Source organism: Pseudomonas sp. 2822-17 (genome assembly GCF_002742485.1).
GTDB lineage: Bacteria > Pseudomonadota > Gammaproteobacteria > Pseudomonadales > Pseudomonadaceae > Aquipseudomonas > Aquipseudomonas cyclaminis.
Window position 1 is genome coordinate 1 of the sequence record NZ_LJRZ01000447.1, and the last position, 115343, is coordinate 115343.

At 61.4% G+C, this 115343-nt stretch carries 98 protein-coding genes, 1 tRNA gene and 4 pseudogenes (1 of these 103 running past the window's edge); 65 read left to right on the top strand and 38 right to left on the bottom strand.

The window, feature by feature from the left end:
* From AOA60_RS16020 to AOA60_RS16040, 5 genes are all read left to right on the top strand, one after another.
* A partial coding sequence (locus AOA60_RS16020) for a ribonucleotide-diphosphate reductase subunit beta (RefSeq protein WP_143522454.1) occupies positions 1 to 645 on the top strand: 645 nt, incomplete at its 5' end.
* 84 nt (positions 646 to 729) lie between these two features.
* Positions 730 to 1218: a DUF1289 domain-containing protein gene (locus tag AOA60_RS16025; protein ID WP_099585267.1), complete on the top strand. Its 489-nt coding sequence runs from the start codon at positions 730 to 732 to the stop codon at positions 1216 to 1218.
* Positions 1219 to 1268: 50 nt separating this feature from the next.
* Positions 1269 to 2189, top strand: a complete 921-nt coding sequence (locus tag AOA60_RS16030; protein ID WP_099585268.1) for a class I SAM-dependent methyltransferase — start codon at positions 1269 to 1271, stop codon at positions 2187 to 2189.
* A gap of 148 nt (positions 2190 to 2337) precedes the next feature.
* Positions 2338 to 3054 (top strand): phosphatidylcholine synthase, encoded by a 717-nt coding sequence (pcsA, locus tag AOA60_RS16035; RefSeq protein WP_099585269.1) that lies wholly within the window; start codon positions 2338 to 2340, stop codon positions 3052 to 3054.
* A 118-nt stretch (positions 3055 to 3172) separates the two neighbouring features.
* The gene (locus tag AOA60_RS16040) at positions 3173 to 3952 is read left to right on the top strand and encodes a TSUP family transporter (RefSeq protein ID WP_032886830.1); all 780 of its coding nucleotides are present in this window, start codon (positions 3173 to 3175) and stop codon (positions 3950 to 3952) included.
* Here AOA60_RS16040 and nudC read toward each other — a convergent pair.
* Positions 3920 to 4753, bottom strand: coding sequence for an NAD(+) diphosphatase (nudC, locus tag AOA60_RS16045; protein ID WP_099585270.1), 834 nt, complete (start codon positions 4751 to 4753; stop codon positions 3920 to 3922). The genes AOA60_RS16040 and nudC overlap by 33 nt on opposite strands.
* 5 nt (positions 4754 to 4758) lie before the next feature.
* Complete coding sequence (locus AOA60_RS16050; RefSeq protein ID WP_099585271.1) at positions 4759 to 5571, bottom strand: crotonase/enoyl-CoA hydratase family protein; 813 nt, start codon at positions 5569 to 5571, stop codon at positions 4759 to 4761.
* Between the two features lie 160 nt (positions 5572 to 5731).
* Between AOA60_RS16050 and AOA60_RS16055 the strand changes: the two genes are divergently transcribed.
* The 3 genes from AOA60_RS16055 to AOA60_RS16065 all read left to right on the top strand — a co-directional run bounded on the left by AOA60_RS16055 (position 5732) and on the right by AOA60_RS16065 (position 8055).
* Positions 5732 to 6286 (top strand): UPF0149 family protein, encoded by a 555-nt coding sequence (locus AOA60_RS16055; protein WP_099585272.1) that lies wholly within the window; start codon positions 5732 to 5734, stop codon positions 6284 to 6286.
* A gap of 90 nt (positions 6287 to 6376) precedes the next feature.
* On the top strand, positions 6377 to 7633 hold the full coding sequence (aroA, locus tag AOA60_RS16060) for a 3-phosphoshikimate 1-carboxyvinyltransferase (RefSeq protein ID WP_099585273.1): 1257 nt from the start codon (positions 6377 to 6379) through the stop codon (positions 7631 to 7633).
* Positions 7634 to 7665: 32 nt separating this feature from the next.
* On the top strand, positions 7666 to 8055 hold the full coding sequence (locus AOA60_RS16065; protein WP_099585274.1) for a hypothetical protein: 390 nt from the start codon (positions 7666 to 7668) through the stop codon (positions 8053 to 8055).
* Position 8056: 1 nt separating this feature from the next.
* Here AOA60_RS16065 and AOA60_RS16070 read toward each other — a convergent pair whose 3' ends face one another.
* Positions 8057 to 8656 carry an NAD(P)H-dependent oxidoreductase gene (locus AOA60_RS16070; RefSeq protein ID WP_099585275.1) on the bottom strand — a complete coding sequence of 200 codons (600 nt, stop codon included), beginning with the start codon at positions 8654 to 8656 and terminating at the stop codon, positions 8057 to 8059.
* Positions 8657 to 8738: 82 nt separating this feature from the next.
* Between AOA60_RS16070 and AOA60_RS16075 the strand changes: the two genes are divergently transcribed.
* The gene (locus tag AOA60_RS16075) at positions 8739 to 9344 is read left to right on the top strand and encodes a TetR/AcrR family transcriptional regulator (RefSeq protein WP_099585276.1); all 606 of its coding nucleotides are present in this window, start codon (positions 8739 to 8741) and stop codon (positions 9342 to 9344) included.
* 43 nt (positions 9345 to 9387) lie between these two features.
* Here AOA60_RS16075 and AOA60_RS16080 read toward each other — a convergent pair whose 3' ends face one another.
* The 3 genes from AOA60_RS16080 to AOA60_RS32680 all read right to left on the bottom strand — a co-directional run bounded on the left by AOA60_RS16080 (position 9388) and on the right by AOA60_RS32680 (position 11745).
* Positions 9388 to 10368, bottom strand: coding sequence for a GlxA family transcriptional regulator (locus tag AOA60_RS16080; RefSeq protein WP_177411617.1), 981 nt, complete (start codon positions 10366 to 10368; stop codon positions 9388 to 9390).
* A gap of 342 nt (positions 10369 to 10710) precedes the next feature.
* The gene (locus AOA60_RS16085; RefSeq protein ID WP_099585278.1) at positions 10711 to 11319 is read right to left on the bottom strand and encodes a LysE family translocator; all 609 of its coding nucleotides are present in this window, start codon (positions 11317 to 11319) and stop codon (positions 10711 to 10713) included.
* Positions 11320 to 11577: 258 nt separating this feature from the next.
* Positions 11578 to 11745 (bottom strand): hypothetical protein, encoded by a 168-nt coding sequence (locus AOA60_RS32680; protein WP_158235035.1) that lies wholly within the window; start codon positions 11743 to 11745, stop codon positions 11578 to 11580.
* Positions 11746 to 11898: 153 nt separating this feature from the next.
* On the opposite strand from AOA60_RS32680, the gene AOA60_RS16090 reads away from it, so the two are divergent.
* Positions 11899 to 12435 (top strand): GNAT family N-acetyltransferase, encoded by a 537-nt coding sequence (locus AOA60_RS16090; RefSeq protein WP_099585384.1) that lies wholly within the window; start codon positions 11899 to 11901, stop codon positions 12433 to 12435.
* The gene (locus tag AOA60_RS16095) at positions 12436 to 12696 is read left to right on the top strand and encodes a hypothetical protein (RefSeq protein WP_099585279.1); all 261 of its coding nucleotides are present in this window, start codon (positions 12436 to 12438) and stop codon (positions 12694 to 12696) included.
* Positions 12697 to 12780: 84 nt separating this feature from the next.
* Here AOA60_RS16095 and AOA60_RS16100 read toward each other — a convergent pair.
* Positions 12781 to 12854 (bottom strand) — tRNA-Cys (locus tag AOA60_RS16100).
* Between the two features lie 212 nt (positions 12855 to 13066).
* Positions 13067 to 15355, bottom strand: a complete 2289-nt coding sequence (locus tag AOA60_RS16105) for an acylase (protein ID WP_099585280.1) — start codon at positions 15353 to 15355, stop codon at positions 13067 to 13069.
* Between the two features lie 237 nt (positions 15356 to 15592).
* On the opposite strand from AOA60_RS16105, the gene AOA60_RS16110 reads away from it, so the two are divergent.
* The gene (locus AOA60_RS16110) at positions 15593 to 15973 is read left to right on the top strand and encodes a fe2+ zn2+ uptake regulation protein (protein WP_099585281.1); all 381 of its coding nucleotides are present in this window, start codon (positions 15593 to 15595) and stop codon (positions 15971 to 15973) included.
* A gap of 30 nt (positions 15974 to 16003) precedes the next feature.
* On the opposite strand, the gene AOA60_RS16115 is transcribed toward AOA60_RS16110, so the two are convergent.
* Positions 16004 to 16192: a hypothetical protein gene (locus tag AOA60_RS16115; protein WP_099585282.1), complete on the bottom strand. Its 189-nt coding sequence runs from the start codon at positions 16190 to 16192 to the stop codon at positions 16004 to 16006.
* A gap of 299 nt (positions 16193 to 16491) precedes the next feature.
* Here AOA60_RS16115 and AOA60_RS16120 point away from each other — a divergent pair, with 299 nt between their 5' ends.
* Entirely contained in the window at positions 16492 to 19974 is a 3483-nt protein-coding gene (locus AOA60_RS16120; protein WP_099585283.1) for a membrane-targeted effector domain-containing toxin, read from the top strand.
* On the opposite strand, the gene AOA60_RS16125 is transcribed toward AOA60_RS16120, so the two are convergent.
* Entirely contained in the window at positions 19971 to 20912 is a 942-nt protein-coding gene (locus tag AOA60_RS16125; protein WP_099585284.1) for a LysR family transcriptional regulator, read from the bottom strand. The two genes, AOA60_RS16120 and AOA60_RS16125, sit on opposite strands and share 4 nt — an antisense overlap.
* 117 nt (positions 20913 to 21029) lie before the next feature.
* Here AOA60_RS16125 and AOA60_RS16130 point away from each other — a divergent pair, with 117 nt between their 5' ends.
* The 19 genes from AOA60_RS16130 to AOA60_RS16220 all read left to right on the top strand — a co-directional run bounded on the left by AOA60_RS16130 (position 21030) and on the right by AOA60_RS16220 (position 45645).
* Complete coding sequence (locus tag AOA60_RS16130) at positions 21030 to 22025, top strand: aldo/keto reductase (RefSeq protein WP_099585285.1); 996 nt, start codon at positions 21030 to 21032, stop codon at positions 22023 to 22025.
* Positions 22026 to 22159: 134 nt separating this feature from the next.
* Complete coding sequence (locus tag AOA60_RS16135; protein ID WP_099585286.1) at positions 22160 to 24154, top strand: methyl-accepting chemotaxis protein; 1995 nt, start codon at positions 22160 to 22162, stop codon at positions 24152 to 24154.
* 89 nt (positions 24155 to 24243) lie between these two features.
* A complete protein-coding gene (locus AOA60_RS16140; protein WP_099585287.1) occupies positions 24244 to 24702 on the top strand; it encodes an SRPBCC family protein in 459 nt (152 codons plus the stop codon).
* An 81-nt stretch (positions 24703 to 24783) separates the two neighbouring features.
* A complete protein-coding gene (locus AOA60_RS16145) occupies positions 24784 to 25230 on the top strand; it encodes a DUF411 domain-containing protein (protein ID WP_099585288.1) in 447 nt (148 codons plus the stop codon).
* 3 nt (positions 25231 to 25233) lie between these two features.
* Entirely contained in the window at positions 25234 to 25677 is a 444-nt protein-coding gene (locus tag AOA60_RS16150) for a YqaA family protein (RefSeq protein WP_178075368.1), read from the top strand.
* A 44-nt stretch (positions 25678 to 25721) separates the two neighbouring features.
* Complete coding sequence (locus AOA60_RS16155; protein ID WP_099585290.1) at positions 25722 to 26723, top strand: alpha/beta fold hydrolase; 1002 nt, start codon at positions 25722 to 25724, stop codon at positions 26721 to 26723.
* Between the two features lie 26 nt (positions 26724 to 26749).
* A complete protein-coding gene (locus AOA60_RS16160) occupies positions 26750 to 27703 on the top strand; it encodes a D-2-hydroxyacid dehydrogenase family protein (RefSeq protein ID WP_099585291.1) in 954 nt (317 codons plus the stop codon).
* Between the two features lie 462 nt (positions 27704 to 28165).
* Positions 28166 to 29722 (top strand): glycogen synthase GlgA, encoded by a 1557-nt coding sequence (gene glgA, locus AOA60_RS16165; RefSeq protein WP_099585292.1) that lies wholly within the window; start codon positions 28166 to 28168, stop codon positions 29720 to 29722.
* 19 nt (positions 29723 to 29741) lie between these two features.
* Positions 29742 to 31487: a malto-oligosyltrehalose trehalohydrolase gene (gene treZ, locus AOA60_RS16170; RefSeq protein WP_099585293.1), complete on the top strand. Its 1746-nt coding sequence runs from the start codon at positions 29742 to 29744 to the stop codon at positions 31485 to 31487.
* The gene (gene malQ, locus AOA60_RS16175) at positions 31484 to 33568 is read left to right on the top strand and encodes a 4-alpha-glucanotransferase (RefSeq protein WP_099585294.1); all 2085 of its coding nucleotides are present in this window, start codon (positions 31484 to 31486) and stop codon (positions 33566 to 33568) included. Before treZ ends, malQ begins: the two co-directional genes overlap by 4 nt.
* Positions 33565 to 36315 (top strand): malto-oligosyltrehalose synthase, encoded by a 2751-nt coding sequence (locus tag AOA60_RS16180; RefSeq protein WP_099585295.1) that lies wholly within the window; start codon positions 33565 to 33567, stop codon positions 36313 to 36315. Before malQ ends, AOA60_RS16180 begins: the two co-directional genes overlap by 4 nt.
* A 24-nt stretch (positions 36316 to 36339) precedes the next feature.
* Entirely contained in the window at positions 36340 to 36609 is a 270-nt protein-coding gene (locus tag AOA60_RS16185; protein ID WP_099585296.1) for a DUF2934 domain-containing protein, read from the top strand.
* Positions 36610 to 36728: 119 nt separating this feature from the next.
* Complete coding sequence (gene glgX, locus AOA60_RS16190) at positions 36729 to 38888, top strand: glycogen debranching protein GlgX (RefSeq protein WP_099585297.1); 2160 nt, start codon at positions 36729 to 36731, stop codon at positions 38886 to 38888.
* A gap of 1 nt (position 38889) precedes the next feature.
* Positions 38890 to 39888, top strand: coding sequence for an acyl-CoA dehydrogenase family protein (locus tag AOA60_RS16195; protein WP_099585298.1), 999 nt, complete (start codon positions 38890 to 38892; stop codon positions 39886 to 39888).
* Positions 39885 to 40643 (top strand): PIG-L deacetylase family protein, encoded by a 759-nt coding sequence (locus tag AOA60_RS16200; RefSeq protein WP_099585299.1) that lies wholly within the window; start codon positions 39885 to 39887, stop codon positions 40641 to 40643. Before AOA60_RS16195 ends, AOA60_RS16200 begins: the two co-directional genes overlap by 4 nt.
* Positions 40640 to 41239, top strand: a complete 600-nt coding sequence (locus AOA60_RS16205) for an SAM-dependent methyltransferase (RefSeq protein ID WP_099585300.1) — start codon at positions 40640 to 40642, stop codon at positions 41237 to 41239. The genes AOA60_RS16200 and AOA60_RS16205 overlap by 4 nt, the downstream gene beginning before the upstream one ends.
* On the top strand, positions 41236 to 41895 hold the full coding sequence (locus tag AOA60_RS16210; RefSeq protein ID WP_099585301.1) for a glycosyltransferase family 2 protein: 660 nt from the start codon (positions 41236 to 41238) through the stop codon (positions 41893 to 41895). The genes AOA60_RS16205 and AOA60_RS16210 overlap by 4 nt, the downstream gene beginning before the upstream one ends.
* A gap of 176 nt (positions 41896 to 42071) precedes the next feature.
* A complete protein-coding gene (locus tag AOA60_RS16215; protein WP_099585302.1) occupies positions 42072 to 42833 on the top strand; it encodes a PIG-L deacetylase family protein in 762 nt (253 codons plus the stop codon).
* 250 nt (positions 42834 to 43083) lie between these two features.
* A complete protein-coding gene (locus AOA60_RS16220; protein WP_099585303.1) occupies positions 43084 to 45645 on the top strand; it encodes an autotransporter outer membrane beta-barrel domain-containing protein in 2562 nt (853 codons plus the stop codon).
* On the opposite strand, the gene AOA60_RS16225 is transcribed toward AOA60_RS16220, so the two are convergent.
* On the bottom strand, positions 45602 to 47005 hold the full coding sequence (locus AOA60_RS16225) for an amino acid permease (protein ID WP_099585304.1): 1404 nt from the start codon (positions 47003 to 47005) through the stop codon (positions 45602 to 45604). The two genes, AOA60_RS16220 and AOA60_RS16225, sit on opposite strands and share 44 nt — an antisense overlap.
* Before the next feature lie 61 nt (positions 47006 to 47066).
* Positions 47067 to 48101, bottom strand: coding sequence for a histone deacetylase family protein (locus AOA60_RS16230; protein WP_099585305.1), 1035 nt, complete (start codon positions 48099 to 48101; stop codon positions 47067 to 47069).
* Between the two features lie 121 nt (positions 48102 to 48222).
* On the opposite strand from AOA60_RS16230, the gene AOA60_RS16235 reads away from it, so the two are divergent.
* From AOA60_RS16235 to AOA60_RS33350, 6 genes are all read left to right on the top strand, one after another.
* Positions 48223 to 48714: an Lrp/AsnC family transcriptional regulator gene (locus AOA60_RS16235; RefSeq protein ID WP_099585306.1), complete on the top strand. Its 492-nt coding sequence runs from the start codon at positions 48223 to 48225 to the stop codon at positions 48712 to 48714.
* A 187-nt stretch (positions 48715 to 48901) separates the two neighbouring features.
* A complete protein-coding gene (locus AOA60_RS16240; protein ID WP_099585307.1) occupies positions 48902 to 51061 on the top strand; it encodes a TonB-dependent siderophore receptor in 2160 nt (719 codons plus the stop codon).
* A 193-nt stretch (positions 51062 to 51254) separates the two neighbouring features.
* Complete coding sequence (locus AOA60_RS34165) at positions 51255 to 52748, top strand: methyl-accepting chemotaxis protein (protein ID WP_099585308.1); 1494 nt, start codon at positions 51255 to 51257, stop codon at positions 52746 to 52748.
* Between the two features lie 176 nt (positions 52749 to 52924).
* Entirely contained in the window at positions 52925 to 53236 is a 312-nt protein-coding gene (locus AOA60_RS16250; RefSeq protein WP_099585309.1) for a hypothetical protein, read from the top strand.
* Between the two features lie 459 nt (positions 53237 to 53695).
* Positions 53696 to 54370 carry a hypothetical protein gene (locus AOA60_RS16255; RefSeq protein WP_099585385.1) on the top strand — a complete coding sequence of 225 codons (675 nt, stop codon included), beginning with the start codon at positions 53696 to 53698 and terminating at the stop codon, positions 54368 to 54370.
* A 388-nt stretch (positions 54371 to 54758) separates the two neighbouring features.
* Positions 54759 to 55139: a hypothetical protein gene (locus tag AOA60_RS33350; protein WP_218240675.1), complete on the top strand. Its 381-nt coding sequence runs from the start codon at positions 54759 to 54761 to the stop codon at positions 55137 to 55139.
* A 263-nt stretch (positions 55140 to 55402) separates the two neighbouring features.
* On the opposite strand, the gene AOA60_RS16270 is transcribed toward AOA60_RS33350, so the two are convergent.
* The 3 genes from AOA60_RS16270 to AOA60_RS16280 form a co-directional block, all read right to left on the bottom strand.
* Positions 55403 to 55702: a hypothetical protein gene (locus tag AOA60_RS16270; protein ID WP_099585310.1), complete on the bottom strand. Its 300-nt coding sequence runs from the start codon at positions 55700 to 55702 to the stop codon at positions 55403 to 55405.
* 91 nt (positions 55703 to 55793) lie between these two features.
* Positions 55794 to 56738 (bottom strand): DMT family transporter, encoded by a 945-nt coding sequence (locus tag AOA60_RS16275; RefSeq protein WP_099585311.1) that lies wholly within the window; start codon positions 56736 to 56738, stop codon positions 55794 to 55796.
* A 79-nt stretch (positions 56739 to 56817) separates the two neighbouring features.
* Complete coding sequence (locus AOA60_RS16280) at positions 56818 to 57552, bottom strand: AraC family transcriptional regulator (RefSeq protein ID WP_099585312.1); 735 nt, start codon at positions 57550 to 57552, stop codon at positions 56818 to 56820.
* Between the two features lie 392 nt (positions 57553 to 57944).
* Between AOA60_RS16280 and AOA60_RS16285 the strand changes: the two genes are divergently transcribed.
* The gene (locus AOA60_RS16285; RefSeq protein ID WP_099585313.1) at positions 57945 to 58880 is read left to right on the top strand and encodes a DMT family transporter; all 936 of its coding nucleotides are present in this window, start codon (positions 57945 to 57947) and stop codon (positions 58878 to 58880) included.
* 123 nt (positions 58881 to 59003) lie between these two features.
* Complete coding sequence (locus tag AOA60_RS16290; protein ID WP_099585314.1) at positions 59004 to 60347, top strand: MFS transporter; 1344 nt, start codon at positions 59004 to 59006, stop codon at positions 60345 to 60347.
* Positions 60348 to 60412: 65 nt separating this feature from the next.
* Here the strand turns inward: AOA60_RS16290 and AOA60_RS16295 are convergent, their stop codons facing one another.
* On the bottom strand, positions 60413 to 61156 hold the full coding sequence (locus AOA60_RS16295) for a class I SAM-dependent methyltransferase (RefSeq protein WP_160385004.1): 744 nt from the start codon (positions 61154 to 61156) through the stop codon (positions 60413 to 60415).
* A 103-nt stretch (positions 61157 to 61259) separates the two neighbouring features.
* Here AOA60_RS16295 and AOA60_RS16300 point away from each other — a divergent pair, with 103 nt between their 5' ends.
* Positions 61260 to 61616: a VOC family protein gene (locus AOA60_RS16300; protein ID WP_099585316.1), complete on the top strand. Its 357-nt coding sequence runs from the start codon at positions 61260 to 61262 to the stop codon at positions 61614 to 61616.
* 47 nt (positions 61617 to 61663) lie between these two features.
* On the opposite strand, the gene AOA60_RS16305 is transcribed toward AOA60_RS16300, so the two are convergent.
* Together AOA60_RS16305 and AOA60_RS33940 are read right to left on the bottom strand one after the other, a co-directional pair.
* Positions 61664 to 62383 carry a GMP synthase gene (locus AOA60_RS16305; protein ID WP_099585317.1) on the bottom strand — a complete coding sequence of 240 codons (720 nt, stop codon included), beginning with the start codon at positions 62381 to 62383 and terminating at the stop codon, positions 61664 to 61666.
* Between the two features lie 159 nt (positions 62384 to 62542).
* Positions 62543 to 62653 (bottom strand): annotated as a pseudogene (locus AOA60_RS33940) (GyrI-like domain-containing protein); the annotation flags it as partial.
* A gap of 108 nt (positions 62654 to 62761) precedes the next feature.
* On the opposite strand from AOA60_RS33940, the gene AOA60_RS16315 reads away from it, so the two are divergent.
* On the top strand, positions 62762 to 64138 hold the full coding sequence (locus AOA60_RS16315) for a cystathionine beta-synthase (protein ID WP_099585318.1): 1377 nt from the start codon (positions 62762 to 62764) through the stop codon (positions 64136 to 64138).
* Complete coding sequence (locus tag AOA60_RS16320; RefSeq protein WP_099585319.1) at positions 64135 to 65301, top strand: cystathionine gamma-synthase; 1167 nt, start codon at positions 64135 to 64137, stop codon at positions 65299 to 65301. Before AOA60_RS16315 ends, AOA60_RS16320 begins: the two co-directional genes overlap by 4 nt.
* Positions 65302 to 65706: 405 nt before the next feature.
* Here AOA60_RS16320 and AOA60_RS16325 read toward each other — a convergent pair whose 3' ends face one another.
* A complete protein-coding gene (locus tag AOA60_RS16325) occupies positions 65707 to 67905 on the bottom strand; it encodes an OsmC domain/YcaO domain-containing protein (protein WP_099585320.1) in 2199 nt (732 codons plus the stop codon).
* Between the two features lie 163 nt (positions 67906 to 68068).
* Here AOA60_RS16325 and AOA60_RS16330 point away from each other — a divergent pair, with 163 nt between their 5' ends.
* Complete coding sequence (locus tag AOA60_RS16330; protein WP_099585321.1) at positions 68069 to 69634, top strand: PAS domain-containing methyl-accepting chemotaxis protein; 1566 nt, start codon at positions 68069 to 68071, stop codon at positions 69632 to 69634.
* A 72-nt stretch (positions 69635 to 69706) separates the two neighbouring features.
* On the opposite strand, the gene AOA60_RS16335 is transcribed toward AOA60_RS16330, so the two are convergent.
* Positions 69707 to 71107, bottom strand: coding sequence for a hypothetical protein (locus AOA60_RS16335; RefSeq protein ID WP_099585322.1), 1401 nt, complete (start codon positions 71105 to 71107; stop codon positions 69707 to 69709).
* 119 nt (positions 71108 to 71226) lie between these two features.
* On the opposite strand from AOA60_RS16335, the gene AOA60_RS16340 reads away from it, so the two are divergent.
* Positions 71227 to 71787, top strand: coding sequence for a cysteine hydrolase family protein (locus AOA60_RS16340; protein WP_099585323.1), 561 nt, complete (start codon positions 71227 to 71229; stop codon positions 71785 to 71787).
* On the opposite strand, the gene AOA60_RS16345 is transcribed toward AOA60_RS16340, so the two are convergent.
* From AOA60_RS16345 to nirB, 4 genes and pseudogenes are all read right to left on the bottom strand, one after another.
* On the bottom strand, positions 71784 to 72233 hold the full coding sequence (locus AOA60_RS16345) for an NUDIX hydrolase (protein ID WP_099585324.1): 450 nt from the start codon (positions 72231 to 72233) through the stop codon (positions 71784 to 71786). The genes AOA60_RS16340 and AOA60_RS16345 overlap by 4 nt on opposite strands.
* Positions 72226 to 72597 (bottom strand): annotated as a pseudogene (locus tag AOA60_RS16350) (HIT family protein); the annotation flags it as partial. The gene AOA60_RS16345 and the pseudogene AOA60_RS16350, both read right to left, overlap by 8 nt.
* A gap of 268 nt (positions 72598 to 72865) precedes the next feature.
* The gene (gene nirD / locus AOA60_RS16360; protein WP_099585325.1) at positions 72866 to 73207 is read right to left on the bottom strand and encodes a nitrite reductase small subunit NirD; all 342 of its coding nucleotides are present in this window, start codon (positions 73205 to 73207) and stop codon (positions 72866 to 72868) included.
* Entirely contained in the window at positions 73207 to 75750 is a 2544-nt protein-coding gene (nirB, locus tag AOA60_RS16365; protein WP_099585326.1) for a nitrite reductase large subunit NirB, read from the bottom strand. Before nirB ends, nirD begins: the two co-directional genes overlap by 1 nt.
* A 586-nt stretch (positions 75751 to 76336) precedes the next feature.
* Between nirB and AOA60_RS16370 the strand changes: the two genes are divergently transcribed.
* Both AOA60_RS16370 and AOA60_RS16375 read left to right on the top strand, forming a co-directional pair.
* Positions 76337 to 80320: a bifunctional nitrate reductase/sulfite reductase flavoprotein subunit alpha gene (locus AOA60_RS16370; protein ID WP_099585327.1), complete on the top strand. Its 3984-nt coding sequence runs from the start codon at positions 76337 to 76339 to the stop codon at positions 80318 to 80320.
* Positions 80321 to 80469: 149 nt separating this feature from the next.
* Complete coding sequence (locus tag AOA60_RS16375; protein ID WP_099585328.1) at positions 80470 to 82410, top strand: methyl-accepting chemotaxis protein; 1941 nt, start codon at positions 80470 to 80472, stop codon at positions 82408 to 82410.
* An 86-nt stretch (positions 82411 to 82496) separates the two neighbouring features.
* Here AOA60_RS16375 and AOA60_RS16380 read toward each other — a convergent pair whose 3' ends face one another.
* Together AOA60_RS16380 and AOA60_RS16385 are read right to left on the bottom strand one after the other, a co-directional pair.
* Positions 82497 to 83291 (bottom strand): nucleotidyltransferase domain-containing protein, encoded by a 795-nt coding sequence (locus tag AOA60_RS16380; RefSeq protein ID WP_099585329.1) that lies wholly within the window; start codon positions 83289 to 83291, stop codon positions 82497 to 82499.
* Positions 83288 to 84313, bottom strand: a complete 1026-nt coding sequence (locus AOA60_RS16385; RefSeq protein WP_099585330.1) for a UV damage endonuclease UvsE — start codon at positions 84311 to 84313, stop codon at positions 83288 to 83290. Before AOA60_RS16385 ends, AOA60_RS16380 begins: the two co-directional genes overlap by 4 nt.
* Before the next feature lie 221 nt (positions 84314 to 84534).
* On the opposite strand from AOA60_RS16385, the gene AOA60_RS16390 reads away from it, so the two are divergent.
* Both AOA60_RS16390 and AOA60_RS16395 read left to right on the top strand, forming a co-directional pair.
* The gene (locus AOA60_RS16390; RefSeq protein WP_178075369.1) at positions 84535 to 84948 is read left to right on the top strand and encodes a DUF2231 domain-containing protein; all 414 of its coding nucleotides are present in this window, start codon (positions 84535 to 84537) and stop codon (positions 84946 to 84948) included.
* A complete protein-coding gene (locus AOA60_RS16395; RefSeq protein ID WP_099585332.1) occupies positions 84945 to 86237 on the top strand; it encodes a sorbosone dehydrogenase family protein in 1293 nt (430 codons plus the stop codon). The genes AOA60_RS16390 and AOA60_RS16395 overlap by 4 nt, the downstream gene beginning before the upstream one ends.
* A gap of 51 nt (positions 86238 to 86288) precedes the next feature.
* On the opposite strand, the gene AOA60_RS16400 is transcribed toward AOA60_RS16395, so the two are convergent.
* Both AOA60_RS16400 and AOA60_RS16405 read right to left on the bottom strand, forming a co-directional pair.
* Positions 86289 to 87692, bottom strand: a complete 1404-nt coding sequence (locus AOA60_RS16400) for an MFS transporter (protein ID WP_099585333.1) — start codon at positions 87690 to 87692, stop codon at positions 86289 to 86291.
* A gap of 143 nt (positions 87693 to 87835) precedes the next feature.
* Positions 87836 to 88105, bottom strand: a pseudogene (locus tag AOA60_RS16405) (GNAT family N-acetyltransferase); the annotation flags it as partial.
* A gap of 395 nt (positions 88106 to 88500) precedes the next feature.
* Here AOA60_RS16405 and proP point away from each other — a divergent pair.
* Both proP and AOA60_RS16415 read left to right on the top strand, forming a co-directional pair.
* Positions 88501 to 90003 carry a glycine betaine/L-proline transporter ProP gene (gene proP / locus AOA60_RS16410; RefSeq protein ID WP_099585334.1) on the top strand — a complete coding sequence of 501 codons (1503 nt, stop codon included), beginning with the start codon at positions 88501 to 88503 and terminating at the stop codon, positions 90001 to 90003.
* 51 nt (positions 90004 to 90054) lie between these two features.
* Positions 90055 to 90561, top strand: coding sequence for a GAF domain-containing protein (locus AOA60_RS16415; RefSeq protein WP_099585335.1), 507 nt, complete (start codon positions 90055 to 90057; stop codon positions 90559 to 90561).
* On the opposite strand, the gene AOA60_RS16420 is transcribed toward AOA60_RS16415, so the two are convergent.
* The gene (locus tag AOA60_RS16420; RefSeq protein ID WP_099585336.1) at positions 90536 to 91450 is read right to left on the bottom strand and encodes an AraC family transcriptional regulator; all 915 of its coding nucleotides are present in this window, start codon (positions 91448 to 91450) and stop codon (positions 90536 to 90538) included. The two genes, AOA60_RS16415 and AOA60_RS16420, sit on opposite strands and share 26 nt — an antisense overlap.
* Before the next feature lie 166 nt (positions 91451 to 91616).
* Here AOA60_RS16420 and AOA60_RS16425 point away from each other — a divergent pair, with 166 nt between their 5' ends.
* From AOA60_RS16425 to AOA60_RS16435, 3 genes are all read left to right on the top strand, one after another.
* Positions 91617 to 92639, top strand: coding sequence for an alpha/beta hydrolase (locus tag AOA60_RS16425; RefSeq protein ID WP_099585337.1), 1023 nt, complete (start codon positions 91617 to 91619; stop codon positions 92637 to 92639).
* A gap of 44 nt (positions 92640 to 92683) precedes the next feature.
* Positions 92684 to 93823: an MFS transporter gene (locus tag AOA60_RS16430; RefSeq protein ID WP_099585387.1), complete on the top strand. Its 1140-nt coding sequence runs from the start codon at positions 92684 to 92686 to the stop codon at positions 93821 to 93823.
* A gap of 74 nt (positions 93824 to 93897) precedes the next feature.
* Entirely contained in the window at positions 93898 to 96456 is a 2559-nt protein-coding gene (locus tag AOA60_RS16435; protein WP_099585338.1) for an EAL domain-containing protein, read from the top strand.
* Here the strand turns inward: AOA60_RS16435 and AOA60_RS16440 are convergent.
* Entirely contained in the window at positions 96431 to 97222 is a 792-nt protein-coding gene (locus tag AOA60_RS16440; RefSeq protein WP_099585339.1) for a helix-turn-helix domain-containing protein, read from the bottom strand. The two genes, AOA60_RS16435 and AOA60_RS16440, sit on opposite strands and share 26 nt — an antisense overlap.
* A 144-nt stretch (positions 97223 to 97366) precedes the next feature.
* Here AOA60_RS16440 and AOA60_RS16445 point away from each other — a divergent pair, with 144 nt between their 5' ends.
* The gene (locus tag AOA60_RS16445) at positions 97367 to 98578 is read left to right on the top strand and encodes an MFS transporter (RefSeq protein ID WP_099585340.1); all 1212 of its coding nucleotides are present in this window, start codon (positions 97367 to 97369) and stop codon (positions 98576 to 98578) included.
* Between the two features lie 108 nt (positions 98579 to 98686).
* Positions 98687 to 99847: a GGDEF domain-containing protein gene (locus AOA60_RS16450; protein ID WP_099585341.1), complete on the top strand. Its 1161-nt coding sequence runs from the start codon at positions 98687 to 98689 to the stop codon at positions 99845 to 99847.
* 2 nt (positions 99848 to 99849) lie between these two features.
* On the opposite strand, the gene iolG is transcribed toward AOA60_RS16450, so the two are convergent.
* A complete protein-coding gene (gene iolG, locus AOA60_RS16455; protein WP_099585342.1) occupies positions 99850 to 100854 on the bottom strand; it encodes an inositol 2-dehydrogenase in 1005 nt (334 codons plus the stop codon).
* A 35-nt stretch (positions 100855 to 100889) separates the two neighbouring features.
* Entirely contained in the window at positions 100890 to 101915 is a 1026-nt protein-coding gene (locus AOA60_RS16460) for a LacI family DNA-binding transcriptional regulator (protein WP_099585343.1), read from the bottom strand.
* 123 nt (positions 101916 to 102038) lie between these two features.
* On the opposite strand from AOA60_RS16460, the gene AOA60_RS16465 reads away from it, so the two are divergent.
* Genes AOA60_RS16465 through AOA60_RS16475 form a run of 3 tightly spaced genes read left to right on the top strand, consistent with a single transcriptional unit; the run spans position 102039 to position 104969 of the window.
* Positions 102039 to 102884, top strand: coding sequence for an SDR family oxidoreductase (locus AOA60_RS16465; protein WP_099585344.1), 846 nt, complete (start codon positions 102039 to 102041; stop codon positions 102882 to 102884).
* Positions 102884 to 104008, top strand: coding sequence for a phytanoyl-CoA dioxygenase family protein (locus AOA60_RS16470; RefSeq protein ID WP_099585345.1), 1125 nt, complete (start codon positions 102884 to 102886; stop codon positions 104006 to 104008). The genes AOA60_RS16465 and AOA60_RS16470 overlap by 1 nt, the downstream gene beginning before the upstream one ends.
* Positions 104009 to 104045: 37 nt before the next feature.
* Positions 104046 to 104969: a sugar ABC transporter substrate-binding protein gene (locus AOA60_RS16475; RefSeq protein WP_099585346.1), complete on the top strand. Its 924-nt coding sequence runs from the start codon at positions 104046 to 104048 to the stop codon at positions 104967 to 104969.
* Positions 104970 to 105092: 123 nt separating this feature from the next.
* Here AOA60_RS16475 and AOA60_RS16480 read toward each other — a convergent pair whose 3' ends face one another.
* Positions 105093 to 105398, bottom strand: a complete 306-nt coding sequence (locus AOA60_RS16480) for a DUF2834 domain-containing protein (RefSeq protein WP_099585347.1) — start codon at positions 105396 to 105398, stop codon at positions 105093 to 105095.
* An 85-nt stretch (positions 105399 to 105483) separates the two neighbouring features.
* Here AOA60_RS16480 and AOA60_RS16485 point away from each other — a divergent pair.
* Positions 105484 to 105636 (top strand): annotated as a pseudogene (locus AOA60_RS16485) (transcriptional regulator); the annotation flags it as partial.
* A 56-nt stretch (positions 105637 to 105692) separates the two neighbouring features.
* On the top strand, positions 105693 to 107399 hold the full coding sequence (locus AOA60_RS16490) for an amidase (protein WP_099585348.1): 1707 nt from the start codon (positions 105693 to 105695) through the stop codon (positions 107397 to 107399).
* A 339-nt stretch (positions 107400 to 107738) separates the two neighbouring features.
* On the opposite strand, the gene AOA60_RS16495 is transcribed toward AOA60_RS16490, so the two are convergent.
* Positions 107739 to 107957, bottom strand: a complete 219-nt coding sequence (locus tag AOA60_RS16495) for a DUF6434 domain-containing protein (protein ID WP_099585349.1) — start codon at positions 107955 to 107957, stop codon at positions 107739 to 107741.
* A 247-nt stretch (positions 107958 to 108204) separates the two neighbouring features.
* Between AOA60_RS16495 and AOA60_RS16500 the strand changes: the two genes are divergently transcribed.
* On the top strand, positions 108205 to 108630 hold the full coding sequence (locus AOA60_RS16500; RefSeq protein ID WP_099585350.1) for a nuclear transport factor 2 family protein: 426 nt from the start codon (positions 108205 to 108207) through the stop codon (positions 108628 to 108630).
* Between the two features lie 14 nt (positions 108631 to 108644).
* Here the strand turns inward: AOA60_RS16500 and AOA60_RS16505 are convergent, their stop codons facing one another.
* On the bottom strand, positions 108645 to 109970 hold the full coding sequence (locus tag AOA60_RS16505) for a PLP-dependent aminotransferase family protein (protein ID WP_099585351.1): 1326 nt from the start codon (positions 109968 to 109970) through the stop codon (positions 108645 to 108647).
* 90 nt (positions 109971 to 110060) lie between these two features.
* On the opposite strand from AOA60_RS16505, the gene AOA60_RS16510 reads away from it, so the two are divergent.
* Positions 110061 to 110951 carry a DMT family transporter gene (locus AOA60_RS16510; RefSeq protein ID WP_099585352.1) on the top strand — a complete coding sequence of 297 codons (891 nt, stop codon included), beginning with the start codon at positions 110061 to 110063 and terminating at the stop codon, positions 110949 to 110951.
* On the opposite strand, the gene AOA60_RS16515 is transcribed toward AOA60_RS16510, so the two are convergent.
* Positions 110948 to 111499, bottom strand: coding sequence for a YceI family protein (locus AOA60_RS16515; protein ID WP_099585353.1), 552 nt, complete (start codon positions 111497 to 111499; stop codon positions 110948 to 110950). The two genes, AOA60_RS16510 and AOA60_RS16515, sit on opposite strands and share 4 nt — an antisense overlap.
* Before the next feature lie 128 nt (positions 111500 to 111627).
* Here AOA60_RS16515 and yghX point away from each other — a divergent pair, with 128 nt between their 5' ends.
* Positions 111628 to 112515 carry a YghX family hydrolase gene (yghX, locus tag AOA60_RS16520; protein ID WP_099585354.1) on the top strand — a complete coding sequence of 296 codons (888 nt, stop codon included), beginning with the start codon at positions 111628 to 111630 and terminating at the stop codon, positions 112513 to 112515.
* 143 nt (positions 112516 to 112658) lie between these two features.
* Here the strand turns inward: yghX and AOA60_RS16525 are convergent, their stop codons facing one another.
* Positions 112659 to 113843 (bottom strand): DUF2252 family protein, encoded by a 1185-nt coding sequence (locus AOA60_RS16525; RefSeq protein ID WP_099585355.1) that lies wholly within the window; start codon positions 113841 to 113843, stop codon positions 112659 to 112661.
* A gap of 202 nt (positions 113844 to 114045) precedes the next feature.
* Between AOA60_RS16525 and ampC the strand changes: the two genes are divergently transcribed.
* Complete coding sequence (gene ampC / locus AOA60_RS16530; protein ID WP_178075370.1) at positions 114046 to 115200, top strand: class C beta-lactamase; 1155 nt, start codon at positions 114046 to 114048, stop codon at positions 115198 to 115200.
* A 33-nt stretch (positions 115201 to 115233) separates the two neighbouring features.
* Here the strand turns inward: ampC and AOA60_RS16535 are convergent, their stop codons facing one another.
* Positions 115234 to 115343, bottom strand: the 3' portion of a protein-coding gene (locus tag AOA60_RS16535; protein ID WP_099585357.1) for an ATP-binding protein. 1168 nt of this gene lie beyond the right edge of the window; 110 of the gene's 1278 nt are visible here — the last part of the coding sequence; its start codon lies off the right edge, out of view — the gene reads right to left on this strand; it ends in the stop codon at positions 115234 to 115236.

Below are 115343 nucleotides of genomic sequence, written 5' to 3' on the forward strand. Positions count from 1 at the left end.
GCCATGGATGAAGGCGAGATCTTCAACATGTACCACGAGATCCCATCGGTCGCCAAAAAGGCAGCCTGGGGCCTGAAGTACACCCGCTCCATCTCCGATCCGAAGTTCGAAACCGGCACCGTCGAGACCGATAAAGAGCTGCTGCGCAACCTGGTCGCCTACTACTGCGTCCTGGAAGGCATCTTCTTCTATTGCGGCTTCACCCAGATCCTGTCCATGGGCCGTCGCAACAAAATGACCGGCGTGGCGGAACAGTTCCAGTACATCCTGCGCGATGAGTCGATGCACCTGAACTTCGGTATCGACGTGATCAACCAGATCAAAATCGAAAACCCACACTTGTGGGATGCCGAGATGAAGGAAGAAGCGACCCAGATGATCCTGCAAGGGACTCAGCTGGAGATCGAATACGCGCGCGACACCATGCCTCGCGGTGTGTTGGGCATGAACGCGGCGATGATGGAGGATTACCTCAAGTTCATCGCGAACCGTCGTCTGTCGCAGATTGGGTTGAAGGAAGAGTATCCAGGCACGACTAACCCGTTCCCGTGGATGAGCGAAATCATGGACTTGAAGAAAGAGAAAAACTTCTTCGAAACCCGTGTGATCGAGTACCAGACTGGCGGCGCGCTGAGCTGGGATTGATTCAACACTGACCAAAAATGTGGGAGGGGGCAAGCCCCTCCCACAGTGGTTATCGGTGCTCCATCGACTTACAAACACTCTCTTATGCCCAACCAAACCATCAAGACCCCTTGCGTCGGCCTCTGCTCCACCGTTTACGGCGATCTGGTCTGCCGCGGCTGCAAGCGTTATCACCATGAAGTCATCCAGTGGAATGGCTACAACGCCGAGGAAAAACAGGCGGTGTGGCTGCGCCTTGAGCAATTGCTGGTGCAGGTGATGGCCAGCAAGCTGGAGGTGTTTGATCCACTGCGTCTGCGCCAGCAGTTGGAAGACCGCAAGATCCGCTTTATGCCGCACCAATCCCCCTACTGCTGGGCCTACCAGTTGATCGCACGGGGTGCGCGGGTGATATCCAGGCTGGACGCGTATGGGCTGGCGTTATTGCCGGAGTTTCGTGAGCGCCACCTGGCGGATCTGCGCGATGCAATCGACCGCGAGTTTTTCCTGCTGTCCGAAGCGCATTACGAGCGGTATATCGCGCCGGGGTTTATCCGCGAGGCATTTGGTCCGCCGTTGATCGCTGCCTTTTAACCCTTCAATTGTGGTTAAAATGCCGCCCGCTCAACGACCGACGCTCAACGATGACCCCAGACGCACTCGCCACCCTGCACGCCCACCTGCTCAATGCCCTGGCCACTGTGCCTGCGGAAACCCGGCGCCTGTTCCACGGCCGTGGCCGTTGCTGGCCGGGTCTGGAGCAACTGACGGTGGACTGGCTGCAGGGCGTGGTGCTGGTGGCCTTGTTCAAGGAAACCGAACACCTGGACGCCCTGAAGGCGCAACTGTTGCAGATCGACTGGGCCGGATTCGGCGCCCACACCGTCGCCCTGCAACACCGCTACCTGCCGCAAAGCACCACCGAATGGCTGCTGGGCGAGCCCATCGACGAACTGACCATCACCGAAGGCGGCCTGCGTTACCTGATCGACCTGGGTAAAAAGCAGAACAGCGGGCTGTTCCTCGATATGCGCTACGGCCGCAACTGGGTGCGCGAACAGGCCGAGGGCCAGCGCGTGCTCAACCTGTTTGCCTACACCTGCGGGTTCTCGGTAGCCGCCATCGAAGGCGGCGCCGACCATGTAGTCAACCTCGATATGGCCCGTGGCGCCCTCAGCCGTGGCCGCGACAACCATCGCCTGAATGGTCATGACCTGAGCAAAGTGACCTTCCTGGGCCACGACCTGTTCAAGTCCTGGGCCAAAGTTACCAACAGCGGCCCCTATGACCTGGTGATCATCGATCCACCGTCCTTCCAGAAAGGTAGCTTCCTGCTGACCAAGGACTACCAGCGCGTATTGCGTCGCCTGCCGGACTTACTCACGGCGCAGGGCACGGTGCTCGCTTGCATGAACGACCCGGCCTTTGGCGAAGACTTCCTGATCGACGGCGTTACCCGCGAGGCGCCGGGCCTGCGCTTTGTGGAACGCCTGCAAAACCCACCTGAATTTCCGGATATCGACGTGCAAAGTGGCCTGAAGGCCTTGGTGTTCCGTCAAGGCTGATGCCGAAACGTCCTACGCTTGCTACGCTAAGTGATACGCCGGGCGGTGAACCTTATGACCCCCTTCCCGGTCGATACCTGCATTCCCCGGCCAGACTCGACGGCGTCACGTTGTCGGCTGCCCCGTTTGACCTTTTGGAGAACCGCCCGTGATATCGACCCTGCATGTAGCCAGAATCAAAGCCTGGGGCGCCCACGGCTTCACCGCCACCGGTGTGGTGCTGGCCTTCCTGGCCACCCTGGCGCTGCTGGAGAACTCACCCAAGGCCTGCCTTTTGTGGCTGGGACTGGCGCTGGTGGTGGACGGCGTCGACGGTTCCCTGGCGCGCCGGGTCAATGTCAGCACGGTACTGCCCAGCTTTGACGGCTCGGTGCTGGACCTGGTGATCGATTACCTCACCTACGTGTTCATTCCGGCACTGTTTATCTACCGCTACATCGACCTGCCGGAGTTTACCCACCTGTTTACCGTGTCGGTGATCCTGGTCTCGTCGCTGTTCTGCTTCTGCAACGTCAACATGAAGAGCAAGGACAACTACTTCGTCGGCTTCCCTGCCGCCTGGAACGTGGTTGCCTTGTGCGTGTACATCATCCAGCCGGACGCCTGGGTGACCCTGCTCACCGTGATCGGCCTGGCGCTGCTGACCGTGACGCCGATGAAGTTCCTGCACCCGTTCCGGGTCAAGCGCTTCATGCCGATCAATATCGCCGTGACCACCATCTGGTTGCTGTGCAGCTTCTTGATGGTGGTGGATTACCCGAACACCAACCCGTGGACGTTTGGGTTGTGGTCGGTGATGTCCGCGTATTTCCTGGGGATTTGCATCTGGCGCACGGCGCTGGAGTGGCTGGGTACCCACAAGTAGCAAAATGAACACAGCGCAAATGTGGGAGGGGGCTTGCCCCCTCCCACATTTGGTTCTGTGTACATCAGGCAGGTAAGATGGCGACCCTCAGCCGCCCCGCCAACAATAAGCCCTGCCCATGCCCTTCGAACTCAGCGTTGACCTCACCACCCTCGCCATTCTCGCCGTCGTGGCCTTTGTCGCCGGTTTTATCGACGCCATCGCCGGCGGCGGCGGCCTGCTCACCACGCCCGCCCTGCTCACGGCCGGCATGCCACCGCACCTGGTATTGGGCACCAACAAACTCAGTTCCACCTTCGGCTCGGCCACCGCCAGCTTTACCTTCTACCGCCGCAAGCTGTTCCACCCGCGCCAGTGGGTGCACGCCATCGTCGGTACGCTGATCGGTGCGTTGACCGGTGCAGTGGTCGCCCATTACCTGCCCGCCGAAACCCTGAACAAGATGCTCCCGGTGATCGTCTTCGGCTGTGGCCTGTACCTGTTGTTTGGCGGTACGCCCAAGGCAGCATTGGATAACGACGCGCCGATCAAGAAGAAGTGGCAGTCCACCCAGGGCTTTGGCCTGGGTTTCTACGACGGCGTGGCCGGCCCCGGTACGGGCGCGTTCTGGACCGTCAGCACCATGCTGCTGCACCCCATCGACCTGGTGAAGGCCAGCGGCGTGGCGCGCAGCATGAACTTCGTCAGCAACGCGGCGGCGCTGTCGGTGTTTATCTTCAACGGCTCGGTGGACTGGATCGTCGGCCTGGCGATGGGCGTCTCGGTGATGTGTGGCGCGTTCTTTGGCGCACGCAGCGCGATCAGCGGCGGCGCCAAATTTATTCGCCCGGTGTTTATCACCGTGGTCCTCGGCCTGACGGTGCGCCTAGCCTGGCAGCACTGGTTCAGCGTGGCCTAGGCGACGGGCCAGGTAGAGGTCGATCAGGTAGCGCGCAATCGAGCGTGACGCCGGCAACGGCGGCAGGTCGTGGATGTTGAACCACTGCGCGTCTTCGATCTCGTCGGCCTGGGGCACGATATCGCCACCGGCGTACTCGGCGTGAAAGCCCAGCATCATCGAATGGGGGAACGGCCAGCACTGGCTGCCCATGTACTGGATGTTCTTGACCTCCACCTGCACTTCTTCGCGCACCTCGCGGATCAGGCAGTCCTCGGCCGATTCGCCCGGCTCGGCAAACCCTGCCAACGTGCTGTACACACCCGTCACAAAACGCGGCGAACGGGCCAGCAGGATCTCGTCGCCACGGGTCACCAGCACGATCATGCTCGGCGAAATCCTCGGGTAGCTGCGCAGGTCGCACGCCTGGCAGAACATCGCCCGCTCCCGTGGCACCTGGACCATGGCCTGGCCGCAACTGCCGCAAAACCGATGCTCCCGCGCCCACGTACCGATCTGAGCGGCGTATCCGAGCACTTTGTAGAGCGCGTGATCACCTTGCAGCATGAAGCCGCGCAGGCCTTGCCAGCTGCAACCCGCCACGTCAGCGGTGGCGTCGAGTTCCAGCAAATACACCGGCTCACCGTCGAGGTGGCCGATGCCGTGCTCGGCTAACACCACCAAGTCCTGGCGCTTGAGCCATTCGCGAGGGAACAGCGGGCCGTTAGGGTCATGCAAAAAGCCGTCGCGGCTGCGGGCAACGGCCCAGCCGCCGGGGGTGTCGTTGTCCAGCAGCGTTGTGGTAATCCAGCCTTGGGTCATGTCAGTCAATCCACGAATTCGGGTTTCTGCTTACTCATATGGGCCGCGATGGCCACGCGCAGGTCGTTGGATTGCAACATAGCCGCGTTCCAGGTGGCAACGTATTCCAGACCATCATTGACCGTGTGGTCACGCATGTAGCTGATCATGGCCTTGGTGCCGGTCACGGCGATCGGCGACTTGGCGGCGATCTGATGGGCGATTTCCAGCACACCGGCCAGCAGTTGCTCATGATCGGCGTAGACGCGATTGACCAGGCCAATGCTGCGTGCTTCCTCGGCGCCGAACTGGCGCCCGGTGTAGGCCAGTTCACGCAGCATGCCGTCGCCGATGATGCGGGGCAGGCGTTGCAGCGTACCGACGTCGGCGGCCATGCCGATGTCGATTTCCTTGATGGAGAACTGCGCATCTTCAGCGGCGTAACGCATGTCGCAGGCGCTGATCAGGTCGATGGCGCCGCCGATGCAATAACCGTGGATCGCCGCCAGTACTGGCTTGCGGCAGTTGTCGACCGCGTTGAACGAGGCTTGCAGCTCCAGGATCTTGCGGCGCAGCAGGCGTGCGTTGCGGCCGACGTCCTTGCCGAAGGCATTGGCCACCGAGGCCAGCATCATCAGGTCGATGCCCGACGAAAAATGCTTGCCGGCGCCGCTGAGTACCACGGCCCGCACGGCGTCGGTGTCTTCGATCCATTGGAAGATGTCGATGATCTCGGTCCAGAACACCGCGTTCATCGCGTTGATTTTTTCCGGGCGGTTGATCTGCACATGGGCAACGTTGCCAGTGACTTCGACGACGAACGCTTGGTATTCGGACATGGCAGTGATCCCTGGCTGGCGAGTGATAAGGCCCGAACTATAACAAGGGTGCACCACGGCGCATCGGCCAAAAGCGGGACTGGCAAAAAACCCTGCCAGGCGCCATCCTTGGCGCTTTAAGCCGCCCTACCCGCGGCGCTCGACGTTTTAAGGAAATGCCATGCACGCCCAACCCCTCGCCACCGCCGATTTGGACTTCATCGAAGAAACCCTGCTCAAGTACGGCGATGACCATTCGGTGCTGAACCTGGCGGAACTCGACGGCTACTTCACCGCACTGGTGTCCAGCCCCGCGCAGGTCGATATTGCAGAGTGGTTCCCGGCGATCTGGGGTGGGCAGAACCCGGAGTGGGAAAGCGCCGAAGAGGCCAAGCAGTTCCTGGACCTGTGCGTGCGTCATATCAACCTTCTGGCCGCCCAACTGGCGACCGACGCCCAAGGTTTCAAGGCACGCTTCGATGACACCGACCATCAAGGCCAGACAGTGACCCTCGCCGAAGAATGGTGCTTTGGTTATATCCGTGGCGCCGCCATCGGCAACTGGCCAGCACTGCCCGCCGCACAGGCCGCGCTGCTGGAGAAGATCTCCTGGTGCGCCGAGCAGGACAACTTCGAATTGCCGGCCGACCTGGATGTGCAGGCCCACCAGCAACGCGTCAGCGAGATCGAACCGGCGGCGCGTGCTCTGCATGATTACTCGCTGAGCCAGCGCTAAACCTCGACAAGCACCGCACCTTTGGCCGATTATTCGGGTCCGCCCGTCGGCCACTCCGTCCCACCTTGCCTTGATCAGGAGCCTTGTACCTTGAGTTCGCAGAAAACCGTGACCGTTACACCGCCCAACTTTCCCCTGAACGGCAAGGTCGCACCGCCCGGCTCCAAATCCATTACCAACCGCGCCCTGCTGCTGGCCGCCCTGGCCAAGGGCACCAGCCGCCTCAGTGGCGCGCTGAAAAGCGACGACACCCGCCACATGTCGGTAGCCCTGCGCCAGATGGGCGTGACCATCGATGAGCCGGATGACACCACCTTTGTTGTCACCGGTTCCGGCAAGCTGCAGTTGCCTGCGCAAGCGCTGTTCCTCGGCAATGCCGGCACGGCGATGCGCTTCCTGACGGCCGCCGTCGCCACCGTCGAAGGCACCGTGGTGCTGGACGGCGACGACTATATGCAAAAGCGCCCGATCGGCCCGCTGCTGGCCACCCTCGGCCAGAACGGCATCCAGGTCGACAGTCCCACCGGTTGCCCACCGGTGACCGTACACGGCGTGGGCAAGGTCCAGGCCAAGCGCTTTGAGATTGACGGCGGGCTGTCCAGCCAGTACGTCTCGGCCCTGTTGATGCTGGCCGCGTGCGGTGAGGCGCCGATTGAAGTGGCGCTGACCGGCAAGGACATCGGCGCCCGTGGCTATGTGGACCTGACCCTGGACTGCATGCGTGCCTTTGGCGCGCAGGTGGACGAGGTCAACGACACCACCTGGCGCGTGGCCCCTACCGGCTACACCGCCCATGACTACCTGATCGAACCGGACGCGTCCGCCGCCACCTACCTGTGGGCCGCTGAAGTGCTGACCGGAGGCCATATCGACATCGGCGTGGCCGCGCAGGACTTCACCCAGCCCGACGCCAAGGCCCAGGCCGTGATCGCTCAGTTCCCGAACATGCAGGCCACCGTGGTGGGCTCGCAGATGCAGGACGCGATCCCGACGCTGGCCGTGCTGGCCGCGTTCAACAACACCCCGGTGCGTTTCACCGAGCTGGCTAACCTGCGAGTCAAGGAATGTGATCGCGTGCAGGCGCTGCACGACGGCCTCAACGAAATCCGTCCGGACCTGGCGACCATCGAAGGTGACGATTTGCTGGTCGCCGCAGATCCTCGGCTGGCCGGTACGTCCTGCACTGCGCTGATCGACACCCACGCCGACCACCGCATCGCCATGTGCTTTGCCCTGGCGGGCTTGAAAGTGTCGGGGATCCGCATTCAGGACCCGGATTGTGTCGCCAAGACCTATCCTGAGTACTGGAAGGCCTTGGGCAGTCTTGGGGTCAAGCTCAGCTACTGAGTCAACGGCGCCGGAGTGGGGAGGGAATGCACATGACAATTCGCCAACCCTGCCCACCCGGCGCCTGTGTCTGCGACCGCGAGCAACTGCTTGAAGCGCCCGGCGCCGACCTGCGCATCCTCAACCTCACGCGCCAGGAAGAAAAACGCCTGCTCGACCGCCTTGAAGACCTCAAGAGCCTGCAAGACCTGGAGCGCCTGCAACAACTGATGTACCAGCAATTGGGCATCCGCGTGCACATCGCGCCAGGGCACACCGAGGTCAAGAGCATGCGCGGGATCCAGATCGTGATCGACGAGCTGCCAGGCATGTGCCGCAAGACCCGGCAATCAATCCCGGCGGCGATTCGCCGAGGCCTGGAGAAACGCCCGGAAATCGCCTACCGCCTGTTGGACGCCCACGACCTGTTTCGCGAGGGGTGAATCAACCGGTGACGGTCTCGGTTTCGAACAACCCCTGCCCCACGGCCTTCGCCGTTTTCAGATGCGCCTCGGCCGCGCCGCCCTCCGACTCCAGCAACAACTCGGACGTCAGCACCTTCGCCCCGCAGTAATCAAAGATGCCGTAGTCGATCTGCGTGCGCATCGCCTTGGCATAGCCGTGGCGGTCAAACGCGCTGTCATCGGCTGCGCCGAGGGCCAGCAGGTGCACCTGTAAGTGGCGTAGTTTTTTCAACACCGGGGTATCCGGGCCGTAGTCGATTGCCCAGCCATTGACGAACACGCGGTCGATCCAGCCCTTGAGCAGCCCCGGCAGCGACCACCAATAGATGGGAAACGCGAGCACCAGGGCGTCGGCGCGGTCGAGGCGCGCCTGTTCCGCAAGCACATCGGCCGGCGGTGCGGCGCAGGTGCGGTGGACAAGGTGGTCGGCGGCGGTGTAGCGCGGGTCGAAACCTTCGGCGGCGAGGTCGGCGATTTCGTAGGTGTGGCCAGAGGCGATGAGGCCTGCGGCGACTTGCGTGGCGATGCTGTGGGTGAGGGACTGTGGGTCGTGATGAGCTACAACGATCAGTGCGTGCATGACATTGACTCCCTTTCGGTTTAGGCTGGACTTAGTTACTGTTAGTAAGTTAATTCAAGTAAGTTACTTTTGGTATATAAGCATGTCAAGCACTGAGTCCCCTGCCCCACGTCGTCGTCTGTCCCGTGAAGATCGTCTGAGTCAATTGTTGGAAGTGGCCTGGCAACTGGTGCGCGAAGAAGGCACCGACGCCCTGACCCTGGGCCGCCTGGCGGAACTGGCGGGCGTGACCAAGCCGGTGGTCTACGACCATTTCGTCACCCGGGCAGGGTTGCTGGCTGCGCTGTATGAAGACTTCGACGGACGCCAGAATCAGGTGTTTGCCCAAGCCATCGAAGCCAGCAGCGCGACCCTGGACGACCGCGCGTGGGTCATCGCCGCGTCGTATGTGGACTGCGTGTTATTGCAGGGTCGGGAAATTCCCGGCGTCACCGCCGCACTCAGCGGCTCACCGGAGCTGGAAACCCTCAAGCGCAAGTACGAGGCGATCTTTCTCGACAAATGCCGCGACGCCCTGGCGCCCTTCGCCCCCAGCGGCACAGTGTCCCAAGCCGGCCTGCGGGCCATGCTCGGCGCGGCGGAAGCCTTGTCCCATGCAGCCGCCAGCGGCGAAATCAGCCGTGAAGAAGCCCAGCACGAATTGCTGGCGACCATTCTGGCGATGGTCAACCGCACGACTGTTTCCTGACCTGAGCCCGCGCCAACAAAGCCTCGCTGACGCCCGGCCCAGGCTATTTGACCAGGCGCTTCTCTTTAGAGGGGCGATAGCCGAAGTACGAGCTGTAGCACTTGCTGAAATGACTCGGCGACACAAAGCCACACGCCACCAGCACCTCTACCTGTGACAACTCGGTGTGCTGCAACAACCGCCGCGCTTCGGTCACGCGCAATTCCATGTAGTAGCGCTGTGGCGTGGTACCCAATTGCTCCTTGAACAGTCGCTCCAACTGTCGACGAGAGCGGCCGGCGTAGACCGCCAACTGGTCCAGTTCCAAGGGTTCTTCAAGGTTCGCGTCCATCAGCTTCACCACTTCACGCAACGGCGCGCTGACGCTGACGTTTTCGGTGGGCTTGATACGCCGGTAGCGGGACTCCTCGAAGGCCAGGATGTCTTCGATACCCTCGACCAACGCCTTGTCGTGCAGGCTCTTGATCCAGTCCAGGGCCATATGGAAGGCGCCTGAAGGACTGGAGGCGGTCAGACGGTCGCGGTCGATCACGTAGGGTTCGCTGGTGACGTGGGTGGCTTTGGACACTTCCGCCAGCGCCGGGCGATGTTCCGGGTGGATAGCGCAGCGGTAGCCCTGCAACAGTCCGGCGCGACCGAGGAACCAAGCGCCGTTCCACAGCCCCGCGAGGTGGACGCCGTGCTCGGCAGCGTTGCGCAGCAGTTGGATGAATTCCTCGCTGGCCTTGAGTTCGGTGCGAAATCCGCCGCAGATCACCAACAACTCCAACTCATGCAACGCAGCAGCGTCCAGGCACGCATCGGGGCGGATAACCAGGCCCAGGTCGCTGGTCACTTCGCCATCGCCCCAGCCAAACGTACGTGAAGCGAACAGATCGGGGCGTAGCAGGTTGGCGGTGACGAGAGTGTCGAGGGTCTGGGTAAAGGCAGGCAGGGAGAAATGTTCAAGCAACAGGAAGCCGACGCGGGTGACCGACGCCGGCTGTGAGGTTTCATTGAGGTAGCGCAGGTTCTTGCCTTTCATGCCACCGCTGAATTGACGTCTTTCCATCGAGGGTTGGCCCACTCTTATTGTTGATGCAGTGGGCGCCATCTTAGGGGGAAATGCGGTGGCTGTCTCAGGCGCTGATCTTGAAAAAAGCACAGGGCCCCGAAGCCCGTGGCAGAACAGTGCAGAGCGCATCTGATACGGTTTTTTCTTTGTTATCTGCGCCTGTATTGAAATGCCCTCAGGGCGGACAATAGCCCCAATCCTTTTCCCCTTCCCTTCGGAGGCCTTATGACCAAGATGGCGATTTTCCTGTTCGGTTTTTTAGTGCTGACCATCGGCATCGGCCTGCTGGCGACCATCTCACCGGTCTAGCACTTAGCTGGTAAACAACATCGGGTACAGCGACAACACCAGCAACCCGGCCATGGACCAGTTGAACAGTCTCAGCCAGCGCGGCTCACGCAGCACATTGCGCAGGCCGCTGCCACACCCGACCCAGACGCACACGCTGGGCAGGTTTACCACGGCAAACACCAGCGCAATCACCAGCACATTGACGACATAGCCCTCGGCCGGCGTGTAGGTGGTAATGGCGCCCAGCGCCATAATCCATGCCTTGGGGTTGACCCACTGAAACGCAGCGGCGCCGAGGAAGGTCATGGGCTTGCCGCGTTCGTCATTGCTGTCGGACATGCCGCCCGACGTTGCGATCTTCCACGCCAGGTACAACAGGTACGTTGCGCCCACATAGCGCAACACGGTGTAGGCCCAAGGAAACACCTTGAACACTTCGCCCAGCCCCAGCCCGACCGAAATCACCAGCAGCATGAAACCGATACTGATCCCCAGCGCATGAGGCATCGAGCGACGAAACCCGAAATTGACCCCCGAGGCCAGCAACATGGTGTTATTGGGCCCCGGTGTAATCGAGGACACGAAGGCGAACAGCACAAAGGCCGAGAGCAGGCTGGTGGGGATGAACATAAGGCAGCATCCAAGCAGGAGTGGTATGCCAGGACAGTAGTGGGTTATGACCTCCCCTGCCCCATACAGCCAGGCGCGGAATGAGGCGTACACTTTTCACAAAGCTTTCACAGACGACGGGCTAGGGTGGACTCAGCTCCTAATGAACATCCCTTTTAGCCCGCACTCCCCATCGCGGGCTTTTCTTTGTCCGGGATTTGTCCCAGGCAAAAAAAGAGGCAGGTCATTGTTCATGACCTGCCTCTGGCTGACTGATGGTTAACGCTGACCGCCGCCAGGACCACCAGGGCCGCCGCCTTGACCATGCCCCCCACCGCCATGCCCACCGCCGCCTCCACCGCCCGGCGGCATAAACATCCAGCAGCCAGACAAGGTCGACAACAGCGCGACAACCACAGCTGCCTTGGTTAGGTAATTCAACTTCATGACAACACTCTCTGCTTTACAAGGTTGGGTGTACGGAAAATAAGACCGCTGCAAATGAAGTCCGTCACGGCTTTCGTGTAACGTCTTGGTAGGGTTTGTGTTGTAGTGGATACGTGTATGGGCAGTGGGTTTGAGCTAACCGGGGCGATTCCGATGATCAACATTCGTGCAGCAACAAAAGCCGATCTCGACAGCCTGGGAGCCTTGGGCCGCGAGTCCTATCAAGAGCATTTCTCGACCTTGTGGTCCCCTGTTGGCATGAGCGACTTCCTCAAGCAGGATTTCGCACGCGATTCGCTCAGCCGATCACTTGACCTGCCCGACCGTCACTCATGGCTGATCGTCTCAGATGAACAGGGCACGTCCATTGGGTTTTCCAAGGTCAACTGGTCGACACCAGCACCTATCACCGGTGAGTTGGGCGCAGAATTGCAAAAAATCTATTTCCTGAAATCCGCTGCCGGACGTGGCTACGGCAAGCAACTTTTGCAGTTCGTCTGCGATCAGGCAGCACAGCGTGGAGAACCCTTGCTGTGGCTGGATGTGCTCAAGAGCAATTCAAATGCCCGACGGTTCTACGAAACATTTGGGTTCCTGCAAATCGGTGAAATTCCATTCAACACGGATCTGGCAGAGGTCGGAATGGTTGTGATGGGCCTCAAGCTGAATCAGCATCAAACGGAGAGGTAGATGGAAGAGTTGATCCAGGGCCTCGACGGGCCCAGAACCGCCCAGCAGGAATTGTTCTATGACCTTGAAGATGCAGCGGCTGTTATTGGGTGGTCAGTGGTGGAGTTGACCGCTCTCGCGGCGGGTAGCAATACGCCAAGTGCAGCAGTCGCTCTGATGAAGATTTGTGCGCTGCTGGCAAACCAACAAGAAAAACTAGCGGTGTATGCGCGTGAAGTTAAGGGGCTGCGCATCAACAGGTCCGAGCCGAGCGGCAACTGAGTCAGCGTGTCGGGTCAAACGGCTGCCACTTTTCACCAGCCCATAAAAAACCCCGTAGACGTTAATCTACGGGGTTTTCAAGAGTGGAGGCCGAGGTCGGAATCGAACCGGCGTAGGTGGATTTGCAATCCACTGCATAACCATTTTGCTACTCGGCCTCAAACGATCAATGCCCTGATTGCTGACATTCACCGCATAAAAACTTGAGTGGGCTATAAAGCCATGCCTCTACTCTAACTCATTGAATACATTGAAGTTTTTAATGCTTCGTTGCGTTCGATGGGCGCCATTATGTACTCATTTGCCAATGCCTGCAACCCCTTGATTTCAAAAATATTTCGCATTGGCATCAAGGAGTTGCGTGCCTGCCCTACTCCTTGATGCGCTGCGTCTGGTACTGCGGGTCGGCCTTGATCTGGGCGTCGGTAAACGGCAGTGGGCGCAGTTTTTTCTCGGAGAAGGCTTGGGTCTGGTCCTTGGCGTATTTCGATGCGGGGTTGCTGGACAGGGAGAACGTCAGTACGCCTTGGGCCTGTGGTCCATGGTCGTCGAAGGTGACGATTTGCAGGTAGCTGCTGCCGCTGACGACTTCACGCTTGCCATCGGCACGGGGCACGGTTTGCATGGCGTTGTAGATTCCCAGTTCCTGGGGGCCGCCGTGGATCGGGGTCTGGCCGCTGACTTGGACGTCACCCCATTTGCTACCCGGTTTGAGGCCCAGCTTGGCGACGTCGGCGGTGGAGGCCAGCATGGCTTCGCGCAACGCCTTGGCGACGGGCGCTCGGTCGATGGCCAGGCCACGCGGTGTGGTCAGGGGTTGGGCCGGGTCGAACGCCACGCGCCAGGCGTCGGGGATTTGCTCCAGTTGGTCCACCAGGTTGATGAAGTGCACCAGGCCCAGGCCGCTGTCGAGGTTGGCGTGCCGGTCCCAATCGTTGAGGCTGGTGCACAGTGGTTTGAGCGCAGCCGCGTCGGTGCCCAGGTGCTTGGCGCAGAACGCCAGCAAATCCGGCATGACTTGGCCGGCCAGGTATACCTCGTTGTCCATCACCATGTTTTGCAGGTCGGCAACGCTGATCGGCTGTTTTTCCAGGGAGTGCAGGCGTTGCAGGGCAAATCGGGCGCGCGGGCCCAGGCCGATATTGTCCTGGCTGATCACGGGTGAAAAGCCCGTTAGCGGCGCCTTGGGGTTGACCATCCAGGCTGAATCGTTGGAGTGCTGCACGTAGTCGGTGCGCTCCAGTTGCGGCAGTTGGTCGGCCGGGAAGATACCGGCCTGGGCTGCGTGCGGGTCGACGTCCCAGGCGCAGGCGCTGTGGGCGCCGTCGAGCATGATCAGTTGCAGGCCGGCACGCGGGTCGCTGCATTGGGCGAGCTTGGCCGCGCTGACGTTGGGCACCACCGACAGGTTCATGTACAGGCTCTGGCCCTGATCGTCGGCAGCCAGGGTGTTGACCCACGGAATGCCCTGCAGGGTGTGCACTGACGTTTGCAGCGCTTTAAGGCTGCCGGCGCGGTTCATCGCGTACCACTGTTGCAGGACGCGGTCGTTGCCGAGGTTGGCGTCGCGCAGGCTGAAAGCGTAGTGGCTGTCCCAGTCCAGTTTGCCGGGCCATTGCACCACGGGGCCGAACTGCGAGCTGTACACCGGATGAACCACGGGTTTGAGGCTACCGTCGGCCTGCTTGACCTGCACCGTCACCGAGGTTTTTTCCAGGGGGATGGATTTGCCATCGAGCATATAGCGCGTCGAATCCTTCGGATCCAGCGTGAGGCGGTACACGGTGAAGTGCTTGGAGGTGTCGACCGTATGGGTCCACGCCACGTGCTGGTTAAAGCCGATATTGACCACCGGCAGGCCCGGCAGCGCGGCACCCATCACATCCAGTTGGCCTGGAATGGTCAGGTGCATCTCATAGAAGCGCATGCCACCGACCCACGGAAAATGCGGGTTGGCCAGCAACATGCCGCGCCCATTGAACGAACGATCACGGCCCACCGCCACGGCGTTACTGCCGCGATCCAGGGTGAAGCGCTGCTGGTTGGCGGCCGCCAGTTCAAACGCCTTGGCGGTAGGCTGCACGCTGGCCGTGGTTTGAGGCGGCGCTGCGCCCACCAGCGCTTCGGCGAATTGGCCGACACCGCCCTCCACCAGCAGCCTGCGGGTCAACTTCACCAGATCTTCAGCCACCAGCGGCCTTACCCACGCAGCCTGACACTGGGCAGGGGCGCCCTGCTCTTTCAGATAGCGGTTATAGCCGGCGACGTACCCTTCAATACGGTCCTTTATTTCAGGGGTCTGGGCTTTCCAGAAGGCCGCCACCGTCTCTGGCGTATTCAGCCAGGTAAAGAACACATCACTGGCCAAATTGTTGCGTTCTTCCAGAGTCGACTGATCGGGGCCGAAAAACTTTGCCCGCTCGCCATTCACCGTGACCACCTCATTGGCCAGCAGGCACAGATTGTCCTGGGCATAGGCGTAACCGATGCCGAAGCCCAGGCCACGCTCATCGCTGGCCAGGATATGCGGCACCCCATAACTGGTACGGCGAATATCTGCCGACGCCTGCGTCACCTGCTCGCGCGCCGATGCGACCAGGCTCAACCCCAGCAGCAACCCTGCGATACCTACCCTGGACAACCCGTTGGAAATAATCACGCAGACTCCACAGTCAAATTGAACACCCTCACCGGGGGCAGTTACCCCACCGTAAGAACGCATAAAACCGGGAGAAATTTAGCCGCGTGGCAGCTTTATCTGAAGGACGTGGGTTGTGACAAAACCGACACTGACGAAATTTCTACATCCAACACTTCATGATTTTGCTCGCTCGTTCGTCTTATTAGATAAGAGCGCCATCATTTTCCTGATCAGGCTCTGATAAGGAGTTTTTGCATGTACAACCCGCAAGTGCCCACGGACGGACATTCATCGGTTGCCGACGTCAATTTTGGCGGCGGCACGCAAGCGTTCGGCAAAACGCCCGAACAGCAAGGCAACCAGCGTATTCGCCATTTGCTCAAGTGTTTCGGTTTACGCACCAGCCTGATTCGGCTGAAGGTCATCGACGCCCTGCTCACCGCTGCCGACAACCAGCGCACCCTTGGGGTACGCGGCGTGCACAGCCATTTGCTGGAGCTGGGCATCCCGTTGTCGTTTCTCAGCGTGCGCGAAGTGCTCAAGCGCCTGTGCAGCGAAGGCGTGATCACCCTCAATGCCGATAAGAGCTACAGCCTCCATGAAGAGGCTGCCAAGGTGCTCGAAGGGCGGGCCTGAAGTCAGCGCTTCACGCCCCGGCCTACATGTTCAGAGCTTGACCTTGCGGCGCATGATGCCGTTGATCACCACCACGATCACCGCGACGGCAATGGCGATGGTCTGGAACGTTTTCTCACTGATGACCCCGGTGTTCTGCAAGTAGGACAGACCAAACATCGTCCCCAGTACAGCCAGGGCAATCAGAAGCGAATATTTCAAACGTTGCTTTTGCGTCATGACGGGTTCCTGAACCTGAAAAATTTAATCCCTGCATGGCCCCGCGTCGGGAATCCACTGAGGTCGGCATGGCCTTATGTTACAGGTGATGAAAAGCTTTGGCTTGTCCGGTATTGAGGTTCAGCTCGCCCCTGCCCTGACAAAAGGAAAAGTAACACCTCATCGTTTCGTTCACTTACATACGTAAGGACCACCCCGGGAACTGCAACGCCTGAAACGCGCACAGACTAATGCGCTCAGGCCACCAGTGATTTGGCTTTCGTAGCGCCGACATTTACGCGCCATAAAGGTCAATCACGATGAATTCTCTCAGCACTTCACCTCGTATTTTCCCGCAGCCCCTCCCCTTTCTCCTTGAGCTCGCCCCGACACAAAGCTCCTCGTTGCACCTCACAGCGCAAACTGAACAGGTACAACCGGACGGGCGCCAAGCCCTGAAAGACCGGTTGGGCGACAGGCGTGACGTGCACACCTTGGCCCAGGCGCTGCACACCGCGGTGGAAAAACTCGGGGAAGACGCGACACCCGAGGCACTGGCCGCTTATTTGCGCAGCACACACCTGCCGCTTGATCCGGATACAGCCGGCGCAAGTGCACGCACTGCCAATCTTGAGTCACTCATCCGCGCCACGTGCGCCTACATGCCGAAAACCTGGGCAGAACTCAAAAACACCGCCCTGGCACTGTCCGATCACACCCTGCAACATCCATTGGGCAACTTCGGGGGCGCCCTGTCCTGGGCGCTGCCGTTGAGCGTGGAGCATCAACGCACGGTGTACGACGTCGTTGCATGTAACAGTGCAAACCTGCCCGGCCTGCCGCTGACCAGCGCCCGCGCCGGCGCGCTGGATTACCTGACCGATGCCGTCACACTCTCCCCGACCGCGCTGCAAGACCCCGCCGCCGCACTGGAACAGCTTCTCGACACCCCCCGTGCTGCGGCGCTGGGCGCAGCTATTCAAGCCAGCGTTGGCGGCATCGCCACAGACAGCAGCGTCAATGATTATGTGTTGGCCGCCATCCATCTGGGCCTTGACTCCGAAGCGCTTGAGCAACCCGAGCGGAATAAAGTGGCAGGCTTTGACCTGGCAGCCGAGCGTCACTGGGGCCATTCACCCGCCGCCGTCGTCGACGCCTTGGCGAACCACCTGAGCAGCAGCGGTCGAACAGCGTCAGCCACCGCCCCCTTGGCAGCCCGATTGCTGTTGACGCGCGTTGCTCCGCAGTTCCTGGTCAAAGACATCCCTGCGACAGTGGTCTACGGCAGTCAGGCGTGGGCCCATTTGTGTCTTGCAGTCGCCGGTATCGAAGCCGACACGCCGGGTAAGTCGGTCCACATGAGCTTCAGCGAAGTCATGCTCGCAGCCGGCCAGACAAGCGAGACGAGCGAGGCAACTAAAAAAGCCGTGCTGATTGACTGGAGTGTGGCCAACCAGGTGCTCCCGCGCGCAGATGAGGCGCTCTATTCCACAGAAGATATTGAGGAAGCTCGCAGTGTCTTCAACACACAACATGAAGCCTTGAAAGAGGCATCCGGTTTGCTCGACGCGCCCCTGCCGAACCGCAAAGAAATGGCGCTCGCATTACTCAAAAAAACCTTTGGGGATAAACCGTGGTTTGAAGAAAAAAACCTCTGCTTCATGCCAAATTTCTTGCTCGTAGGACGAACCGCTACCTACTACTCGTTGGTGGATATCGTCATGCAGGGGCTCAAAATCAATGCTCACGACTGGAGGTTCGTTCCAGCGCGTGACGATATCAACCTGCAAGCTGTCGTCCGCTTCACTAACAGCGCGTCATTCAACGTACCCAGTGAGTTCGATAAAAAGTTCACCGCGGTGACGAGCCAGTACAAAAAAATCAAGCATTACGCCTTGATGAATGCCATCACCCTTCTGCCTTTGGCAGACCGAGATATTCTTAACAAGGCAAAACTGGGTTTCTACAAAGAGAACTCCTACCGAATCTCCGCGCTTCCGTTCGTCAAAGACACCTTGTTCCACACCAGCCCCAAAATATTGATGCAAGCAGATTACAACGGCGAAAAGCATGTTTACGAATTCGACACCACAACGTCGACGATCAAGAAAGTTGCCAGAAGCCGAATAGGCCCTGACCAGCCTGGGCCGAGTGAGGTCACCAAGATCGAAGCGTTCCCCGTCGGCGCAGCATTAAGTGAACTGGAAACAGCACAAACACGCGGCAATGCCAAGGCCAACACCTTTACCAATTCGCGCATCAGACAAATCGCCCAGGCAGTGGTCAACGCCGAGGGCATAGACAGTGACGCCGTTAAGCGTCAAGCCGCGGGCAGAACATCTGCCGAACAAAACCGTGACACGCTGGACGCTGTCGGGGAGTTCTTGCTGGACCTTGTCCCCTTGAGATCCGCCATCGTCAATTTTCGTGCAGGTCACTACAAGGACGCCGCTGGGGACCTCGCGTTCGACATCTTTGGCTTTATTACCGCAGGCATTGCTACGGTGGCAAAAGTGGCAAAAGGTGCAAGCACGGTTGCCTCAACCCTCGCCAAAGTGGCGCGAGGCACCAGAATAATCGGGGTGAATGCCTTAAGCGCCTTTAACCCCTTGAGCGGTGTGGGCGACGTCGCTGTGGGTGCAGGCAAACTGGCCTTGGTTAGCGCGAGCACTGCCGGCGAGGGTATTCACCGACTCAAAGGCATGCTCAGAGGCAGCGACTTGATAGAGGCCAGTCGCGGGTTTGACGACGCGGCAATCGGCGTCTTCACGCAGGGGGGAAGACGCCTGGAAGGCAGTGCAGTGTTGCACGATGGCAAATGGTACGCAGCGGATACCCACTCACGGCAGCCATATGGGCCGCCGCTTGACACGTTCAACCCCAGCGATACCCTCGCACCGACCCATACCACCCCCCCTAAAAGCACCGACGGCGTTCGGCACAACCCGTTGGATCGAAGCGCTCGCCGCCATCCCCTCAAACAAGTGCCGCTCCCCGCAGGCAGCTATGTGGAAAGCATGAAAGGGAGGCTGGAGCCGGGGCACTTTCTGCGCGGCAACGGGAAGGATGAAACCTTCAAAAAATTTCTCGAGGAAATGGACCAGACGTATAACGCGTTAAAGCACGGAGGCCTACCACCACGTCCGAGCATTCCAGCGATTCCCAAGCCCGTGCCCGCCAAGGACTTGATCACAGAAGCGCTGAAGGTCTCCGATGGCATCGTGTTTGGAGAATCTCATCGCGAGATGGCCAGCTTCAAAACGCTGTTCGACAACGTTGATACGTTCAAACAACAAGGGGTTAAAAAAGTCTATTTCGAGGGTGTCATCGATCTACCCGGCAAGGGAGTCGTGGACGATGGTATTGGCAATCTCGGGGCGGCCAGCACGCCGCGTACAGGCCCGACGTTCAAGCAGCTCAAAGCCAAACTGGAGTTGAACGGCATCGAGGTACTGCCCCTGGATCACTACTATCTGACACGGCACAAAGACGCAAGACTTGGCCTCCCCCAAGCCGGGTCGGGATCGGCGCGCAGGCTTGAGGAATTCAATTACTATGCCTCTGAAGTGATCAACGCCAACTCAGGCACGGAAAAGTGGGTCGCCTTGGTCGGCCACTCCCATATGAAGACCTCCGAAGGTGTACCTGGGCTGGCCGAGATGACGGGAAGTATTGGCATCGGTGTGTTCCAGAACAGGTCTCACCAGGTGTCCGTAGGACTCAGGGATACCGTTAACGTCCCCAACCCTCAAAAACCCCTCAGTGGAACCGACCGCCCTGGCGACCTGCATATCTACGCCTAGCCTCCACCTGGGTGATTACCGCAGGCCTGGCGCTGCAAGCCGGTGCCGGGCTGCGCACAGAGCTCAACCAACCAATCTACAAACACCCTTACCCGCTGTGACAGCTGACGGTGCGGCGGATACAGGGCAGTCAGCGCCATTTTCGGCACCGGGATACCGGGCAACACATGCACCAGTATGCCTTCGGCCAATTGGCGCATGGCGTGATAATGCGGCGCCTGGATCAAACCGAACCCAGCCTCGCACGCCGCGAAGTAAGCGTCGGAACTGTTGACGGCGACGCGCTTGGCCAGGTTGACCAGACGCAGTTCGGCGCCAAGCTCAAACTCCAGGCCGAAGCGCTTGCCACTGGCGCTGGAGACGTACTCGACCATCTGATGCCGCCCCAGGTCTTCCAGGGTTTCGGGCACCCCCATGCGTTCAAGGTACGCAGGGCTGGCCAGGGTGATTTGATCCATCATTGCCAACGGCCGCGCCACCAGGGATTCGTCCAGTGCCAGCCCGCCACGCAGCACGCAGTCCACACCTTCGCGAATCAGGTCCACCGGACGATCGTTCAGGCCGATTTCCAAGTCGATCTGCGGATACCGGGCGGTAAATGTCGGCAAGGCCGGGATCACCAGGTAGCGGCCGATACCCGCCGGCATATCGATGCTCAAGGTGCCGCGCGGGTTTTGGCGCTGGGTGGAGAACACCGCTTCGGTTTCCTCCAGGTCCGTGAGCAACTGCACACACCGCTGGTAATAGGCGGCGCCGTCCAGGGTCGGGCTGACCTGGCGCGTGGTGCGCTGCAACAATTGCACGCCCAGGTGCGCCTCCAGTTGCTTGATCAGCACGGTCACCGAAGCGCGAGGCAGTTGCAGGCTGTCGGCGGCCTTGGCGAAGCCGCCCAACTCAACGATCCGGGTGAATACGCGCATGGCGTTGAAACGGTCCAAAGGGCACGTCCTGTGTGGATTATTTAGATATTACGAACAGTGATAGTGGTTTTAGCCTGTTTATCCCGATTTTGTCGAGAGTAACAATGGACGCCTTCATCAACAGGAGCTCAACCCATGCACACTCGTCAACTCGGTAAAAACGGCCCTCGCGTCTCCGCCATCGGCCTCGGCTGCATGGGCATGACTGACTTTTACGCACCCGACAGCGACACCACCGAAGCCACCGCCACCCTGCACCGCGCCGTGGAACTGGGGGTCAACTTCCTCGACACCGCCGACATGTACGGCCCGCACACCAACGAGCAACTGATCGGCAAGGCGATCGCCGGCAAGCGCGACCAGGTGTTCCTGGCCAGCAAATTCGGGATCGTCCGCGATCCGGCGAACCCAGCCCTGCGCGGCGTCAACGGCCGTCCGCAATACATCCGCGATTCGATCAACGGCACCCTGAAACGCCTTGGCGTAGACACTCTGGACCTGTACTACCAGCACCGCATCGACCCGCAGGTCGCCATCGAAGAAACCGTTGGCGCCATGGCTGATCTGGTCAAGGAAGGCAAGGTCCGTTATCTGGGCCTGAGCGAAGCCTCGGCCGCTACCTTGGAACGGGCGCACAAGGTTCACCCCATCAGCGCACTGCAAAGTGAATACTCGCTGTGGAGCCGCGACCAGGAGCACAACGGCTGCCTCGCCGCCTGCCAACGCCTGGGCATTGCGTTTGTGCCCTACAGCCCGCTGGGGCGTGGTTTTCTCACCGGCGCGCTGAAACGCCCTGAAGACTTCGCTGCCGATGACTATCGCCGCACCAATCCGCGCTTTCAGGGCGAGAACTTCGCGAAAAATCTGGAACTGGTAAAGCAGGTCCAGAACCTTGCGGCTGAAAAAGGCGTGACCGCCGGCCAACTGGCGCTGGCCTGGGTATTGGCGCAAGGCGAATACATCGTGCCGATCCCCGGAACCAAGCAGCGCAAATACCTGGAAGAGAATGTGGCGGCAGTCTCAATCGCCCTCACCGCGCAGGAGTTGGCGGCGCTGGAGACGATCTTTCCGGCCGATGCAACTGCCGGCCTGCGCTACCCCGCAGAGGTCATGGCGATGCTGGATATCTGACGAGGGGGGCGCCGTCTGGCGGCGCCTCTAGTTTCTTGCACGGACGTACCTAAAGCTGCGCATTGTCAGGCCGATAGCCCTACGAAGCTCCAAAAAAGCCGCGTCGATAATAAACGCTTCGTAAGGACGGCCCCATGCCCCCACTGCGCTCTATCCAAGCCCGCTATACCCTGTTTCTGGTGCTGTTCGTCCTGGTGTTGTTCGTGTTGACCGTCGTGGGCATCGGCCAGTTGGTCGCGCCCAAGCTGCGACAGACCGAAGAACAGGTGGTGCTCAATCGCATCAGTGAGGTGGCCGAACAAATTCAGGGCGAACTGAACAAGGTTCAGGCCCAGCAACGCACCATCACCCAAACCATCCCGTTGCTCGACAGCGATGCCATCGACAAGGTGCTGCCGGGGCTGGTCGACCAATATGGCGAGCTGAAAGTATTCGGCGGCGGCATATGGCCGCTGCCCAACCAGCGCACGCCGGGGCGCAACAAGCACAGCACGTTCTGGCACCGCGATGCGTCGGGCAAGCTGGCAGTGAACACCTTCTGGAACAGTGACCCCGCGCCCAACTATTACGATCAGAGCTGGTACAAGGGCGGCCTCGCGTCGCCACGCGGGCAATGCGCCTGGGCCGCGGCCTACAAGGACGACGCCAGCCAGGAGCCGCGCACCAACTGCGCCATGGCGATCCAGCGTGACGGCGCCGCGTATGGCGTGGCCACTATCGATGTGACCCTGGGCTTCTTCAATGACCTGGTGGCCAGCAAGGAAAAAGACATCGGTGGGCAAATGCTGATCGTCGAAGGCGACGGCAAGATCATCAGCAACAGCTCGCGCCTGAGCAGCCCGGTGGTGTTGAAGAACATCAGCGAACTGACCGCGACCTCGGCATTTGCCACCCAGCTCAGCAAAGCCCTGGCTCATCGCGACCAGGCGCTGCAACGCAGCGAGTTCGACAACGGCGGCGTCGCCAGCACGTTCTATATGCGCCCCATCGAAGGCACGCCGTGGTTCCTCGCCACCGCCCTGCCCACTTCGCTGATTACCGCCCAGCGCGATGACGTGCTCGGCAGCCTGGCGCTGGTGCAGATCCCGATGGTGCTGTTGCTGGTGTTGCTGGCCGCATATGCGATCCGCCAGTTGGTGCAGCGCATGAAGACCCTGAAAGCCAACATCGACGCGCTGTCCGCCGGCGATGCCGACCTCACGCGGCGCATCACCATCCGCGCCGAAGACGAGTTGGGTGCCATCGGTCATTCGGTGAACCGCTTTATCGTCTACCTGCAAAACATGATCGGCGAGGTCACCCAGGCCACCGGCGCGATGTCGTCGGGCCTTGAGCAACTGCAACAGACCTCGGCCCATACCAACCAGATCCTGGTGCGCCACGCCTCGGAAACCGACCAGACCGTCACCGCCATCACCGAGATGAGTTCCACCGCCGACAACGTGGCGCAAAACGCCGCCGAAACCGCCTCGTTCACCCAGCGCGCCAATGAACATGCGGACCGCTCCCGCGTGGTGGTTGGGGAAGCGTCCACCAGCGTCAGCGCCTTGATCGGCGAAGTCGCCAGCGCCACCCACACCGTGGAAAACATGCGCCAGGACGCCGCACGCATCACCGAAACCCTCGGCGTGATCGGCGCCATTGCCGGCCAGACCAACCTGTTGGCTCTCAACGCCGCGATTGAAGCGGCCCGGGCCGGCGAGCAAGGCCGTGGCTTTGCCGTGGTAGCCGACGAAGTCCGCGCCCTGGCCGCGCGCACCCAGGCCAGCACCTCGCAGATCAACGAGATGCTGGCACGCCTGACGGCCGGGGTGAGTTCGTCGGTCGCGGCCATGGAAAACACCCAGGCCAGTTGCCAATCGGCGGCGGATGCCACGGCGCGGGTAAACACCGGGCTGGATGAAATGGCCGGTTCCGTCAGCCATATCAACAACCTCAGTACCCAGATCGCTACGGCCGCCGAGCAGCAAAGCGCGGTGACCGAAGAGATCAACCGCAGCATGGTGCAGATCCGACATATGGTCGAAGAGCTGGTGCAAAGTGGCCATGCCACTGAAACCAATACCCAGAGCCTGCTGGACGCCAATGGCCGGGTGATAGCCTTGATGAGCCGCTTTAAAGTGCGCTGATCAATTCTCTGAATGCTCCCGTGCAAAGCGCGGGAGTCGGACTATTCTGACAGCTCCAAGTGTTAGCCCCGCCACACAGGAGGTGTGCCATGCGCGTTGTCGAGCAGTCGGTCCGCTTGGAGCGGATCAGTCAGGAACGCTTTATCCAGGCCCCCATCGATGCCGTCTACGACTATGTGACCCAACCGGATCGCTGGCACGAATGGCACCCCACCTCCCTCAGTGCCGATACCGGCACCAGCGGCTCACTCCCCGCCGGTGCACGCTTTAACGAAATGATCGACCTGCTCGGTGTACGCGTACCCATGAGCTACCGCGTGCAGATCGCCCAGCGTCCAAGCGAGTTCAAGGCCGTGTTCACGTCCCTGGTCGTCGATGGCTCCCTCCACTACTTCCTCCAGCCGTTTCGCGACGGCACGCTGTTCAAGCGCGTCCTGACCTATGAGACCGAATTGCAGTTGGCCAGCCTGCACGAGCGCATGATCGAGCTTTCGGCCAAGGCGCTGGACCGGCTCAAGCAGCGGCTGGAAAACCCCGACTCTGTATAACTTTGAAACATTACCACGGCGTCCCCGCGAAAAAAGCGCGGAGAATGCCCGGCTTACTGCCTGGTATCGGACGAAAACCTGATGAAAACCTCATTGCGATTGGCCCTGCTTTCAGCCCTGTTCACCACGACCCTGGCCCAGGCCGCTGACTTGATCCCCATCGATGTACACCGTGACGCCAACTGCGGTTGCTGCAAAAAGTGGATCAGCCATCTGCAAAGCAACGGCTTCAAGGTCAACGACCATGTCGAAGCTGACATGAGCGCGGTCAAGCAACGGCTGGGCGTGGCGCCGCGCCTTGGCTCCTGCCACACCGCCGTGATCGACGGCAAATTTGTCGAGGGCCATGTGCCCGCCGAGCAAGTGCTGGCCTTGCGCAAGCGCGACGACCTGCTGGGCATCGCCGCACCGGGCATGCCGATGGGTTCGCCCGGCATGGAAATGGACGGGCGCGGCGAGGCCTATCAAGTCATCGGCCTGAACCGGGACGGTAAGGACGTGGTAGTGGCTGACTACCCGGCGCACTGATCGGTGCTGATGGGTTACTTCGGGCTGTTCGTCGCCGCCTTTGGTGCGGCGACCCTGCTGCCCTTGCAATCGGAAGCGGTGCTGGTGGGCCTGTTGCTCAGCGGGCATTACAGCCTGGGGTGGCTGCTGGGCATTGCCACCCTGGGCAATGTGCTCGGCTCGCTGGTCAACTGGTGGTTGGGACGCTGGGTCGAACACTTCAAAGGGCGACGCTGGTTTCCGGTCAGCGATCAGCAGCTGGAAAAAGCCCGCAGCCATTACCAGCGCTGGGGGCACTGGACGCTGCTGCTCAGTTGGCTGCCGATCATCGGCGACCCGCTGACGTTGGTGGCCGGGGTGATGCGTGAGCCGCTGTGGCGGTTTGTGCTGCTGGTGACGCTCGCCAAAGGCCTGCGCTATGCAGTGTTGGCCGCCGTGACCTTGCACTGGGTGTTAATCCCCACTTAATCCCTCGCCAAGAGCATCCAGGCAACCTTTGTGGAGCCCCGCCCATGCCTCTATTCCGTGCTTTTTGCGTCGCCGGCCTGCTGACGGCCAGCACCACCGCTGCGCTCGCAGCCACCTACGGCCCCGAGCTGCAGGGCTTCCAGTACCCCTATCCGCTGGAACATTTTCACTTCCAATCCCAAGGGGAATCCCTGCAAATGGGCTATATGGACGTGCCGGCAAAAGGCACTGCCAATGGTCGCGCCGTGGTGTTGATGCATGGCAAAAACTTTTGCGGTGCCACCTGGGAAGGCTCGATCAAGGCCTTGAGCGACGCCGGCTACCGCGTGATCGCCCCGGACCAGATCGGTTTTTGCAGCTCCAGCAAACCCGAGCACTACCAGTACAGCTTCCAGCAGTTGGCCCTCAACACCCATCAACTGCTGGAAAAACTCGGTATTCAAAAGGCCACCCTCCTCGGCCACTCCACCGGCGGCATGCTCGCCACGCGGTACGCGCTGATGTACCCCGAGCAGACCGAGCAACTGGCGCTGGTCAACCCCATCGGCCTGGAAGACTGGAAAGCCCTGGGCGTGCCCGCGCTGAGCGTCGACCAGTGGTATGCCCGTGAACTGAAAGTCAGCGCCGAGGGGATTCGCAAGTATCAGCTCAACACTTACTACGTCGGCCGCTGGAAGCCGGAGTACGAGCGCTGGGTGGACATGTACGCCGGTCTGAGCAACGGACCTGGGCATACGCGGGTCGCATGGAACTCGGCGTTGATTTACGACATGATCTTCACCCAGCCGGTGTACTACGAGTTCAAGAACCTGCAGATGCCCACCCTGTTGCTGATCGGCACGGCCGACAACACCGCCATCGGCAAGGATGTCGCGCCGCCAGCGGTCAAGGCCACGCTGGGCAACTACGCGGTGCTGGGCAAAAACGTGGCCAAGCTGATCCCCCACGCAACCCTGGTGGAGTTTCCCGGGCTGGGCCACGCGCCGCAGATGGAAGAACCGGCGAAGTTTCACCAGGCGCTGTTGCAGGGCTTGAACGCCCTTTAACCCAACCTTTTTCGAGGCACCCGTGAATGTCGGTACAGATCGCAGTGATTGATGATTGGCAGAACGTGGCCAGTGGCGTGGTGGATTGGTCCGTACTGGAGTCAGTGGGCCAAGTGCATTTCCTGCACGATTACCCGGCGGATACCGCCGTGATGATCGAGCGCCTGCAAGCCTTCGAAGTGATTTGCGTGATGCGTGAACGCACCACCTTCGGCCAGACGCTGTTACAGGGCTTGCCCCGGCTCAAGTTGCTGGTCACCGGCGGCATGCGCAACGCCGCGATCGACATTCCTGCGGCCAAGGCCCTGGGCATTCAGGTCTGCGGCACCGACAGCTATAAACAGGCCGCGCCGGAATTGACCTGGGCGTTGATCATGGCCTCCACCCGTAACCTGCTGGCCGAGGCCAACTCCTTGCGCGCTGGCGACTGGCAGGTCGGGCTGGGCGGTGACCTGTACGGCAAGACGCTGGGCATTCTCGGGCTGGGCAGCATCGGCCAGAAGGTCGCGCAATTCGCCCAGGTGTTCGGCATGCGCGTGATTGCCTGGAGCGAAAACCTCACGCCGGAACGTGCGGCCGCAGCTGGCGCCACCTGGGTCAGCAAGCAGGTGCTGTTCGAGCAGGCCGACATCCTTACCATCCATCTGGTACTCAGCGACCGCAGCCGGGGCCTGGTGGATGCCCAAGCGCTGGGCTGGATGAAACCCTCGGCGCGACTGGTGAACACCGCGCGCGGGCCGATTGTGGATGAGCGGGCGCTGGTCGAGGCGTTAAGCAGTGGCCGCCTGGCCGGGGCGGCACTGGATGTGTACGCCGAGGAGCCATTGCCGCTGGATCATCCGTTTCGCCACTTGCCGAATGTGCTGGCCACGCCCCATGTGGGCTATGTGAGCGCGCAGAATTACCGGCAGTTCTACGAGCAGATGATTGAGGATATCCAGGCGTGGGCCAAAACGGCGCCCATGCGCGTACTCGGCTGACGCACCAACACGGGGCACCTCACTGCACCATGCATAGGGACGGTCGCCCCAATGGGGCCGCTTCACAGCCCAGCGCAGGGCAAGCCTGCTCACCACACAGCTGCACCCAATCGGTTAATAACAGTTGAATGTCTGGTTACAAGTATTTTGTCCTACAAAATCTGCCTAGAAACCCTACAGGCTCTGGGATCTGTCCTAGACTCATGACCGATGGGTCCGTTCCAAAACAAAAACCCCGCAAAAAATCGAAACTTTCAGACTCTGCCATTGGTCCAGTTTTAAGGTAAGGCGAGCGCGTTGGCTTCACGGCAAATGCCCGTCCATCCAATCTTTTTTCACAACCCGTGCAACTGGCATACGCCTTGCCAGTTTGTACAGTGCTTGTGCGCCTGGCCGCAGGATGCGGTCAATCGGAGCTAATGGCAGCGGGCCATTAGCCGACCAACAAAATGGGAGTGCATTATGATCAGTGCCGCAGTAGATACTCAGGGAGAGCGTTTCAGTCAGCCCGCAGGGGGGCCTACATCATTGGCCGACCTGCCCAACACTGTGCGGCCAGTCGTGAGTCAAAACCCGAATCGAAAGAAAGTCCTGTTTGTCACCTCCGAGTTTGCCGACCTGGTGAAAACCGGCGGTCTGGGCGACGTATCCGCTGCCCTGCCCCGCGCCATGGCCCACCTGCATGATGTGCGCGTGTTGATCCCCGGTTACCCGCAGGTGATGGAAAGCGACAACCCGATCCATATCATCGGTGAGCTGGGCGGTCACGCCGCGCTGCCGCCGTGCAAGATCGGGCGCATGGATCTCAAGGACGGGCTGGTCATCTACGTGTTGATCTGCCCCGAACTCTACGAGCGTGAAGGCACGCCCTACGGCGCCAACAACGGCCGCGACTGGCCGGACAACCATATCCGCTTCGCCCGCCTGGGCCTCGCCGCCGCCGACATCGCCGCCAACCTCGCACAGATCCACTGGTGCCCGGACCTGGTGCACGCCCACGACTGGCCCGCTGGCCTGGCCCCGGCGTATATGCACTGGCGTGGGTCACGCACACCGACCCTGTTCACCATCCATAACCTGGCTTACCAGGGTGTGGTCAGCCTCGCCTCCACACCGGAACTGGGTATCCCGCCCCACGCCCTGCAACAGGAAGGCATGGAGTTCTACGGCAAGATGTCGTTCCTCAAGGCCGGCATGGCGTACTCCAGTCATATCACCACGGTGAGCGCGACCTACGCCCAGGAAATCACCACCCCGGAATTTGGCTGCGGCCTCGACGGTTTTCTCGCCGCCAAGACCCAGCAAGGCCTGCTCAGTGGTATCCCCAACGGTATCGATGAAAGTTGGGAAACCTCCACCGACGAACACCTGACCCACAACTTCAATATCGGCGACTGGGAAGGCAAGGCCATCAACGCCGCCCATGTGCGCGAACTGTTCGGCCTGCACGACTCCACCGGCCCGCTGTTCGCCGTGGTCTCGCGCCTGGTCTATCAAAAAGGCCTGGACCTGACCGAAGCAGTCGCCAGTTTCATTGTCGAGAACGGCGGCCAGATCGCGATCATCGGACGCGGCGAGCCGGAAGAAGAACAGGCCATGCGTGAACTGGCCCTGCGTTTTCCGGGCCAGGTCGGCGTACGCATCGGCTTCAACGAAACCGACGCCCGCCGCATGTTCGCCGGCAGTGATTTTTTGCTGATGCCCTCGCGCTATGAGCCTTGCGGCCTGAGCCAGATGTACGCCCAGCGCTTCGGCTCATTGCCGGTGGCACGCAATACCGGCGGCCTGGCGGACACCATCGAGAACGGCGTCACTGGGTTCCTGTTCAATGAATCCACCGTGGAAAGCTATGAAGAAGCGCTGAGCCGTGCGTTCAAGGTCTTCGCCTTCCCGGGACTGCTCAACGCCATGCGCTGCCGGGCCATGACCCAACCATTCAACTGGTGCCAGGCGGTCGAACCCTACGCAGAACTCTACGAACAACTTGTGGCCAAGGCCCTGGGGAAATCAGTCAAGTAATCAAGGGAGGTCTCTATAGATGCCATTACGGACTCTGGAAACCTGGCCCCACGGCGCAATCATGCTGGACGCGCAACACACGCGTTTTGCCTTGTGGGCGCCAGACGCGTTTTATGTCAGCGTTGAATTGGAAGACGGTAAATCGGTCGCCATGCTGCCGCAGGCAGACGGCTGGTTCGAAGTAGAAATAAAATGCGCGGCGGGCACGCGATACCGCTACAACATCGACGGGGAAAAGGACGTGCCTGACCCCGCCTCCCGAGCCCAGCTTGCAGATGTGCATGGTTGGAGCCTGGTGGTCGACCCCCTCGCCTACGAATGGCGGCACAGCCACTGGGCCGGTCGCCCGTGGCATGAGGCGGTCATCTACGAACTGCACGTCGGCGCGCTGGGGGGCTACGCCGGCGTCGAAAAGCACCTGCCGCGCCTGGCCGAGCTGGGCGTGACCGCGATTGAATTGATGCCCCTGGCGCAGTTCCCCGGCGAACGCAACTGGGGCTACGATGGCGTTCTCCCCTACGCCCCCCACTCCTCGTACGGCACGCCCGAACAGCTCAAGCACCTGATCGACAGCGCCCACGAACACGGCCTGGCCGTGATCCTCGACGTGGTCTACAACCACTTCGGCCCTGACGGCAACTACTTGGGCCAATACGCCCGAGGCTTCTTTCGCGAAGACGTGCACACGCCCTGGGGTGCCGGGATCGATTTCGAGCGCCGCGAGGTGCGCGACTTCTTCCTCGACAACGCCCTGATGTGGCTGATGGAGTACCGCTTCGACGGCCTGCGCCTGGACGCCGTGCACGCCATCGACAATCCCGGTTTCCTGCAACAACTGGCGCAACGGGTGCGCCAACAGGTCGACACCGGCCGCCACGTATGGCTGGTGCTGGAAAACGAATTCAACCAGGCCAGCCTGCTGGAGCATGATTTCGATGCACAGTGGAACGACGACGGCCATAACGCGCTGCATGTGCTGCTCACCGGTGAAACCGACGCCTACTACAGCGACTTCGCCCAGGACACCACCGCCAAACTGGCCCGCTGCCTGAGCGAAGGGTTCATCTACCAAGGTGACACCACCCGCCATGGCCATCGCCGTGGCGAGCCCAGCGCGCACCTTCCACCGAGTGCCTTTGTGCTGTTCTTGCAGAACCATGACCAGATCGGCAACCGCGCCATGGGCGAGCGCCTGCACCAACTCTGCACGCCCCAGGCACTCAGGGCCGCGACCACGTTGCTGTTGATGTCGCCGATGATCCCGCTGATGTTCATGGGCGATGAAGTCAACGCCCAGCAACCCTTTCTGTTTTTCACCGACCACCACGGCGAATTGGCCGAAGCGGTGCGTGAAGGCCGCCGCAGCGAGTTTGCCGACTTCGCCGCGTTCCAGGATCCCGAACGACGCGCACGTATTCCCGATCCCAACGCCCTGCCGACCTTCGAGCAATCGGCCCCGGTGTTTGCCGACAGCGAACACGCGCAGCTCTACCGCCAACTGCTGAGCCTGCGCCGTCGCCACCTCGTGCCGCACCTGCCCGGCAGCGTGGCGCTGGGCGCCCAGGTACTGGCAGACGGCGCCGTCACCGCGCGCTGGCGCCTGGGCGACGGCAGCCTGTTGCAGATCGACCTCAACCTCAGTGCCACGCCCGTGAATCACCCGGCGCCGCAGCACGTTATTTTCGCCACGCCCGCTGAGCAAGGCGCGCAACTGCCGCCGTACAGCGCGCGCGTCAGCCTTTCCCCTGTTGGAGAACACCCTTGAGCGAAGCGAACCTGGAAATCCTCGCCAGCCGCGCGGGCCTTGCCGTCGATTGGATCGACGCCAACGGCCGTCCGCAACGCGTGACACCCGATGCCCTGCGCGCCGTGCTCAAAGGTCTGGGCCACCCTGCCGACACCGATGCAGAGATCGACGCCAGCCTGTTGGAACTGGAACAACAGCAGCAAGACAAACACCTGCCGCCGCTGCTGACCATCGACAGCGGCCACGGCCTGGACCTGGCGCGCTACTTCGAACCCGACACGCAGTGCCGCGTCAGCCTGGAAAACGGCGAAACCCTGGAGCTGCGCCTTGATGGCGACGCGGTGCTGCCCGGCGTGATCGCCCTCGGCTATCACCGCGTGTACATCAACGACCAGACGTTCACCCTCGCCGTCGCCCCCACCCACTGCTACAGCGTCGCCGAAGCCGTCGACAGCCAACCCGCCCGCGCCTGGGGCCTGAGTGCCCAGTTGTACTCGCTGCGCCGCCTGGGCGATGGCGGCTTCGGCGACACCCTGGCCCTGGAGCACCTGGCCCGTTCGGCCGCCGAACGCGGTGCGGATGCCCTGGCGATCAGCCCGATGCACGCGATGTTCAGCGCCGACACCGGACGCTACAGCCCGTATTCGCCGTCGAGCCGGTTGTTCCTTAACAGCTTGTATGCCTCGCCCGGCTGCATCCTCGGCGAACGTGAAGTGCGCAGCGCCATCGAGGCGCTCGGCCTGGAGGAGGAGCTGCACGCGCTGGAGCAACACGCCCTGATCGACTGGCCCACCGCCGCAAAGGCCAAGCAACGCCTGCTGCGCGCCTTGTATGAAGACTTCCGCCACGGCCAGCATCCGCAACATGCGGACTTCCTGAGTTTCCGCCAGGCCGGCGGTGAAGCCCTGGAAAACCACTGTCGCTTCGAAGCCGTGCAAGCCGCCCGCGCAGCTGCCGGCGAAGAGCTCGACTGGCGCCACTGGCCGCGAGAGTGGCGCACGCCGCAAAGCCCGGCGCTGGCGCAGTTCGCCGAGGACAACGGTGAAGAGATCGGCTATTTCGCCTTTACCCAATGGCTCATCGCCCGGTGCCTGGAGCGTGCCCAACAAGCCGCCAAGGGCAGTGGCATGGGCATCGGTCTGATCGCCGATCTGGCCGTGGGCGCCGACGGCGGTGGCAGCCAGGCGTGGAGTCGCCAGGACGAGTTGCTGGCCGACCTGACCGTGGGCGCGCCGCCAGACATCCTTAACCGCGCCGGCCAGGGCTGGGGCATTTCCGCGTTCTCCCCCGAAGGCCTCAAGCGCAACGGTTTCCGTGCCTTTATCGAGATGTTGCGCGCCAACTTCGCCCATGCCGGCGGCTTGCGCATCGACCATGTGATGGGCCTGCAGCGCCTGTGGGTGATCCCCATGGACGCATCGCCCCGGGAAGGGGCTTACCTGTATTACCCGGTGGACGACCTGTTACGCCTGTTGGCGCTGGAATCGCACCGCCACCAGGCCATCGTCCTCGGTGAAGACCTCGGCACCGTGCCCGAAGGCCTGCGCGAAAAACTCAGCGGCCGCTCCATCCTGGGCATGCGTGTGTTGCTGTTCGAGCAAGGCCATGACGGCCAGTTCAAGCCGATCCTCGACTGGCCGGACAACGCCCTGGCGACCACCAGCACCCACGATTTGCCCACGCTCAACGGCTGGTGGCACAGCCGCGATATCGACTGGAACATCCAGCTCGGCCTGATCGATGCGCCCACCGTGGATCAATGGAGCGAACACCGTCTGCGCGAACGCCAGGCACTGCGCCAGGCCTTGAGCCAGGACCCGCAGAACTTCGTCGAAGAGATTCGCAACGAAACCGATCACATGATCGACGCCAGCGTGCGCTACCTCGGCCACACCCGTGCGCCGCTGGTGCTGTTGCCATTGGAGGACGCCCTGGGCGTCGAAGAACAAGCCAACCTGCCCGGCACCACCGACACCCATCCCAATTGGCGCCGACGCCTGGCGGGTGAAGCTTCAAGTTTGCTGGACAACGCCGGTGCTGCACGACGCCTCGAATTGCTGGCCGTCGCGCGCAACCAGGCCCATGAGCGTGACCGATGAAGACCCTACCCCTGCGCGCTACCCAGCGCCTGCAATTTCATAAAGGCTTTACCCTGGACGACGCGGTGCCTTTGGTGCCGTATTTCGCCCAGCTAGGCATCAGCCATCTGTACGCCTCGCCGCTGCTCAGTGCCCGCGCCGGCTCCATGCACGGCTACGACGTGGTCGACCCGACCCGCGTCAACCCGGAACTGGGCGGTGAGCCGGCCCTGCGCCGTCTGGTGGCGGCGCTGCGTGAACACGACATGGGATTGATCCTGGATATCGTCTCCAACCATATGGCCGTCGGCGGTGCCGATAACCCTTGGTGGCTGGACCTGCTGGAGTGGGGTCGCCTGAGTCCGTACAGCGAATTCTTCGATATTCAGTGGCACTCGCCCGACCCGCTGCTCAAGGGCCAACTGTTGATGCCGTTTCTGGGCAGCGACTACGGCGAGGCCTTGCAGACCGGCACCCTGACGTTGCATTTCGACGCCGAGCACGGCGCGTTTCATGTCGAGCATTACGAACATCGTTTCCCGATCTGCCCACGGGATTACGCGCTGATCCTGGGCAACGACGCAACGCTCAAACCCATGGCTGACCGTTTCGCCGCCCTCGCCTATCAGGACGACGCCTACGCCGAAGCCGCGTGGCTCAAGCAGGCATTGGCCGAGCGCGCCACCGAAGTCATGCCGGCCATTGAAGAGCGCTTGAGCCAGTTCGACGGGCGCCAGCCGGAAGGCTTCAACCGCTTGCATCAGTTGCTGGAGCAACAGGCCTACCGCCTGGCGAGCTGGCGCACGGCGGCGGACGATATCAACTGGCGGCGCTTCTTCGACGTCAATGAGCTGGGCGGCCTGCGCGTCGAACGCACAGCAGTGTTCGAAGCCACCCACGGCAAGATCTTCGAGTTGATCAGCCAAGGCTTGGTGGATGGGTTACGCATCGACCATATCGACGGCCTGGCCGACCCCCGTGGATATTGCCGCAAGCTGCGTCGCCGGGTGGATGCTCTTGCGCCAGGTCGGCATTTGCCGATCTTTGTCGAAAAGATCCTCGGCGAAGGCGAGACCCTGCGTGAAGACTGGCGCGTGGACGGCACCACCGGCTATGAATTCATGGACCAACTGTCGTTGCTGCAACACCAGCCGGACGGTTTTGCACCGCTGGCCGAACTGTGGACGCGCCATACCGAGCGGCCCTCGGCGTTTATCGAAGAAGCCCGCCTGGCCCGCCAACAAATCCTCAACGGCTCGTTGGGCGGGGATTTTGAAAGCGTCGCCCAAGCGCTGCTGCAAGTGGCCCGCGACGATGTGATGACCCGCGACCTGACCCTGGGCGCGATTCGCCGCGCCTTGCAGGAACTGATCGTGCACTTCCCGGTGTACCGCACCTACATCAGCGTCCTCGGCCGCAGCGCCGACGACGACGCGGTGTTCCAGCAGGCCATGGACGGTGCCCGCACCACCTTGAGCGAGGGCGACTGGCCGGTGCTCGATCACCTCGAAAAATGGCTCGGCGGCCAGCCCTGGCGCCAACGCTCGGTGGGCCGGGAGCGCAAGATCCTCAAGCACGCCTGTGTACGCTTCCAGCAACTGACCTCGCCCGCCGCCGCCAAGGCTGTGGAAGACACCGCGTTCTATCGCTCGGCGGTGCTGCTGTCGCGCAATGATGTGGGCTTCAGCACCGAGCAGTTCAGCGCCCCTTTGGCTGAGTTTCACAGGATCAACCAACAGCGTTTGCAGGCCTTCCCGGATAACCTGCTGGCCACCGCCACCCACGACCACAAACGCGGCGAAGACACCCGTGCACGGCTCGCAGTGCTCAGCGAGTGCGCCACTTGGTACGTGGAGCAGGTTGAGCAATGGCGCAGCCTGGCCGCGCCATTGCGCACTGATGCCGCCACGCCATCGGCCGGTGACGAGCTGATCCTCTACCAAGTGCTGCTGGGCAGCTGGCCGCTGGACCAGGGGGATGACTTCGACGGCTATCAACAACGCCTGTGGCAGTGGCAACAGAAAGCCCTGCGCGAAGCCAAGTTGAACAGCAGTTGGAGCGCGCCCAACGACGCCTACGAACAAGGCGTCGAAGCGTTTCTGTCGCGCCTGCTGCTCAGTGACGAAGGCCGCCCGCTGCGCACCGCGATTGCGACGGCCGCCCAGGCGATTGCCCCGGCGGGTGCGCTCAATGGGCTGGCGCAATCCTTGCTTCGCATCACGGTGCCCGGTGTGCCGGACCTGTACCAGGGCGCTGAGTTCTGGGACTTCAGCCTGGTGGATCCCGACAACCGTCGCCCGGTGGATTTCAGTGCACGGCAACAGGCCCTGGATACGCCGCCGGACATCGGCGAACTGCTGTTCAACTGGCGGGACGGGCGCATCAAGCAGGCCTTGATTGCCCAGGTGCTGGCCCTGCGCAAGGCTCAACCTGAGCTGTTTCGCAGCGGCACTTACACGCCGCTGGAAGTGGTCGGCCAACACGCCGGGCGGGTGGTCGCATTCTGCCGCGAACACCAGGGCAAACGCCTGCTGGTGGTGGTGCCACGCTGGCCTCATCACCTGCTGGATAACGGTGTGCATCCCCAGATCAATGCGCAGGTTTGGGGCGATACCCGACTGAAATTACCGTTCGCCGCACCAACTCAATACTGGAAGGGACTTTTTCATACAGGCGCAGTCACACCAGACAAGGAGCTGTTGATCAGCGCTGCCCTGGGGGATTTCCCGGTCAATGTCTTTATCAATCCTGATGATCAAGAAAGCTGAAAATTTTCTGTGAGGAGCATTGTGATGAGTACTGAAGACAAACGCATACGCGAGCTGGCGCATCAGATCTGGGAGTCTGAAGGTAAACCCCATGGCGAAGACGCACGCCACTGGGAGATGGCGCGCAAGCTGGCCGAATCTGAAGCGTTGACGCCGAGCAAACCCAAGGCGGGCGCCAAGCCCAAGGCCGCCCCCAAGCCGCCGGCCAAGGCCAAGCCGCCAGCCCCCGCTGCCGGCAAGCCGACGCCAGCAACGGCGAAGAAACCACCGGCGCCGAAAAAGCCCAAGCCTTAATTCCATCAACCTCCCGTCGACGTGTCGGCGGGAGGTCATTTCATCACACAGATTGTCAGCTGTATGTTCGTCAGCACGGCGACGTTCGGCCCGAAAAAGACCCTGCAGGAGCAACTTCAATGAGCAAACCCGACAAAAGCCAAGCGACGCCGGACCATGAGCCGTCGCGGATTCGTGAAGGTTTGCCCTTCCCACTCGGCGCGACCTGGGATGGCCTGGGTGTCAACTTTGCGCTGTTTTCGGCCAATGCCACCAAGGTTGAACTCTGCCTGTTCGATGATTCGGGCGAAGTGGAACTGGAGCGCATCGAGCTGCCGGAATACACCGACGAAATTTTCCACGGTTACTTGCCCGACGCCCATCCAGGGCTGATTTACGGCTATCGCGTCTACGGCGCATACGACCCGGCCAACGGCCATCGCTTCAACCACAATAAATTGCTGATCGACCCCTATGCCAAACAACTGGTGGGCGAGCTCAAATGGTCCGAAGCGCTGTTTGGCTACACCATCGGCCACCCTGACGACGACCTCAGTTTCGACGAGCGCGACAGCGCGCCGTTCGTGCCCAAGTGCAAGGTCATCGACCCCGCGCACACCTGGGGCAACGACCAACCGGTGCGGGTGCCGTGGGACCGCACGATCATCTATGAAACCCACCTGCGCGGCATCAGCATGCGTCACCCTTCGGTGGGCGAATCCGTGCGCGGCACCTGCGCCGGGCTGATGGAAGACGACGTGCTCAAGCACATTCGCCAGTTGGGGATCTCGTCGGTAGAGCTGCTGCCGGTGCACGCCTTCGTCAACGACCAGCACCTGCTGGAAAAAGGCATGACCAACTATTGGGGCTACAACAGCATCGCGTTCTTCGCCCCCGACCCGCGCTACCTGGCCAGCGGCAAGATCGCCGAGTTCAAGGAGATGGTCGCGCACCTGCACGAGCAGAAGCTGGAAGTGATCCTCGACGTGGTCTACAACCACACCGCCGAAGGCAACGAGCGCGGCCCGACTCTGTCCATGCGCGGCATCGACAACGCCTCGTACTACCGGCTGATGCCTGACGACAAGCGCTTCTATATCAATGATTCCGGCACCGGCAATACCCTGGACCTGAGCCATCCGTGCGTGCTGCAAATGGTCACCGACTCGTTGCGTTATTGGGCCAACGAGATGCACGTCGACGGCTTCCGCTTTGACCTTGCGACGATTCTTGGCCGTTACCGCGACGGTTTCGACGAGCGCCACAGCTTCCTCGTGGCCTGCCGCCAGGACCCGGTACTACGTCAGCTCAAACTGATCGCCGAGCCGTGGGACTGCGGCCCCGGCGGCTATCAGGTGGGCAATTTCCCACCGGGCTGGGTGGAATGGAACGACCGTTTCCGCGACACCGTGCGTGCGTTCTGGAAAGGCGACGACGGCCAGCTCGCGGACTTCGCCGGGCGCATGACAGCCTCCGGTGAGATGTTCAACCATCGTGGCCGTCGCCCCTACAGCTCGGTGAACTTCATCACCGCCCATGACGGCTTCACCTTGCACGACCTGGTGTCGTACAACGACAAGCACAACGAAGACAACGACGAGAACAACCAGGACGGCAGCAACAACAACCTGTCCTGGAACCACGGCGTCGAAGGCCCCACCGACGACCCGGAAATCAACGCGCTGCGCCTGCGCCAGATGCGCAACTTCTTCGCCACCCTGCTGCTGGCCCAAGGCACGCCGATGATCGTGGCCGGTGATGAGTTCGCCCGCACGCAACATGGCAATAACAACGCGTATTGCCAGGACAGCGAGATCGGCTGGGTCAACTGGGACTTGGACGATGACGGCAAATCGCTGCTCAAGTTCGTCAAGCGCCTGATCAAACTACGCCTGGCGTACCCGATCCTGCGGCGTGGGCGCTTCCTGGTGGGCGACTACAACGAAGACATCGGCGTAAAAGACGTGACCTGGCTCGCCCCCGATGGCAATGAAATGACCACCGAACAGTGGGAGGACAGCCATGGCCGCTGCCTGGGCATGTTGATGGATGGCCGCGCCCAGGAAACCGGGATTCGCCGCGCCGGTGCCGATGCGACCTTGTTGCTGGTGGTCAACGCGCACCACGACCTGGTCAATTTCCGCCTGCCGCCGGTGCCCGAGGGTGAGTTCTGGACCTGCATGCTCGACACCAATGACATTGCCGTGCGCGGTCAGGAGCGTTTTGATTTCGAACACGAATACGCCGTGACCGGCCGCTCGCTGTTGCTGTTCGAGCTGCAGCGCGAAGACGAGGTATGACATGGCTTTGCATGGATTCCTTCAAGGCTACCGGGGCTATGCGGACACGCAGGCCCTGGGCGAGGCCCTGAAGGCGCTTCAGGAGGAAGGCCTGGACCAACTGCCGTTGCCCGGCAGCGGCAAGACGTTGGCACGCTTCAGCCGCCTGGCCCAGGTGGCCGGGCATGACCTGCGCCTGTGCAAGTTATTCGAAGGCCACACCGACGCCTTGGCGATCATCGCCGAGCTGGACAGCCCCCTGCCGCCCTTGGGCAGCACGTGGGGGATGTGGGCCGCCGAACCGCCGAGTGCAAAAGTGCGCGTCCGGCGCGACGGCCATCGACTGATCGTCGACGGTCGCAAAGCCTGGTGTTCCGGCGCGGCGGTGGTCAGCCATGGGTTGCTGACGGCGTGGGACGAGGAGGACCGCCAGCAGTTGGTGGCGGTGCAGATGCGCACGCCGGGGGTCACGGTGACCGATGAAGGCTGGCATGCGGTCGGCATGGCCGCTACGGGCAGTGTCGAAGTGCTGTTCACGGAGGCCGCCGCCATTGCGGTCGGCCATCCGGGTGACTACCTCAGCCGCCCGGGCTTCTGGCAAGGCGGGATAGGGATTGCCGCGTGCTGGTATGGCGCCGCCCAACGCTTGGCAGAAGTGTTGCGTGAACAATGCGCCAAGCGCCCGGAGCCCCATGCCCTCGCCCACTTGGGCGCCGTCGACAGTGCGTTGAACGCGGCCGCCTGCGTACTGCGCGCCAGCGCCGAGCACATCGACCGGGAGCCCAAGGCCGATGCCCGCGCGCTGGCCCAGCGGACGCGGGCCTGCATCGAGGACACGGTCACACAAGTGATGCACCACGTGGGCCGTGCGGTCGGTGCCGGGCCTTATTGCAAGGACCCGCACTTTGCACAGCTGATGGCGGATTTGCCGGTGTACCTGCGCCAGAGTCACGCCGAACGTGACTTGGCCGGGCTCGGTGAGCTGGTCGCCGGCGAACCCACGGGCAGGTGGCAATTATGAAACCCAACCCGATTGTCGGCCAAGGCACGCCGCTGCATCGCTGGCAGACGTCACCACGGATGGCCGAGTTACCAGAGATCAGCGTCGAACAACTGGTGCCTGAGGGCCATCGCGCAGTGATCATCGCGCCCCATCCGGATGATGAAGTGTTGGGTTGCGGCGGGTTGCTGCAAGGTCTGGCCGCGCTCAGCCGGCCCATACAGCTGATCTCGGTGACCGACGGCAGCGCCAGCCACCCCGGCTCCCGGCGCTGGCCGGTGGAGCGCCTGAGTGTGGTGCGGCCACAGGAATCGGCGCAGGCCCTGCATCGGCTGGGGTTGCCGTTGCACAGCCTGAAGTGGTTGCGCGCTGGCTTCAGCGACAGCCAGGTGGCAGCGCGGGAAGATGAATTGAGCGCGTTTATCCAACGCTACCTCAAGCCCACGGATGTGGTGTTCACCACCTGGCGCGAAGACGGCCACTGCGACCACGAAGCCGTCGGCCGTGCCAGTGCCAAGGCAGCCCAGGCAGCGGGCGCCACGCTGTATGAGTTGCCGGTGTGGACCTGGCACTGGGCAACCCCCGAAGACCGCCAAGTGCCGTGGCACCGTGCGCGCAAAATCCCCCTGAGCTGCGAGACCGTGGCCCGCAAGCGTCACGCCATCCATGCCTTTGCCAGCCAGTTGGAAGGTGACCCGCAGATCGGCCTGGCCCCCGTGCTGGCTCCCTATGTGCTGGAGCGTCTGCTGCAGCCCTTTGAAGTGGTATTTGTATGAGTGTGGCCACGCCGTATTTCGACCAACTGTTCGCCGAAAACGACGACCCCTGGGCGTTTCGTCAACGCTGGTACGAGCGACGCAAACGTGCGCTGACCCTGGCCGTACTGACGCGGCCGCGCTACGCCGCCATCTTTGAGCCGGGCTGCGCCAATGGCGAACTGAGTTTCGAATTGGCCCCGCGCTGTGATCGCCTGCTGTGCTGTGACACCGCCGCAGCCGCAGTCAGTCTGGCGCGCAGCCGTTTATTGGGGTTCCCCCATGCCGAGGTGCAGCAACGCCGCCTGCCGGAACAATGGCCGACGGAACGGTTCGAGCTGATCGTGCTCAGCGAGCTGTGTTACTACCTCGACGCCGACGATCTGGGCCGCGTGATCGACCACGCGCTCGCCAGCCTGACCGACGACGGTCAACTGCTGGCGTGCCACTGGCGCGTGCCAATCGAAGGCTGCCCGCAGACGGCCGAGCAGGTGCACGCCCTGCTCCACGAACGACTGGCCATGCCGCGCCTCGCCAGCTACCACGAACAGGATTTTCTCCTCGACCTGTGGTGCCGCGATGGCACCTCGGTCGCTCGCCATGAGGGCCTGCGATGATCGGCGTTCTGATCCCGGTACATAACGAAGAAACCCTGTTGGCCGAGTGCCTGGACGCTGCATTGATCGCGGCCTGCCACCCCGGCCTGCAGGGTGAAGCGGTGCAGATCCTGTTGGTGCTCGACAGCTGCAGCGATGGTAGCGCCGCCATCGCGAGGGCCTACCCGGTGCAGCATCTGGAAGTACGGGCGCGCAATGTGGGGCATGTGCGCGGCGTCGGTGCGCGGCACTTGCTCAATCAGGGCGCCCGCTGGATCTCCTGTACCGACGCCGACAGCCGCGTCGCGCCGGACTGGCTGGTGGCGCAGCTGGCGCTGAACGCCGATGCGGTATGCGGCACGGTGACGGTAGATGCCTGGAGCGAAGACTTCGACCCGGCCGCGCAGATCCGCTATCTCCAGGGCTACCAGGCGCGGGACGGGCATCGGCATATCCACGGCGCCAACCTCGGTGTCAGCGCAGGTGCTTACATTCGCGCCGGTGGTTTCGAACCCTTGGCCTGCGATGAAGATGTGCAACTGGTGCGCAGCCTGGAACGCAGCGGTGCCTCGATCGCCTGGAGCCACTCGCCCCAAGTGATCACCAGTGCGCGCCTGGACGCCCGCGCCCAGGGTGGGTTTGGCGATTATTTGAAGAGCCTGGTGCACGCGCCGTGAAAAATTCCACGTTGCGAAATGTAAAAGCGGCGAATCCTTGTCTATGCTGAAAACGCCTTGCTGGTCATTCAGGGTTGAATGACCACGCACCACCACGGCGGAGTCTGTGGTGAATAAATAGAGTCGTCCCGTCAACGGGGCACGACCCAGCACCAATCGACAAGGATGTAATTCTCATGAAGCCTGCCTCCCTCAGTGAAGGCCGTCGCGGCCCCGCGCAAATCTGGAACAGCGCACCGCAGCTGGCGCAAATCGCCCCTATCTCGGCAACCTCGTTGGTCCCCGCCGGCGCGCGCGTGGTGGTCATCGCCCCCCATCCCGGCGATGAAGTGCTGGCCTGCGGCGGTATGCTCCAACTGCTCAGCACCCTTGAATACCCGCTGCAACTGATCTCCATCACCGACGGCAGCGCCAGCCACCCCGGCTCGCATGTGTGGCCGGCCAGCCGCTTGAGCGTGGTGCGGCCCCAGGAAAGTGCCGAAGCGCTGCGTCGCCTGGGTATGCCCATGCACAGCCTGAAGTGGATTCGCGGCGGTTTCTGCGACAACGCCCTGGCGGCCCGTGAACCGCAACTGAGCCAATTCATTGCCCGTTACCTGCAAGCCGGGGATGTGGTGTTCACCACCTGGCGCAACGACGGCAACCCCGACCACGACGCGGTCGGTCGTGCCAGTGCCAAGGCATGCAATCTGGTCGGTGCGCAGCTGTATGAGCTGCCGATCCGGGCCTGGCACTGGCCCGCGCGTGACAGCGCGATCATCCCCTGGCAACGGGCGCGCAAGGTGCGCCTGGATACCTGGAGCGTGGCGCGCAAACTCCACGCGACCCATGCCTATGCGAGCCAGCTAGTGGGTGACCCGCTGATCGGGCTGGCGCCGACGCTGGCGCAGGTGCTGTTGGAACGCATGCGCGAGCCTTACGAGATCGTGTTCGCGTGAGCCGCTCACTCGTCTGTACCTGTTATTTCTCACAGTAGCGCCACCAGAGATGTCCGTCTAAGGTGCAAAAAGCGCTGCACAGGTTCAGGTGCAGTCGAGAAAGCCATGCCAACCCTTTGCATTGGCCGGTGTTTTCAGATTCAGGTAAGCCGTCGTCCCTGGTCCGTATCGCGTTCGTTGTTGCCATGGTCTTTAACCGTGCCTGCCCTCAGGCACCGTGAAGATAGATCGCATTGAGCGAGGATAGATCATGAGCAAACGACTTCCCCCGCTGGCCTGCCTGAGCATGGCCATTGCTGCAGCGTCCTGGTTGGCCGCCTGGCCTGATAGCGCGCAGGCCTGCACGTTGACAATCACGCCAGGAGATGACGTGATCAACTGCAACAGTGGCGCCGCCGGCAACTTAGTGGACACCCAAGGCAATAACAGCCTGATCTTTTCCACCGGTAACGGCAGTGTGACGGGCGTGACCTACGGTGCCGGGAACGACCTGATTGAGCTCAATACGCCGGATGCCGTGATTGGCGCCGGGGGCGTCAACATGGGCGATGGCGCGAATATCTTCCGGCTCTTCCAAGGCCGGGTCCAGTCCGCGGTGAATCAGGGCGCCGGAGCCGATATCGTCCAGATCAGTGGCGGGCAAGCGCTGAGCATCAGCCAGGGCGCCGGAATAGACAGTTTCGCCATGAGCGGCGGGACAATCGCGTCGCTGGCCCAAGGGGATGGGCTCGATACCTTCACCATGAGTGCGGGCACCATCACCGGGGCCTTCGAGGATGGCGACCACGCGTTGATGACAGGAGGCACTATCGGGCGGGTCGACATGAAGCTCGACGACAACGTGTTTGATATGCGTGGGGGCAGGATCCTCGGCAACTTGGTCACAGGGTTTGGCAACGATGACATCCGGGTCTCAGGAAACAGTTTCATTGGCGGCAATATCAGCGTCAGTGGCGGTGTCGACAACATTACCGTGACCGGCGGCACCGTCCAGGGGGAAATCCGTGCCAGTGCGGGGGCTGATCAATTTGAGTGGAATGGCGGCGGGCAAATTCTCTCGGCGGTGCTGATGGGCGACGATAACGATGCTGCATTGCTGGCCAACCTGACAGAGGCCGTCGTGCTCCCCACACCCCGCGTGGACGGCGGCCTGGGTACCGATACGCTGACCTTGGATAACAGCCAACTCGGTACACCCGAACGGTATGTGAATTGGGAAGTTGTGAACCTGGATAACCGTGCCAGTCTTGACTTGGGCGGCACCGTCACCCTCGGTGATAGCGGTACCGGCACCGGCACCCTGAACCTGCACGACAGCAGCGTGTTACGGGTCAGCACAGGGGTCATCAGCCCGTTTATCGCAGACCGAGTGGTGACCCTGAACAACAGCAGCCTGATCGACATGACCACCGCAAGCTCCAGCACCAGCGATACCCTGACGGTCAACGGCAACTACAACTCCAGCGGCGGCCAACTCGCGTTGCAAAGTGTGCTGGGCGGCGACGGCTCGCCCAGCGACAAACTGGTGATCAGCCAGGGCACTATCCAGGGCAGTACGAAGATCCACGTGACCAACCTCGGCGGCGCCGGTGCAGAGACGCTGCAAGATGGTATCCAGGTGGTACAGGCGCTCAACGGCGCCACCGGTGGCGGCATCGCCTTTACCAGCAAACCGGTGTCTGCCGGCGCGTTCAATTACTACGTGTTCAAGGGCGGCGTCACCGCCGGTACCGCAGAAAACTACTACCTGCGCTCGACCATCCCGGTGACGCCGACGGACCCGGTGATTATCGCGCCATTGCCGGTGCCCGTGCCCGGTGAGCCACCGCTGCCCACCAACCCCGGAGTGACCCCAATTCCGATCTACCGTCCGGAAGTGCCGATCTACGCCGCATTGTTTCCCGCCGCACAGCAACTGGTGCAAGGCATGCTCGGCACGTTTCATCAGCGTATGGGTGACCAGAGCCAGCAACAGCAAACCGGCGCATTGGCCGCGGGCTGGGGCCGGGTGTATGGCAGCAGCAGTCGCCAGAGTTTCGCCGGCACCGTCAGCCCGACGCTGGACAGCTCGGTGACAGGCTTCCAGGTGGGCACCGATGTGTACGCCAGCCCGCTGGGCAACGGCCAGCAGCGCGCCGGGTTCTTCGTCGGCCACAGCCGCCTCAAGGGCAACGTCAAAGGTTTCAATGGTGGCTGGGAGGACAAGGCCGCGGGCAAGACCACCTTGCGCGGCGATAGCCTGGGAATCTACTGGACGCTGATCGGCGCGAACCAGGCCTACCTGGACCTGGTATTGATGGGTACGCGCTTCAATGGCAACAACGAGTCTGACCGGGGCGTGAAAATGAAAACCCGTGGGCGCAACGTTACGGCCTCAGCCGAAGTCGGCTGGCCGATCCCGATCACGACCAACTGGGTCGCGGAACCCCAGGCTCAGGTGATCGCCAGCAAGACCAAACTCGATAGCCAGCACGATGGGATTTCCGATGTGTCCTACGACGCCGACACCAACCTCACCACGCGCCTGGGGATCCGCCTGCGGGGCGACTATCAAGTGCGTGGCATGCCGCTGCAGCCTTATGTCAGGGCCAACGTCTGGCACAACAGCGCCGGGCAAAACACCGTGACCTTTGCCGACGTCACCGACATCGACACCGAGCAGAAGTCCACCACACTGGACGTGAATGTCGGGGCCACGCTGAAGGTGGCCACGGGCATTAGTGTTTACGGCGAGATGGGCTACAACCGCAACCTGGACAGCAACACCTTCAACGGCCGCCAAGGGACGGTTGGCCTGAGAATGGAGTTCTGACCTGGTAGACAATCGCCAGCCAGACAAACCAGGCCGGCATCACGCACAGCGCCAGGCGTGTATCCGGCCGCAACGCCAGCAGGCACAGCACGAATGCCAGAAACCCGAGGCTGAACCACGCCATCGGCACGCCGCCGGGCATTTTGTAGGTGGAGGCGGCATGCAGGTCAGGGCGTTTTTTGCGATAGGCAATATAGGACGCAAGGATGGTCGACCAGGTAAAAATCACCAGGATCGCCGAGACCGTCGACACGATGGTGAAGGCGGTCATCACCTCCGGCACGACAAACAGCAGGACCAGGCCGAGCAACATCAACAGCGTGGTAAAGGCCAGACTCATAAATGGCACGCTGCTGCTCGACAATCGCCGGAAGATACCCGGTGCGTCGCCTAGATCAGACAAGCCGAACAGCATCCGGCTGGCGGAAAACACCCCACTGTTGGCCGAGGACGCCGCCGAGGTCAGCACCACGAAATTGACGATCCCCGCCGCTGCCGGAAACCCCGCCACCAGGAACAACTCAACGAACGGGCTTTTGCTCGGCGACACCTGGTGCCACGACGTCACCGCAATGATGCACGCCAATGCCAGCACGTAAAACAGGATGATCCGCAGCGGAATCGAGTTGATCGCCTTGGGCAAGGTCTTCTCCGGTGCGCGGGTTTCGGCGGCTGCGGTGCCGATCAGCTCGGTGCCGGCAAAGGAAAAGATCGCCATCTGGAACCCGGCAAAAAAACCGAACAGGCCATTGGGGAATGCCGCCTGTTTATCCAGCAAGTGACTCAACGACGCGGTAACCCCGGTGGGCGAAACAAACGAACTGGCGATCAGCACCGCGCTCACGCCAATCAGAGTGACCACAGCGATAATCTTGATGATCGCAAACCAGAATTCCACTTCGCCGAACAGCCTGACCGTCAGCACATTCAACGCAAACAGCGTCAACAGCATGCCCACGGCCGGTATCCACGCCGGCACGTCCGGGAACCAGTACTGGAAAAATCCGCCGACCACCACCGCGTCCCCCACCACCGCCACGCTCCAGCTCAGCCAGTACGACCAGCCGAGAAAGAACGCCGCGCGCGGCCCCAGGTACGCGCCGGCAAAGTCGGCAAAACTCTTGAAGTTGAGGTTGGACAGCAGCAGTTCACCCATGGCGCGCATCACGAAATACACGAACAGCCCGATGATCATGTAGATCAGGATGATCGAGGTGCCGGACAGCGCGATGATCTTGCCGGAGCCCATGAACAGGCCGGTGCCGATCGCTCCGCCCATGGCCATCAGCTGGATATGGCGGTTGCTCAGGGTGCGTTGCAACGCAGGCTTTTCACACAGTCCGGGCGTGGTTGTTTTCATCACAAAACCTCTTGTTATGTTTTTGAGTTTTGGCAGAAGAAAAATGCAGCGGTCGTGGTTATCAGGCGGTCCGGCTTTCGAAACCGTGCAACACGTTGACGGCATTGATGCCGATCTCATCGACCATGTAGCCGCCTTCCATCACGAACAGCGTCGGCACGCCCACGCTGGCGATGATCTCGCCCATGCCGAGGAAGTCGTCGCTGTCGAGCAGGAAGTGGCTGATGGGGTCGTCCTTGAACGTGTCGACGCCGAGGGAAATCACCAGCACGTCAGGGGCGAAGTGTTTTAGCCGCTGGCACGCATCGATCAGCGCGGTTTTGTAGCGATCCCAGGTGGTGTTTTTCGGTAGTGGATAATTCAGGTTGAAGCCCTCCCCGGCACCCACGCCGCGCTCGCTGCCAGCGCCGGAAAAGTACGGATAGGACACCGCCGGTTCACCGTGCAGGGAGATGAACAACACGTCCGGGCGGTCGTAGAAAATATTCTGCGTGCCGTTGCCGTGATGGAAATCCACATCCAGTACCGCGATGCGCTTGGCGCCCTGGGTGATGGCCTGTTGCGCGGCAATCGCGGCGTTGTTGAGGTAGCAATAACCGCCCATGTATTCGCGGGCCGCGTGGTGACCGGGTGGGCGGCACAGGGCGAAGGCGCTGTGGTGGCCTTCGTCGATCAGCGCCAGGCCGGTGAGCGCGATGTCTGCGCTGGTCTTGACCGCGTTCCAGGTGGTGGCGGTGATCGGCGAACCGGCGTCCATGGCAAAGAAGCCCAGCTTGCCGTCGATGAAGTCCGGCACCTGCTGGTTAGCCAGGTCACGCACCGGCCACACCAGCGGCAATGCGTCATGGCTGCGGCCGATGGCCGTCCATTCGGCCCAGGCGCTTTCGAGAAACGCCACGTAGCGCTCGCTGTGGGCATTGACGTAACAGGCACGGTCGAAGGTACGCGGCACGATGATATCGCCTAGCCCGACGAACTGGACGCGGTCACGTACGGTGTCGGCGCGGCTCGGTTGCTCGAACGATGGCTTGAGTACGCCATCCTTCAATTCGGTGCCGTGGTGCAAACGGTGGGCATCGCTGAAAACAGTCAACATGTGTAGATATCCGCCAGTGAAAGTCAGGCTCTATTTTGTTCTGGCAGTTTGGGACTTTCTTTGCTTTTACTTCTGGCACTGGTAGTTTTATCGGGTGTTTTTACCCCAGGCCCGAGCAGATATGAAAAATAAAACCAAACAGGTCGTTCTTGATGACACCGATCTCGCCATCCTTGCCTTGCTGCAGGAAGACGCGAGCATTTCCAATGCCCAACTCAGCGAGCGCCTCTCACTGAGCCTTACGCCCTGCTGGCGTCGCCGCAAGCGCCTGGAAGAAGAAGGCGTGATCAAGGACTATCAGGCCAACCTGGATCGCAAGCTGCTCGGCCTGGACATCCTGGCGTTTGTGCATGTGCGCTTTGCCATCCACACCGACCACGCGCCGGACGCCTTTGAAGCGGTGATCAAAGAGCTGCCCGAGGTGCTGTCGTGTCACAAGATCACGGGGGATGCCGATTACCTGTTGCAGGTGTTGGCGCAAGATCTGGACAGCTACAGCGAGTTTGTCGAAAGCGTGTTGAGGCGGCAGTTGGGGATTGCGTCGATCCAGTCGAGCCTGGCGCTGCGCGAGGTAAAAGCGACGAGCCGGGTGGCGATTGGGACGCGCGATTGAGCCCGGTACAAAAGCGTTCAACAGCGGCCGGTGATGGCTAATCGCCTGCTGCGTACATGTGAAAAATTCGTTAACTAATTCTTCCCAAAGGCTTTTTCCTACAGAATCAATCTGGCAAACTGATGCGAATAATTATCAACACTTTTATTATTCGCCAGGGACGGCACTCTAGGGGAGAGTCCGTTCCATGTCTGTGCACCCATCCGGCGGTAAAGGTTTTACACCCAGTTTGATTGCGTTGGCGGTCTGCCTGGCTACCTCGCACGCGGCCCTCGCCGCCGAAGCCGCGGCAACCACGCTGGAACTGGGCGCCACCCAAATCTCCGGCGAACAGCAGTTGGGCGAAACCACCGAGGGCACGCAGTCCTACACCACCGGCGCAATGAAAACCGCGACCAAACTGCCGCTCACCCTGCGTGAAACGCCACAAGCCGTCACCGTGATTACGCGCCAGCGCATGGATGACCAGGCGATGACCAGCATCAACGACGTGGTCAATGCCACGCCAGGGCTGTTCCTGAACTACTCCAACGGGCCAGGTCGGCAGTCCTACACCTCACGCGGTTTCGACATCGACAACCTGATGTACGACGGCATTCCGAGCGGCTATAACGGCGCTTCAGTGGGGGCGCAGCCAAACCTGGCGATGTTCGACCGCGTTGAAGTGGTACGCGGCGCCACCGGCCTGGTGACCGGCGCGGGCAACCCATCGGCCGCCATCAACCTGATCCGCAAACGCCCACTGGATGAACAGAAAGTCACCCTCACCGGCGCCGCTGGCAGCTGGGACGACTATCGTGGCGAACTCGACGCCTCCAGCCCGCTCAATGACAGCGGCACCTGGCGCGGTCGCGTCGTCACCTCCTACCGCGACGCCAACAGCTTCATCGACAACGCCGAGGAATATCACGGCCTGTTCTATGCCGTCACCGAAGCCGACCTGGGCGAAAACACCACCCTGACCCTCGGTTATTCGAACCAGAAGGACAAGACCAACTATTTCTGGGGCTCCTCGATGATCGGCCAGGACGGCCATCACCTCGACCTGCCCCGTTCCTACAACCCCGGCACCGACTGGGAAAACAAGGACCAGGAGATCAACACGGTCTTCGCCGAACTGCGCCAGAACCTGGCCAACGACTGGAAGCTGCAAGTCAACGCCAACTATGCCGAGCAGAAAGCCTTGTTCTCGGGCTCCTACCAATCGCGTTGGGCGGCGGACAAGTCGCTGGGACGAACCGTCTACCAAGCCGCCTACGACGAGAACCAGGCCGGCGTCGACGCGTTTGTCAGCGGCCCGTTCCAGGCATTCGGGCGCAGCCATGAGCTGGTAGTCGGCGCCAGCCGCCGCATTTACGACATGACCAGCCACGACTACAGCCCGTACGACACCAATTGGCCGATCAACGCCGGCAAACCGGACTTCGTGCACACCTCCGACACCCGCGAAATCACCACCCAGGACGGCGTCTACGTCACCACCCGCCTGAGCCTGGCGGACCCGCTGAAGCTGATCCTCGGCGGGCGCCTGGACTGGTACGACTACGATGCCCACGGCAGCAACAGCGGCGACTACAAAGTCACCCGCAACCTGACGCGCTACGCGGGCCTGATCTACGAGCTGGACGACCATCACTCGGTCTACGTCAGCTACAGCGACATCTTCACGCCGCAGAGCGCCAAGGACATTTCCGGCACGCCGGTCAAGCCAATCGTCGGCAAGAACTACGAGGTCGGCGTCAAGGGCGAATACCTGGGCGGCGCGCTGAATGCGAGCGTCGCACTGTTCCGTGTCGACCAGGAAAACCGTGCCAGCCAAGTGACCGTGCAGAACTGCCCGCAGACGGAGTGCTATGAAGCCTCCGGCGAGATCCGCAGCCAGGGTATCGACTTCGAACTGCAAGGCGCCCTGACCGACAACTGGCAGGTCGGCGGTGGCTACACCTACGCACGGACCCACACCATCAAGGATGAAGCCAGCCCGGAGAAGGTCAACAAGCAGTACGACACCGACACCCCGGAGCATCTGTTCAAACTGACCACCCGCTACAACCTCCAGGGCCCGCTGGAAAAATTCCGCGTGGGCGGCAACATCTCCTGGCAGAGCCGCATGTACAACGACATCAAACTGGCCGACGGCAGCACCTACCGCCTGCAACAAGGCGCCTACGCCGTCACCGACCTGATGGCCGGCTACAGGGTCAACGACCATCTGGACCTGCAGCTCAACGCCAACAACATCTTCGACCGCAGCTACTATTCGTCGATTGCCAACTCCGTGAGCTACGGCGGCGACTCGTACGGCAACCCGCGCAACATGATGCTGACGGCCAAGTACAGCTTCTGACCCTCATCAAGGCTGCCCGCTCGGGCAGCCTTTCCTCTTGTTGCGGCACTTAAAGTCCCCACCACAAATGCCGATAAGCCTTTTGGCACCCCGATCCTGAAAAAAACCTGATACCTGCTTTGCTCTGTACCCGCGCGCCATCGTGGCACGCCGCATGCTTTGTTCCTGGCCAGACCACATGGAGTAAGAGTGAATGCCTGTCCACGCGCGCTTCCTAGAGCACTACCGCAAGGCCGACCGCATCATGCTGGCGCTGATCTGGCTGATGACACTGTTCTCCGTAGGCCTGGCGTTCTGGCACGACACCCTGGCCCAGGCAATCGTCGTCGGTGGCTGCACCAGTGTGGTGCTGACCGCGCTCTACCGCGCCATCGGCGGCACCCGGGCAATGCGCTGCGCACTCGGCGCGGGCCTGATGATCATGGCCGCGCTGCACATCAACCAGGCCCAGGGCGTGATCGAATCCCACTTCGGGATTTTCGCCCTGCTGGCGGTGCTGACGTTCTACCGCGACTGGCTGCCGATCCTGGTGGCCGCACTCACCATCGCCGTGCACCACGTAGTCTTCCATGCCTTGCAGCATCAAGGTTTCCCGGTGTTCGTGATGGAACACCATGGCGGCTGGACCATGGTGTTTGTGCACGCCTTCTACGTGGTGATGGAAACCGTCGCCCTGCTCTACCTCGCCGTGCACAGCCACGCCGAAGCCGTCGAAAGCCAGGAAATGCTCGAAAAGATGCTCGCCGTCACCACCCAATTCACCGTGGAAACCGCCCAGGGCGAAGGCAAGGTGCACGTCTCCCTGGCCAAACGCTTCGACCACTTCCTGCACCAGATCACCGGCCTCATCGACGGGGTCGCCCGCGACTCCCACGGCCTCGGCCAACTCGGCCAGGAACTGGCCCACGCCAGCGGCACCCTTGAAAAAGGCGCGCGCCACCAACTCGCCGAAATTGCGCAAATGACCGACTCCATGGAGCGCATGGAACACGCCATGGGCAACATTACGGTGCACGTCGAGGAAGCCGTAGAACACGCCGGCGTCGCCAGCCAGCAAATCCTGCGCGGCCAGGAAAGCGTCGGCCGCGCCCAACACGAAATCACCCAACTGGCCACGCGCCTCAGCGGCACCCACCAGACCGTCCAAGGCCTGGCCGTGCAGGCCGAACAGATCGGCTCGGTGCTCGAAGTCATCAGCAGCATCGCCAACCAGACCAACCTCCTCGCCCTCAACGCCGCCATCGAAGCCGCCCGCGCCGGCGAACAAGGCCGCGGCTTCGCCGTTGTCGCCGACGAAGTACGCAGCCTGGCGCAACGCACAGCCGTCTCCACCCAGGAAATCAAAACCATCATCGACAGCTTGCAGCAAGGCAGCCGCGAAGCCGTCGAAGCCATGCACGACAGCCGCCAAGGCGTAGAGCGCTGCGTGGAAGACAGCCAGGTCGCGGTGGACATGCTAAGGGCGGTGGGCAATGACATCAGCCAGATCGATGCGCTGAACGGACGAATCGTCACCACCTCGCGGGAACAGAGCTCAGCAAACCTGGAAATTGTCGGGCGGTTGCAGTCGGTGCAGGGCATTGCCCAAAGCACCGCAGACGATGTGGAGATGCTGGCGCGGAGCAGCGAACAACTGCCGCCGATTGCAGTGCGGCTGGATGCGTTGGGGCGCCGGTTTCATCAGTGAGGTAGCGTTTCTGCCCCTGCTGAGCGACAGCTATGGGTCGGTTTTTGCCGGTCGCGATGGGCAGAAATCGGCCAATAGCTGCCTGTCGGAACCGGCTGAAATAGCCCCAGAGCGGTCATCTCCGCGTTCCAGTATTATCATGCTGATCTTCGGACTGTTTATTGGTAGGTTGATCCATGGGCAGAAGCGTTAGGCTTCAAAAAAAACTGCATACACGGCATCTGATGGAGACAGCTGAAGAGGTGATACTTGATGACAGCCTTGTTGGAAAGCTATGGGCGCTCAATCAAGGTGACAGATTTGAGTTGAATTCAGCTTCTCTCAGTTCTGCAGCCGTTCAAAAGTACCGCTTGGAATACGTGATAACGAGAGGCCCTGTTCCTGGGCACTGGCTGTACACAAAATTTAACCCCGAGGAACTTGTATTATTTTTTACGGCAAAAGACTTTGACGGCATTTGCCATGGCTGGACTCTGTTTGACGAGTGACAACCTCAGTTTTAGCTCTCTGAGAGGCAGCTTTGGGTCGATAGAGGCCTGTCGCGACTGACCGCTTCCGACCCATTGCAGCCCCTCGGCATCCGACTGGAATTGGTCAGGTATAGCAGAATTTAAGGTGGAACCATGGTCCAAGAAATAATTCAGTGCGAGCGCGCGGGCGTAAACCCGAAATGGCCTTCTTACAAAAGTGTGCTGGGGCGCATAGCTAAGGGGCCAGACGTCTCAGATGAATACGAGTTGAATGGCATCCGTGAATATGTTGAGCGCGGCGATGCATTTGCGAAGCCATCAATGCCTGTGCCGAATAGTGACAACGTTACGCGTAGCAGCTCCGAATGGATGGCCGTCACACGAGCCCACAAGGTATTGGCAACCGCACCAGATAACCCGCAATGGCTTCTGGAATTGGCCCATTGGCTGCGCTATTACCAAGTAGGAATTTGGCAGTTGTTCTTCTGGGCGGGCCAGTTCGACATTATTGCCAAAGCGGCAGGCAACAAACGACGCCGCCAAAACTACAGCATCCAAACCGCCACCAATATGATGGTCGCCATGGCGATCCTAGGCTGGAAGGATGCCGTCATCCATCAGGGCTATCTCACCCATGCGGCTCTCAACCGTGGGCATCAATTAGTGATTGAGTACGAAGAGCAACACCGCCGTGCCCAAGCCTTTATGCTGCGTGTGTTTGCCGATTGGGTGGGCGATGTCTCGCATCAATGGCCTGCTTATGCTTACGACGAACCCATCTACGAAGCCTTGTTGGCCAAGTGGCGCACTCCCAGCCCCGACGACCTGATGCCCTGTCTGTTGGCCGCGTGTGACCGCCACACTTGGCAAACAGGCAAAGAAAGCCAGAAGAATTCTTACGACTTCAATCAGGACTGGCACTTGGAGCGCGTGCCGGTGGAAATTCTCTATATCCTGCGCCTGCGCCAGTGGGAAGGTTTAGCCAATCCGCAGAAGATTGATCATCCGCTGTTGGCCGCGCCCTTTGATCAATTGCCGTCCGAACAGCCAGTGCCTGAGTTGGACGAGTTGATGCAAGGTGTGCTCAAGCGCGCAAGGGAAGACTGGCCAAATTACGATGACGTGCTGTCTTTGCCAGCGCTGAAAGGTTGAATAGGGTGCAAAAGGTACCAAAAGCTCTGTAGGAAAAGCCTCTGAATCGAAGCCTACGGCTGTGGGGATAGGCGGGCATGCCCAGCTAAAGAGCGCACCATCACCAGATCGCCCGTGGCTTGGGCCAGATGACTGAAGCACGAATGCCGCAACCAATGCGTCGTGGCTTCACCCAAACTCCGCAAGCCGCTGAGCAAGAGTTTCAACGCTACCCTTCGCATGCTTGCCGAATCGGTCAGGCAAAAACTGCACACACTGCTTACGGAGGCAGGGCAGCAGCGTGTGTAATAGCGAAATGGCCTGTCGTGCTATCACACTCTGTGCTCCCCCGATTGCGGTCCAGGCTGTCCGCTATGGGTCGAAAGCGGTTGATCATGAACGTCTGCTTTTGGCCAAAAGCCGCTGGTCGCGAACGGCAGCTGTCGGCCAAAAGGAGCCAGTCGGATGCCTCCAGGAAATCAGGGGCGATTCAGACGAGCTTAAGGCATTTCAATCTAAATTTTCTGACTATGTTAAATGGGGAGTAATGGATATTCTGAAAAAAGAGTGTATTGCCAGTGTGACGTTATTTAATTTGCGCCTGTCTGAAGGGGAACTAATGGTTTATGCAGATTGCATGCGCATTATCAAAGAGCGCCTTTGCAATTCCGAAATAGCGACTCTAACAGTTTGTGAATCTAAAGAGGAGCTAACTCACTTCTTGGAAGATATTTTGGAAGCGCTAAAACTAGTTGAAAGGCAAGAGTACGTTCCAGATAGGTTTAAGTAGTTTTTACGTCTGTGTCCGTTTTAATTTGTCTTGTTAGCAGGGTATGTTGAGTATCTTTCTGTCGGCAGGTGAAAGGCAGCTCACGGTCGATTTCTGCCTGTAAGAAAGGTCAGCAGTCGACCCATTGCAGCCCTTCGCGATCAGCGACAGTTGGCCAGAACCAGCTGTTGACTGACTTTGCGACCCGACATCACGATGTCGAACGGTGAGACTGAATAACGCTATTTCTTTTTTCAACCGGCCGCGTTGCCCGCTTGAAGTAATCAGAGCTCTGGGCCGCTAAATTTTCCTGATGCAATACACTCTAGAAAAATTCTTTGTTCTGGTTTAAGAAGTTTGCGTGGCGTATAGCCGTGCTCATCAGGCTCCCTCAGCCACCTCGTCAAAGCTCGGCTTGCAGACTCCTTGAGAGCTTGACGCTCTGCGTCAGTGAAATTATGTTCCATCTCATGAGACATAGACTCAATTTCTTTTACTACCCAATCTTCGTCAAACCCTAAATCATCGCTTGAAAAATTCAGCGTCCAAAGATAGTTCAAAGCTATGTCCGCGAGATTATTCATAAACGTTCCTAATTGTCCATTCAGAGGTATGCGTCCGGCTAAGTCATCTAGGTGCAGTCAGCATTCATGTCGTTCAGCGGCTCTGTAAGAGCTAAACAGCCGGAGAGTGACGGGGAGTACGATGACAATTCAGACACCACATGACACCGGTGACCAAAAGTGCAATCGCCGCAATTTCATATGAGTCGGGCAGCCGATGCTCCCATAGAAATCCTAAAAACAGCGCCGCTAACGTCTCAATCACGAGCACTTGTCCGCTTAGTGCCAGTGGTAGAAGTCGGCTCGCCTGGTTCCAGCACGCATTACCCACAACCGAAGATAAAAACGCTACGCCACCGGCTACCATGACAAAGTGTAGCCATTCGGAGTTGCCATGCGTTCCGACCTGCCAACCCAGGACAGGTACCGCCAAAAGCAGTGATTGAGCGCCAGTCATGACCCCTGTCAGCAGTGCCCAGTCATGGGCGGAAACGCTGGCTACCTGAGCCAGCCGCCGAGCGTTGCTCACTGCGAACCAGCTCCATGTCATTAACGCGCCCGCCGCGCATAGAATTCCGGCAATGTTTGTCAGTGTATCGGGCCTGTCGCCGTTGATCAGTGCGTGCCAGCTGATAAGTGTGACCCCGCCCACTGCGCAGCACAGCGAGGGAGTGAGCTTGCGCAAAGAAACGGCGTTGATGTCATGACGCCCTGCCAATGTGACGAACACCGGAATGAGTCCGACGATCAGAGACGTTGTGGCAATGCCAACCAACTGCACACCGGTGCCCACCAGCGTGTAGTAGATGAGGTTCCCAATCAGGCTAAGCCAGAAGAGTGACTTCCAGTCGGCCATAGTGAGATTGGCGCAAACGCGCCTCCAGCGAGGCATAAGCAAGGCCACCGAAATCGCGCCGTAGCAGAGAAATCTCAGAACGGCGAATTGCAGGCCGCTCAGGCCCGGGGTGAGCTGGGGGCCGAGGAAAATCACTCCCCAACACAGGCCCGCGCAAACTCCGTAGACAATGCCCTTTAACAGTGACCGATCAGCAAACATTTCATCCGCGCTCCAAAGCGTAATGGATGAAGTCTGGAGCAACTGATTCAGGGAGTATTGTCGGTAACTGCGGAATTTTTTACCCAGACTGTTTTTGCGTTTTACGATAAACCGCCGGGGTCGTGGCCCTCACGCGCTGCATGGCACGGGTAAGCGATGCCTGATCGCAAAAGCCAGCACGCAAGGCAATCTCGGATATGGTTAATGAGGTTCCACGCAACCATCGTTGAGCTTCTTGCAGGCGTAGATCGGTCAACCAGGCTTGCGGACTCATCTCGAACGATAGCCGGAATCGCTGGTGCAACTGACTCATGCTCATTCTTGCTACTTGAGCCATAGCCTCATTGCTCCAGTTGGCTCCAGGATCCGCCCGAAGACGGGCGATCAACTGCTCCATGGGGTCTGGAAAGCAAGAGATGTCGGAATTTAGGGACGACAAAAGCAAAGGCCCCAATTGGGAAGCAGCGATGGACAGCTGTGCGTTGCCGATTAGCTCAGCGAACTCTATAAGCCGACGAGTTGCGGGCGAAATGGGCACATAAATTTTCTGAGCAAGACGCTCTATCTGGAGCGTTTCCAGGGTCATCGGCGCACAGTCCAAAACTAGAAACCGGCTATCGAGGTTAGTTTGCTGCGAGTGGATCGAGCCAGGTGTCACAAGCGCTGCCAATGACTGATCAATGCAGCCGCCGCGACCGTTTACGTCAATTTCCATTTCGCCACGAATCGGCAGTACCAATTGAGCATACTCGTGGTGGTGGTGAGGGTGAGGGTTTTCCCTCTCATAGCTGCGAACTTCAAGGCTTAGAAACATTACTGCACCTTCCGGCCCATCTGGTTATCCAAGGTTGTCCCATAACGCCAGTTTGCACCCAGGTTAGGTCAGGCTTGCAACTGATTCTAACATTTACGGATCAGACCGTTGATCGGCAGACCCCATTAAAAAAAATGGCGGCGCCCCCAATTTTTGCCTAAAACATCATACAACTACCGCCAAACCTGCCAAAAATTGAATACGTCCGCCCCGCCGCGAAATCATCCAAACATCCTAAGCCAACCCTACAAGCCCCATATGCTGGGGTATTCTGTAAATCCTCGCTTGCCCCTTCGCTTGAAACACGCTACAAACCTACAACACAGTTGTACGATGACCATAAAAATAAATCGCCATTCCCGACGATGGCACCCCTTGTCCGAGCCCTTACCATGACACCCCCTGCCCCCGCCCTTTTCCCCCGCCACGTCGCCGTAATGATACTGCTCTGCATGGGCTGTGCCTTCGCCGGCAACCACATCGCCGCTCGCGTCGCCTTCGACGATGGCGCCGGTGTGCTCCTGGCCATTTTGCTGCGCTCTGGCGGCACTTTGTTGGTGCTCGGCGCGCTGGTGCTCTGGCAACGCCAGAGTGTGCGCCTGCCTTCGGGAGCATGGCGTTGGCAGTTGCTGTTGGGGCTACTCATTACCGCCCAAAGCCTCTGCCTTTACTCGGCCGTGGCCCGCGTACCGGTCGCGCTGGCGTTGTTGGTGGCTAACGTTTTCCCAATTTTGCTGGCGCTGCTGACCTGGGCATTAGGCGGTCCACGCCCGACGGCGCGCACCGCGTTGCTGATGGGTTTGATTCTGGTGGGGTTGGTGTTTGTGCTGGACGTGCCGACTCGGCTCTCGGCCGACGCCGACATCGGCCCGCAATGGCTGCTGGGCGTTACCCTCGCCCTCTGCGCCGCCTTCGTGTTCGCTTGCGCGCTGTGGATCACCGATCACAAGTTGTCCCAGGTACGGGGTTCGGTGCGCAGCCTGCTGACGATCTTCATTGTGTTCAGCAGCGTGAACCTTGCTGGCTGGAGTGGCGCGCTTGCCAACGGCCTTAACCCGCCAGCGTCGCCGACCGGCTGGCTGGCGCTGGCGACGTTGGTGGTGCTGTATGGCACCGGTTTTATCGTGCTGTTCATGTCGGTGCCGCGCCTGGATATGCCGCGCAATGCGCCGGTCATGAACATTGAGCCGCTGGCGACGCTGCTGATGGGCTGGCTCGTGCTCGATCAAATGCTCAGCGCCGGGCAGGTGGCCGGCGGCGTCATTGTGGTGACGGGGATTGTGCTGCTGACGTATCGCAAGTCCGCCCAGCGTTCCGCCAAGGCCTGAAGCGGGCCGGTCCCGGCGCGAAGAAGTCGCTGCTGACTACGCGCAGGCCTCTTTTGAACCCCGCCGCCCGCCCACCACCTCGGATAATCAGGCATCCCCCTGCGCACTCCGAGGCCTTCACCCATGACGAGCTCATCCACCGAACAGGTCAGCCCCCAAACCCTGAGAAAAGTCATCATCGCCGCCGGCATCGGTAACTTCGTCGAGTGGTTTGATTTCGCCGTCTACGGTTTCCTCGCCACGACCATCGCCCAACAATTTTTCCCCAGTGGGGACGCCAGCGCGGCGCTACTCAAGACGTTTGCCGTGTTTGCCGTGGCCTTTGCCTTTCGGCCGTTGGGCGGGATTTTCTTCGGCATGCTGGGCGACCGCATCGGCCGCAAGCGCACCCTGGCGATGACGATTTTGCTGATGGCCGGCGCGACCACCTTGATTGGCCTGTTGCCCACTTATGCCGCCATCGGCGTCGCAGCGCCGATTCTGTTGTCGTTGATCCGCTGCGCCCAGGGTTTCTCTGCCGGGGGCGAATACGCCGGGGCCTGCGCCTATTTGATGGAGCATGCGCCGAGCGACAAACGCGCCTGGTATGGCAGTTTCGTGCCGGTGTCCACGTTCTCCGCGTTCGCCGCCGCCGCGGTGGTGGCGTACGCCCTGGAAGCGTCGTTGTCCGCCGAGGCGATGGGCAGCTGGGGCTGGCGCTTGCCGTTCCTGATCGCCGCACCACTGGGTTTGGTGGGGCTGTATCTGCGTTGGAAACTGGATGAGACGCCGGCCTTCCAGGCCGTGAAGCAGGAACACGCGGTTGCCCACTCTCCACTCAAGGAAACCTTGCGCAACCACGGCGCGGCGATCTGCTGCCTGGGCGCGTTTGTGTCGCTGACGGCGTTGTCGTTTTATATGTTCACCACCTACTTTGCGACGTACCTGCAAGTGGCAGGCGGACTGAGTCGGGCGGTGGCGTTGCTGGTGTCGCTGATCGCGCTGATTTTCGCCGCGGCGATCTGCCCGCTGGCGGGGCTGTATTCGGACCGGGTCGGGCGTCGGGTCACGGTGATGACGGCCTGCGTGTTGCTGATGGTGGTGGTGTATCCATCGTTCCTGATGGCCAGTTCCGGGTCGTTCGCAGCATCGATTGTGGGGGTGATGCTGCTTGCGGTGGGTGCGGTGTTGTGTGGAGTGGTCACGGCGGCGTTGCTCTCGGAAACCTTTCCGACTCGGACGCGATATACCGCCTCGGCGATCACCTACAACATGGCCTATACAATTTTCGGCGGCACCGCGCCGCTGATGGCGACGTGGTTGATCAGCACCACGGGCAGCAACCTGTCACCGGCGTTTTATCTGATTGCGGTGGCCGTGTTGGCACTGGCAGGCGGGTTGGCGTTGCCGGAGACGTCGAGGATCTCGCTGCATGATGTGGGTTCGGAAGAAAAACGCGCGGCGACGGTGCTTTCGCGTCAGGCCTAAAAAACGCTACAGGCTTGCCCGCGACGGCGGCGGGCAAGCCATAACAACAGAGCGCAGGCGCATCCTCAGCGCTTCACACACACAAACAACGCGTTCCCGGTCGTGCCAGCCCAAGGCGTAATCCGCTCATAGTCATGCTCAAAAACCTGCACTTCAAAATGCACCTGCAGCAATTGCTGCAACTCGACGAAACTCAGCGCAACCATAGCGTGCTCGTCCTGCCAAGCCTGCGTCACGCCCGCCGTGGTCTTCTCGATACTCAGGCGTAACGCCTGCTGCTCACCTGCCCCGCTGTAGTGCCAGCCGGAACCGAAAGTGAAGTGGCTGCCTTCCCACTCAACGCTATGGCGCACCAGCAAACGGTTGTCGATGTGCAGCTTGTCCACCGCGTTGAAGCAAAACACGCCGTTTTCAGCGAGCGCAGCGTGCACGCTGGCAAGGCAAGCGCGCAGTTGGGCCAGGCTGGCGTTGTAATGGGTCGAGTAGAGAAAGCAGGTGATCAGATCTTGCGCGTCGTCCACCTGGAAACCCGCCATGTCCTGGCAGCTGAACAGTGCCTCGGGGCAGCGCCGTTGGGCGAGGTCGAGCATCGGCTGGCTGATGTCCAGGCCGGCGCTGCGGTAGCCGAAGTCGAGGAAATGGCGCACGTGAGGGCCGGTACCGCAGGCCAGGTCCAGGTGCCGGCGTCCGCCATTGCCGAACAGTTGGTGCAGGCGGTGCACGCTGTGGCTTTGTGCGCGGTAGTCGATGTCGGCACACATCAGGTCGTAATAGATGGACAGGTCGGTGTACAGCGCATTGGAGGACATAGGTGGCCAGAGCGGTCGGCGGGAATTTCGCGGCGGCATGGTAACTCAGTCCAGCGCGAGAACCGCTACACTCGCACCTCAATCATCCGCCAAGGAGGCAACCATGAGCGTTCATGGTCATGACCGACAGATCGACAATATCGAATTCAACGTAGGCGACATCGCCCGCAGCAAAGCCTTCTACGGCGCAGTGTTCGGCTGGACATTCGTGGATTACGGGCCGGCCTACACCGAGTTCAGCGATGGCCGGCTGACGGGCGGGTTCACGACGGGAGAGCCGGTTCGACCGGGTGGGCCGTTGGTGATTCTGTATGCCGATGACCTGGAAGGCACGCAGCAGCGGATCAAGACCGCAGGCGCTGTGATAATCCGCGAGACGTTTGCGTTCCCCGGCGGGCGCAGGTTCCACTTCATTGATCCGGATGGGTATGAATTGGCGGTATGGAGCGTACAACCCTAAGCTGACGCTCAACCAAACAGAGGCAGGCCTGTGACCTGCCTCGCTTTTTATCGTGCGTGGTAATCGGCCACCAACTTGTCCAGAAACAAAAACAGCTTCTGGTTCATTTCATCGTATTCGTTGGCCCGCAACTCGGCGGGTTGCTGAACAAATCGCTGATCAACCAGCGTTCGCAATTGCACATCGGATGCCTGGATCAACTGCTCCACGACGTCTTGTGTGAGTTCCATATGGCATTGGAAGCCATAGACCAAAGGGGTGTATTCGACGATCTGACGCGGACAACCCTCACTTCGCGCGATGATTTTTGCATCCGGCGTGAGCCCTGGCATGTCGTTGTGCCAATGGCCGACGTCCAAGGTTTCCCCAAAATGCGCGAACTTCGGATTCGCCGAGCCGTCCTGGCTCAGGTAAATCGGGAACTTGCCAATTTCCTTTTCGGGACTGTGGCTGAACGTCGCGCCCAGGGCTTCACCGATCAATTGCGCCCCCAGGCACACTCCAACCACAGCACGTCGGGCCGAAATGGCTTCATTAATGAGCGCACACTCGGCAACGGCATTGAAATGCGCACATTGCGCCTGCGTCGTTGCCGGATCTTGTGGGCCACCCAACACCACCAACAGGTCGAACGATGCTGCGCTGGCTGGCAGCGCATTCTGCAGGTACACGCGGGAATAAGTGGCTTGATAGCTGCGAGCTTTTACCCAGTCCTCAAATGCACCGGGGGCTTCGTAGGATTCATGCACCAAAAAATGGACTTTCAATTCTTCACCCTCAGATTCAACGAACGTCGCATGACCATCAGAACCAAGCCCTTACGGACCACCGACAAAGACACAAATAAATAATAATGACACTTTGTGTCATTAGCAAGATTCATCTGCATCAGCTCTCATGAACCCTTGCCGCCTTCACATCCAGCGCTACTGCAACGGCACATAAATATCGGTTTGCCATTGATCCTGCGGCGTCTCGGGGTAAATGCTCAGGTACTCGAAAAACAGGGGCTGGTCGCGAAGCTCCTCGCCACAGGCACAGCGTCGCCCATGCGCCGAAAAAAGACAGCAAGCCGACCGCCCGGTTGCGACTCAACCAATACCGACCTACTGTTTCATGTCTGCCTTGCGTACCCAGGTGACGACATGCCCACACCTTCACGCCCCGCCGTACTCGAACTGATCGGCAACACGCCACTGGTTCGCGTCAGTCGCTTCGATACCGGCCCCTGCACGCTGTTCCTCAAGCTGGAGTCCCAGAACCCCGGCGGTTCCATCAAGGACCGCATTGGCCTGGCCATGATCGACGCCGCCGAACGCGACGGCCGCCTGGGCCCCGGCGGCACCATCATTGAGGCTACGGCCGGCAACACCGGCCTGGGCCTGGCGCTGGTGGGCCGGGCCAAGGGTTACCGCGTGGTACTGGTGGTGCCGGACAAGATGTCCACCGAAAAGGTGCTGCACCTCAAGGCCATGGGCGCCGAGGTGCATATCACCCGCTCCGATGTAGGCAAGGGCCATCCCGATTACTACCAGGACATCGCCGCACGCCTGGCCCAGGACATTCCCGGTTCATTCTTCGCCGACCAATTCAACAACCCGGCCAATCCCCAGGCCCATGAAACCAGCACCGCGCCGGAGATCTGGGCGCAAACCCAGCACGACGTGGATGCAATCGTGGTCGGAGTCGGCTCGGCAGGCACGCTCACCGGCCTGACCCGTTTCTTCCAGCGCGTGCAACCGGAACTGGAGATGGTACTGGCCGATCCGGTGGGCTCGGTGATGGCCGAATACAGCCGCAGCGGCCAGTTGATCACCCCTGGGTCGTGGGCCGTGGAAGGTATCGGCGAGGATTTCATCCCGTCGATTGCCGACCTGTCCAGCGTGCGCCACGCCTATTCCATCAGTGATGAAGACAGCTTCGACCACGCCCGCCAACTGCTCAAGGCCGAGGGTATTCTCGGCGGTTCTTCCACCGGCACCCTGCTCGCCGCCGCGCTGCGCTATTGCCGTGAACAAACCACGCCCAAGCGCGTGGTCAGCTTTGTGTGCGACACCGGCACACGGTACCTGTCGAAGGTCTACAACGACCAATGGATGACCGACGCAGGCCTGCTGCGCTACACCCACTACGGCGACCTGCGTGACCTGATCGCCCGCCGTTTCGAAGACGGCCGCGTGATCAGCGTGAGCCCCGACGACACCTTGCTCACCGCCTTCCAGCGCATGCGCCTGGCCGATGTGTCGCAACTGCCGGTGCTGGTCAACGGCCGTGAACTGGTGGGGGTGATCGACGAGTCCGACATCCTGCTGGGCCTGCACCACGACGCCGCGCACTTCACGATGATCGTCGCCAGCGCCATGACCGACCACCTGCAAACCCTGGCCCCCAGCGCCAGCCTGATCGAACTGCAAGCCGAACTGGATCGCGGCCTGGTCGCCATCATTGCCGACGCAGACGGCTTTTACGGCCTGATCACCCGCGTCGACCTGCTCAACCACCTGCGGAGATCCCTTGCATGAGCCCGCCCGATAAAAGCGCGTTTGCCACCCGTGTGATCCACGCCGGGCAGTCCCCCGACCCCACCACCGGCGCGCTGATGCCGCCGATCTACGCCAATTCGACCTACCTGCAAGACAGCCCCGGCGTGCACAAAGGCTTCGACTACGGCCGCTCCCACAACCCCACGCGATTCGCTCTGGAGCGTTGCGTGGCGGACCTTGAGGGCGGCAGCCAGGCGTTTGCCTTTGCATCCGGGCTGGCGGCGATTTCCACGGTGCTGGAACTGTTGGACGCGGGCGCGCATATCGTCTCCGGCAATGACCTGTATGGCGGCACCTTTCGGCTGTTCGACAAGGTGCGCCAACGCAGCGCCGGGCACCGTTTCAGCTTTGTGGATTTGAGTGATGTACTGGCGTTTGAAGCGTCGCTGCAAGACGATACGCGCATGGTCTGGGTCGAAACGCCGAGCAACCCGCTGTTGAGCCTCACTGACCTGGCCGCCATCGCACGCATCTGCCGGGCCCGCGGGATCATCTGCGTGGCCGACAACACCTTCGCCAGCCCATGGATCCAGCGCCCGCTGGAGTTGGGCGTTGATGTGGTGGTGCACTCCAGCACCAAATACCTCAATGGCCACTCCGATGTGATCGGCGGCATTGCCGTTGTCGGCGACAACCCCGAACTGGCTGAACGCCTGGGCTTTCTACAGAACTCAGTGGGCGCCATCGCCGGCCCCTTCGACGCCTTCCTGACCCTGCGCGGCGTGAAAACCCTGGCCCTGCGCATGGAGCGTCATTGCAGCAACGCCCTGGACCTGGCCACCTGGCTGGAACAGCAGCCGCAGGTGTCGCGGGTCTACTACCCCGGTCTTGCTTCTCACCCACAGCACGCCTTGGCCTGCCAGCAGATGCGCGGGTTCGGCGGGATGATTTCAGTGGACCTGAACAGCGACCTGGCTGGCGCCACACGCTTTCTGGAGAACGTGCAGATCTTCGCCCTGGCCGAAAGCCTGGGCGGCGTGGAAAGCCTGATCGAACATCCGGCGATCATGACCCATGCCAGCATCCCGGCGGCAATGCGGGCGCAGTTGGGCATTGGTGACGGGCTGGTGCGGTTGTCGGTGGGGGTTGAGGATGTGGAAGATCTGCGGGCGGATTTGGCGCAGGCGTTGGCCCGCATCTAACTGCGCCACCGGGTTTGTGTGGTGAGCGGGCTTCTTGTGGTGAACAGGGTTCTTATGGTGGGCAGGGTTCCTTGGTAAGTGAGGTTCTGTGGTGAGCGGGCTTCTGTGGTGAGCGGGCTTGCCCCGCGCTGGGTGGCGAAGCCGCCCTAAACCCGGGCGATCGGGCCCTTGCTGATGCTACGCGGTGTTTGTTATTGGGGCTGCTTCGCAGCCCAGCGCGGGGCAAGCCCGCTCACCACAGAAGCCCACTTAGCACAGAGGCCTGGTCACCCTAAGGAGCCCACTTAGCACAGAAGCCTGCCCACCCTAAGGAGCCCACTTAGCACAGAAGCCTGCTCACCCTAAGGAGCCCAATTACCACAGAAGCCTGCTCACCCCAAGAAGCCAGTGCGCCTGCACACACGATCAGTTCGACTTGATGTTCGCCCGTGCGCTGTGCAGCTTCTTGTAGCTCTCGATCAAGCGCAGATGCCGGTCCAGCCCTTCCAGCTTGATGCTGGTCGGCGTCAACCCATGGAACCGCACACTGCCATCGACCGAGCCGATCACTGCGTCCATCCGCTCATTGCCAAACATGCGGCGGAAGTTGGCTTCGTAGTCCGCCAGGTCCAGGTCGTCGTCCAGTTCCATCTCCAGCACCCCGTTCAGCGCCTGGTAGAACAGTCCACGGTCGGCGGTGTTGTCGTTGTACTGCAGGAACATCTCCACGCACTCCTTCGCCTCCTCGTACTGCTGCAAGGCCAGGAAGATCAGCAGCTTCAACTCCAGGATGGTCAGTTGGCCCCACACGGTGTTGTCGTCGAACTCGATGCCGATCAGCGTGGTGATGTCGGTGTAGTCGTCCAGTTCGCTTTCGATCAGGCGCTCGACCAGCGCCTGCAATTCTTCTGTGTCCAGGCGATGCAGGTTGAGGATGTCCTCGCGGAAAAACAGCGCCTTGTTGGTGTTGTCCCAGATCAGGTCGTCCACCGGGTAGATTTCCGAGTAGTCCGGCACCAGGATGCGGCATGCGGTGGCGCCGAGGTGCTCGTACACCGCCATGTAGGCTTCTTTGCCCATGCCTTCCAGGATGCCGAACAAAGTCGCAGCCTCCTGGACGTTGGAGTCTTCGCCTTCGCCGCTGAAGTCCCACTCGACAAATTCGTAGTCCGACTGTGCGCTGAAGAAGCGCCACGACACCACGCCACTGGAGTCGATGAAGTGCTCGACGAAGTTGTTCGGCTCCGTCACTGCCTGGCCTTCGAAGGTCGGTTGCGGCAAGTCGTTCAAGCCTTCGAAGCTGCGGCCTTGCAGCAGTTCGGTAAGGCTGCGCTCCAGCGCCACTTCCAGGCTCGGGTGGGCGCCGAACGAGGCGAACACACCGCCGGTGCGCGGGTTCATCAAGGTCACGCACATCACCGGGAACTCGCCGCCCAGGGACGCATCCTTGACCAGCACCGGGAAGCCCTGGGCTTCCAGACCTTCAATGCCCGCCACAATGCTCGGGTACTTGGCGAGCACGTCAGCTGGCACGTCCGGCAAAGCAAATTCGCCTTCGATGATTTCACGCTTGACCGCACGCTCGAAAATCTCCGACAGGCACTGCACCTGGGCTTCAGCCAGGGTATTGCCCGCGCTCATGCCGTTGCTGAGGTAGAGGTTTTCGATCAGGTTGGACGGGAAGTACACCACCTCGCCATCGGACTGGCGTACGAACGGCAGCGAAACAATGCCACGCGCTTCGTTGCCGGAGTTGGTGTCGAACAGGTGCGAACCGCGCAACTCGCCTTCGCGGTCGTAGACCTTGCGGCAGTAAGCGTCGAGGATCTCGGTTGGCAACTCGTCATTCGGGCCTGGCTGGAACCAGCGTTCATCCGGGTAATGCACGAACGGCGCGTTGGCCAGCGCCTCTCCCCAGAACTGATCGTTGTAGAAGAAGTTGCAGTTGAGCCGCTCGATGAATTCGCCCAATGCCGACGCCAGCGCGCCCTCCTTGGTCGCGCCCTTGCCGTTGGTGAAACACATCGGCGAATGCGCATCGCGGATATGCAGCGACCAGACGTTGGGCACGATATTGCGCCACGACGCAATCTCGATCTTCATGCCCAGGCCGGCAAGGATGCCGGACATGTTGGCGATGGTCTGCTCCAGCGGCAGGTCCTTGCCCGCGATGTAGGTGCCCTGCTCCGACAGACTGCTGGGCATCAACAAGGCCTGGGCGTCGGCGTCGAGGTTTTCCACCTCTTCGATCACAAACTCGGGCCCGGCCTGTACCACTTTTTTCACGGTGCAACGGTCGATGGAACGCAGGATGCCCTGGCGGTCCTTATCGGAGATATCCGCCGGCAATTCGACCTGGATCTTGAAGATCTGGTTATAGCGGTTTTCCGGGTCGACGATGTTGTTCTGGGACAGGCGAATATTGTCCGTGGGGATATTGCGGGTCTGGCAGTACAGCTTCACGAAGTACGCGGCGCACAGCGCCGACGATGCGAGGAAGTAATCGAATGGCCCCGGTGCCGAACCGTCGCCTTTATAGCGAATCGGTTGGTCGGCAATCACCGTGAAGTCATCGAACTTGGCTTCAAGCCGGAGGTTGTCGAGAAAGTTGACCTTGATTTCCATGGGGGCACACCAGAATAACGGGCTAAACAAAAATGGCCGCCATTATGGGGTTTTTCGTCGATTAATTTCAGGCTTTTGACCAATGGCTGGCGAAATAGCCAATGTGGATTAATCTTCTGCACGTTGGCGCCGATGGACTGTGTGCAACCAGGGAGTAGTCGGAATGCGCAACAACCAGCCCGTAACACAACGCGAGATTTCACTCGCGCCTTCACAAAAACTGATCTCTGCCACCGATACTCAGGGTGGCATCACTTATTGCAACGATGCCTTTGTCGAAATCAGCGGCTTTGAACGCGCCGATCTGATCGGCGCGCCGCAGAACATTGTGCGTCACCCCGATGTGCCGCCGGCGGTCTTTGCACACATGTGGGCTGCGCTCAAGCAAGGCCTGCCGTGGATGGGCATCGTCAAGAACCGCTCGAAAAACGGCGACCATTATTGGGTCAACGCCTACGTCACGCCGATCTTCGAAGGCAGCCGGGTGGTGGGTTTCGAGTCCGTGCGGGTCAAACCCACGGCCGATGAAATCCGCCGCGCCGAGGCGTTGTATCGACGTCTGGGCCAAGGCAAGACGGGTATTTCATCCATGAATGCCTGGGTGCCGGCACTGGTGAGCTGCATCCCCTACGCAGCCACCGGTATCGCCGGCAGTGTGGCCGGGCTGTTCCTCAGCGCCCCGGTCGCCATTGCGGTAGCCGTCGCCGTCGCCGTGCCGGTGGGCGTGCTCTGCTCCCGCGTACGCCAAGGCAGCACCTTGCGCCTGCTGGCGGGTGTCGAACCCTCGACATCGGATGCCTTGATCGCCCAGATGTACAGCGACGCGAGCGGCCCCCAGGCGCGCTTGGAAACCGCGTTCCTCAGCCAGAACGCCCGCCTGAAAACCTGCCTCACCCGCTTGCAGGACAGTGCCGAACAGCTCAGCGCCCTGGCCGGGCAATCGGATCAGTTGGCCACCGCCAGCTCCAAAGGCCTGGATCGCCAGCGCGTCGAAACCGAGCAAGTCTCCGCCGCCGTCAACCAGATGGCGGCGACCACCCAGGAAGTCGCCAGCCATGTGCAGCGCACGGCCGACGCCACCCAACAAGCCAACGTGCTGACCGGCCGTGGCCGTGAAGTGGCGCGTGATACCCGCCTGGCCATTGAGCGGTTGTCTGCCGTGGTGGGCGAAACCGGCACCACCGTGGCGCAATTGGCCAAGGACAGTGACGAAATCGGCAGTGTGGTGGACGTGATCAAAGGCATCGCCGATCAAACCAACCTGCTGGCGCTCAACGCCGCGATTGAAGCCGCCCGCGCTGGCGAGCAGGGCCGTGGCTTTGCCGTGGTAGCCGATGAAGTGCGTCAACTGGCCCAGCGCACCTCCCAATCCACCACCCAGATCCACGCCCTGATCACTCAGTTGCAGGCGTCGTCCAACAACGCCGTGCAAAGCATGGAAAACGGTCAACGCCAGGCCCAGGAAGGCGTGGCGCGGGTGCTGGAAGCGGACCAGGCATTGGTCGGTATCAGCGAAGCAGTGTCCCACATCACCGACATGACCACCCAGATCGCCGCCGCCACCGAGGAGCAAAGCGCGGTCGCCGAGGAGATCAGCCGCAACATCACCACCATCGCCGAACTGGCCGACCAGACGTCGATGCAAGCCCATCAATCCACTGGCCTGAGCAAGGAGCTGACCAATACGGCGGCCACTCAATATGCGTTGGTAGAACGCTTCAATCGCTGAGTGAAGGCAAGCGGGCACCCTGTTACAAGGTGCCTACGGCTTGCGCTTGCCCGGTGAGGGTGAAGACGCAATCTACGGATTCCCCTGAGGCTGCTTGCGATACATCCCCGTGAAGTAATCCGCAAAGTCCGGCGCCGAGTTGTGGTTGATCACCGCGAAATTCTTCACCAGTTGAATGTGATACGGGCCGGCGCGACGAGTCGCCAAGGGCTCGCGCACGATGATCAGGTTTTCGGTTTCCATCGCCACCGAGTGGTGCGCGCTGACGATCACCTTGTCGGTGCCGGTTTCCTTGAGCGTCAAGGTGAACTCTGCCACTTCCCGGCCCTGGGCATCGCGGTCGGGGAGGATTTTCAGGTCCAGGTCGCCGTCGCGGTCGAGGAAGTCGTTGCGCATCTGGTAGTGACCGTTGCGCTGATCGCGGGCGACTTCGTCGAACTTTTCGTACTCGGGCTCACGGTATTCGTCGTGCAACTGGATCGCTCGCTCTCGCTGGTCGCCCTTGGCGCTGCTGACCCAGGTACCGGTGTAATCCGATTTGATGCGCCAAATGCCGGTCTGATGGCCGTCATCGGTGTATTCATGCAGGTAAAGGAAGGACTCATCAGCATACTCGCCGCGATCCCCCACCAACTTGATCGGCTTACCGCTGCCGCTTTGGGTGTAGCGCAGCTCGCCAATCATCACCGCGCCCTGTTGCTGGTACCAGATTTCTACCGGGATTTTGCCATCCAGGGTGCCCACCAGCCGCTGTGCATCTTCATTGACCGGCCCTTCCAGCCTGGCGGTTTCCAGCCATTGGCCGTCCTTCCATTCGCCGGTGGTGCGCAGCATGTAGCCGCTGGGCATGCTGGTGTTGGCGTCATCGTCTGTCGCAGGCACTTCTTGCTGGGTATATGAGCTGAGTCGCACCAGTTCGCCGTTGCGCATTTGCCAGCGGCTCGCACGTGTCCAGCAGCAGCCACGGTCGGTCTGCGAATGGATAATGCCGTCCTTGGGGTTGACCGAGAACATGCCGCCGGAGGTTTCGTTGGCCAGCTCGGTCAAGGGGCCGTTCAGCACCCACTGCGTCTTTTGCGGGTCTTGCAGGTACACGTCGTAACTGGACTGGAAATCTTTATCCGCGCCGGTGCCGTTGCGGATCGCCAAGTCCTGGCGGCCGTCCTGATTGATGTCGGCGAAGTACACCACGCCGTTCTCCCCCATCAAACGCCAGTCGACGGTTTTACCGTTCTGGTCCATCGGCACCTGGGCGTCCGGGGTCTGCAATTGCTGGAGGATTTCGAGGGTGGCTGCGTCGCGGAGGGTGACCAGTGCCCGCGCCAGGTACTGCAAGTCCTGCGGCACCTCGGGGAACAGCACTTCAACCAGGTACTTGCCGCTGGGGTCATTGACCGAGAACGAGCGGGGTTCGGCCATGACCGGAGCCGCCACGGCCATGGAGAGGAGCACAGCGCTGACAAGCGAACGCATTCAAAGCATCCTTGCTGAAATTCGGGGGCGGCAGTGTAGCGGTTGTCCGCGCATAAATCGCTGTTTGGATGTGCCCGTAGGCTGCTATGTTGCGGGCCTCACGCGCGAAGGGAGGTGCCATGGAATCGTTAAGCAACAACGCCGCATTGGTGATCATCGACATGCAGCAAGGCATCAACCAACTCGCGCTCGGGCGACGTAACAATCCGCATGCGGAGTTGCACATGCACCGTCTGCTCAGCGCCTGGCGGCAAGTCGGTAGACCCATCGTGCATGTGCGGCATATCTCCCGCTCACCGGGCTCCGTGTTCTGGCCGGGGCAACCGGGTTGTGAATTCCAGCCCGCACTGCAGCCCCAGGCGCATGAGCATGTGCTGGAGAAAAACGTACCGGATGCGTTCACAAACACCGGCCTGGAACGCTGGCTGCACACGCGAGCGATCAGGCAGTTGGTGATCGTCGGGGTCATCACCAACAACTCCGTCGAGGCCACGGCGCGCTCAGGCGGCAACCTGGGCTTTGATGTCATCGTGGCCGCCGACGCCTGCTACACGTTTGACCAAAGCGACTTGTCGGGGCGCCTGTGGCCAGCGGAGGATGTGCATGCGCTGTCACTGAGCAACCTGGCGATGGATTACGCCAGGGTGGTCGGGAGCGATGAGATACTGGCGTCGGCTTAGAACAATGCCGCGCTCACCAGCATGTCCAACAGAGACTCGGGGAATACCGTTTCTTGCGTCGATCGCAGTTCGTGCGCCGACCACCAATGGTGGTCGGCCATGACCTGTGTTTCCTCCACGGTCCAATCAGCGCTGGAAAGCGCTTCGCTTTCTGCGTGAACCACAAAATACTGTTCGACGGCGAGCACGGTTTCGCCAGTGGGGAGCATCATCGGGAAACGGCGCTCGCCCACTGAGCCCGCCACGCTGCTGACCGTTATCCCAGTCTCCTCGCGCAGCTCGCGGATGGCCGCGGCCTCAAAGGTTTCCCCCTGCTCAACCCCTCCGCCCGGGGTAGCCCAGTAGTTTTTCCCGGCCAGCGCGCCATCCTTATGCACGAACCTGAACAACAGCACGGTTTGGGAGGGGCTGATCACCAACAGTCGCGATGCCTGTCGTTCACGCATGGGATGTGCTCGCGTCCTGAAGCAAGCGCGCAATGGCCTGGCGCAACTCCCCGTGAAGCTCTTCTGCATAAGGAACCGCGCTCTTCCAGTCATAAAACCACGCGGGCATCCTGCGCTTGTCGTCGGGCTCCGAGGCGTAGCGCGGGAAGATATGGCAATGCAACTCGGGCTCGGAATTGCCGAGGATCTCGTAGTTCATGCGCAAGGCGTCAGTGGCCTGCAGCACGGCATCGCCGAGTCGCGCCATGTCCAGCAGGTAGGCGGCGCGGGCTTCGGTATCCAGGTCGTTCAAGCTCGCCACCACCGGATCAGGCAACAGCAGGCAGTAGCCCGGCAGAAACTGCACATCCCCCATCACAGCATAGCTATCTACACAACTCTCAAAGGCTTATACATAACTCTGTGGTGAGCGGGCTTGTCCCGCGCTGGGCTGCGCAGCAGCCCCAAAACCAGGCAACTTGGTTTTTCTGAAAAAACGCGGTGGCTTTGATGGGGCTGCTTCGCAGCCCAGCGCGGGACAAGCCCGCTCACCACAACAGCCCATTTGCCATAGATTCAGCATCCACTGGAAGTTGTGTAGATACCTATGGCTATCGGGGGCAAGCCCCCTCCCACATTTAGACCCAGGTGTGTCAGCCCACGCCTACTTCTACCACTCCAGCATTCAACCGCACCGGCCACACCCGCAGGCGCTGATCCGGCGCCTCCAGGCACTGGCCGTCGTGCAAGCGGTAATGCTGCTTATAGATCGGCGCAGCCACCACCAGATCGCCCTTGATACTGCCGACCAATCCGCGACCAATCACATTCGCTCCCGACTCCGGGTCATGGTTGTCGATGGCGAACAGCGTCTGTTCCTGCGCGCCCGGCAGGTAGAACAGCGCCACTTGCGCGCCGTCCAGCCACACCACCACGCCGGAATGGCGCACCAGGTCAGTCTCGTTGCACACGCGTTTCCAGGTGGACTGGCTCATCAGGCAAGCTCCTCGATGACAGGAATCAGGTTGAGTTCAGCGGCCATGATCGGCCGGCGCTGGCCGCGTTCCTGGACAAAGTGGATGTCCGGATCCGGGCGTTTGTCATTGACGAAGGTGCGGAAGCGCTTGAGCTTTTCCGGGTCTTTGAGGGCGTTGGCCCATTCGCATTCGTAGCGATCGACCACCAGTTGCATTTGCGCTTCCAGCTCGGCGCCCAGGCCCAGGCTGTCGTGCAGGATCACGTCCTTGAGGAAATCCAGGCCGCCTTCCAGGCTTTCGCGCCACACCGAGGTGCGCTGCAGTTTGTCGGCGGTGCGGATGTAGAACATCAGGAAACGGTCGATGTACTGGATCAGCGTGGCGTCATCGAGGTCGGTGGCGAACAGTTCGGCATGGCGCGGACGCATGCCGCCGTTACCGGCAATGTAGAGGTTCCAGCCCTTTTCGGTGGCAATCACGCCCACGTCTTTGCTCTGGGCTTCAGCGCATTCACGGGTGCAGCCGGACACCGCGAACTTGAGCTTGTGCGGCGAACGCAGGCCCTTGTAGCGGTCCTCGATCAGCAGCGCCATTTTCACGCTGTCCTGCACGCCGTAGCGGCACCAGGTGCTGCCCACGCAGGACTTGACCGTGCGCGTGGATTTGCCATACGCGTGCCCGGTCTCGAAGCCGGCCGCGATCAGCTCGGCCCAGATATCCGGCAGCTCATGCAGTTGCGCGCCAAACAGGTCGATGCGCTGGCCGCCGGTGATCTTGGTGTAGAGGTCGTATTTCTTCGCCACCTCGCCAATCACGATCAGCTTGTCGGCGGTAATCTCGCCGCCCGGAATCCGTGGCACCACCGAGTAGGTGCCGTTCTTCTGCATGTTGGCCATGAACGTGTCGTTGGTGTCCTGCAATGGCACCAGCGAGGCATCCATGATCGGCTGGTTCCAGCACGAAGCCAGGATCGAACCCACCGCCGGTTTGCACACGTCGCACCCGATGTGGCCACGGCCGTGCTTGGCCAGCAGTTCTTCGAAGGTGATCACCCCTTCCACCCGCACCAGGGCATACAGTTCCTGGCGGGTATAGGCGAAGTGTTCGCACAGGCTCTTGTCGACGCTGACACCACGGGCGATCAGTTCGTGTTCAAACACCTGCTTGAGCAAGCCCGCGCAACCGCCGCAACCGGTGCAAGCCTTGGTCTGGGATTTGAGCAGGCCCAGGTCGCTGCAACCGCCGTCGATGGCCGAGCAGATCGCACCTTTGGTGACGTTGTGGCAGGAACACACGGTGGCCGATTCGGGCAACGCGCCGGGGCCGAGGGTCGGTGCGCCAGCGGAGGACGGCAGGATCAGGCTGGCCGGTTCCGCCGGCAGCGCAATCGCGTTCTGCATGTATTGCAGCAAGGTGTCGTAGTAGCTGTTGTCACCCACCAGTACCGCACCGATCACATGCTTGCCCGATGCGTCCACCACCAGGCGCCGGTAGCTGGCGCTGGCCTCGTCGATAAACTGGTAGCTGCGCGCACCCGGCGTGTGGGCGTGGGCGTCGCCGATGGAGCCGACGTCCACGCCGAGCAGTTTGAGCTTGGTGGACATGTCGGCGCCGACAAACGGCTCGGCAGCCTGCGCACACAACAGCGCGGCAACCCCACGGGCCATCTGGTAGCCCGGCGCGACCAGGCCGAACAGGCTGCCATTCCACGAGGCACACTCGCCGATCGCGTAGATGTGCGGGTCGCAGCTTTTGCATTCATCGTTGATCACCACGCCGCCGCGCGGGCCGATCTCCAGGCCAGCCTGGCGCGCCAGTGCATCCTGGGCGCGGATACCGGCTGAGAACACGATAAGGTCGGTTTCCAGAAATTCGTCGTTGGCAAAGTTCATGCGATAGCGGTACTGCTCGCCCGCGCTGATCGACTGCGTGGCACGGGACAGGTGCACACCGACGCCCAGCCGTTCGATCTGGGCCTTGAGCGCCAGGCCGCCAAAATCATCCAACTGCACTGGCATCAAGCGCGGCGCGAACTCCACCACATGGGCTTCCAGGCCGAGGCTTTTCAGGGCGTTCGCCGCTTCCAGGCCCAGCAAGCCACCGCCGACCACTACCCCGCGCCGGGCATTGGCTGCCGCAGCACGAATGGCATCAAGGTCTTGCAAGGTGCGATACACCAACCGCGAATCGCCTTCGGCGCCTTCAATAGGTGGCACAAACGGGTAGGAACCGGTGGCCAGGACCAAGGTGTCGTAGCCCACAAAGCCCTGCGCCGTGATCACCTCACGGCGGGCGCGGTCGATTTCCAGCACCGGCACGCCCAAGTGCAAGGTCACACCCGGCGTCTGGTACAGCGACGCTTCGCAGAGGGCCAACGACTCGGCATCGCGGCCGGTGAAATACTCGGAGAGGTGCACACGGTCATAGGCGCGCATCGGCTCCTCACTGAACACATGCAGGTGGAAGTGCTCCAGCGCACCGCGCTCGATCAGTTGCTCCACGCAATGGTGACCGACCATGCCATTGCCAACGACGATCAGGGTTTTCATCGGTTTGTTCATATCAGCACCTGACAACATTCATCACGGTTTAAAAAGCAAAAAAAAACGCCTGAAACCTTGCGGTTCCAGGCGTCTTTGCCTGTTCTTATGCGGGATCGGTTCGGACGACTTCGCCGGATCCATCGCTTTATGCCCATGACCTTGAAGGGCCTGTCGATCGTCGTTGACCGAGTGGGGTTGAGGGGGAGCTTGCAGGCGGCGTGCCAATTGGCCGCAACCCCGCAGTCGCGGCTACGCCAGCCCTTCAACCCAGCAATACGCCCACGATTGCGCCTCCAACTGGTGCGCCCCGCATCATATAAGTGCGCATACCCGCCTCTGTGGCGAGGGAGCTTGCTCCCGCTGGAGTGCGCAGCGCTCCCAGGATTTTGGGGGCGCTTCGCAGCCCAGCGGGAGCAAGCTCCCTCGCCACAGTGGGTAAGCCACTTGAAATGCAAAGCTGGCGCGTGACTTGCTAGGAACACCTGCATAAAGCAGTCAACGCTGATTGCCCATTCACGACAAAGGCGCCGTGCACCCCCGTTTCCAAACGGAGGGTTGCAGGGCGCTTTTTTGTTGGCGGGTAAAAAAGTTTCGAGGGTGACGGATGGCAAACCATAGCGTACGCAGCGTGTGTCCTTATTGTGGCGTCGGCTGCGGCATCGTGATGCAAGTGGAAAACAATAAAGTGGTCAAGGTGATCGGCGACAAGGCCCACCCCACCAACTTCGGCCGCCTGTGCACCAAAGGCACTACGTGCGGCCAAGCCATCGCCGAGTCAGGCCGCATGGAGAATGCCTACCTGCGCGAAGAGCGCGATCACGACCCGGTGCGCATCGCCATGGACACCGCCATCAGCGAAACCGCCAGCCGCCTGCGCCATATCCTCGACCGCGATGGCCCCGATGCGCTGGCGTTCTACGTGTCCGGGCAAATGTCCCTGGAGGCGCAGTACCTCGTCAACAAGTTGGCCAAGGGCTTTGTGCGCACGCCGAACATCGAATCCAACTCGCGCCTGTGCATGGCCAGCGCGGGCAGCGGCTACAAGCTGTCCCTGGGCTCGGATGGGCCACCGGGGTCCTACGAAGACTTTGACCGCGCCGACCTGTTCTTCGTGATCGGCGCCAACATGGCCGACTGTCACCCGATTCTGTTCCTGCGCATGATGGACCGGGTCAAGGCCGGGGCGAAGCTGATCGTGGTCGACCCCCGACGCACCGCCACCGCCGACAAGGCCGACCTGTACCTGCCGATCAAGCCCGGCACCGACCTCGCCCTGCTCAATGGCCTGCTGTACCTGCTGGTTAAAAACGGCCACACCGACCCAGCCTTCATCGCCGCATTCACCGAAGGCTGGGAGGCCATGCCTGGCTTTCTTGAGGACTATTCGCCCGACCGCGTCGCCGCCCTCACCGGCCTGGCCGAAGCGGATATCCGCCAAGCCGCTGACTGGATCGGCCAGGCCGCCGAGTGGATGAGTTGCTGGACCATGGGCCTCAACCAAAGCACCCACGGCACCTGGAACACCAACGCCCTGTGCAACCTGCACCTGGCCACCGGCGCGATTTGCCGCCCCGGCAGCGGGCCGTTTTCCCTCACCGGCCAACCCAACGCCATGGGTGGCCGCGAGATGGGCTACATGGGCCCAGGCCTGCCGGGGCAGCGTTCGGTGCTGGTCGAAGCCGACCGCGCATTTATCGAAGACCTCTGGCAAATCCCGCCTGACCACCTGCCGCGCCAGGCCGGCAACGGCACCGTGGCGATGTTCGAGCAGATGGCTGCCGGGCGGATCAAGGCGTGTTGGATCATCTGCACCAACCCGGTGGCCAGCGTGCCCAATCGCCAGATCGCCATCGACGGTTTGCGCACCGCCGAACTGGTGATCACCCAGGACGCCTACCTCGACACCGAGACCAACCGCTACGCCGATATCCTGCTGCCCGGCGCGCTGTGGGCCGAGGCTGAAGGGGTGATGATCAACTCAGAACGCAACCTGACCCTGATGCAGAAAGCCGTCGAGGCGCCCGGCGACACTTTGCCCGACTGGCAAATCATCGCTCGGGTTGCCTGTGAAATGGGCTTTGCCGACGCCTTCACCTATGCCAGCGCCGCCGAGGTATTCGAAGAAATTAAACGCGCCTGGAACCCCAAGACCGGCTACGACCTGCGCGGCGCCAGCCACGCACGCCTGCGTGAACAACCGCTGCAATGGCCCTGCGCTTCGGCTGATGGCGCGGACCGCAACCCGATCCGCTACCGCACCGCCGGCACGCTCACATTCGCCACTGACAGCGGCAAAGGCCAGTTCTTCCCGCGCCCCCATATGCCGCCTGCGGAAATGCCCGACGAGCGCTTCCCGTTCGTGCTCAACACCGGCCGCCTGCAGCACCAGTGGCACACCCTGACCAAGACCGGCAAGGTCGCCACCCTGAACAAACTCAACCCCGGCCCGTTCGTGGAAATCCACCCCGACGATGCCAGGCGCCTGGGCCTCAAGGCCAAGGATCCGGTGGAGGTGCGCTCCCTGCGCGGGCGTGCCGTGCTGCCAGCGCTGATCACCGACCGCGTGCGTCCCGGCAACTGCTTTGCGCCCTTCCACTGGAATGATGTGTTTGGCGAGCACCTGGCGATCAACGCGGTGACCCACGATGCCGTCGACCCGATTTCCCTGCAGCCCGAGTTCAAGTGCTGCGCTGTCGCGCTGGCCCGAGTCGAGCTGATCGACCATCAGTTCCTTGATCAACCCGCTCCCCAAGATCTCCGAGAGGACTTCAGCATGTCGCGCCTCGACGCCTTCGCCGAACTCGCCGGTATCCGTAACGTACCGGCGCCGACACTGAGCGACAGTGAACGCACCTACCTCGCCGGGTTCCTCAGCGGCCTGCACGCCAGTGCGGCGCGCCAGGACGCTGGCGTACCGGTAATGCCGGCGAGCGCGCCGCTGGCCAAGGATGCCCGCCTATGGCTGGACGGCTTGCTCGGCGGTTTGTTCAGCCGCGCAGACTCTGCGCCAGCAGCCGCCCCGGACGTCACGCTGTTGTGGGCGTCGCAGACCGGCAATGCCGAAGCCCTCGCCGAGCGCTTTGCCAAACGCCTGCGCGAAGCGGGCATCAGCGTAGAACTGAGCGTCATGGCGGACTTCCCCGCAAGCAAACTGGCCAGCATCCAGACCCTGGCCCTGATCAGCAGCACCTTTGGCGACGGCGATCCACCGGACAATGGCGAAGGGTTCTGGCACAGCCTCAGCACCGTCGAGACGCGCCTTGAGTCTCTGCGGTTTGCGGTGCTCGCCTTGGGCGATCCGAATTACGACCAGTTCTGCAAGCACGGCAAAAGGCTTGACCAGCGCCTGCTGGAACTGGGCGCCACTCGCCTGCTGGAACGTGTCGACTGCGACACCGAATTCGAAGAACCCGCCGATGCCTGGCTGACCCGATTCCAGCAAACCCTCAACCCGGCCAAACCCGTCGCAGCGGCGGCCACCCCGGCCGGCAAAACCAAACTGCACCCGTCACGCCTGCTGCTCAACCGGCACCTGAACCCCAACAGCGCCCACAAGGAAACCCGCCAGTTCGCCCTGGACCTGACGGGCTCCGGCCTGACCTACGAAGCCGGTGATGCCCTCGGCGTGCGGCCGCGCAACTGCCCGGACCTGGTGAGCGAACTGCTTGAGCTGACCCAACTGAGCGCAGGCGCTTCGGTGAACATCGAGACGTTCGGTGACGTGTCGCTGCAACAAGCCCTGACCCAGCACTTCGAAATCGCCCGCCCCGGCAACGAGACCCTGGCCTTTATTGCCGAACGCAGCGCCAATTCAGGGCTGGAGCAACTGCTTCGACCCGAGCACAAGGCCGAACTCAAAGACTGGCTATGGGGCCGACAGCTCACGGATGTGCTGCAGGAATACCCCATCGACTGCTCGGCGGACGAACTGCTCGGTACCCTCAAGCGCCTGCAACCGCGGCTGTATTCGATTGCCTCCAGCGCCAAGGCCCATCCCCAGGAAGTCCACCTCACCGTGGCGGCGGTGCGATACGGCAAACGCAAAGGTGTGTCCTCGACCTTCCTCGCCGACCGCGTCGGCGACGGCGAAGTGCCGGTGTTTGTGCAACCGTCCAAACACTTCCGCACGCCCAGGGACGGCGATGTGCCGATGATCATGATCGGTCCCGGCACTGGGGTGGCGCCGTTTCGCGCGTTCTTGCAGGAGCGTCGGGCCATGGGGCATCAGGGCCGTAACTGGCTGTTTTTTGGCGAGCAGTACGCCGCCAGCGACTTCTACTACCAGGACGAACTGCAAGGCATGCAGCGCGATGGCCTGCTCACTCACCTGAGCCTGGCGTTTTCCCGTGACCAGGCGCAGAAGATCTACGTGCAGGACCGCATTCGCGAACAGGGCGCCGAGCTGTGGCGCTGGTTACAGGACGGCGCCAGGCTGTACATCTGCGGCGACGCCAGCCATATGGCCAAGGATGTGGACCAGGCGTTGCGCCAAGTGGCGCACACCCACGGTGGGCTGGGCGTGGAGGACGCCGTGGAGTACTGGCGCCAACTGAGCGAGCAGAAGCGTTATTTGCGTGATGTCTACTGATTGGATACAGAACAATCGTCAATTGTATTGTGTACAAAAAACCCTAAAGATTTGCTGAGTACGGGCCGAAACAGCATTGATAGCAAATCGCCGCACTGTTATTACAGCGTGCGGCGGTTTGACCACCCTCTGCGCTGATGGTCGTCTCGATGAAAATAAAAAATAAGCTTGTCCTGGCATTTGTCTCTGTCGCGTTTATCCCGGTCAGCCTGGTGGCCGTGATCTCTGTCATGAACACGCGAACCCAGGCGGTTGAACAGTTCATTGATGGCAGCACCCGGGAAATCCGCCAGATCGATGGCAATATCCGCCAGTTCTTCGACGGCACGCTACAGAACGTCGATCAAATGGCTACGGATCCTGTATACACCTCCATCAACACCTTGAAGAATTACCAACCCGCGGATGCGCCCAGCCAACCGATGCCTGCGGCCGCGCAAACCGTGATCGACCGTTTCGCCCGCTTTGGCGCCACCCACCCGGCGGCGGCCATTCTGTCCATCGGCCTGGAAGACGGCACCTACGTCAAATGGCCGGATGACCCGCAACTGGCCAAATACGACCCGCGCACGCGCCCTTGGTACAAAGCGGCGATGGCCAGCCCCGGCAAGACCGTGCGCACCCCGGCTTACTATTACGACAAAGACGACGTGGCCCTGGTGGGCACTGCACGGGCATTGCTCGACAACGCGGGCAAAGCCAAAGGCGTGTTCGTGGTCAGCGTATCGCTGAAGAACCTTACCGAACTGGTCAAGAGCATCAAGCTCGGCGAAAGCGGCTACGTGATGCTGATCGAGGACGGTGTGGTGCTGGTGGACCCGCGTGACGCCGGCCACAGCTTCAAGCCGCTCAAGGATTTGGGCGACGCCTATGCCCACCTTGCCCAAACGCCCCAAGGCTCCACCGAAGTAGAGATCGGCGGTGTGCGCTACATGGCCAACGTGTGGACCTCCCCCGGCCTGGGCTGGCGCTACATCGGGCTGATCGAACACAACGAAGTGATGGCCGAAGCCACACGCATGACCTACCTCACCGCCGCCATCGTCGGCGTGCTGGTGCTGGTCTTCGGCTTGCTCGCGGCAGCGTTTTCCAAGGTGATCGTCAAGCCCATCGGCCAGGTCAGCAGCGGCTTGCAATCCATCGCCGAGGGCGAAGGCGACCTGCGCCACGCGCTGCAGGTGCAGGGCAAGGACGAAACCGCCGAGTTGGCGGGCTGGTTCAACAAGTTTCTGGCGGCCATCCGCCAACTGATCCAGCACATCGGCGCAGCCTCGGCCAATTTGCAGAACGCCTCCAAGGTCAACAGCGAAGTGGCGCACAACATGAACGAAGCCGCCGGGCGTCAGCGTGAGGCGGTGGAGTTGGTGTCCACCGCGTTCAACGAAATGGTCGCCACTGCCAACGAAGTGGCGCGCTCGTGCAGCGGCGCGGCGGAGTCCGCCGAGAACGGCCACCGCCGCGTGGCCGAGGGCAAGCAGCAGATTGAAGTGACCACCGACAACGTCAACCGCCTGGGCCGCCGCCTGACCGAATCGTCCCAGGCCATGGTCGAACTGGAAGCCGGCAGCCGCAGCATCAACCAGATCCTCGGCACCATCCGCGCCATTGCCGAACAGACCAACCTGCTGGCGCTCAACGCCGCCATCGAAGCGGCCCGCGCCGGTGATCAGGGCCGCGGTTTTGCGGTGGTGGCCGATGAAGTGCGCGCACTGGCCAAGCGCACCTCGGACTCCACCGGCGAAATCGAACACCTGCTCGGCACCCTGGAAAACAAGACCCAGGAAGTCACGCAAAAAATGGGCAGTTGCCTGGACCTGTCACGGGCCAGTGTGTCGTCCATCGAGAGCGCGCGGGACAGCTTTGAAGGCATCCAGTTGTCGGTCAACGAGATCCGCGACCAGAACCTGCAAATCTCCGCCGCCGCCGAGGAACAACACAGCGTGGCCGAAGAGATCAACCGGCATATCCAGCAGATCTACGACGAAGCGCGGCTGGTGGAAAGCCTGGCCAACTCGGCGCAGGACGACTCGGGGCGGTTGTCGGAGTTGTCGGACGAGCTCAATGGGTTGGTGGGGCGCTTCAAGTCCTGACTTTCGGCAAGCGCACCTGTAGGCGCTGGCGTGTGGTGAGCGGGCTTGTCTCGCTCACCACAACGTTATGTGTCAGCTTTCAGGAGCTATGTGGATACCTGTGCCGCGATTGCGGCGGTATGTTGCAAGGCCATCCACGCCATAAAGGTTTGCAACCGGGTGGTGAAGTTATCGCCTTGCGCTTCGGGATTTCGCGCTTCAAACAGAAAGAATGCCACCTGTGTGATCATCGTCGGATAACACCGCACGAACAGCGCGACATGTTCTTCAAGCGTCTGCGGCCACGTCGTCGCCTCTTCCGAGCGCAACACATGCGTGGCCCGCACCACCTTGCGCGACGCTTCACGCTGCAAGCGCAGGCGTTGCGGCTCGGCATCGGCCTGCGCGATACGTGCGAGATAGCCCGCCAACACCTGTTCAAAGTCAGCATTCAGCGCCACGGCGATCTCGCGTGAAGGCCGAAACCGCTCGAACTGCTGCGACAGGTCATTGCCCCACAGGCAGCGGCAATGGTGCTTGAGCCAAACCCCCCAGCTGTGCGTGTTTTCAGGCGCCAGGACTTGCGCACGACTGCCAATATCGAAATCCACCTTGATGACCTCCGGGTGGCGCTGCTCCAGCGCCTGGCGGATCGCTTCCAGGCGTTCCAATAGCGGCGCAGTCGGCGGTTCGCGCAGCACCAGCGTGAGGTCAAGGTCAGAGACCCCGGGCGTGGCGTCTGCCCTGGCGACACTGCCGTACAGATAGATCCCATCGAGACCCAGATCATCCTGCGACAGCGACGCGCAGACATCCTCAAGCAGTGGTTGAAACTCAGGCTGCACGGGGCTATCGGTGACGCTGAGGATGTAACCGTTGAGGTCGATGTTCGACAGGCTCATGACTGTTTCTTCCAGTGTTCATAAAACGCCAGCGCCGCCACGTTCTTGTCCTTGGCTTCCAGCATGATGTCGAAGCGCTCCAGAAACTGCAGCGCGTAGTCGTTGGTCCAGCGGTTCCACATTTGCGCACTGTGGCCGTACAGGTCGCGCTTGGACACCACCTGCAACAGCGCGTCCATTTCCAGCTTGTGCTCGGCGTCGAAACCCAGCTCCTGCAGGCTTTCCTGGGGTTGGGAGTAATGCATCGTCGGGCGTACGCCGCGCCAACTGTCGATCACGCGAGCGACACGTTCGCTGTTGGGGTCGATGTACTCGTTTTCGTTGATCCAGCAGTGGTGAATGTCGAGCACCACCGGCGCGAGGTCGGCGACTTGCAGGCAGTGGTCGAGGCCATAAGTCTTTTCATCGTTTTCAAAGGTGATGCAGTTGCGCGCCACCTCGGACAAACGCAACCACACGGCGCGGGTGCCTTCCACGCCGAGGCGCCCGGCGATGTGCACGTTGCACTTGAGGTCCTGGAAGCGCCGACCGTAGCCCATCATGCGGATCATGTCGGCGTGGTATTCGAATTCGGCGAGGCTGTTTTCCACCACGCCGGGGTTTTCCGAACCCAGCACGCAGTATTGGCCGGGGTGGAACGACAGCCGAATATCCGAGGCGCGCGCCAGCTCGCCGATGGCGGCGAAACCTTCGATCAATTGGCGTTCGATGGCAGGGTCTTTATAAACGTCGGCGACTTTAGGATGGCTGTAGAACGGCAGCAGGTCGCTGCTCAGGCGCAGCATGCGCAAGGTCGGCGGCAGGTCGGCGACATAGGCCAGCAGGCGTAACTGTGCCGCCAGGTTATGGGTGACCACTTCGACCAGCTTGTCGCGGGCGACCTGCGGCGTGACTCCGTCCATCCAGCGCAAGGTGGTGGTGCGCGGGTTGAAGGGGCCTTCGATCAGCTTGAGGGCGCTGGCCGACAATAGGCGTTCAGGATGCTTGTACTGGCAGGCAAAGCCAATGCGAGGGTGTGTCATGGAGGCGCCCGGCGAAAGGAAAGGACAGGATGATACGGCGTTAGGCGTGGGCTCAGGCAGCGGGTTCATAATATTTAGACACTGATCACCCTGAACTTTCTGACAAGCGCCGCGCTCACTTCCTATGCGCTGCCGCGCCCAGATGCGTTGGATAGCTACGTTGAAACAACGCGACGTTGAAAAAAAAGCTACGTTGAAACAGACAAGGAGCCGCCATCACCATGACTACCCTCTCCACTTATCGCCGCACGCCAGGCCCGCTGCATGCGACCTTGCTCGCCGGCACCGTGCCGCTGTTTCTCGGCGCCCTGCTCAGTGACATTGCCTACACCCAGACCTACCAGATTCAATGGGCCAACTTCGCCTCCTGGCTGATTGCCGGTGCCTTGGTATTCGGTGGTTTTGCGCTGCTGTTTGCACTGATCAACCTGCTGCGCGCCGAGCGCAAGGCCGGGCAGCCCACGCTGTATGTCCTGCTGCTGTTGGTCACCTGGGTCCTGGGCTTGGTCAACGCCTTCCAACACGCCAAGGATGCCTACGCCGCCATGCCGACCGGCCTGGTGTTGTCGGCAATCGTGATGCTGCTGACGCTGGCAGCCACGTGGACTGGCCTGCGTTCGGGAGGTGCCAAATGAAAACGTCCAATACATTGACCCTGTTGAGTGCCGCCCTGCTGCTGAGTGCCTGTGGTGGCGAAGGCGATAAAACCCAGGCCCGTGGCCCTGATCCCAAGTTGCCCGAGCAGCAAAGCAGCCTGCTGCCGAGCATGAAGATCGCCGAGCCCGCGCCGTGGGGCGAGCAGAAACCCAAAGTGCCCGAGGGTTACAGCGTGACCGCAATCGCCACCGACCTGGCGATTCCGCGCCAGACCCTGGTGCTGCCCAACGGTGACATCCTCGTCGCCGAAGGCCGTGGCGGCAGTGCGGCCAAGCTCAAGCCCAAGGATGTGATCGCCAGCCTGATCAAGGCCGAGGGCAACACCAAGGTCAAGGGCGGCAACCGCCTGACCCTGCTGCGCGACGCCGACGGTGACGGCACCTACGAGCTGAAAACCGTGTTCGCCGACAACCTCAACGCGCCCTACGGCCTGGCATTTGCCGACGGCAAGCTCTACGTGGCCAACCAGGATGCGCTGGTGCGGTTCGACTACACCGACGGCCAGACCAAGGCCAGTGGCGCGCCGGTCAAAGTCACCGACCTGCCGGCACAGATCAACCACCACTGGACCAAGTCCCTGGCCGTGAGTGCAGACGGGCGCCAGCTCTACGTGGGTATCGGCTCCAACAGCAACGTGACCGAACGGGGCATGGAAGTGGAAATCGACCGCGCCATGGTCTGGCAGATCGACGCCGCCACCGGCGCGCACAAGCCCTATGCCACCGGGCTGCGCAACCCGACGGCGCTGACCATCCAACCGGACTCCGGGCAATTGTGGACAGTAGTCAACGAACGCGACGAACTCGGCCCCGACCTGGTGCCGGATTACCTGACGTCGGTGCGTGAAGGCGCGTTCTACGGCTGGCCCTACAGCTACTGGGGCCAGAACGTCGACCCGCGTGCGCAACCGCAGAACCCGGCCAAAGTCGCGGCCGCGATCAAGCCCGATTACAGCCTGGGCTCCCATGTGGCGGCGCTCGGTGTGGACTTCTCCATCCCGGCCATGGGCGAGAAATTCGCCGATGGGGTGTTCGTCGGCGAGCACGGCAGTTGGAACCGTGAGAATCCGGTGGGCTACAAGGTGATCTTTGTGCCGTTCAGCAATGGCAAACCGGCGGGCGAGCCGATTGATTTCGCCACCGGCTTCCGTGGCGACGACGGCAAGACCCGTGGCCGCCCGGTGGGTGTGACGGTGGACCCCAAGGGTGCACTGATCATTGCCGATGACTTGGCCAATACGGTGTGGCGAGTGACGCGCAACCAATAGCAGCGGATGCGGGGTTTTCTGCTACAGAAAAGCCCGTACATGGAGTTCGCGTTACAGGTCAGTGATTTCCTTGTGACGCGGCACCAAAGTCTTCATCACGCTCCAGGCCACCAGGTAAGCCAGCGCGCAGATGGCGAACATGATCATGTAGCCAGTGTGGATATCGTTGATCGACTTGTAGTAGTCGAACACCCAACCGCCGATCTTGGTCATCACCACGCCGCCGATCCCACCGGCCATGCCGCCAATGCCGACCACCGAGGCCACGGTTTTCTGCGGGAACATGTCCGACACGGTGGTGAAGATGTTGCACGACCACGCCTGGTGCGCAGACGCACCCACGCCGATCAGCAATACCGGAACCCAGAAGCTGATATAGCCCAGGGGCTGCGCCAGCAGTACCACCAGCGGGAACAGCGCGATCACCAGCATGGCTTTCATGCGGCCGTCGTACGGAGCATCGCCGCGGGCCATGAAGTAGCTGGGGAACCAGCCGCCGCCGATACTGCCGACCATGGTCATGCTGTACAGCACCGCCAGCGGCATGACGATATCGGCGCCTTTCATGCCGTATTGCGCCGACAGGTAAGTCGGTAGCCAGAACAGGAAGAACCACCACACGCCGTCGGTCATGAACTTGCCGAAGGCAAAGGCCCAGGTCTGGCGGTAGGTCAGCAGCTTGAACCACGAAACTTTCTTCTCGGACGTGCCAGCCGGGGCTTTGGTGTGTGGCTGTACGGTCTGGTCACTGCGGATATAGGCCAGTTCTTCGGCCGACAGGCGTTTTTGCTGCTCGGGCTTTTCATACACCGCCGCCCACACCGCCACCCACAGGAAGCCGAGCATGCCGATCACCATGAAGGCGGCCTCCCAGCCCCACATACCGGCAATCAGCGGCACGCAGATCGGCGCCAGGATTGCGCCGACATTGGCACCGGAGTTGAAGATACCGGTCGCGAAGGACCGCTCCTTCTTGGGGAAATATTCGGCGGTGGCCTTGATCGCAATCGGGAAATTACCTGCCTCGCCAATCGCCAGCACTGCACGGGAGAGCATGAAGCCGGCAATCGATACCGGAATCACCGCCAACCCAATCGCGCCGCTGACGGCGGCGATGCCCTCACCCATCTGCACCGAGAACGCATGCATGATGGCGCCGGTGGACCAGATGGCAATCGCGACCACATAGGCGGCCTTGGTACCGATCTTGTCGACAAACCGCCCGGCAAACAGCATGGAAATCGCATACACGAACTGGAACACCGCCGCGATGTTGGCGTAATCCGTGTTGCTCCAGCCAAATTGCGTGGACAACTGCGGCGCCAACAGGCTGAGCACCTGACGGTCGAGGTAGTTGACGGTGGTGGCGAAAAACAACATCGCACAGATGGTCCAGCGATAGTTGCCTACCGCCTGACCCACGCGGTGGGCGCTGATGGGCTCGTTCAGATTCATGGCATCACTTTTTATTTTTGTTAGTCAGGACATATGTAACGTCATATGTCGTCGTACAACTGCGGCTTTTATAGCGAGACGCCTGAGCGGTGTCAATCTCAAAGATTAACGTTTGTCTAGGTACCACATGGTTACGAGAAGTTTCACGGAGACTCAGTTGTAGGATGACAAATACGCAAGACCAGGCTGGGCGCCTGGCCAGGCACATCGTCAAGAAGGCCGAAGTGCTGCATGCCAACCTTTTCCAACACGCGGATCGAGGCGGCGTGATCGGGTCGCACCAGCCCGAACACTTGGGGCACGTTCAGGTTTTCAAAGGCCAACGCCAGGGCATCGCGGGCAAGTTCGGTGGCATAGCCCTGCCCCCACGCCTCCACGGCAAAACGGTAGCCGAGGTTGATGCGGCGCTCGGTGGCCATTGGGTTGATCCTCTCTCAAGATGCCGCTCTTTTTTGTCGTGAGCGGGCTTGTTGTGGTGAGCGGGCTTGCCCCGCGCTGGGCTGCGCAGCGGCCCCATCAGAACCACCCCCGTTTTTCCAGACAAACCGAGCTGTATGGTTTTGGGGCTGCTTCGCAGCCCAGCGCGGGGCAAGCCCGCTCACCACAGAAGCCCGCCCATCACAAAAGCCAGCTCACTATCAGGGAGCTCGTGGAGCTGGAAAATTGCGCTTCCCACAGGTGGTTCTGCACCCGGTTGAGAAAAAATACACCTGCGGGTGAATTATTTCGTGTCCGCTTGTATCTGAACTGACAGAGCGGTGCTATCGCGGTGATAGCACCACCCCTGTTCGGTTTTAGAGTGGTTCGCATGAAATTACGTAAAAAAAGCGTTAAACCCATCGGGTTGAAGGACATCACCATCGTCGACGATGCCAAGGTGCGCAAGGCGATAACCGCCGCCGCCCTGGGCAATGCCATGGAATGGTTCGACTTCGGTGTCTACGGGTTTGTCGCCTATGTGCTCGGTAAAGTGTTCTTTCCGGACGCCTCCCCCAGCGTACAAATGATCGCCGCACTGGGTACGTTCTCCGTGCCATTCCTGATTCGCCCGCTGGGTGGCCTGTTCTTCGGCGCGCTCGGCGATAAGTACGGGCGACAGAAAGTCCTCGCCGCCACCATCGTGATCATGTCCCTGAGCACCTTCGCCATCGGCTTGATTCCCGGCTACGCCTCCATCGGCATCTGGGCGCCGATCCTGTTGCTGCTGTGCAAAATGGCCCAGGGTTTCTCGGTGGGGGGTGAATACACCGGCGCGTCGATTTTCGTCGCCGAATACGCCCCGGACCGCAAGCGCGGTTTCCTCGGCAGCTGGCTGGACTTCGGCTCGATTGCCGGTTTTGTGCTGGGTGCCGGTGTGGTGGTGCTGATCTCCAGCGTGCTCGGCGAAGCCGAATTTGAAGCGTGGGGCTGGCGCCTGCCGTTCTTCCTCGCCCTGCCCCTGGGCATCATCGGCCTGTACCTGCGCCATGCGCTGGAAGAAACCCCAGCGTTCCAGCAGCACATGGACAAGCTCGAACAAGGCGACCGCGAAGGCCTGACCCATGGTCCCAAGGTCTCGTTCAAGGAAGTCGCCACCAAGCATTGGCGCAGCCTGCTGACCTGCATCGGCATCGTCGCGGCGACCAACGTGACGTACTACATGCTGCTCACGTACATGCCGAGCTACCTGTCCCACAACCTGCATTACAAAGAAAACAGCGGCGTGCTGATCATCATCGCGATCATGGTCGGCATGCTGTTTGTGCAGCCGTTCATCGGTTTTGTCAGCGACAAGATCGGTCGCAAGCCCTTCATCATCGCCGGTAGCGTTGGCTTGCTGTTCCTGTCGATCCCGGCATTCATGCTGATCACCAGCGGCAAGATCGGCCTGATCTTCGCCGGTCTCCTGATCCTGGCGGTGATCCTCAACTTCTTCATCGGTGTGATGGCCTCGACGTTGCCGGCGATGTTCCCCACCCACTTGCGCTACAGTGCATTGGCCAGTGCGTTCAACGTTTCGGTGCTGATCGCCGGTGTGACCCCGACCGCCGTGGCCTGGCTGGTGGAAAGCACCAATGACCTGTTCATGCCCGCCTATTACCTGATGGTGTTTGCCGTGGTCGGCCTGATCACCGGCCTGACCATGAAGGAAACCGCCAACAAGCCCCTGCGTGGCGCGGCACCGGCGGCGTCGGACATGGAAGAAGCCAAGGAGTTGCTGCAGGAACACCACGACAATATCGAGCAGAAGATCGAAGACATCGACGCCGAAATTGCTGCATTGGAAGCCAAGCGCCAGAATCTGGTACAACAGCATCCGCGAATCAATTAAGCCCTGACCGTGCGTGGTGGCCCAGGCCACCACGCTTTTGGAGTGTTCAGCATGCTTCCCAGCGTCACCTCAGCACAATCGTTACTCAGCGCAGACGAACGCGCCGCCATCGCCGAAATAGAAGCCACCACCAGCATCCTGCAATTGGTCACCCGTCTGACCGGCATGCGCTTTGCCGGCATCGCCAAGTTCACCGATCTGGAATGGGTGGTCTGCTCGGTCCACGACCCCATGGCAATGGGGATCCATGTGGACGACGTGCTCGACCTCGAAACCACCCTGTGCAGCGAGTTCTGCATCAACCCCCAGACCTTGTTCATCCCGCAAGTCAGTGCAAACGGCCGCTTCGCCGCACGCCCGGTGGTCAAGCAGTTCGCCATCGAAAGCTACGCCGGTGCGCCGATCTTCCTGCCCGACGGCCGATTGTTCGGCGCGCTGTGTGCCTTGGATTCACAGGCAATGCTGTTTGACGACCCCAACCTGCCAGAAACCCTGAGCCTGTTTGCGCGGCTGATCGGCTGCATTTTTTTCGCTAACCTGACGCAGAGCGATCGCTGAATCCAGGCTTGCCGCGCAACCCGGCGATATCGCGCTTGGGCGGCACTCCAAACAGCCGGCTGTATTCGCGGCTGAACTGCGAAGGGCTTTCATAGCCCACTTTGAACGCCGCGCTGGACACATCCTGATGCTCGTTGAGCATCAACCGGCGCGCCTCGTTCAAGCGCAGCCACTTCTGATACTGCAATGGGCTCATTGCCGTGAGTTGGCGAAAGTGATGATGGAAAGTCGCCGCGCTCATCTGCACCCGCGCCGCCAGGTCTTCAACGCGCAGTGCCGCGTCGTAATTGAGCTTGAGCCAGTCAATCGCCTTGGCGATGCGATACCCCTGCCCGTCCACCGAACAGATCTGGCGCAGTCGATCCGACTGGTCACTCTGCAATAGCCGGTAGTGGATTTCGCGCTGGATCAACGGCGCGAGGACCGGGATCGCTTCGGGCTCATCGAGCAACGCCACCAGCCGCGCAAATGACGCCAGCATGCCCTCGGTGACCACACCGATGCCGACCCCCTTCAGCGCAGAGCGCTCGCGCTTGGGCGGCAACTCACTCTGGGCTATAAGCTCGGCCAATATGCGCAGGTCCAGCTTGAAGGTCAGCCCCAGGCACGGCCGCGCAGGGCTCGCTTGCAGCACTTCGGAATTGGCCGGTATATCCAGCGACGTCACCAGAAAGCGCGACGTGTCATACGGATACCCTTCGCCGCCTACCCATAACTGCTTCTGACCTTGGGCGACCAGCACGATGCTCGGTTCGACCATGCACACCACCGGCGTGCACGGCTGCTCGCGCCGATAAAACCCCAGGCCTGGGATTGGCATGGGGCTGTCCCCAGGTGCGCCGATGCGCGAAGCGATGGCGTGAATCAGCGCGTCCAGATTGTTCTTCATAACCCGCCCTTTTTCGTTGGTTCACGAACTGTACCCCGCACAGCCCATGGCGTCCCCGGCAAACCCACAGACTCAGAGCATCAGGCAAGTAATCCAGCGCAACGCACTACAGAACCTACGGACACACCGGGAAAATGTACGGACCAACCCCTTCAAGGATCCACCCATGAAACGCCTCTTGCTTGCCCTGGGTTTGCTGGTGACGTCGTTAACTGCTCTGGGAGCCGATATGTCCAACGGTGCTGACAACTTCTACACAAGCGACAAGGTGACAGTCGAAAAGGTCACCTTCAACAACCAATACGGCCTGCAGGTTGCCGGCAACCTGTTCGTGCCGAAAAACCTCGCCGCTGGCGCAAAAAACCCTGCAATCATCGTCGGCCACCCCATGGGGGCCGTCAAAGAACAGAGCGCCAACCTGTATGCCGCCAAAATGGCCGAACAGGGCTTCGTCACACTGTCCCTGGACCTGTCGTTCTGGGGCGAAAGCGCCGGTGCACCGCGCAATGCGGTGCTGCCCGACCTCTACGTCGAAGACTTCAGCGCCGCCGTGGACTTCCTCGGCACCCGGCCGATGGTCGACCGTGAGCGCATCGGCGTGATCGGTATCTGCGGCAGCGGCAGCTTTGCCATTGCTGCCGCAAAAATCGACCCACGCCTCAAGGCCATCGCCACCGTCAGTATGTACGACATGGGCGCGGCCAACCGCAACGGGCTCAAGCACGGCGTCACGCTGGAACAGCGCCGGCACATCCTGCTGCAGGCGGCGAACCAGCGCTACGTGGAATTCCAGGGCGGCGAAACCCTCTACACCAGCGGCTCGCCGCTCACGCTGACGGGCGACCCGGTGGGTGACGAGTTCTTCGATTTCTACCGCACCCCACGCGGCCAAGTCACGCCTGCCGGTGCATCGCCACAGACCACCACCATGCCGACGCTGACCAGCAACGTGAAGTTCATGAACTTCTACCCGTTCAACGACATCGAGACGATTTCCCCGCGCCCACTGCTGTTGATTACGGGTGCCAACGCCCACTCCCGCGAGTTCAGCGAGGACGCCTACCAGCGTGCGGCCGAACCGAAAGAACTGCTCATCATCCCCAATGCGGGCCATGTGGATCTGTACGACCGGGTCAACCTGATTCCGTTCGCCCAGCTCACCGCCTTCTTCAAGAACAACCTCAAGTGAAGCCCGGTCACTCGACTGCACCGCACTGGGGCGCGGTGCTCGCCATGTCCCTGGCGGCCTTTACATTGGTCGCCTCGGAGTTTATGCCGGTGAGCCTGCTGACGCCGCTGGCGGCTGACCTCGACATCACTCAGGGACAGGCCGGTCAAGGCATCTCTGTGTCGGGGCTGTTTGCCTTGCTCACCAGCCTGGTGATTGCCGCCGTGGCGGCCCGGGTGGATCGCAAGCGCCTGCTGGTGGCACTGACCCTGCTGATGATCGTGTCCGGGACGGTGGTAGCACTTGCGCCGAATTACCTGATCTTCATGCTGGGGCGTGTGCTGATCGGCGTGGCGATTGGTGGGTTTTGGTCCCTGTCGGCTGCCACCGCCATGCGCCTGGTGCCCGAAGCCCAAGTGCCGCGTGCCTTGGCCATGGTCAACGGCGGCAACGCCCTTGCAACGGTGATTGCCGCGCCGCTCGGCAGCTTTCTCGGCGGGATGATCGGCTGGCGTGGCGCGTTTTTCTGCGTGGTGCCGGTGGCAGTGATTGCCGTGGTGTGGCTGCTGATCAGCCTGCCGTCGATCAAAACCCACGGCGACGCAAAGACCACCAATGTGCTGCGCCTGATGAAACACCCGCCGGTGGCCATCGGCATGCTCGCCGTCAGTGTGTTTTTCATGGGCCAGTTCATGTTGTTCACCTACCTGCGACCGTTTCTGGAAACCGTCACTCAAGTCAGCGTATCCCTGTTATCGCTGATGCTGCTGGTACTCGGCCTGGCCGGTCTGGCGGGCACGTTCCTGATCGAACGGTTTTTGAAGCGCAGCCTGTATCCCACGCTGATTGCTATCCCACTGCTGATGGCGTTGATCGCCCTGGCCTTGGTCGCTTTCGGCAGCTCGACCGGGATGACGACCCTGTTGCTGGGACTCTGGGGCCTGGTCGCCACCGCCGCCCCCGTAGGCTGGTGGACCTGGCTGGCAAACACCCTGCCCGACAATGCCGAGGCTGGAGGCGGCTTGATGGTCGCGATCATCCAGTTGGCGATTGCTTCAGGTGCCACAGTGGGAGGCGTGGTGTTTGATATCAGTGGTTATCAGGCGACGTTCGAGTTGAGTGCGACGCTGCTGTGCGTGGCCGCGTTGCTGGCGTGGGCGGCACGCCGGGTCAGTTATCGCGCCGGGCGCTTGAGCACCGCCTGACGCGCTCAACCTTTTTCCAGGGCCGCCGATAAGCTGTCATACCCCTGACATGCAGCGAGGCCCTGCGCGAAATAATGCCCAACTCTCTCGCTCCGATCGTTCGCTCGCTGTCCACCCGTACCAGCCTGTCGCTGACGCGCACGTCACTATTCAACTTCATGGTCCTGTTGGCCGTTGTCTTTGCGGCAGCGGCTTACTCGCTGCTTTACATTGCCCATGAGCTGGACCACACCGAGCAGGCCGAAAGCGCGTTTCATACCCGCAAAGCCATGCAGTCCATGGAAAAAGCCATGCGGGTGACGGTCAAGGATTACGCATTCTGGAGCGATGCCTACAGGCACCTGCATATCGAGGTCGACAAGGAGTGGGCCTACGCCCGTGGCAATATCGGCTCGACACTGTTCCATGATTTCGGCTTTCAAGGCCTGTTTGTGGTCAACGACGCCAACCGCACCGTCTACGCGGTGGTCGAGGGCGAACTGCAAGCCTTTGAAATCAGCGAATGGCTCGACCAGCCCCTGACCCAGCTTCTCGAACAGGCCCGCGCCGGTGCCGACGACGAAACCCCCGTGAGCACGTTCATCAACGTACGCGGCAGCCCGGCGCTGGTGGCCGCCGCCGCGATCACTCCTGGCACCGACCCCACTGTGGTTACGGATGGCCGGCCAGCCTCGGTGCTGATCTTCGTCGACATTCTCGACAGCGCCAAACTGGGCCGGATCGGCAATGACTTTGGCGTGGACAACCTGCACATCGCCAGCCCTGACGACATCGCCAAGGGCGTGTTTCTGCCACTCGGCGACCACGGCAGCGCCGGCAGCCTGTACTGGCAGCCGGAACAGCCCGGCCGGCGCTTGATTGGTGTCGGCCTGCCCTTGCTGGGCCTGGCCGCGTTGCTGGTGTGCCTGATGACGTGGATGATTTTGCGCCGCAGCACCGCCGCTGCCCTGGCCCTGGATGCCAGTCATAGTTCATTGCAAACCAGCCAGAGCGCCTTGGCCACCAGCGAAGCGCGCTTTCGCGATGTAGTGGAAGCCAGCTCCGACTGGGTCTGGGAGATCAATGCCGCCTGGCGTTTCACCTACCTGTCGGAGCGTTTCGAAAGCGTGACCGGATTGGCCCGCGGCGCATGGATCGGCGCAGCCATGAATGACCTGCTGGGCACCGAAGACGGGCTGTTGTCACAGTGGTTGTGCACGCCCGGCAGGCGCCCGGACCTTAGCGTGCTATGCCTGTATGTGGATGCCAAAGGACTGGAGCGCACCACCCGACTATCGGCGCGGGAAATGCCGTGCGGCGGGTTTCGCGGCACGGCCACCGACGTGACCGAAGAGGTCGAGGCGCGCAGACGCATCGAGTTCCTGTCCCAGCACGACGCCCTGACCGGGCTGCCCAATCGCACGCGCCTGCAAGCCTTCCTCGACGCCAAGCTCAAGGCACTGCCGACCCTTGAGCAACCCGTGGTGATGCTCAGCCTGGACCTGGACCGCTTCAAGCCGGTCAATGACTTGCTCGGACATGCCGCCGGCGACCGTGTGCTCAACGAAGTGTCGAGCCGCCTGACCGATTGCGTGCGCCACGGCGACCTCGTGGCGCGGGTTGGCGGCGATGAGTTTGTGCTGATCCTCAGCGAGGCCGGCACCCTGAACGAAGTCGAAAACCTGTGCCGCCGCTTGATCGCTTCCATCGAGCGGGCCATCCGCATCGACGAGCAGGAAGTGTTTATCAGCGCCAGCATCGGCATTGCCCTGGCGCCCAATGACGCCAGCGCCGTCACCGAACTGCTGCGCTACGCCGACATCGCGCTGTACGAGGCCAAGTCCGCTGGGCGCAATACCTGGCGCTTTTACTCCGGCGAGATGAATGCGCGGATCATCGAGCGTCGTCGCCTGGAGAGTGATCTGCGCTACGGCATCACGCATGGGGAATTGCGCCTGCACTTCCAGCCGCGTTATCGCATTGCCGATGGCCAGATGGTCGGCGCCGAGGCGCTGGTGCGTTGGCAACACCCGGACCGCGGCCTGATCGCGCCAGACACCTTTATCCCGATTGCCGAAGAGTCAGGTTTGATCCTGTCGCTGAGCGATTGGGTGCTGGAAACCGCGTGCGCCTGTGCCGCGCAGTGGCCGGATGGGTTGTTCGTATCGGTGAACCTGTCGCCCACCGAGTTCAAGCGCGGCAACCTGATGGAACGCGTGCGCCACGCCTTGCAGGTCTCGGGGATCGACCCGGCGCGGATGGAACTGGAAATCACCGAAAGCGTCATGCTCGAAGACGCCGTCGGTGCGCTGGACGTGATGCGCGCCCTCAAGCAACTGGGCATCCGCATTGCCATGGACGATTTCGGCACTGGGTATTCCTCGCTGAGCTACCTGCGTGCGTTCCCGTTCGATGGTTTGAAGATCGACCGCAGCTTCCTGACCCGGCTGGAAGACAGCGAGGACGACCAAGCCATCATCCACGCCATCGTCGGACTGGGCCGCGCCCTGGCGCTGACGGTCACCGCCGAAGGCATCGAAACCGCCGAACACCTGGCGATGCTCAAGGCCGTGGCCTGTGACGAGGGCCAGGGTTACTTCCTCAGCCGCCCCCTGGATATCGACGCGTTCAACCGCTTGCTGGGCCCTGCTTGAAGAACAGGCTCGGCGTCTTGCCGAACTGTTTCTTGAACATGCTGGTGAAGGCGCTCGGGCTGTCGTAGCCCAGCTCCAGCGCCACGTCGATGATCTTCTCCCCGATCGCCATGCGTTCCAGAGCCAGTAGCAGCCGCGCCTGCTGACGCCATTGGCCAAAGGTCATGGCGGTTTCCTTGCGGAACAGACGCTGGATGGTCTTCTGATCCAGGCCCAGGCGCTCGCTCCAGTCCGCTACCGTCGAGGCATCGCCCGGATCCTGTTGCAGCGCCAGGCAAATCCGCTGGATCCGCGGGTCGGCCGGTTGCGGCAGGGATAACGGCAACGCGGGCAGGTCAGCCAGTTCGTCGAGGATCAGGTGCATGATCCGCGCATCCCGCGAATCCTCGGCATACGGCGGCTTGAGGCTGACCGAGGCTTTGATCAGCTCGCTCAGCAGCGGCGAGATGCTCACCGCCTTGGTTTCGGTGGGCAGATTGGGGAAGCTGTCGGGGCGCACAAACACGCTGCGCATTTTCAGCGGGCCCACACAGCGCAGGGAATGCACGTGCCCGCAGGGCATCCAGAAGCCGCGATTGGGCGGCACGGTCCACTGGTTCTGCGCCGAATGCACTACCATGACCCCTTCGGTCGCGTAGAGCAGTTGATGCTTCTCGTGGCTGTGATCGGGGATCACCCAGTTTTCCGGATAGTCGGTGGCCGAACTGATCACGGCCCACTCGCCTTCGTCGATCTCCTGCAGGAATTTATCCAGTGATTTGATCATTTAGCCCTTTTTGCGACAGTTACCGCCCGAATTTCGTGAGACAGACATTTTTACTGAATCTAGCATAAACCCCGAAACAATTTGAAATGGACCGCCGACCACGTATCGGCGGCCCCTGTTCACCGCCTTGTATGGAATGCCTGCATGTCGACACTCACCGCGTCACCCGCCACTGCCACCCCTGCGCCCCAAGCAAGCCCCCTGGTCATGCGCATCCTCGGCGCCTGTGCGCTGGCGCACTTGATCAATGACCTGATCCAGGCCGTGCTGCCGTCTATCTACCCGATGCTCAAGGCCAACTACGGGCTGACGTTTGCCCAGGTGGGGCTGATCACCCTGACCTTCCAACTGACCGCCTCGCTGCTGCAACCGTGGATCGGCTACCACACTGACCGTCATCCCAAGCCCTGGCTGCTGCCGGCCGGCATGGTGTGCACCTTGATCGGTATTCTGATGCTGGCATTTGTCGGCAGCTTCCCGGCGATCCTGCTGGCGGCAGGGCTGGTGGGCGTGGGCTCGTCGACCTTCCACCCGGAAACCTCCCGCGTGGCGCGCCTGGCCTCCGGCGGGCGCTACGGCCTGGCGCAGTCGACCTTCCAGGTCGGCGGCAACACTGGCAGTGCCTTGGGCCCGTTGCTGGCAGCGGCGATCATCATTCCCTACGGCCAGGGCAATATCGCCTGGTTCGGGCTGTTTGCCGTGTTCGCGATCCTGGTGCTGTACGGCTTGAGCCGCTGGTACCGCAGCCACCTCAACCTGTTCAAGCTCAAGCAAGGCGGCAAAGCCACCCACGGCTTGTCCAAAGGCCGCGTGACGTTTGCCCTGGTGGTGCTGGCAGTGCTGGTGTTCTCCAAGTACTTCTACATGACCAGCCTGACCAGTTACTTCACGTTTTACCTGATTGAAAAATTCCACCTGTCGGTATCGAGTTCCCAGATGTACCTGTTCCTGTTCCTCGGTGCGGTGGCCGTGGGCACCTTCGCGGGTGGACCTATCGGCGACAGGATCGGGCGCAAGAAAGTCATCTGGTTCTCGATCCTTGGTGCCGCGCCGTTCACCCTGGCCCTGCCCTATGTCGACCTGTTCTGGACGGCCGTGCTCAGCGTGGTAATCGGTTTTATCCTGGCCTCGGCGTTCTCGGCCATCGTGGTATTTGCCCAGGAGTTGGTGCCTGGCAACGTCGGCATGATCGCCGGGATATTTTTCGGCCTGATGTTCGGCTTCAGCGGGATTGGCGCGGCGTTGCTCGGTTTGCTCGCCGATACCCACGGCATCGAGTACGTCTACAAACTGTGCTCGTTCCTGCCGCTGGTGGGCATCCTGACGGTCCTGTTGCCATCGACCAAAGGGATCTGACTGGCCGATCATCGGCTGGCTGTGTGCCATTACCCAGAAAGCTCTGAAAAACCTGCGTGTGCGCTTACAATCCCGGTTTGAACGCACACCAGGCAGATCCTGCAAGACATGACGCTCGACCCTCCTACGATTCTGGCACTCACCGTTGCCCTGGCAGCCGCTGCCGCCCTTTACCTGTTGGTTGAATGGCGCAGCGTGCGCGAGCCCTCGCTGCTGTTGTGGAGCAGCGGTTTCGCCACCATCACCATTGGCTCCACCTTGGCCCTGCTGCGCATCAATGGCTTTTTAGTCATCGGTATCTGGTTCGCCAACGGTTTGCTGGTGACCGCACACTTCCTGTTTCTGCTCGGCGTAGCGCGGTTTACTCAAGTGCGGGTGTCGCGTGCCTGGGTCCTGATGCCCGTGATCTGGTTCGCCATGCTCGCCTTGCCAGCCGACCCGTCCTGGTCCAAGGCCATGCTGGCGGTGCAATCGCTGTTGGTCGCCCTGCCCACCCTGCGCGCCAGTTTCCTGCTGCGGCCCCATGGCCGGTCCCTGAGCGTCGGCGCGGTGCAGCTGCGTTTCGTGCTGCTGCTCCACGGGATCTTTTACGTGGCCAAGGCACTGTCGGTGGTGATCCCCGGCACTTTGATCGACCTCGCCGCCTTCAAGGGCGAAATCATCCAGGTCTCCCTGGTCGAAGGCGCCATGGCAATCATGCTGATCGCCCTGTCCATGACCGGCTCCGAACGCTACCGCCGCGAACAACACATCGCCCGCCTCGCGGCCCGCGACCCACTCACCGCCCTCTACAACCGCCGCGCCCTTGACCTGCGCGCCCCGCGCCTGCTGGCCCAGGTCTCCCCAACCCAACCCGGCGCCCTGCTGCTGATCGACATCGATAACTTCAAAGGCGTCAACGACCTCCACGGGCACACGGCTGGCGACCGCCTGCTGATTGCCCTGAGCGAAATGATCCGTGCCGTCGTGCCCCAAGGCGCATTGGCGGCGCGGCTGGGCGGCGATGAGTTTGTGATCCTGCTGAACCCGGCGTCGACCGAGCAGATCGTCGAGCTGGGCAGCAACCTGCGCGGGCAGTTCCAACAACTGGCCGCGCAGAGCTTCAGCACCCCGCAGCCCGTGACCCTGAGCATCGGCGCCAACCTGTTCGATCAGCCGCCGGAAAGCCTGGCGGCGTTGATCGAGCAAGGTGATTCGACGTTGTATGAGTCCAAGCGGGGTGGGCGGGACAGTATTCGGTTGGTGGATCGGACCGGCGTCAGTACCTAGCGCTAGAGATCGTAACTAACCCCCACACTCCGCCCCGTCCTCACCGACTCCAACGCACACTCCGCCAAATGCAACGCATACAACCCATCCCGCACGCTGGTGGGCAGTTCGCGACCGTCGTTGAGCGCGTCAATGAACTGGGTCAGCTCATTGCGATAGGCATCCGCATACCGCTCCAGGAAAAAGTGCTGCAACGGTTCCAGCGCTTCAGTGTGCTCGGCCCCCCAGTGGCGCAAGGTGCTGGGTCGGTGGTTGTCGGTGAGCAGGACGCCGGTGGCGCCGGAGACTTCGACGCGTTGGTCGTAGCCGTACACCGCCTGACGGCAGCAGTTGATGTGGCATTGCTTGCCGGAGGCCGTGCGCAGCAGGACCATGACGCTGTCGTAGTCGTCGATCTGTTCCAGGGTGGGGTCGACCAGGCGGCTGGCAATGGCGCTGACTTCCACGGGTTCTTCGCCGAGCAGGTGGCGGGCGGTGTCGAAGTCGTGGATGGTCATGTCGCGCAGGATGCCGCCGGAGTGCGCCAGGTAGTCACGCGGGGCCAGGCCGGGGTCGCGACTGGTGATGATGACTTGGCGCACGGCGCCGATCTGGCCGGCGTCGAGGGCTTGGCGCAGGCGCAGCATGTCGGGGTCGAAGCGACGGTTGAAGCCAAGCATGACATTGCCACCCTGGCGCTCCACGGCCTGGGCGGCACTGCGGGCCTTGGCGATGTCGAGGTCGATGGGTTTTTCGCAGAGTACCGCTTTGCCTTCGGCCACCGCCGCCAGCATCAGGTCGATATGGGTGTCGGTCGGGGTGCCGATCACGACGGCGTCGATGTCTTTGCGGGTGAGCACGGCGGCGCAGTCGTAGGCCGCTTCGCAGCCCAGTTGCGTGCTGAGCGCATCGACCCCTTCGCGCCAGGGATCGGCCACCAGCACCAGCGTGGCGTTGGGGTGGGCGGCGACGTTGGCGGCGTGGATCCTGGCGATGCGCCCGGCACCTAGAACAGCGATACGTAACATGGTTGAACTCCTGATGTTGTTTTTAAAGGGAGTACTCAGTCCGGCAGGTTGAACGGTGTGACGATCTGCACCTGTGACGGCGCAATCGGCCCGGCCTTCCATAGCCGATGGTGTTGCAGGATGTGCAGGAACACATGGCGCGCATCGATCTGCAGGTTGTGGTCGATGATCGCGGCGACTTTTTCTTCGCGTAGTAACTGGCGGTTTTCTTCGTCGAGGTCGTGGCCGATAAACACCTCCAGCGGGCGCTCCAGGGCGGCAAAGGCATCGACGATTGCGCGGTTGCCGCCGCCGACGCTGTACACCGCCTTGAGTTCTGGATGTTGTTTTAGCGCCTGGCTCACGCGGTCGAACGTGCGGTCGTACACGCCGTAGCCGCCGCTGATGTCCAGCACCCGCAAGTGCGCCGCCCGGCCACGCAACCAGGCGCGAAAGCCCATCTCGCGCTCTTCTTCGCCACGGAACAGTTCGCTGCCGATCACCACGGCCACGTCCTGGGGCTGCGCCGGCAGCCAGCGGGACATCAGATAGGCGGCCGTCTGGCCGGCGGTGCGGTTGTCCATGCCCACGTAGCCGATGCGCTCGCTTTGCGGCAGGTCCGTCACCAAGGTCACCACGGGAATGCCCGCCGCGATCAGTTGCTTGACCGCCTGGTTCACCGCTGGCTCATCGGCGGCCTTGAGCACCACGCCCTGGCTGCCGGTGTCGAGGCAACGCAGCAACTGGTCGTGCATGGCCTGAGGCTCGATTTCTTCGAACAGGTGAAAGCGCGGTGCAATACGAAACGGCGCCAGGCTACCCAGTTGCGCGACGATCGCCGCCTGTACCGCCGCGCTGAAGCGCTGGGGCGTGTGCATGATCACGTCGACATGGAAGGTGCGCCCCACCGCCAGGCCGTTTTTTTCCTGGGACTCCAACTCATCCAGCGCCTGCTCGATGCGCCGCGAGGTCTGCGCATGCACGCTGCCGCGCTGGTGCAGCACGCGGTCGACCGTGGCTTTGCTCACACCGGCCTGCGTCGCGAGTTGCTTGATGGAGAAATGTTTTGCACGTTCGAGCATGGGTTTCGCCTGAGGTGTTTTTGAGGTCTTATTTGGGCGTTACTGAGGTTTTGCAATGCTAGTCTCCGTTTTGCCCGCCGTCGAGCCGGGCGATGAAAACAACAACAAATCCAGGAGAACTTCATGCCCAACACCGATCTCGCCACCTCGTTCAGCGGCCAGTACTTTGTCGTCACCGGCAGCACCCAAGGCCTGGGCGCGGCGGTGGCCCACACCCTGGCACGACGCGGCGCCGCCGGGCTGATCATCTGTGGCCGTCGTCGTGCCCAGGGTGAAGAGCAAGTGCGGCAACTGGCGCAACTGGATTGCCAGGCAATTTTTGTCGAGGCGGACCTGGAAAAAGTCGAGGATTGCCGGGCGATCATCGACGCGGCACGCACCCACTTCGGCACCTTGCATGGGCTGGTGAACTGCGCGGGGATGTCGGACCGCGGCACCATCCTCGACACCTCGCCGGAGCTGTTCGAGCGGCTGTTTGCGGTGAATGTGCGGGCACCGTTTTTCCTGATGCAGGAAGCGCTCAAACTGATGATCAGCAACGGCGTGGAAGGCGCCGTGGTGAATATCCAGAGCGTCACCGGGCATGGCGGGCAGTCGTTTTTGAGTGCCTACGCGGCGTCCAAGGGGGCCCTGGCGATCCTCACCAAGAACGTCGCGTTCAGCGCCCTGCGCAACCGCATCCGGGTGAATGGCTTGAATATCGGCTGGATGGACACGCCCCACGAGGATGATATCCAGCGCCAGTACCACGGTGCCCAGGACGGTTGGCTGGCCAAGGCCGAAAGCGCGCAACCGTTCGGACGCTTGCTCAAGCCCGAGGAAGTGGCGCAGAGCGTGGCGTTTTTACTGTCCAGCGAGTCCGGCATGATGACCGGTTCGGTGATCGATCTGGAGCAAGGCGTGGTCGGTTGTACCGACGGCGGCAGCCCGCAACCGCATCAGGCCCTGAGCCTGTCGGGAGGTGTGTGATGTCGGCATTCGTCAGCGCCGAAGCGGTGCGCCTGGAAGACTTCCAGCGGCTGTGCTCGCAACAGGCCCAGGCCAAGGATTATCCGCTGTGCGCCGAGGTAGTCGGCAATGTGCCGATCTATCGGGCCCACACCCTGCGCAACAGCGACCGCCGTGCGGTGATGGATGAACTGCACCGCCTGTTCCGCGATGGACCGGGGGTGATGGTGGTGCGCCAGGCGTATGAGGACCTGGACGTAGTGGACCGCCATAGCCAGGTGTTCGAGGCGATCTTCGCCACTGAGGCCGCGCAAGGCGTGGCCGCCGATCATTTTGCCAAGGCCGGTAGCAACGGGCGTATCTGGAACTCGCTGCAAAAAGCGGCGTTAGAGTCGCCGCAATCTTTTGTCGAGTATTACGCCAACCCGCTGCTGGGGCTGATTGCCGAAGCGTGGCTGGGGCCGAGTTACCAAGTCACGGCCCAGGTGAATGTGGTGCATCCCGGCGGGCAGGCGCAACAGCCGCACCGGGATTACCACCTGGGCTTCCAGACCGACGACGTGGTGGAGCGCTTTCCGCTGCCGCTGCACGTGCTGTCGCAATACCTGACGTTACAAGGCGCGGTGGCCCACACGGACATGCCGCTGGAAAGCGGACCGACCCAGTTGCTGCCGTTTTCCCAGCAATACGCCTTGGGCTATTTGGCGTGGCGTCGCGAAGATTTCATCGACTATTTCCAGCAGCACGCCGTGCAACTGCCCCTGAACAAGGGCGACCTGCTGTTCTTCAACCCGGCGCTGTTCCATGCCGCCGGCACCAACCGCACCGCCGACCGCCATCGCATGGCCAACCTGCTGCAAATCTCCTCGGCGTTCGGCAAACCGATGGAAGCCCTCGACCGTGACCGCATGATGCTGGCGGTCTATCCGGCATTGCTGGCCAACCCAACGTTGGACGCCCAGGCCGTGATTGCCTGCACGGCCGATGGCTATTCCTTCCCTACCAACCTCGACACCGACCCGCCGCTGCGGGGCCTGGCCCCGCAAACCGGGCAACAGCTGATGCAGCAAGCTCTCAACGAACGCTGGCCCTATTCGGACTTCGCCGCAGCAGTGGCGCAGATGCGGGCCAAGCGTCAGGCATGAATCGCTTTAACAACAACAAAAACAGCGGAGCACCATCATGAAGAAGCAACTCCTTGCGGCACTGTTTACCCTGGCTGTCAGCCCTTGGGCCTTGGCCGATATACGGATCGGCGTGAGCATCGCCCAGGTCGACGATGTGTTCCTCGCGCAAATGCGTGACTACATGGCGACCCACGCCAAGGAACTGCCCGGTGTAACCCTTCAGTTCGAAGACGCCCAGGGCGATGTAGTGCGCCAGCTCAACCAGGTGCAGAACTTCACCGCACAAGGCATGGACGCGATCATCGTCAACGCGGTGGACACCGCCGCCACCCAGAAAATGACGGTGAATGCCCAGCAGGCGAAGATCCCGCTGGTGTATGTAAACCGTCGTCCGGAGTTCAAGGATGTTCCGCCGGGCGTGGGGTACGTGGGCTCGGATGAGATCAAGGCCGGCGAAATCCAGATGCGTTATCTGGCGCAGAAAATGGGCGGCAAGGGCAACCTGGCGATCATGCTGGGGCTGCTGTCGAACAACGCCACGCACAACCGGACGCTGGGCGTGAAGAGCGTGCTCAAGGACTACCCCGATATCAAGATCGTCGAGGAGCAGAGCGCCGAATGGCAGCGCAGCAAGGCGATTGACCTGATGAACAACTGGATTGTCTCGGGCCGCAAAATCGATGCGGTGGCGGCGAATGCCGATGAAATGGCGATAGGCGCGGCCATGGCGATCAGCCAGGCGGGCATGCAACCGGGCAAGGACATATTGGTCGCCGGCAGCGATGGCGGCGCAGCCGGGCTGGATGCAGTCAAAAAAGGCCAGTTGCTGGTGACGGCGTATCAGGACAACAAGGGGCAAGCGGTGGGTTCGATTGACCTGGCGGTGAAGATGGTGAAAAAACAGCCCTACGAGGCTGAGCTGACCATTCCTTACCAGCAGATCACCAAGGACAACTACCAGGCGTTCCTCAACCCTTGATTGATTTGGGTCAGTAAGGGGCTTTTGTGGTGAGCGGGCTTGCCGCGCGAGGCAAGCTCGCTCACCACAGAAGTCAGAGGAACGCCGCAGAGCGTTCATACCAGCCTGGAATTTTTTGGACGGTCATTGCTCCCTCCTCCCCCGCAGCACGATGTACAGCAGCGGTCCCACCGACACGAACACCGCCGTCAGCAAAAAATACGGCACCACCGACAACACCGAGCGCCCTCGCCCACGCGCATCCCGATACATCCATACGCACGCCAATATCGCCATCAGGTACAGGTCGATCACCACTTGCGCGGTGTCCGGCCGCGAGAGCAATTGCTGCCCAAAAGCCCATAACGATTGCTCGGCAGTCAACAGAGTGAACAGGGTGTAGAGGGAAAACCCGAGCAAAGCGGCCAGGGCAATCGAGGGTCTTGGCATGATGTCTTCCTTGAAGTGATCGAGCCCCACCTTAGCGATAAGGTTTGGCCCTCGCAATGACCTTAGAGGTCATTGCGAGGGCCACGAAAAATCCTTTTTGTCGACCTTCACCGCGTTCGGCATGCCTCAGGACATCACACTCACCTCGCTGCGCATCGAGCATCTGATTCCCGCTGACGAGGCGACCTGGCAGGTGATGCGCGCCGCCTTCGCGGACTATTCGGCGCTGGTTTTGTGAAATATCTGTACGTAGACTGCGGCCATACCTCAACTTAAGGCGGCGAAGAAAACGTCATGCAAGTTACCGAAGTCTCCATTGCCCAATTGCGCGCTGCGCTTGAATCCGGCCAGACCACTGCCGTTGAACTGGTCCAGGCTTACCTTGCCCGGATCGAGGCCTACGACGGCCCGCAGACCGCTACCGCGTTGAACGCCGTGGTGGTGCGCAACCCCGAAGCGCTTAAAGAAGCCGAGGCGTCCGATGCACGCCGGGCCAGGGGCGAAACGTTGGGGCCACTGGATGGCATTCCCTATACCGCCAAGGACAGCTACCTGGTCAAGGGCCTGACGGCGGCCTCGGGCAGCCCGGCCTTTGCCAAGCTCGTCGCCCATCGCGATGCATTCACCATCGAACGCCTGCGCGCCGGTGGCGCTATCTGCCTGGGCAAGACCAATATGCCGCCGATGGCCAATGGCGGCATGCAGCGTGGCGTGTATGGCCGTGCCGAAAGCCCGTATAACGCTGACTACCTCACCGCGCCGTTCGCCTCCGGTTCGTCCAACGGCGCGGGCACTGCCACCGCCGCCAGTTTCGCAGCATTCGGCCTGGCGGAAGAAACCTGGTCCAGCGGGCGCGGCCCGGCGTCCAACAATGGCCTATGCGCCTACACCCCGTCCCGTGGGGTGATTTCGGTGCGCGGCAACTGGCCGCTGACGCCAACCATGGACGTGGTGGTGCCCTATGCGCGCACCATGGCCGACCTGCTGGAAGTGCTCGATGTGGTGGTTGCCGAAGACCCCGACACCCGTGGCGACCTGTGGCGCCTGCAAACCTGGGTGCCGATCCCCCGCGTCGCCGACGTGCGCCCGGCGTCTTACGCTGAACTGGCCGCGACGGCAGAGTCCCTCGCGGGCAAGCGCCTGGGCGTACCGCGTATGTACATCAATGCCGACCCCGACGCCGGCACCAGCGAAAAGCCCGGCATCGGCGGCCCGACCGGGCAACGGATCAACACCCGTGAGAGCGTGATCGACCTGTGGAAAGACGCCCGCACGGCGCTGGAAGCAGCGGGTGCCGAAGTGATCGAGGTGGATTTCCCGCTGGTGTCCAACTGCGAAGGCGATCGCCCCGGCGCGCCGACGGTGTTCACCCGTGGGCTGGTGTCCAAGGAATTCCTGCACGACGAGTTGTGGGAACTGTCCGCCTGGGCGTTCGATGACTTCCTGCGCGCCAACGACGACCCAACGCTCAACCGCCTGGCGGACGTGGACGGCCCGAAAATCTTCCCACACGACCCCGGCACCCTGCCCAACCGTGAAGACGACCTCGCCGCCGGCATGGACGAATACGTGCGCATGGCCCAGCGCGGCATCACACCCTGGAATGAAATCAGCACCGTGCCCGACGGCCTGCGCGGCCTGGAGCAAACCCGGCGCATCGACCTGGAAGACTGGATGGACAAGCTCGGCCTCGACGCCGTGCTGTTCCCCACCGTCGCCGACGTCGGCCCGGCCGATGCCGATGTGAATGAAGCCAGCGCGGACATCGCCTGGAGCAATGGCATCTGGGTGGCCAACGGCAACCTCGCCATCCGCCACCTGGGCGTACCTACCGTCACCGTGCCGATGGGCGTGATGGCGGACATCGGCATGCCGGTGGGGCTGACGTTTGCCGGGCGCGCCTATGATGACTCGGCGTTGTTGCGCCTTGCGGCCGCGTATGAGGCAACGGGCAGCAAGCGCCTGATTCCGCCGCGTACCCCGCCGCTGGCAGACAACTAACGGCTCACCCCGTGGGAGGGGGCTTGCCCCCGATAGCGGAGTGTCAGTCAAAGCTGCTCTAACTGAACCACTGCCATCGGGGGCAAGCCCTAATGCCGGTCAGTTAAGAGATAAAAGGGCAAAAAGTAACCTGTGGCGAGGGAGCTTGCTCCCGTTGGACTGCGCAGCAGTCCCATTTTTGGGGCCGCTTCGCGGCCCAGCGGGAGCAAGCTCCCTCGCCACAGGTACGGTGTTCGTCCTTAACTGACTGGCATTAGGGCAAGCCCCCTCCCACATTTTGATCTTCGGCGTGTCAGTTGCTTGGCTTTGTCTTAAAAGGTCGGCAGCACATTGCCGTGCTTATGGATGCTTGTCAGTGTTCCGCCGCTGCCACTCATCCACCATGTCACCCAGGGTCTTGGGGGTCTCGTTGCGAATCCACGCCATGAAGGGTCGGTCGAATTTGAAGCTCGGCCCGCAGTGCTCACACATGAAGCGGCGCACGTTCTGGGTGTTTTTGTAGTGCGCGGTCACGGGAGTGGCGCGGGTGATGGGGTCGCTGTGCCAGTCAAAATCCATTTTTTCGCTCGGGCAGGTGAGGTGTCGGCGCTAGCATAGCGATGCGCCTGTTTCCTAGGAAGCGCCAAAATCAGGCAACTCAAAGAACTCAAGGTGTTGGGACATCGTATAAGAGCGATCAATCTTAGAGGCCCAATAATTTCAGGATATTTCGAAATTTCACTTTCCATCGTCACAGGGAATATTGCATGGTTGTACGACGACTACAGCTGTCGTCTACATCCCCAACAACAATAAGGAAACATCCATGCAGAACGTCAAACTACTGATCGGTTTTCTATGCCTGTTCAGCGGCTACGTGGCCGCATCCCCTGCCGACAAAGACGTCGCCCAAGCAGTCGATCACCTGACCCAAGCCATGCTGCATAAAGACATCAAGCAGCTTCAGGCCCTGACCGCCGAGCAACTCACCTACGGCCACTCCAGCGGCAAGATCCAGAACAAACAGGAGTTCATCGCCGATATCGAGACCGGTCGCAGCGGCTTCAAGACCCTGGAAATGCAAAAACAGACCATCACCCTGCAAGGCGACACGGCGCTGGTGCGCAACCACTTTCACGCCCAGGCGGTGAACAGTGGCGTGGAAGTACCCACCGACATCGAAAACTTCCAGGTCTGGCAGAAACAGAAAGGCCACTGGCTATTGATCGGTCGCCAGGCGTTTAAATTCTGAAGGCAAGCGTAGGCTCACCACGCCACTACGCTGCGCACCTTGAGCAACGCTTCGCGCAGCGCCGGCATGTCCACCGAACCCAATGCCAGACGCAACGCATGGGGCACGTGGGCTGAAACGGCAAACGGCTCGGCGGTGGAGACGGAGACGCCCTCGCGCTGCAAGGTCATGGCGACTTGGTCAGCGCGGGCGTCTTCCGCCAAAGGCAGCCACAGAAAATACGATGACGGGTGGCTGGTGTAGGCCAGCCCCTTCAGCACCTGCGCTGCCAAGATTTGCCGAGCCTGGGCATCCTGGCGCTTTTGTGCTTCCAGTTGGGCGACGGTGCCGTCCTCGATCCAGGCCACGGCGATAGCACTCATCACGCCGGGCACGTTCCAGGTGGTGGCCATGATGGTGCGTTCCAGCGCCTTCATCCACGCAGCGGGCGCGGCGACAAACCCCACTCGCAGCCCGGTGGCGACACTCTTCGACAACCCGCCCACATACACCGTGCGTTCCGGCGCCAGGCTGGCCAAGGGCGGCGGTGCGTCCTCGGCCAGAAACGCGTAGGCCGCATCTTCGATGATCATCAGGTTGTGCTGGCGGGCGATGGCTACCAGTTGCTCGCGCTGCTCAATGCCCATCACCCAGCCCAGCGGATTGTGCAGGGTCGGTATACTGTACACCGCACGCACCGGGCGCTTGCCACACAGGTTGCGCAGAGCTGCCAGGTCCGGGCCGCTGGCGGTGACGGGAATCGGGACGATTTCAAGGTGCAGGGTCTCTGCCAGCACCTTGAACCCCGAATAGGTCAATGCGTCCACCGCGATCACATCCCCTGGCTTGAGCAACGCCATCATCGCCACCGCCAACCCATGCTGGGCGCCACTGACCACCAGCACCTGCTCGGCGGCCACCATCAGCCCCCGGCTCAGCAGGTGACGGGCAATGGTGGCACGCTCATGCAGGCGACCGGCGTGGGGTTGATAACGCAGCAGCGCTTCAAGGTCGCCGGACAGCGCCAACTGGCGCAGCGCGGTGCGCAGCAAGTCGGCCTGACCGGGCAGCGAGGGGTAATTGAAATTGAGGTCGAGCATGCCCGTCGCGATGGCCATCTGCCCACTGCCCTGCCCTGGCGGTAACGCGATCTCCCGCACGAAGGTGCCGCGCCCGGTTTCCCCACTGACCAGGCCCATGGCTTCCAGCTCGGTGTACACGCGGCTGGCGGTGACCAGCGCCAGGCGGTGGTCGGCGGCCAATTGGCGATGGGTGGGCAAACGCATGCCGGGGGGCATTTTCCCGCTGCGGATGTCTTCGGCAAACCTGTCGACCAGTGACTTGTAGCGGGCGCGGGGCATTGGCGGTGTATCCATGACAATTTTTTGATTGTCTTAATCTTCGATCCTAGGATGGGCGCCACGCAACTTTTCTTTTTCCGGACAGCCCTCATGGAACGTACGTCTCCCCTCAGCGCCCTGGACAGCAGCACTCAGGGTTGGATCAATGGCTTTATCGGCGTGGTGATTTTCAGCGGTTCACTGCCCGCCACGCGCTTGGCGGTCATGGAATTCGATCCGGTGTTTCTGACGATGATCCGCGCCGCCATCGCCGGCGCATTGGGGCTGCTTCTGTTGTGGCTGCTCAAGGCGAAACGCCCCGCACGCGGTCAGTGGGTGCCTCTGGTGATCGTCTCACTGGGCGTGGTGATCGGCTTCCCCCTGCTCACCGCCCTGGCCCTGCAATACGTGACCTCTGCGCACTCAATCGTGTTTATCGGCCTGCTGCCCCTGGCCACGGCGATATTTGGTGTACTGCGCGGCGGCGAGCGACCGCGGCCGGTGTTCTGGGTGTTTTCGATCCTGGGGAGTGCGTTGGTGATGGGTTATGCCTTGGCCCAAGGCTTGAGCGCGTCACCAGCGGGCGACGTGCTGATGCTGCTGGCCGTGCTGGTATGCGGATTGGGATACGCCGAAGGCGCGAAGCTGTCGCGCAGCCTGGGCGGTTGGCAGGTGATCTGCTGGGCGCTGGTGGTGTCGCTGCCGGTGGTGCTGCCGCTGAGCCTGATCCTTGCCCCGCCGCGTTTCACCGGCATCAGCCTCCCGGCCTGGCTGAGCCTGGGCTATGTGGCGCTGTTCAGCATGCTGATCGGGTTTGTGTTCTGGTATCGCGGCCTGGCTCAGGGCGGGATCGCGGCCGTCGGCCAGTTGCAGTTGCTGCAACCGTTCTTTGGCCTGGCACTGGCGGCGGGCCTGCTGCATGAGCAGGTGAGCCTGGGCATGGTACTGGTGACAGTGGCGGTGATCGGCTGCGTGGCCGGCGCGAAAAAGGTCGCCCGCTAGCGCTGCGGCGCGACCATTTTGAATTTGATATGGATGTCGTTGGACACCACTCTATTGCCGGCCCATTCACCTTCGCCGATCTTGAAATTGCCGCGATCAAGGATGAATTCGCCGTCGAACACGCCAATGCCATCCAGCTCCTTGAGCAGCACCTGCACATCAACCGGGCGCGTGATGCCCTTGATGGTCAGGTTGCCGCTGATCTGGAAGCGGTTATCCCCCAGAGCCTTGACCCCGGTGGACTCATACACGCCCAGCGGGTAGGTCGCGGTATCAAACCAGGACTCGCGTTGCAGGGTGTCATTGGTATCATCGCTGCCGGCGTCGATGCTGGCGAGCTGGATCTTGAGCAACGCATGCCCCGCTCCCGGCGCCTGCGTATCGAAGGTCAAGGTGCCTTCGAACTCCTTGAACGTGCCATACATCCGCTGCCCCAGTTGCTCGTAGGTAAAACTGATCTGGCTGGCGGTGTGGTTGACGTCCTTGTACTCAACGGCCTGGGCGCTGGCGATAAAACCAAGGGCTACGGCTAACATTCGACGCTTCATTCAATTCTCCGCAAAAAAAAGGACGTACCCCAACAGACGCATGTCCTGCTGGACAGCGTAGCTGCCCGTGGCCGTGAAGGCTGAACCTGGTCTACATTGATTGCCACCGCCAATCGAGGATTGCACCGATGACTCGTCTCACCGCGAAAGACTTTGCCCCCGAACTGCTGGAACTCTACGACGGCTACGCCCACGGCAAGATCAACCGCCGTGAATTTCTCGACCGTGCGGCGTTGTTCACCTTCGCGGGCATGAGCGCTGGCGCACTGCTCGCCGCCCTGAGCCCCAATTACGCCCTGGCCGAGCAAGTGAAATTCACCGACCCGGACATCGTCGCCGACTACATCACCTACCCCTCGCCCAAGGGCAACGGCACGGTACGCGGCTACCTGGTGCGCCCGGCCAAGGCAGCGGGCAAGTTGCCGGCGGTGGTGGTGGTGCACGAAAACCGTGGCCTGAACCCCTATATCGAAGACGTCGCCCGACGCCTGGCCAAAGCCGGCTTTATTGCCCTGGCCCCGGATGGCCTGACCTCCGTTGGCGGCTACCCCGGCAATGATGAAAAAGGCGTGGCACTGCAACAGACCGTCGATCCGACCAAACTGATGAACGACTTCTTCGCCGCCATCGAATGGCTGATGCACCACGACAGCAGCACCGGCAAAGTCGGCATCACCGGCTTCTGCTACGGCGGCGGCGTGACCAACGCGGCAGCGGTGGCCTACCCCGAACTGGGCGCAGCGGTCTCCTTCTACGGCCGCCAACCTGAGGCCAAGGACGTACCGCGTATCAAGGCGCCGATCATGCTGCACTTCGGCGAACTGGATACACGCATCAACGAAGGCTGGCCGCCGTACGAGAAAGCCTTGAAAGCGGCCGGCACAACCTATGAAGCGTTCATCTACAAGGGTGCCAATCACGGCTTCCACAACGACTCGACGCCGCGTTATGACGAAGCAGCGGCGAACCTGGCGTGGGAAAGAACGCTGGGCTGGTTTCGCAAATACCTGGCATGACCGGCGTTGCGGCGCGCCGGCCATGAGCATCTCCACCTCGTTGCCCCGCCGCCGTAGATACCGTCTTGACGCTCACCGGGCAAGCGCAAGGGAGAAATGTGTGCGGTATCTACGGGGTATCTTGTTCACCCTGGCGCCCTGGGTCAGTGCTCCAAAGCATACCGCCGACAATGGTTCAAATACCCCTGTTCATGACTCCCCACCAACTGCACCACACTGGTCCACAACCATGAGGGCGCATCCAATTCCCTCGACCGGTTCTCCTGCAACGTCGCCATCCACCCCTTGCGGGTCGCTCGGTCCATCTGCCGCGCATGAGCAACGCCAACCACCCGCGCCAGATAACCCGCGGCGTGCATAGCGTCAGTCTCGCTCAACTCATCGAGTTCCAACTTCATGTCCTGTGGCAGCAGTTCCCGAATAAAAAACCCGTGATCCAGAAACCGCGCCGCGACCATGCGTCCGCCCAGGCCCGGTGACAGCTGCCGCGCAGCTTCAACCACCCGGCGGCCATTATCCCTGGGCATCTTCGCCCGTGCGGCTCGGGGCGCAGCGGCGCCGACCGCCTCCTTGATGTCGATCAGGCAATATTCCTGATCATCCTTGTCGCCCACGCCGAGCAAGGCCGCGTAACGCAACAGACCCAGGGAGCTGCAGCCCTTGACCCAGTAAGCACAATCCAGGAGTTCGACCTTGGCGTCCTTGGGCCGACCTTTGAGCGAGGTGACCAATTGGTGGATCTCATCCGACGCACAGACGCCTTCCAGCGCGCTTTTTTCAGCCCGCGACAACGCCCAGAAATGCTTGCCCAGCGGGATGGTCGGCCGGGCGCTTTCGATGCGTTCGCGCGCCAGGTGTTTCCAGGTGCGCGCCACCGCGCTGCGCATGCCAGCCTTGACCTGGGACGGGCGTGGCGGTGCTTCGTCGGGCTTATCTTTGAAGGCCTGTTCGTAGCCCAGCATCATTTCTTCGAGCATGCGTGCGGTGGTCACACCAGGGAGGTCCGAGCCTCGCGCGGCGGTCGCCAGGGACAAGGCCAGGCGCACCAGGTCGTGGGCCGGGTTGCCGATCACAGCCTGGTCCAGGTCGCGGATATGCATATCGATGCGGCCTTGGTTGTCGCCGGTGGGACCCAGGTTTCCGGCATGGCAATCGCCGCAGATCCAGATCGCGGGCCCGTTGGGCAAACGACGCCCCGGCAAACTGTGCAGCCAGTCGTAGAACTGCACGGTACTGCCGCGTACATAGGCGTGGGCCGAGCGCGCCATCTTCAGGTTTCGCAGTTGGGTAAGGTGAGGCATACGAGCGGAGGGGCGCGGTGTTTTCATGGAATAACTCTGTACAGGTGTAGCGGTAGAGCGGCGCGCATCGGCGAATGTTTCATTATGTTTCTAAAATAGTCGTTACGCTGGCCTTTTCCGCTACAGCCAGGCAAGCGACGTCATCGTTTGCCCAGCGCTGGCGAACTGCCTATATTTGGCTCGCCCGCGCAGGGTCTTTTTTTTCGATCACTTTCATGGAAACCCTCTCATGCCCCTCTCTATGCTCTCCGGCATGCGCACTGTCACGGCGATAGCCGCCCTTCTCGCTGCCGGCAACTGCCTGGCCGCCACTGACCTGCAAGCGGTGGTGGACGCCAGTGTGAAGCCGCTGATGCAGCAACAGGCCATTGCCGGCCTTGTCGTCGGCGTGGTTCAGGACGGCAACGTGCAGTATTTCAACTATGGCGTCGCATCCCGGGAGACGCGGCAGCCCGTCAACGAAAACACCCTGTTCGAAATCGGTTCGGTCAGCAAAACCTTCACCGCCACCCTCGCCGGTTATGCAGCAGCCACCGGCAGACTCAAGCTGTCGGCCCCGGCCAGCGACTACCTGCCTGCGCTGGGCGGCGGCAAGTTCGACCACATCAGCGTGCTTAACCTGGGCACCTACACCGCCGGAGGCCTGCCCCTGCAATTTCCGCCGGAGGCCGACAACAACCAGCACATGATCAGCTACTTCCAGCAGTGGAAACCCGACTTCGCCCCTGGCACCCAGCGGTTGTATTCCAACCCGAGCCTGGGCCTGTTCGGTTACCTCGCGGCGCAGAGCCTCAAGCAGCCGTTCGACCAGGCGATGGAAAAGACCCTGCTGCCCAAACTCGGGCTCAAGCACACCTTCGTCAAAGTGCCGACAAGCCAGATGAACCTGTACGCCCAAGGCTACGGCAAGGATGGCAAGCCGGTGCGCGTCGGCCCCGGCGCCATGGACAGCGAGGCGTACGGCATCAAGACCAGCGCTTCGGACCTGCTGCGTTATGTGCAAACCAACATGCGCCCCGCGAAGCTGGAAACCGCCGTGCAACAGGCAATCGCCATCACTCATACCGGCTACTACACCGTCGACGGCATGACCCAGGGCCTGGGCTGGGAAATGTACCCCTACCCCATCACGCTCGATGCGTTGATTGACGGCAACTCCACACCCATGGCCATGGAACCGCACAAGGTCAACTGGCTAACGCCGGCGCAGGCGCCCCATGCCAACACCCTGGTGAACAAGACCGGCTCGACCAACGGGTTTGGTGCCTATGTGGCCTACGTGCCGAGCAAGGGATTGGGGGTGGTGATCCTGGCGAACAAGAACTACCCGAATGCGGAGCGGGTGAAAGTGGCCCATGCGATCTTGAGTACGCTGGATCACTAAAGCCTGGCACAAAAAGAACGGGGGGCGACGACGTTACTCGGCATACGCCCAGGTCATCCGAAACGACGCCCCACCCCATTGCGAATCCACCACGTGCACCTGCCCGCCGTGCCACTGGGACACTCGCTGCACCAGCGCCAGGC

Excerpts from the sequence above, each read along its gene's own strand:
- AOA60_RS16025 (WP_099585267.1), top strand. The coding sequence starts at position 730 with ATGCCCAACCAAACCATCAAGACCCCTTGCGTCGGCCTCTGCTCCACC.
- AOA60_RS16030 (WP_099585268.1), top strand. The coding sequence starts at position 1,269 with ATGACCCCAGACGCACTCGCCACCCTGCACGCCCACCTGCTCAATGCC.
- AOA60_RS16040 (WP_032886830.1), top strand. The coding sequence starts at position 3,173 with ATGCCCTTCGAACTCAGCGTTGACCTCACCACCCTCGCCATTCTCGCC.
- nudC (WP_099585270.1), bottom strand. The coding sequence starts at position 4,753 with ATGACCCAAGGCTGGATTACCACAACGCTGCTGGACAACGACACCCCC.
- AOA60_RS16050 (WP_099585271.1), bottom strand. The coding sequence starts at position 5,571 with ATGTCCGAATACCAAGCGTTCGTCGTCGAAGTCACTGGCAACGTTGCC.
- AOA60_RS16055 (WP_099585272.1), top strand. The coding sequence starts at position 5,732 with ATGCACGCCCAACCCCTCGCCACCGCCGATTTGGACTTCATCGAAGAA.
- AOA60_RS16065 (WP_099585274.1), top strand. The coding sequence starts at position 7,666 with ATGACAATTCGCCAACCCTGCCCACCCGGCGCCTGTGTCTGCGACCGC.
- AOA60_RS16070 (WP_099585275.1), bottom strand. The coding sequence starts at position 8,656 with ATGCACGCACTGATCGTTGTAGCTCATCACGACCCACAGTCCCTCACC.
- AOA60_RS16075 (WP_099585276.1), top strand. The coding sequence starts at position 8,739 with ATGTCAAGCACTGAGTCCCCTGCCCCACGTCGTCGTCTGTCCCGTGAA.
- AOA60_RS16080 (WP_177411617.1), bottom strand. The coding sequence starts at position 10,368 with ATGAAAGGCAAGAACCTGCGCTACCTCAATGAAACCTCACAGCCGGCG.
- AOA60_RS16085 (WP_099585278.1), bottom strand. The coding sequence starts at position 11,319 with ATGTTCATCCCCACCAGCCTGCTCTCGGCCTTTGTGCTGTTCGCCTTC.
- AOA60_RS32680 (WP_158235035.1), bottom strand. The coding sequence starts at position 11,745 with ATGAAGTTGAATTACCTAACCAAGGCAGCTGTGGTTGTCGCGCTGTTG.
- AOA60_RS16090 (WP_099585384.1), top strand. The coding sequence starts at position 11,899 with ATGATCAACATTCGTGCAGCAACAAAAGCCGATCTCGACAGCCTGGGA.
- AOA60_RS16095 (WP_099585279.1), top strand. The coding sequence starts at position 12,436 with ATGGAAGAGTTGATCCAGGGCCTCGACGGGCCCAGAACCGCCCAGCAG.
- AOA60_RS16110 (WP_099585281.1), top strand. The coding sequence starts at position 15,593 with ATGTACAACCCGCAAGTGCCCACGGACGGACATTCATCGGTTGCCGAC.
- AOA60_RS16115 (WP_099585282.1), bottom strand. The coding sequence starts at position 16,192 with ATGACGCAAAAGCAACGTTTGAAATATTCGCTTCTGATTGCCCTGGCT.
- AOA60_RS16120 (WP_099585283.1), top strand. The coding sequence starts at position 16,492 with ATGAATTCTCTCAGCACTTCACCTCGTATTTTCCCGCAGCCCCTCCCC.
- AOA60_RS16130 (WP_099585285.1), top strand. The coding sequence starts at position 21,030 with ATGCACACTCGTCAACTCGGTAAAAACGGCCCTCGCGTCTCCGCCATC.
- AOA60_RS16135 (WP_099585286.1), top strand. The coding sequence starts at position 22,160 with ATGCCCCCACTGCGCTCTATCCAAGCCCGCTATACCCTGTTTCTGGTG.
- AOA60_RS16140 (WP_099585287.1), top strand. The coding sequence starts at position 24,244 with ATGCGCGTTGTCGAGCAGTCGGTCCGCTTGGAGCGGATCAGTCAGGAA.
- AOA60_RS16145 (WP_099585288.1), top strand. The coding sequence starts at position 24,784 with ATGAAAACCTCATTGCGATTGGCCCTGCTTTCAGCCCTGTTCACCACG.
- AOA60_RS16155 (WP_099585290.1), top strand. The coding sequence starts at position 25,722 with ATGCCTCTATTCCGTGCTTTTTGCGTCGCCGGCCTGCTGACGGCCAGC.
- AOA60_RS16160 (WP_099585291.1), top strand. The coding sequence starts at position 26,750 with ATGTCGGTACAGATCGCAGTGATTGATGATTGGCAGAACGTGGCCAGT.
- glgA (WP_099585292.1), top strand. The coding sequence starts at position 28,166 with ATGATCAGTGCCGCAGTAGATACTCAGGGAGAGCGTTTCAGTCAGCCC.
- treZ (WP_099585293.1), top strand. The coding sequence starts at position 29,742 with ATGCCATTACGGACTCTGGAAACCTGGCCCCACGGCGCAATCATGCTG.
- AOA60_RS16180 (WP_099585295.1), top strand. The coding sequence starts at position 33,565 with ATGAAGACCCTACCCCTGCGCGCTACCCAGCGCCTGCAATTTCATAAA.
- AOA60_RS16185 (WP_099585296.1), top strand. The coding sequence starts at position 36,340 with ATGAGTACTGAAGACAAACGCATACGCGAGCTGGCGCATCAGATCTGG.
- glgX (WP_099585297.1), top strand. The coding sequence starts at position 36,729 with ATGAGCAAACCCGACAAAAGCCAAGCGACGCCGGACCATGAGCCGTCG.
- AOA60_RS16195 (WP_099585298.1), top strand. The coding sequence starts at position 38,890 with ATGGCTTTGCATGGATTCCTTCAAGGCTACCGGGGCTATGCGGACACG.
- AOA60_RS16200 (WP_099585299.1), top strand. The coding sequence starts at position 39,885 with ATGAAACCCAACCCGATTGTCGGCCAAGGCACGCCGCTGCATCGCTGG.
- AOA60_RS16205 (WP_099585300.1), top strand. The coding sequence starts at position 40,640 with ATGAGTGTGGCCACGCCGTATTTCGACCAACTGTTCGCCGAAAACGAC.
- AOA60_RS16210 (WP_099585301.1), top strand. The coding sequence starts at position 41,236 with ATGATCGGCGTTCTGATCCCGGTACATAACGAAGAAACCCTGTTGGCC.
- AOA60_RS16215 (WP_099585302.1), top strand. The coding sequence starts at position 42,072 with ATGAAGCCTGCCTCCCTCAGTGAAGGCCGTCGCGGCCCCGCGCAAATC.
- AOA60_RS16220 (WP_099585303.1), top strand. The coding sequence starts at position 43,084 with ATGAGCAAACGACTTCCCCCGCTGGCCTGCCTGAGCATGGCCATTGCT.
- AOA60_RS16225 (WP_099585304.1), bottom strand. The coding sequence starts at position 47,005 with ATGAAAACAACCACGCCCGGACTGTGTGAAAAGCCTGCGTTGCAACGC.
- AOA60_RS16230 (WP_099585305.1), bottom strand. The coding sequence starts at position 48,101 with ATGTTGACTGTTTTCAGCGATGCCCACCGTTTGCACCACGGCACCGAA.
- AOA60_RS16235 (WP_099585306.1), top strand. The coding sequence starts at position 48,223 with ATGAAAAATAAAACCAAACAGGTCGTTCTTGATGACACCGATCTCGCC.
- AOA60_RS16240 (WP_099585307.1), top strand. The coding sequence starts at position 48,902 with ATGTCTGTGCACCCATCCGGCGGTAAAGGTTTTACACCCAGTTTGATT.
- AOA60_RS34165 (WP_099585308.1), top strand. The coding sequence starts at position 51,255 with ATGCCTGTCCACGCGCGCTTCCTAGAGCACTACCGCAAGGCCGACCGC.
- AOA60_RS16250 (WP_099585309.1), top strand. The coding sequence starts at position 52,925 with ATGGGCAGAAGCGTTAGGCTTCAAAAAAAACTGCATACACGGCATCTG.
- AOA60_RS16270 (WP_099585310.1), bottom strand. The coding sequence starts at position 55,702 with ATGAATAATCTCGCGGACATAGCTTTGAACTATCTTTGGACGCTGAAT.
- AOA60_RS16275 (WP_099585311.1), bottom strand. The coding sequence starts at position 56,738 with ATGTTTGCTGATCGGTCACTGTTAAAGGGCATTGTCTACGGAGTTTGC.
- AOA60_RS16280 (WP_099585312.1), bottom strand. The coding sequence starts at position 57,552 with ATGTTTCTAAGCCTTGAAGTTCGCAGCTATGAGAGGGAAAACCCTCAC.
- AOA60_RS16285 (WP_099585313.1), top strand. The coding sequence starts at position 57,945 with ATGACACCCCCTGCCCCCGCCCTTTTCCCCCGCCACGTCGCCGTAATG.
- AOA60_RS16290 (WP_099585314.1), top strand. The coding sequence starts at position 59,004 with ATGACGAGCTCATCCACCGAACAGGTCAGCCCCCAAACCCTGAGAAAA.
- AOA60_RS16295 (WP_160385004.1), bottom strand. The coding sequence starts at position 61,156 with ATGTCCTCCAATGCGCTGTACACCGACCTGTCCATCTATTACGACCTG.
- AOA60_RS16300 (WP_099585316.1), top strand. The coding sequence starts at position 61,260 with ATGAGCGTTCATGGTCATGACCGACAGATCGACAATATCGAATTCAAC.
- AOA60_RS16315 (WP_099585318.1), top strand. The coding sequence starts at position 62,762 with ATGCCCACACCTTCACGCCCCGCCGTACTCGAACTGATCGGCAACACG.
- AOA60_RS16320 (WP_099585319.1), top strand. The coding sequence starts at position 64,135 with ATGAGCCCGCCCGATAAAAGCGCGTTTGCCACCCGTGTGATCCACGCC.
- AOA60_RS16325 (WP_099585320.1), bottom strand. The coding sequence starts at position 67,905 with ATGGAAATCAAGGTCAACTTTCTCGACAACCTCCGGCTTGAAGCCAAG.
- AOA60_RS16330 (WP_099585321.1), top strand. The coding sequence starts at position 68,069 with ATGCGCAACAACCAGCCCGTAACACAACGCGAGATTTCACTCGCGCCT.
- AOA60_RS16335 (WP_099585322.1), bottom strand. The coding sequence starts at position 71,107 with ATGCGTTCGCTTGTCAGCGCTGTGCTCCTCTCCATGGCCGTGGCGGCT.
- AOA60_RS16340 (WP_099585323.1), top strand. The coding sequence starts at position 71,227 with ATGGAATCGTTAAGCAACAACGCCGCATTGGTGATCATCGACATGCAG.
- AOA60_RS16345 (WP_099585324.1), bottom strand. The coding sequence starts at position 72,233 with ATGCGTGAACGACAGGCATCGCGACTGTTGGTGATCAGCCCCTCCCAA.
- nirD (WP_099585325.1), bottom strand. The coding sequence starts at position 73,207 with ATGAGCCAGTCCACCTGGAAACGCGTGTGCAACGAGACTGACCTGGTG.
- nirB (WP_099585326.1), bottom strand. The coding sequence starts at position 75,750 with ATGAACAAACCGATGAAAACCCTGATCGTCGTTGGCAATGGCATGGTC.
- AOA60_RS16370 (WP_099585327.1), top strand. The coding sequence starts at position 76,337 with ATGGCAAACCATAGCGTACGCAGCGTGTGTCCTTATTGTGGCGTCGGC.
- AOA60_RS16375 (WP_099585328.1), top strand. The coding sequence starts at position 80,470 with ATGAAAATAAAAAATAAGCTTGTCCTGGCATTTGTCTCTGTCGCGTTT.
- AOA60_RS16380 (WP_099585329.1), bottom strand. The coding sequence starts at position 83,291 with ATGAGCCTGTCGAACATCGACCTCAACGGTTACATCCTCAGCGTCACC.
- AOA60_RS16385 (WP_099585330.1), bottom strand. The coding sequence starts at position 84,313 with ATGACACACCCTCGCATTGGCTTTGCCTGCCAGTACAAGCATCCTGAA.
- AOA60_RS16390 (WP_178075369.1), top strand. The coding sequence starts at position 84,535 with ATGACTACCCTCTCCACTTATCGCCGCACGCCAGGCCCGCTGCATGCG.
- AOA60_RS16395 (WP_099585332.1), top strand. The coding sequence starts at position 84,945 with ATGAAAACGTCCAATACATTGACCCTGTTGAGTGCCGCCCTGCTGCTG.
- AOA60_RS16400 (WP_099585333.1), bottom strand. The coding sequence starts at position 87,692 with ATGAATCTGAACGAGCCCATCAGCGCCCACCGCGTGGGTCAGGCGGTA.
- proP (WP_099585334.1), top strand. The coding sequence starts at position 88,501 with ATGAAATTACGTAAAAAAAGCGTTAAACCCATCGGGTTGAAGGACATC.
- AOA60_RS16415 (WP_099585335.1), top strand. The coding sequence starts at position 90,055 with ATGCTTCCCAGCGTCACCTCAGCACAATCGTTACTCAGCGCAGACGAA.
- AOA60_RS16420 (WP_099585336.1), bottom strand. The coding sequence starts at position 91,450 with ATGAAGAACAATCTGGACGCGCTGATTCACGCCATCGCTTCGCGCATC.
- AOA60_RS16425 (WP_099585337.1), top strand. The coding sequence starts at position 91,617 with ATGAAACGCCTCTTGCTTGCCCTGGGTTTGCTGGTGACGTCGTTAACT.
- AOA60_RS16430 (WP_099585387.1), top strand. The coding sequence starts at position 92,684 with ATGTCCCTGGCGGCCTTTACATTGGTCGCCTCGGAGTTTATGCCGGTG.
- AOA60_RS16435 (WP_099585338.1), top strand. The coding sequence starts at position 93,898 with ATGCCCAACTCTCTCGCTCCGATCGTTCGCTCGCTGTCCACCCGTACC.
- AOA60_RS16440 (WP_099585339.1), bottom strand. The coding sequence starts at position 97,222 with ATGATCAAATCACTGGATAAATTCCTGCAGGAGATCGACGAAGGCGAG.
- AOA60_RS16445 (WP_099585340.1), top strand. The coding sequence starts at position 97,367 with ATGTCGACACTCACCGCGTCACCCGCCACTGCCACCCCTGCGCCCCAA.
- AOA60_RS16450 (WP_099585341.1), top strand. The coding sequence starts at position 98,687 with ATGACGCTCGACCCTCCTACGATTCTGGCACTCACCGTTGCCCTGGCA.
- iolG (WP_099585342.1), bottom strand. The coding sequence starts at position 100,854 with ATGTTACGTATCGCTGTTCTAGGTGCCGGGCGCATCGCCAGGATCCAC.
- AOA60_RS16460 (WP_099585343.1), bottom strand. The coding sequence starts at position 101,915 with ATGCTCGAACGTGCAAAACATTTCTCCATCAAGCAACTCGCGACGCAG.
- AOA60_RS16465 (WP_099585344.1), top strand. The coding sequence starts at position 102,039 with ATGCCCAACACCGATCTCGCCACCTCGTTCAGCGGCCAGTACTTTGTC.
- AOA60_RS16470 (WP_099585345.1), top strand. The coding sequence starts at position 102,884 with ATGTCGGCATTCGTCAGCGCCGAAGCGGTGCGCCTGGAAGACTTCCAG.
- AOA60_RS16475 (WP_099585346.1), top strand. The coding sequence starts at position 104,046 with ATGAAGAAGCAACTCCTTGCGGCACTGTTTACCCTGGCTGTCAGCCCT.
- AOA60_RS16480 (WP_099585347.1), bottom strand. The coding sequence starts at position 105,398 with ATGCCAAGACCCTCGATTGCCCTGGCCGCTTTGCTCGGGTTTTCCCTC.
- AOA60_RS16490 (WP_099585348.1), top strand. The coding sequence starts at position 105,693 with ATGCAAGTTACCGAAGTCTCCATTGCCCAATTGCGCGCTGCGCTTGAA.
- AOA60_RS16495 (WP_099585349.1), bottom strand. The coding sequence starts at position 107,957 with ATGGATTTTGACTGGCACAGCGACCCCATCACCCGCGCCACTCCCGTG.
- AOA60_RS16500 (WP_099585350.1), top strand. The coding sequence starts at position 108,205 with ATGCAGAACGTCAAACTACTGATCGGTTTTCTATGCCTGTTCAGCGGC.
- AOA60_RS16505 (WP_099585351.1), bottom strand. The coding sequence starts at position 109,970 with ATGCCCCGCGCCCGCTACAAGTCACTGGTCGACAGGTTTGCCGAAGAC.
- AOA60_RS16510 (WP_099585352.1), top strand. The coding sequence starts at position 110,061 with ATGGAACGTACGTCTCCCCTCAGCGCCCTGGACAGCAGCACTCAGGGT.
- AOA60_RS16515 (WP_099585353.1), bottom strand. The coding sequence starts at position 111,499 with ATGAAGCGTCGAATGTTAGCCGTAGCCCTTGGTTTTATCGCCAGCGCC.
- yghX (WP_099585354.1), top strand. The coding sequence starts at position 111,628 with ATGACTCGTCTCACCGCGAAAGACTTTGCCCCCGAACTGCTGGAACTC.
- AOA60_RS16525 (WP_099585355.1), bottom strand. The coding sequence starts at position 113,843 with ATGAAAACACCGCGCCCCTCCGCTCGTATGCCTCACCTTACCCAACTG.
- ampC (WP_178075370.1), top strand. The coding sequence starts at position 114,046 with ATGCCCCTCTCTATGCTCTCCGGCATGCGCACTGTCACGGCGATAGCC.